The organism is Kaistella yonginensis (assembly GCF_030409525.1).
GTDB classification, from domain to species: domain Bacteria; phylum Bacteroidota; class Bacteroidia; order Flavobacteriales; family Weeksellaceae; genus Kaistella; species Kaistella yonginensis.
In genome coordinates this window covers 1-113,213 of sequence record NZ_JAUFQB010000062.1, presented here as the reverse complement: position 1 = coordinate 113,213, position 113,213 = coordinate 1, and the positions used below count along the sequence as shown (strand labels likewise).

Below are 113,213 nucleotides of genomic sequence, written 5' to 3'. Positions count from 1 at the left end.
CTAATTTACGGATAATATTCTATATATCAAACACTTAAATACATAAAAAAGTGCTTTTTTATGTATTTTATTTCTATTACATTTGGTTGTGCAACAAGCACATCGTATTAACATTTTGACGAAAGACTTTCAGCAGTTGACACTTTAGTTGAAAATACAATAGGAGTTTCAGAAGACATTATCGAGTTCATTCCAGACAATGAACCGCCACTTAAAGAGGAAATTTACTGTTGGATATGGACAATTAGACCCGATTTATCAAAAGACTTACTTAATCTTGACATCAACGAAGATTTTCGAATTCTTTTGAAATCCTATATTGACAATGACATGAGCAGATTTTGGAATCATATAAGTTAACGCAATGACAGGAAACTATATACAATGTGCTAGCGGTTATCAAAAAGATAATATTGATGAAACAGATATAGCAAAAGCTATTGCTGACATTCAACTAATGGATGACGAACACGGAGCGTTTTGGGTTTCTGTTATAACCGATGACGAAAATGTGATTGAAGTGAATAAAGATTTGACGCTTTCATTAATTTTAGAAGGACAGGAAACCAAACATCGGGCAAAAGATTGGAAGGAATTTTCAGAACTTTATGGACTTTTATTGCATGAAAAATTCGATGATATTGCTGCGAGAGTAAAATAACGAACGCCTAATCGTATTGGCAATAGTGCGGAGGAATTGCAAGTTTAAAGATTTTAGATGTTCCGAAGATTAATTTATAATAAGAAAGTGTCCGCGTTAAAGCCGCACCATCACCAACCGTTGTGCAAAATTTCCAAAGACAGTTCCCAAAAAAGTTAGTTTTTAATATTCAAATAATTTTATTAAATTTGTATCCAAATGAATACATTTTTATATGTACTTTATTGAAAAAACTAAAGAGTTTGACAAATGGTTTAGAAAATTAAATGATATACGAGAAAAAGCGAAAATTTTGTTCCGAATTCAAAAATTGGAAAACGATGAACATTTCGGAGATTTTAAACCAGTTGGAAATGGAATTACTGAGTTAAAGATTAATTACGCAAAGGGTTATAGAATTTACATTAAGGAAACTGACGGAAAAATCATTATTCTTCTAATGGGCGGAGATAAATCAACTCAACAAAAGGACATTGATAAAGCTACTCAAATTTGGAATAAATTAAAGAAAGAATGAAAATAAATACATCAAAATTTGATATTGCCGATTACTTAGACAATAACGAAATGATTGCAGAATATCTTAAGACTGTACTGGAGGAAGGAAATGACTCAGATATAATTGTCGCAATTGGAAGTGTTGCTAAAGCGATTGGAATGACTAAAATTGCAGAAGAAACAGGACTAAGTAGACCGAGTTTATACAAAGCCTTATCAGAAGGTGCTAAACCACAATTTGCAACAATAATGAAAGTTCTTAAAGCCGTTGGTGGACAATTACATGTGAATCCTACTACAGCATAGAAACGCCACCTAATAACTAAGCTTTCGTTTTGTCTGAAAGACAAGAAACCGAAGGTTCGGCGAAGCCAAATGAAAGCATGTTGAATTCTTCGACTACGCTCTTGCCATGCTGCATCTTCGGTCGTTTTTCGGCAGTATTTTGGTTTCTATGGAGTTGTCAACATGGTATTTCTACAAGCGGGTATGAAGTTTTCATCGAAGATTTTAGCGATCAATTAAGTTTTCGGCAAGTACAAAGTTTTCGTATTTTTATAGCCCACCTACAAAAAGTAGCGCGAAATTGTTGGTGATCTCCATACGAAATCAGTCATCACCTAAATTGATAAAAACAGAAAATATGAAAATCATTTATTGCAATTTGCTTTTTATACTTGTTGCACTTACAAGTTGCTCAAGCGCACAAAAATACAACGACCCAATCCCAAATCACGACGAATTCACTATAGAATCAAAAGAAGTTGGAGAAACTAGAAATATTAATGTTTGGATACCACCACAATATAAATCAAGTGCCGATTCTTTTCCCGTTATGTATATGGCAGACGGTGGAATAAAGGAGGAAGATTTTCCGCACATTGCCAATACCATTGCAGAACTTGTAAAATCAAAAAAAATACCGCCAATTATATTGGTCGGTATTGCGAACACACAGCGTAGAAGAGATTTAACAGGACCAACAGAAGTTGAAAAAGATAAAGAAATTGCACCTGTTGTTGGCGGATCTGCAAAATTTAGAGCTTTTATTAAAGAAGAACTTTTCCCAGAAATAAATAAACGCTATCGAACAACAAATGAGAAAAGTATTATTGGCGAATCATTGTCGGGTCTTTTTGTGGTGGAAACTTTTCTCTTAACACCAGAAATGTTTGATAATTATATTGCCTTTGATCCTTCACTTTGGTGGAACGACAAATCTTTAATAAAAACGACAAAGGGGCATTTAGCAAAATTTCCACAAACTGAAAAAAGAATTTGGTTTGCAGGTTCAGATGCAAAAGACATTTCTGAAACAGTTCGTAAATTTAGTGACCTATTAAAAGCGGAAAATTTACCAAATATTAAGTGGAATTATTCTCCTGAGCCCAAAGAAAAGCACAATACCATATTTAGAGCGACAAAAGAAAAAGCACTAATTTGGACCCTGAACAAACCAGAATAAAAAAACGTAGGCATAGCTGTTTTGCTTTGCAAGACGAAATTAATTTTAGATTTGAAACGAATCAAAGCCAAAAAAATCAAAAAATTGAATATCTAATTGCAAAGGGTTTAATGTAAAAAAATGACCGATAAAATATTTTCCAAGCGGGTATGAAGTTTTCATCGAAAATTTCAGCGATCAATTAAAATTCTAGCGAGTTGAAAACCTTCGTATTATCACCCAAGTAACCCTCTTATCTTATTTGCATTCCGAATCAGCTCTTCCAAATAATCATAATTATCCTTTTCTAAAGCCGATTTAAACTTGCGAAGTTGCGTAATATGCTCATTCAAAACATCCAGTACATTTTCCTTATTCTGCCGAAATATCGGAACCCACATTTCAGGGTGTGATTTTGCCAAGCGAACCGTACTTGAAAAACCCGAACTCGCCAGTTGAAAAATGGTGTCTTCCTCGCGTTCCTTTTCCAGAACGGTGTTTGCCAGCGCGTAAGAAGTGATGTGCGAAATATGAGAAATGTAAGCGGTGTGTACATCGTGGCTGTCTGAATCCATATAAAGGAGATTCATTTCCAGTTGTTCTGCAGCCTTTTGAACTATTTTCAAAGCATCTGGAGCAGAATGTTCCCGGTCACAAATTACCCCGGCTTTACCAGTAAAACTGTCTGCAATTGCAGACTTCGGTCCTGAGTTCTCCGTTCCCCACATCGGGTGAAAAGCCACAAAACGACTTCTGTTATTATGATTTTGAACCGATTGTACAATGCCTGTCTTAGTCGATCCCACATCCATTACTGTTTGATGTTCCTGAACCAAATCAAGAACTTTCGGCAGCAGTTTTCTCGCAGAATCAACCGGAATCGCCAACACGATTAAATCAGCGTTTTTCAGGGCGTGTTCCAGCGAAGCACCTTCATCAATAATCCCTAAGGCCGCCGCCTCCGCCAAATGCTGCTCACTTTGATCCACCCCATAAACATAATCTACGAAATGATTTTCACGTAACTTCAAGGCGATAGAGCCCCCAATTAAACCGACACCGATGATGGTTAATTTCATATGTAGATTTCTTTTAAAGTTTCCAGGAATTCGTCAGTTATACTGGCTTGTTTTTATTTACCGCGATTATTACTAACGATTTTAGCAGAATTAATTAGTAACTATGAGGCTTAACGTAGTTTTTTGAAACTTTGTACAATCGTTTGTTCCTTACATTTTTCAAATCCAATTTCGTAGCGTGGATTTTTCTTAGGATAGGTCAAAATATAACTCGGACAAGGTTTTTTCTGCGCATTGCTTTTTTCGAAATCTACGTTTCCTCTGGTGATTATACTGTCTTTTAGGAATTTTTCATCAATTTTCAGAAACTTCATTTCCGCTTTAACAGCGTCGGAGTAAGTGAATTCTTTGGATAATGTTTCTGCAATCACCCGGGAGTTTGGGAGATATCCGCTACAACTTGCGCCTTTTTTATTCAAAATAAAAAACACGAGTATAAGTCCGGGAATAAGACCCAGTAAAAAGAATTTAGCTTTTCTCATTTAAAAAATTAAAAGGTTGATATCGTGATAGGTAAGATCAAATCGGTCGCAAATCAGTTTTTTGGTGTGGCGGCCTTTATACATATAAAGCGACTGCTTCATTTCGTTATTGTGAACCAGCATATTTTCAAAACCGCCCTGATCATCGTAATTCAGAAGATAGGAGAGAAAGAAATTTGAAATTGCTTTGGTCGTAGTTCTCGGCATTTTCGATGTTAAATTGGGTAAACCGCAATGTACCACGCCATGTTTGATGACATAAGGATTTTCCATATCGGTTACTTCAGAGGTCTCGATCATCTTTCGGTTATCAATGGTTACATCAATAATCACACTGCCTTTTTTCATGGCAGCCACCATTTCTTCGGTTATAATAGGAACATGACTTAATTTAGACAAAGCCCCAATAACTACATCGGCTCGTTTTAAACTTTTGGCCAACTCCTTGGGATCGATAATTGAGGTGGGCACACGGCCATCAACCATCATGTGCAAACGTCGTAATTTCGAAAGGGAATTATCAAAAACTTTTACACTTGCTCCCAAACCTAAGGCTGCTTTGGTTGCAAATTCACCCACAATTCCGGCGCCGATAATGACCACTTCGGTGGGTCTTACTCCGGTAATGCCGCCCAACATCAAACCATTGGTAAGTGCTAGTAATTCTGCGGCGTAAAGAACTGAAATACTGCCCGCAATTTCACCAATTAATCGTACCAGCGACAATTGCTTGTATTCATCCGCAATAAATTCAAAGGCGATGGCATTAATTTTTTTCTCTGCCAGTTTTTTAAAATATTCTTTGTCGCGCAAATTGATTTGTAAAGCAGAAACCAAATAGGTATTCATTTTTAGCAGCTCAATTTCGTCACTCGTGGGAGGATTAATTTTTAAAACCAAATCTTGTTCAAAGGCTTCCTGCGCATTCGGTGTAATTCTCGCTCCCGCCTCAGAATATTGTAAATCGGTGAAAAAAGAGCCTTCGCCAGCGCCTGCTTCTACGATAATTTGATGTCCATTTGCGATCAAAACCTGAACTGCATCTGGCGTAATACACGTTCTGCGCTCGTTCAAACAAGTCTCTTTTGGGATGCCAATGCTAAACTGCTTTCCTTTCTTGACAATTTCTAATTTTTCTTCCTGTGGCAATAAATCCTGTTCAGAAAATGGGGTAAAAACGTGGGTGTGACTCATGCGATAAGTTTTGATAAAGCCGACTCATTCAAATGAATCAGTGCGCAAAGATACAATGATTTGAGTATTAATTCAGCACAATTTACCGGAAGTTAATTACCCGATATTCTCCGTTATTTTCAATGGTCATTTCGTGATGAGGGAAGTGAATTAGCTCTTCTTCATAAACTTCAGGCCACTCAATAATGCTCAGGAAGGCATTGTCTAAATACTCATCCATACCGATATCTTCAACTTCCGCTGCATTTTTCAGGCGGTATAAATCAAAATGAAACACGATTCCTTTCGGGGTATCATACTCGTTTACTATGGAGTAGGTAGGAGAGGAAACTTCATCTGTACTGCCTAAGTTTTTTAATAGAAATTGCGTGAACGTTGTTTTTCCAGCGCCAAGATTTCCTTTTAACATTAGAATGTTTTGTTGAAGTTGTGGCAAAATTTCATCAATAACTTTTTGCCAATCTTGAATTTTATCGATTTTAAATTCCATATTTATTTGTAGATTTCAATCATGATTTCCCCATTTTCCGTCATTGCACCGCGATACATTCCAGCGGTATTGAATGGCATGGCGATATTTCCATCTTTATCTAAAGCGATCAAACCGCCATCACCACCCAATTTTTCAATTTCGTCAATGGTTTCCTGCGCGGCGGTCCTAAGGTCTTTATTTTGATATTCCATTTTTGCCGCAATCGTTCGGGCTGCGGTAGCCCGGATGAAATATTCGCCCCAACCGGTAGCCGAAATGCCTACTTGTGAATTGGCGTAAGTTCCTGCACCAATAATGGGAGCATCGCCAATCCTGCCGTATTTTTTATTGGTCATTCCTCCTGTAGAAGTTCCTGCAGCAAGATTTCCATTTATATCTAATGCTACCGCACCAACCGTCCCGAATTTTTGGTCGATTTCATACGATTCTGGCAAGGTGTTTTGTGAGGTTTCTTTATTGACCTTTAAGGATTCTTTTTTTTGTAGTTTTTGCAAACCATCCCAACGGTCTTTGGTCCAAAAGTATTTTGGATCAACTATTTCTAAGTTTTGCTCTTTTGCAAATTGTTCTGCGCCCACGCCGGATAACATCACATGTTCAGATTTCTGCATCACGGCAATTGCTGCTTTAATCGGATTCTTAATGGTGTGTACTCCAGCTATTGCACCTGCTGATTTATCCTTGCCATACATAATTGAAGCATCGAGTTCGTTTTTTCCCTCTGCCGTGAAAACAGCTCCTTTTCCGGCATTGAACAAGGGCGAATCTTCCATAATTACAATCGATGCTGCCACTGCCTCCACAGCGGAGTTTCCTTTTTGCAGTTCGGCATAGCCTGCGTTCAACGCTTCGGTAAGTTTTGTTTTGTAAGCATTTTCTTTTTCGGCCGTCATGCTGGATTTAAGGATCGTTCCGGCGCCACCATGGATAACGAGCACGTATTTTTTTTGAGCCGTCATCAGCAGCGAAAAGGTGAGGATAGAAGCGAGTAGGAGCTTTTTCATTTTTAAAGGGAATTGTTGGTCAAATTTATTAATTTTTTTTGGAAGATTTTTAGTCTCAAGTAAGAAGCTGGAGGTTGAAGTTTTGAAGAAATAAGAGTATATACCCACTATTATTTTTTGATGGATCCAAATATCCCAACATACTCTTCTTACTTTGCACGATCTATTTTTTATTTGGCGCTGTGCACCGCGTAAGGGATCGCAATGGAAAGCCCAGAAGGCGGCGCGAGCGAAGCGAGCGCCAACTGAGGACTTGCAATGTAGAGCCCGACCCGAGCTGCGGAAAAACGCTGCGGTTTGTTGATAAGTTTTGGCGAGGGATACGCCCAAAATTATAAGGAAATGAAAAACATATTTACTATTTTTACAGAATGATTTCTAAGCAAACAATCGATAAGATATTTTCTGCCGTGCGGGTAGAAGAAATCATCGGTGAATATGTACAGCTCAAGCGCGCTGGCTCTAATTTTAAAGGTTTAAGCCCTTTTCATGATGAGAAATCGCCAAGTTTTGTAGTCTCACCAAGCAAGCAGATTTGGAAGGATTTCTCCTCGGGAAAAGGGGGAACTGCCATTTCTTTTTTAATGGAGATTGAGAATTTTACCTATCCCGAAGCACTTCGTTACGCAGCGAAAAAGTACGGAATAGAAATCGAAGAGGATAAACGCGAACTTACAGAAGAGCAAAAGCAGGCGCAAACCGATAAAGAGTTGCTCTATAAAATTCATGAAATTGCTAACGATTTTTTTCAGCATCAATTGTTTGAAACCGAAGAAGGAACCACCATCGCTTATTCTTATTTTAAAGAACGAGAACTTCGGGATGATATCATTAAAAAATTCCAATTGGGTTATTCCCCAGAACAACGAAATGCTTTTACAGAATTTGCCTTGAACAAAGGCTATTCCAAAGATATTTTAGAGAAATCTGGCCTTTCTATTTTCCCCGAAAATGCACCGAACGGAATCGATCGGTTTAGGGAACGGGTTTTATTTCCCATCCATAGTTTTTCCGGTCGTGTTTTAGGATTTGGCGCAAGAATTCTAAAAAACAATATAAAAACAGCAAAATATTTAAATTCTCCGGAGACTGAAATTTATCATAAATCCAGTGTTCTTTACGGTTTAAGCCAAGGAAAACAGGCGATTTCTAAGGCCAACCTCTGCCTTCTGGTGGAAGGCTATATGGATGTTATCGCTCTTCACCAAAGCGGAATCGATAATGTGGTAGCCAGTTCTGGAACAGCTTTGACTGTGGATCAAATTAAATTGATCAAACGGCTAACCGAAAATGTAACCATTCTTTTTGATGGTGATCCCGCTGGAATTAAAGCGAGTTTCCGAAGTATTGATCTATTGCTTGCCGAAGAAATGAACATCCGGATTTTATTGTTTCCAGATGGCGACGATCCTGACTCATTCTCCAGAAAACATCCACAAGATTATGTGGAGGATTTTATTAAAACGCAAGCCAAGGATTTTATCGATTTTAAAGCCGAGATTTTATTAAAAGAAGCCGGCGATGATCCTATTAAAAAAGCAGAATCAATTCGGAATATTGTAAAATCGGTGGCTTTTGTGAAGAATGCCTTAAAACAAGAGGTTTATCTGAAGGAAGTTGCTACAAAATTCGGACTTTCTGAGCAGTCTCTTTTTAATGAACTCAATGTTCAGAAGCAGATTCAGAATCAGCAATTTTCTCCCCAACAAAGAAGTGAGCAACAACAAATTCGGCCGAAACTAGAAATCGTGCCCGCAACAGCACTCTTGTTAAATCCTTTGTTGGAACTGGAGGAAAAACTGGTAAAACACATGCTTAATTTTGGAGATCGTGTTTTAGAGAAGTCTGATGCTGATAATCAGCCATTTAAAATAACGGTCATTGAAGAAATTATCAGCCACTTTAACGAAGATAATTATGAACCACAATCGCCCATCAATCAAAAAATAATTGAGGAATTGAAAAATGGCTTAGTCAACAATGAAATCATTCAAAGTAATTTTTTCTTAACTTTAATGGATGAAACCATCGTTTCTAAAGTTTCCAACGCTATTATTGGTGATGAAGAATTGAGTAATTGGGAAAAAAGCAATATTTTTCCGCCAAAACCTGGTGACAAACTAGAAGTAGAAATTGAAGATGATATTCTGATTCATAAAAGTCACTTTATTGAAAAAATGATTTATGATATTGTAAAGAAGTTAGATGCAGTAAGAGATGAAGACCCGGCGGAATATTATGAATCGGTGAAGAAAATAATGATTTTGAAATCGTTATTAAATGAAATAAATAAAAAACTAAACCGACAACTGACAAAAGGGCATAGTTTTTTTAAGGAACAAAAATTGTAAACTTAAAACAGTAAAAAATAGATAATGGATATTAAAAAAGATTTCAGAGACTTCTCTGTAAAACATTTAGGAAATAGTGGATTGGCAACTGATCAATATATGGGAATGTACGGCCCAAACAATCTTACGCCTTATATTATGGAAGAAAGACGGTTGAACGTTGCTCAAATGGATGTTTTTTCCCGTTTAATGATGGATCGTATTATTTTCCTCGGCACCGGGATTGATGATCAGGTTGCCAATATCGTGACTGCGCAACTGCTTTTCTTGGAAAGTTCTGATGCATCAAAAGACATTCAAATTTACATCAACTCTCCTGGTGGAAGTGTTTATGCTGGCTTAGGAATTTATGACACCATGCAAATTATTAAGCCAGATGTGGCTACAATTTGTACCGGAATTGCCGCCTCAATGGGTGCTGTTCTTTTGGTCGCCGGTGAAAAAGGAAAACGCTCTGCGTTGAAACACTCAAGAGTGATGATTCACCAGCCAAGTGGTGGTGCGCAAGGCGTTGCAAGTGATATGGAAATCAACCTGCGTGAAATGCTAAAGTTGAAAAAAGAATTGTACGATATTATCTCCGATCATTCCGGACAAACCTATGAGTGGGTAGAGAAAGCATCTGACCGTGATTATTGGATGACTTCTTCAGAAGCAAAAGATTTTGGAATGGTGGATGAAGTACTGGCCAGAAAAGTAGAAAAGAAATAATTTTCTTAGCAAAATAATAAAAAAGGCGTCTCAAAATTGGGACGCCTTTTTTGTGAGGTAAATCACCATCAATATATGAGCTAAAAGTCCCTCTCCTTTGGAGAGGGATTTAGGGTGAGGATTTAGGTATTAAACCCTTCAATAATTTTCGCAAAATCATCTGCTTTCAAAGCCGCACCACCAATTAGACCACCATCGATATCTGGTTGAGAGAAAATCTCTTTTGCATTATCCGGTTTGACTGAACCGCCATACAAAATTGAAATTTCATCAGCAACCTCTTTCCCATACTTAGCCGCGATTAAAGTTCGGATGTGTTTATGGATTTCTTGTGCCTGCTCCGGAGAAGCAGTTTCGCCTGTTCCAATCGCCCAAACTGGTTCGTAGGCAATGACTACTTTTTTGATTTCTTCAGCTGTTAAAGTGAAAAGAGCAACTTCGGTTTGGTTTTTCACCACTTCCAAATGCTTGCCTGATTTTCTTTGCTCCAATGTTTCACCATTACAATAAATCGGTGTTAAACCTTTGTCTAAAGCCAATTTTATTTTTCTATTGCAGTGCGAATCAGTCTCACCATGGTATTGTCTGCGCTCACTGTGACCAATTAGCGTACCGGTTGCGTGTATAGATTCCAACATATCTGCGGAAATTTCACCGGTGTAAGCACCACTGTCGTGTTCGCTCATATCTTGTGCGAAAACTCCAATTTCATTGTGTGCAAAGACATCTTTCGCCATCATCAAATACATAGCTGGTGGCGCAATCCACACTTCACAATTGGTGGTATTCTTTTTTTTGTACTCTAATAATTGAAACATCAATTGTTGCGCTTCAATTACATTTTTGTTCATTTTCCAGTTTCCTGCAACGATATTTTTTCTCATTTTCTAATACTTTTATTTATTAATTGACTGCCAACAGTGTTTAAGAAGCATGTAAAAATCATGTTCCCGATCGGTTACTTCTTCATCGGCCTTTATCAGGGTTTTTGCAAAGTTGAGGAATGATTTACGTTCCTTTTCTGTGGAATCTTCTAAGAAACATCGCGCATGAAATTCAAAATGATCTTTCCATTCTTCCGGTTGTAATAGGGCGATGGCATCAAGTTCATTATCCAGGTTCATTTTAAAAGGAAACTCATCTGCTAGATACTGCTGAATAAGCATTCCTTCGGCCGGAGCAAATTCGCCATCAACTGCTGAAAGAATCATTAATAAATGATATCCTGCAATTGATTTATTAGATTTGTGTTGGTTTTGATTCATTATCTTTAATTTTTTTGTTTAATATAATCTTCCGCTGAGCGTTTATCTACAATTTTTCCTTTCTCTAAAGTTAGGACAAAAGGATTACTTCTTGCAATTGTTTTTATGGCAGTGCCGTCCATCAATGCATTATTAATACTTTTAAAAGTAGTGGGATTTGTAGAAACTCCCAAGATATAAGCGCTTTTTTGTTGAAGAAGTTTGGCCTCTGCCTGTGCTAAAATATTAATGTTTGCATTTTTCGGATCATAAGCAAAAATTAGAATGGCTTTTGGCGCTTTCAGGATTTCATCGGTCAAATCGATTCCTTCTAAAGTTTCTGGTTTAAACTTCCCAATCTCTGATTCATAACCTTGTTTCACTAATTTAGAAGTTGTTTTTGCTTCGTCAATAATCCAAGGTGAACCTTCTTCCCAATATTTTTTTTCATTGACGTAATCATCTTGGTTAACCGCTAAAATTTCTCCCGTTTTTTCATTCTTAATGGAATAAAAGGTTTTAAATTCTGAGGGTTTTTTTGCGATTTTATCCTTTTCTACAACAAGGTCAGTTCCTATTTTATAATCTCTGAAATCAATGACCGGTTCGTGGGTAATTCCCCAATTAATAACGAAAACCATCGTCATGAATGCAAAAGCAGAAAAGTATTTTTTAAATGATGTTTTTACTTCAGGAGCTTCAAACTCATTTTTATAAAAAAAGTAGAGCAAGACCAATCCAATGAGTAATACAATATCTTTCCAGAAACTTTGCCAAGGCTCCATTTTCAAGGCATCACCAAAGCAACCACAATCGGTTACCACATTGAAATATGCAGAATAGAAGGTAAGGAACGCAAAGAACACACATAATGCAATTAACATCGTCAGCGTAAACTTCAGTTGACTTTTTATCAATAATAAAAATCCGAATACAAGTTCGAAAACTACAACCACCACTGCAATGATGAGTGCCTGCTTTTCTAAAAAAGCAATATTAAAAACCGCAGGCGAGAAATACTCCTCCAATTTAAAGGAAAATCCCACAGTATCGACGGCTTTTACAAAACCAGACGCAATAAAAATGAGGGCGATTAAAATTCGCAAAATATTTTTGAACATCTAAATTAAATTATGGTAGGTTTAAATACTTCTTTTTCTTCAGAAAACTTGATCAAGCAGAAAACAGCATAATTCAACATGTCAAAATAATTGGCATCAATTCCTTCTGAAACTAAAGTTGCGCCTGCATTATCTTCTATTTGCTTGGTTCTCAGTACTTTTTGATAAATTAAATCGGTAATGGATGAAATTCTCATTTCACGCCAAGCTTCACCATAATCATGATTTTTTTTCATCATTAAATCTTTGGCTTCAAATGCAAATCGGTCATAAAGATTTAAAATTTCACTTTTGTCTTGCTTAAAATCATCTGCAAATCCCTTTTCTAACTGAATTAAACCAATAATAGAGTAGTTTACAATCGCGATAAAATTCTCTTCCGCAGACTCCCCAACTTTAGAAACGCCGGTGGTTTGAAAATTACGTAAGCTTTTTACTTTAATAAAAATTTGATCTGTTAAAGAAGATGTTCGTAAAACACGAAAGGAGGCACCATAATCCGACAGTTTATTGCTGAATAATTCCCGGCAGACTTGGATAACTTCGTCGAACTGTTTTGATGTTTTTTGCATAAGATTTCTAAACTTTTCAAAGATAAGAATTTCGGGTGAGAGTTGTCGGTTGATCTTTATCAGAAATTGTATTTTTGTAAAATGAATACTGAAATTTCCCATCTTCGATCGACTGATTTTTTAAGCGTGAATTGTCGTGGTCATTTAATTAATTTATCGAAACCCCAAATTATGGGAATTCTCAATATTACGCCGGACTCCTTTTCTGATGGTGGAAAATTTAACACGGAAAAAGCTGCACTGCGGCAAGTTGAAAAAATGGCAACTGATGGGGCTTCTATTATTGATGTTGGCGCACAATCTACCAGACCCAAGGCCCAACTTTTAAGTTCAAATGAAGAAATTATAAGGGTAGGAAAGCTCATATCATTGATTAAAAAAGAATTCCCAGCGCTATTAATTTCGTTGGATACTTTTTATTCTGAAACTGTAAAGTTTGGTTGTAAAGAGGGAATTGATATGGTGAATGATATTTCAGGCGGAATGTTTGATGATAAAATGTTTGAAACCGTTGCAGAAACCAGTCTTCCTTATATTTTAATGCACATTAATCCTACCTATGAATCGATGCATAAGAAATTAATCGATGGTGATATTATCCTTAATATTAATGATTATTTTTCAAATAAAATTCTACAATTAAGAAGTTTCGGAATCAAAGATATTATTCTGGATCCTGGATTTGGATTTGGTAAAAATGAGACCCAGCAACATCAAATGATCGCTGAACTCGATGCGATTGGATTTGGTGAATATTCTTTGTTGGTAGGGATTTCCAGAAAATCTTTTATCTATAAACCTTTGGGTAAATCTCCTTTAGATATTATCCAAGAAACACAGAAGCTGCATTTAAAAGTTCTAAAAAATGGCGCAAAAATTCTGAGGGTTCATGATGTTTTAGAAACAAAAAAAACAATTGATTTGTTTTTGCAAATGAACTAAGCGTTTACAAAAAACGGTCTTTTTATTTTGATGATTATCATTAAAACTTTGAAATATGTTTGCTTAAAAAAAAACAATACTTTTAATTGAGTCCAGATAATTTTTCAGAATATTCCTGGGCAAATTGCTTTCGATCTTCTTGCAGTTTTTCTAAATTATTGGGAAGTAAATAAGTGAAAATTAATTTTTCTTCATCATCTAAAAAGATAATTTCTTTTTCTTCATCACCGATCATTTGAGCAAAAATTTCCCACATTGAGGTATCTTTAATCTTCAACAATTCAAAAAATGAACTTGCTTTAATCTGTATGTTTTTCATGACTAAAATCCTAAAAAATTGAGTTTTAACTGAATGGCAAAATTTTCTTTAAACATCGGAGTCGCATAATAACCCACACGGTAGAAGAATCCTAAATTGAACGGACTTCCTAAAAAATTATTGGCTTCTAAACCGATTTCCTGATAAAGATGATTGAGTTTCTCGAACTCGAACTGGTGGATTTCTGGGTTTTTCATATCACCTGTAATGCCGCGGTATACCATATCAAAACTGGAAATTTTCTTGCCAAAAGTGCTGAAGTAAAACGGAATTCGATGGGTGAAATAATAGCCGAAAAACTTGTCATTGTAATATTTACCGCCTTCCATCGTAGCAAAACCAATATAGGAAGTAAGGTTGAAATTAAGTGAATTCTCGCCATTTCCTAATCCGTTTATCGCATATTGATGCCAGATTGGAGCGTCTCCTACAACGAAACCTGTGTACAAACGAACACCGGTTACGCCGATTTTAGATTTAAAACGGTGTTGCACTAAAAAGTCAAATTTACTGAAGCTGAAATCTCCACCCAAAGTTTTTAAACCTTGTTTATAATTAAAATAAAATTCAGGATAATTCTGATCGTAGGTGAGTTTCCCAGAAGGAGTCATCATGCTTTTTGAGTTTGGCGAATATTTCAAGGTAAGCTGCGTCGCAAAATTTTCGAAATCATTCCCAAGATTTTTGTAATTGTACACAAATCTCGCTTCTTCTTTATCTTTTTTTACCGATGCTCTTACAGTAAAGGTGTTGGATAAATCATTTTCATAGGACAGTTTAACTCCTTCAAAGTGATAAAATCGATCATTTTTTAAGTCTACTCCAGAATTGTTAATTTTCATCTTAAAGTTCCAAAGGTTCTCATTAAAACGACCGGCAGCTTCTACATCATTGTAATATTCGGCTCGGAAATAAGATGTTTTTGCCAATGTTGTTTTGAAGTCGATTCCGGCGCCATATTTCCAGGATGAATCTTTAAAACCATATGCAATATAGGCATCAGGTGAAATATATTTATTGAATCTCTCATTCATTTTAAGGTCTGCACCCAAACGAAATCCTTCGTATTGATTATACTTTATAAGTTGAAGTGCATCAAAATCAAAATTGCCAATTCTAATTTTTCCTTTGAGAAAACCAGTAAAAACATTCAGTTTTTGATCGAGTTTATACTTTTTCCCAACACTGTCGATTTTAGCATAAGTTATATTTTCACGGGCCGTCAGGGAATCAGTTCGGAATTGGTTCAAAATGGCTCCATCAGCGTTTTTTACATCAATGGTATAGCCAGAGAAATCTTTTTTATCCTCTTCAATTGATGTTTTAAAATCAAAATAATCGGCCATAATAAAGACGTAATTCCCAAATTTTTGATTTAGTTTTTCTTCAGAATCATCTTTTTTAGTTTTGTCGGTTTTCTTTCCATCAAAAACAGTAGAGCCCATTTTAATTTTAAAATTTTCTTTAAGTAAGAACCATTTATTATCGATTGGTTTCCAAGTACTGGTGATTGATCCTTCGCTTTTTTTCTTGCTATTGCTCTCAATTTTTTTTAGACCATAGGTTTCCGCATCCACGTAGATATAGCCATTGTATTTTCGTTTTTGGATGGTGTTTTTATAATCGGCTTGGCGAAAACGGATCACGTAATTTTTACGGCCTTCAATCTCAATACTGTCGGTAAGAAAGTAGCGGTAAAGGGTTCGGTTTTCTTTTTGAATTTCTTTCGGTATTTTATTTCTGTTCGATCGTAAAGCCATCATTTCATAAACTGGTTCCTTTAATCCGGCCACGCGATTGTCTAAAATATTAATTTTTTCTCCGTATTTGCTTGAATACAAATATTCTGAAGCCCTTTCCCACAGAAACAATTTGCTCGTCGTCATCAGCTTCATCACATTTACACTTTCCACGGAATCCTTCTTTTGTTCGGCCGATTGTTTATGTTGTGGAAGCAATTTTAATGAATCAAGACGATGATCCAGGAATTGATTATAATTTTTAATGCTGTCTTCATCAAAGTCCAATGATATCTTCTCGTAAGATTTGAAGGAATAAGACTCTAAACTGTTGGGCGAATTATCTTTAAAAAGATTATTAACCTTGGTTAAAATTGCCAAGGCACGGGGGTCACTTTTATCACTGATAATAACCCCTTCAATAGATTGGGTTTTAGGGTCGGCCGTTGAAAGTGCGATTTCAATAACCTTATCAACCACTGCTTCATCTTCATAAAAACCAACAGCCTTTACATCTACTTTTTTACATTTCGTTTTAAAGTGTGCAATTCCTTCCGCATTGGTTTTTGCTAAAATGATGCCTTTGCAGGTAATAGTAGCATTGGGGATCGGGGTGCGCTCACCTGTTTTCAAAACCGTAATTCTTGATTGTCCCGACAAGGGTACTAATATAAACAAGTAGAGAAAGGCAATGTATTTTTTCATAGAAAACAAAAGTATTCAAAATATTTATAAGTATCGTGATTAAGAAAGCTTAGTTATGGTGCTTTATTTAAAAAAATATGCCGATTTCTGATTAACGGATAATTTTGACTTCATTTAATTTGTATTTTAGTAGCATGAAAATTACATTTATTATTGGTCTATTCTTTTGCAGTACTTTGGCATTTGCTCAAGTAAAAGGGCTCACTGAGGACGGAAAAGAAGTGGTCTTATTTGATAATGGCACCTGGCGTTTCGTTAATGAAAGTGACGCTAAAAGTTTGGAAACGATCATTACCAATAATATTCCCTTTCAAAAAAGCAGCGATGCCAGCTTTTTAATGCGCAGCAAAAGGATGAATATGGGGGTGTATTTTAATCCCAATAAATGGAAAGTTTCACCCTACGCCGCCAGTCCTTATACAGAATATTTATTTTCTAAAACCAATGGAGATGACCAATTATTGGCATTTTTAATTACGGAAAAAATTCAAATTCCCACTTTAAAAAACCTCAAAGACATTATCATCATTAATATTCAAAAGAATGCTGATTTCTTTCGTTTGAAAGAATCAGAATATCGCACCGTGAATGGTTTGAAAGTTTTATATCTCAGATATATCGCAAATACGAAAGGAATCGATTTTGAGTACGTCGCTAATTATCACATTAATGAGGAGGGTTATGCGGGAATCATTGCGTTTTCAAATCAAAAGAATTTCGATAAAAATCTTGCTCAAATGATGGAGTTACTGAATGGCATATCGTCTGCAAAAAAACAGAAAGTTACCGAAACGGTGGAATATTCCGCGCCGCCACCACCCATGAATTATAAAAAATAATCGTTAGGAAATTCGTCCCCACTTATTTTTTCCTTTATACTGTTTGGCGTAATACGTTCGCAATTCAAAATTTTCGGGATGATCTAACTTGGGATCATTTTTTAGTAAATGTTCTACGGTTAATTTTGCTGCTTTAATTATTTTTCCATCAGTCACCAAGTCCAGTTTTTTAAAATCGACCACGCCACTTTGTTGGGTTCCCAAAATATCTCCGGGACCACGTAATTTCATATCGACTTCTGAAATCTTAAATCCATCATTGGTTTCAACCATAGTTTTCATCCGTGTTCGGCTGTCACTAGATAATTTATCAGACGTAACCAATATACAATAACTCTGTTCTGCACCGCGGCCAACTCTGCCACGAAGCTGGTGCAGTTGTGACAGGCCAAAACGTTCTGCACTTTCGATGATCATTACAGTGGCGTTGGGAACATTTACCCCTACTTCAATCACGGTCGTGGCAACCATTATCTGGGCTTTTCCCGAGGCGAAATATTGCATGGCCGCTTCTTTTTCCGCAGGTTTCATTCTACCGTGAAGCATGGTTACGTTCAATCCTTCATAAAATGCCATGATATGTTCAAGGTTTTCTAGTAAATTTTTATAATCCAACGTTTCAGATTCTTCAATTAAGGGATACACAAAATAAATCTGTCGTCCTTTTTCAATCTCGTCTTTGGCAAACCGGAAGATGGACAATCGGTCTTTTTCCCGACGATGTGCGGTGATGATTGGTTTTCTGCCAACGGGTAATTCATCGATGATAGAGACATCTAAGTCGCTATAGAAACTCATGGCTAAAGTTCTCGGAATCGGGGTGGCTGTCATGACCAGAATGTGTGGAGCAATCGTGCTTTTCGCCCATAATCTGGCCCTTTGCGCCACACCAAAACGATGCTGCTCATCAATAATGGCTAAGCCGAGATTTTTAAATTGCACGATATCTTCCAAAACAGCATGCGTTCCTATTAAAATCGAAAGTTCACCAGACAGAAGCTCCTGATGTATAACTTTCCGATCTGAAGTTTTGGTAGAACCGGTTAACAAACGAACCTTGGTGTTTGTTTTATTTAAAAGTTCCTGAATGGAATTAAAATGCTGCTGTGCAAGAATTTCTGTGGGTGCCATCATGCAACTTTGGAACCCGTTATCCAAAGCAATTAACATGGTTAGAAGCGCCACCATTGTTTTTCCGGAACCAACATCGCCTTGCAAAAGCCTGTTCATTTGAATCGGCATTTTCAGGTCTGTACGAATTTCCTTTAACACCTTTTTTTGTGCATTGGTGAGCTCAAAAGGAATGAACTCGTTGTAAAACTGATTGAAATTTTCACCAATTTTTGGGAAAGGATTTCCAATAACATTTGCTTTGTGGTGTTGTTTTTTTAAACCATAACCTAACTGAAAAAAGAAAGCTTCTTCAAACTTAATTCTGTTTTCTGCATGTTGAAAATGATGTAAATCTTTAGGAAAATGGATATTGTATAGAGCGGGAATTCTACCAATTAAGTTTAGTTTTTTCATTAAAGAATCGGGTAGGTTTTCCGAAACTAAATGGGGTAGATTTTTGACAATATCTGCGATTACGGTCTGAAAAAACTTATTATTCAAACCTCTTTTGGAGAGTTTTTCGCTGCCAGGATAGATCGGTAAAAGCGTGCCTGAAACTGCCTTTTTTTCATCAATTTCAATTTCTGGATGGGGCATAGAGAAAAGGCCGTTGAACTCATTAATTTTTCCAAATATGAAAATTTCGTGATTTAAGGGGATTTGCTCTTTCATCCATTTAGAGTAGCGGAACCAAACGAGTTCCAGCGTGCCAGAATCGTCGCGAAATTTGGCCACCAATCTCTTTTGACCTTTTCCATATGCGACTTCTTGAAAGTCTGTAATTTTTCCTTTTAATTGAATTTCAGCTTCTGTTTCGACTCTTAAATCCCCAATTTTATGAACCTTGCTTTTATCGATATATCTTAAAGGGTAAAAAGTTAGAAAATCTTCTACGGTGGCGAATCCCAAAACATTCTTAATGAATTTGGCTCGTTCGGGACCGATTCCCTTTAGATATTCTATGGAAGTTTCTAACGTCAATATTAAAGATATTAGGTCGTGAAAGTTAGGTAGCGAATTTCGTTAAAATATAAAAGACTTCCAAAATATATTTGAAAGTCTTTGATTTTACTATTTTAAAAACCGAAATTAATCTTTAATGCTGGATTTGAATTTCTTTTGATAGTTTTCCCACTGTTCGCGGGTGCTTATTTTTTTGAATTCATTATTTGCAATAAATGGAATGTACGGCTCTAATTCCTTTGCATTTAAAGCGCCTTGTAAAATGGTAATAGGATTCCCAACTTCATCCAGAAAAACAGCGGAGGGAACGGCGGTAACATTCATATATTTTGTGAAATCGTGCATGGCATTTTTTTTCTTTCCATTTTCACGGTCAGAATTGGTAAAAGTTCTACCCAAAATGGTTACGGTTTCATTTGCTTCCGCATTAAATTTAACAGGATAATAGTTTTCATTCAAATAAGCCGCAATCACCGGTTGGTTGTAGGTGTTTTTCTCCATTACCTTGCATGGCGCACACCAATCGGTATAAAAGTTAATTAAAATCTTTTTAGGAACAGTCTGCTGTGCGGTTAGTGCTTCTTCCAAAGTCATCCACTTCACTTGCGAGTACGCGAAAAATGTTATGAAAAGCGAAAATAAAAGGGTGAATTTTTTCATCTTATATTTGATGGCTAAAGTCGTACCAAGTTAAATTTTATCTTACTTCCTGCATCAATTTTTTGATTATGGGAGAAATTAAAATTAACACGATTCCTGCAATCACCGCATACAAACCGAGATCTTTATACCCAGAAGTATAAGCTTGTAGTTTTTCCATATTAGAAGCACCTTCTCTGGCAGTTGCCATATTTGCGCCAATTAGTCCTGCGACATATTGTCCGTAGGCGGAGGCTAAAAACCACATTCCCATCATCATACCTTGCAATTTTTGGGTAGAAAGTTTCGTCATTATGGAAAGTCCGATGGGTGAGAGGCACATTTCACCCAATGTTATAATGAATAGGGCAATGGTGAACAAACTCAGGGAAGTAACTCCGGCCATATTTGCGAAAAATTTCGTTGCATAAATTGCATAAAAACCGAGACCTAGAAATAAGAATCCTAAACCAAATTTAATAATGGTATTGGGTTCTAATTTCTTTTTGCTGAGCCAGATCCACAGCAATCCAATCGGTACTGCTACTAATAATACGAAGAAAGCACCACCTGAATTATTAACTCCGTTGGGATCTAAGCCTAGTAAATCATTATTCAAATTATGTGCAGCAAAAATACTTAGCGAGCCGCCACTTTGTTCGTAAATTCCCCAAAAAACGATTGAGAAAAGAATGAAAATTAAGGCAGCGAATAGTTTGCTTCTCTCAGGTTTATTTACTTTTGACATTTCATAGAATAAATAAATCAGTGTTAAGGGTCCTACCGTATACATGAAATAATCTGTGTATTGTGTTTTTGCAACCATTACCATAATCATGGGCACAAAAATTAAGGACAAGGCATAAACGCCATATTCTTTCCATTTCTCCAGGGAAACTAACTCACCGCTTTTTAACGTTTTCTGAGGTTGCAATCCAATCGGGCCTAAACTTCTTTGGGTAAAAACAAAATTAATTAAACTGATCACCATAACTACTGCTGCCAAACCAAAAGCCACGTTCCAACGCAATGCTTCGGGGATTAAATGAGACAACAATTCTCCTTTACCGATGGCAATACATAGATAACCGCCAAGTAAAGCACCTAAATTAATTCCGGCATAAAAGAGCGAGAAACCCGCATCGGTTCTGCTGTCACCAGATTTATAAAGCTTACCAACCATGGTGGAGATATTGGGTTTAAAAAAACCTGTTCCTACAACGGTAAATGAAATTCCGATAAAAAAGAAATCATGTGGATTTACAGCCAAAATCATGCTGCCAATAATCATTAAAAAACCTCCCCAAAAGAGAGATTTTCTAAATCCTAAAATTTTATCTGCAAACAAACCACCAACAAAAGTAAAGGCATACACAAATGCTTGGGTAGCTCCATACTGCAAGTTTGCTTCTTTTTCGGCGAGATTTAACTGAGAAATCATAAAGAAGACCAGCATTCCGCGCATTCCGTAGAAACAGAAACGTTCCCACATTTCGGAAAAGAAAAGCGACCAAATTTGTTTTGGGTATTTTCCTTTGAAATCTTGAATTTGTTCGAGGGTGAGGTTCATAAGTAATGAATAATTATAAATGAGTAAGTTGACGTGCTGAATATATATTTAGAATAAATTCTTAAGTAAAGAAAATTATAATATATAAATTTTGAACAAACGAAAATAGAAAAAACCACCGAATAATCGGTGGTTTTTGTGATTTTTATAAACGAAATTTTAGTGAATACCCTTCATAAATTTATTTAATAGCGGAGAAAGCAATAATAGAGATGCTCCCGAGGCTAACATTAAGTACGTGATGAATGGGTATAAAGCAAAATCATAAGTCGTTAAGATCTGCTCCAGAGTTGCTGCAAGATAATTTCCTAAAGCAAAACTGGCCATCCAAACACCCATCATAATAGAAGTAATATTACTTGGTGAAAGTTTGGTAACCATTGAAAGACCGATCGGTGATAACATCAACTCCCCAACCGTTAGAAGCGCGTAAACAACTACTAACCACATTGGACTAACCATATTTCCAGCGTCTGCACTGTTTTGCGCCTGAGTCATAATAAAGAACGCAAATGCACCAACGAACATCGCCATCGCAAATTTAATTGGTGTTCTTGGATTCAATCTTTTAGCCGCTAATTTTACCCATAAGATAGAAAATAGTGGAGCCAAGGTCACGATCACAATAGGATTAATGTTTTGGAACCAAGTAGTTGGGATCTCAAAACCTCCAACAACACGGTCGGTGTTTTCCTGTGCAAATAGGTTAAACGTACCTCCTGCTTGCTCAAAACCTGCCCAGAATACAATATTAAAAAAGGCAAGAATTAAGATTACAAACACTCTGGTCCATTCTGTAGATCCGTTCGTTCCTTTGAAAATAGACATTCCAATGAAGCCAACACCTGCAATACCCAAAACCCAAACCATGATGGTATGAACCAATTCCGGGGTATTATTCCAGATAAACATCACTAAGAAAACAAAAGCTACGTTTCCAATGGTGTAAAGAATTACATCTCTCCAGTCTTTTCCTACCAGTTCGGTTAGACCTTTTTCTTTATAACCTGGTGGAAGTCCCTTATCTCCTAAAGTTCCTCTGCGTGCATAAAACCAAAGTACTCCTAAAAGCATTCCCAGACCGGCAGCAAAATAACCGTAAGGCCATCCTACTTTTTCACCTAAAGTCCCGGCAATAAATGGAGAAAGGAAAGCCCCAATATTAATACCCATATAGAAGATGGTAAACGCACCGTCTTTTCTTGGATCATCGTTATCATAAAGATCACCAACAATGGTTGAAATGTTTGGTTTGAAGAATCCATTTCCTAAAATTAAAACTCCTAACCCAAGATAGAATAGGTTTTTTCTTGTTTCAACATCTGCAAATAAATCAATGGAAGAACCAGCTGCCAACATAAACTGACCAATTGCCATTACCAATCCACCAATTAAGATTGATTTTCTCTGACCTAAAAGTTTATCAGCAAACCATCCACCTAAGATTGGTGTTAAATAAACCAAAGCGGTAAAAACACCGTAAACTGAAAGAGATTCAGCGCGATCCAGGCCAAAGCCACCTGTCGCTAATTCAGCGGTTAAGAAAATTGTAAGTAAAGCGCGCATTCCATAATAGGAAAATCGCTCCCACATTTCAGTAAAGAACAAGGTGTATAATCCTTTTGGATGTCCTTGTTGCGGCTGTGTTGTATCCATAATTATTTATTGTTAGTTTTCGATTAAGGAACAAATATAGTTTTTTTTCGATTTAGGAGGAAAGATATTTTAGTATTAAATAAGAAAAGCACCGTATTCTACAGCGCTTTTCTCATTATTATAGCTTTAAGTCATTAATTAATGCCTTTTTCTTTCAATATCTTATTAAGTCTTTTTAAAATCGATAGACCTAAAATGGTTGCAATCATTAATAAGCCAAAATTTACAACGAAGAAATAAGCCTTGTTATCGTATTCGTACCAAAAACTGGCCAGAACACCTGAAAGTTTATTCCCGATGGAGGTGGATAGAAAGAATCCTCCCATCATCAATGCGGTAATTCTTGGGGGTGATAATTTCGATACCAGTGATAATCCCATCGGCGATAACATCAGTTCCCCCAACGTAATTACTCCGTAGGAAGCGATTAACCAAATGGCCGATACTTTGATTAAGCCGTTGTCACCAGCATAAACAGCACCAACCATTACCAAACAGGATAAGGCCGAGATGAATAAACCTAAGACGATTTTCGCTGGGGTAGTGGGTTCTTTGCCTTTTCGCCGAAGAATCATAAAAAATCCAACCACGATTGGTGTTAGTAGAATGACCCAGGCGGGATTAATAGACTGAAATAATTCGGTATTATACAGCGCAACTTCCTGGGTTGGATCTGCCTCTAACTTGGCCCGCTCTTCATCAGAAATATTTCTAAAATAAATATCGGTTCCTTGTTCTTTTACTGGATTTCCAGCTTCATCTTTTAAGGCTCTAAACTGGTTGTCGTAAACCGAAACTTCTTTCATTTCGTAGGTTTTCCCTTGCACTCCGTCTTTTCCATCAATTAAATTAATGGCACGTAAAGGTTCAACCAAGGGCGCAGGAATTGAACGGTCGGTATAGTCTTTTGCCCAGCGGGTAAGTGCTGTTCCGTTTTGTTTGAAAACCGCCCAAAACATTAAACTCACGGCAAAAATAGCGAGCAAAGCTCCTATTGGTCTTTTATCTTCAGCATTGGCTTTTACATATAGCATGATGTAGAAGTAGATTACAGGAATACACGCAAATATAAAGGCATCGGTTGAGTCGCTACCAAAAACGTTTCCTGGGATCATCCAGCCGATTACTCCGGCAATGATTGCGGGTAAGAAAACCTTTAATAAAACATCAGAAATTTTGGTATCTCCTTCTTGAGATGGTTTTAAAATATTGGCTTGTAAAATATGCCTTCTTCCTAAGGTAAATACGATGAGGCCAATAAACATTCCCACTCCCGCGGTCATAAAGGCTGGTCCCCAACCATATTTGTTGCGCATAAATGCAGCGATGATATTACAAATGAAAGCACCAATATTAATTCCCATATAGAATATATTATAGCCCGCGTCTTTATTTGCTTTGTAGGGTTCTTCATTATAGAGATTTCCTAGAAGTGTAGAAATACTTGGTTTAAAGAATCCATTTCCTAAAATTACCAAGCCTAACGAGGCGTAGAATAGGGGAAGCTCCCGAAATAAACCAACACCTAAATAACCCAGTCCCATTAAGATTCCACCAATGTAAATGGCCTTAATATAACCGAGTACTTTGTCTGCTAAAAATCCCCCCAGAAACGGAGTAAGATACGTCAAAGCGATAAAGGTTCCGAAGATATCATCTGCATTTTTGTCATTAAAAGCGAGACCTCCTTTCTCACTGTCGATCATGTAAAGAACGAAGATTCCTAAGATTAAATAGTAGCCGAAACGTTCCCACATTTCTGTAAAAAACAGGTAGGGTAAACCCTTAGGGTGTTTGCTGGTTGATTTTTGTTCCATATTCAAAGTTTAAGTTTAGCAAATATATATTATTAAGATTAAATATAAAAAGCCCCCAAAATAGTGGTCTGGGAGCTCTTAATTTCCATATTTATTTTAAAGATTCTTTAGCAAGAAATCTGTCATTTTTTGATACAACTGTGGCCGGGTCTGTCCGCCATAAATTCCGTGGTTTTTATCAGGATAGGCCATGAATTCAAATTGTTTGTTGGCTTGAATTAGTGCTTCAGAAAATTCCATTGCGTTCTGGAAATGAACGTTATCATCTGCAGTTCCGTGGATGAGAAGATAATTTCCTTTTAATAAATTAGCGTATGTTGTAGGTGAATTATCGTCATAACCTTTTGGATTTTCCTGAGGGGTTCTCATGAATCTTTCGGTGTAGATTGAATCGTAATATCTCCAGTTTGTAACCGGTGCCACGGCAATTCCTGCTTTGAAAACATCGGCACCTTTTGTTAATGCCAAACTCGCCATATATCCGCCGTAACTCCAACCGAAAATCCCGATTCGGTCTTTGTTGATGTATGATTGTTTGCCAAACCATCTTACAGCTGCAATTTGATCATCAATTTCATATTTCCCTAAATTTAAATAGGTCGTTTTTTTATACTCTGTTCCCTTGTATCCGGTTCCACGACCATCAACACAGGCTACAATATATCCTTTCTGAACCAAATGATTGAACCATAAACCATTTCCCTGATCCCAAGAATTGGTAACTTGCTGCGATCCTGGCCCAGAATACTGGAACATAAATAATGGGTATTTCTTATTGGGGTCAAAGTCTTTTGGCTTCATCACCCAGGCATTCATCTGATCGCCTGCTTCATTAGGAATGGTGAAAAACTCTTTGGTAACCATCTGATCGGCCTGAAGCTTTTTAAGTTGTTCATTATTATTCTGCAATTCCTTTATGGTCTTTCCATTTCCATCTTTTAAAACGTAGGTATAAGGCTTTTCTGCAGAAGAAGAAGTTTCGATGAAATACTTATAGTTTTGGCTAAAGTTTGCACTATTGGTTCCTTTATCATTCGAGATTAATGTGGTCTTTCCTGTATTAATATTAACTTTGGAAACTACTTTATTAATGCTTCCTTGCTGGGTGGTCTGTATAAAAACCTCCTTGGTTTTAGGATTGTAACCATAGTAATTTGTTACTTCCCAGTTGCCTTTTGTAATCTGTTTTTTTAATTTCCCGTTCTCATCATATAAATATAAATGACGATTGCCATCGCGCTCTGCACCCCAAATAAATGAATTATCAGCCAAAAACTCTAGTGTTACATTGTCGGTATCAATCCATCTCTTATCAGATTCGGTAAACAATTTGGTAACGCTTCCCGTTTTGGTATTTACTTTTAAAACATCTGAAGCATTTTGTAATCGCTCAGAAGTTACTAAAATAATTTCGTCTGCCTTAGAAGTTCTATAAACATTCGGGATATAATAATTCTTAAAACTACTTAAGTTTAGTGCTGTGGTTTTTGCAGAATCCAAGCGGTATAGTTGTGCCGAAACGATTGAATTGTTTTCACCAGCTTTTGGATATTTAAAGCGCATTTCTGAAGGGTAGAGTTGCTTGCCATAAATGGGAATAAACATTTCTGGTACGACTGACTCATCTGATTTTACAAAAATAATCGCGTCGGAATTTTTTGTCCACTCATAGAGTTTCGCATGCCCAAACTCTTCTTCATAAACCCAATCTCCCAATCCGTTTAATATGGAGTTTTTCTTGCCATCAGATGTAATCTGAGTGATTTTCCCCGAATTCAAATCCTGATAAAATAAATTATTTTCTGCGATAAACGCAACTTTATTTCCATCCGGCGAAAAAGTTGGTTCCTGCACAAAATTCCCATTATTTAAATGAAGAACTGTTCCCGATTTTAAATCTTTAACATCAAATTTACCAAAAAACGAATGCCGATAAATAGGTTCACTTTCTTTTAACAAGAGGATTTTTGATTCATCATCATTAAAAATATACGATTGAAATCTTCCATCGACGATATTTCCTTCTTTTTGCGTGGTTTTATAGGAGTATTTTGCGATTCCGCCTTGCTCTATAACAACGTAATTTTCGCCATTTTTCAGAGACGAAATACCAGAAATTCCTTTGCCCCGGTAATAACCAGAGTATATTTTGTCTAAAGTTATTTCTTGCGAGAAATAAGCCACCGATGTTAAAATTGAAATTGAGAATAGGATTTTTTTCATAATGAATTAAGTAAGATTTCAAAGATAGCAAATTTCTTAAAATACCGTTAATTTTTCTGCTGTTGAATTTTAATGGCAATATAATTGATATTATTAATCATATCATTAAAAAATTAACATTATGGAAACGTATAACTCTGAAAAATTAGTAAAATATGAAATGGACAATCAAGAGATTGTAGTCGGATTTGCAACCTATTCGGATGCTGATAATTATGCAGCTCAAAATTCAGGAACTTTGGTTGAAGTGGCTTTTAAAGATGGAAATGATAATCCCCAACTCACTACTGAAGCTGGTTTGATTTCAAGAAAAATGCATTTTTTCGTGGAAGCTGGGTCAGAGTATAAATTTATTCATTCATCCGAGCCAGAGTTTCGTGATTTTGCAGATCAATTACAAGAAAGAAAATCTGATTTGGAAGACGACAGTCCAGAAGAGAAATACATCGCAAACGCCGAGATTGAAATTTCAGAAGACCCCATTATTGTTCTTAAAAACAATCAATTTGAATCTGTAACTTCCAGAGAACGGTCAAAATATTTAAAGCAAGCCATGGTTTATGAAATAGGAGTTTCTAAAACGCTAAAATCTTAAATTTTAAAAAAAACGTAACCCATTGATAAACAATGGGTTATTTTTTTGCTTTCTGATCGTCATTATGACTAAAACCGATTGGTTTTTTGGGTTCTGCTACCAATTTATAATGATCTAATTCAATTTTCAATGCTTCGATTCTTTGCGTAAAATCTTCGTAATTATTCAAAGAGACATCAAAAATAAATTGTTGAATTTGATCTAAATAAGTTGCAGTTAATTTTGATGAAGCATCTCGTAAAGAAGCATCGAGTATTTTCTGCGTTATTTTAATGGTCTTTTCAGAATCTTTTAAATAGATATTTCTAATTCTTTTTTTCAAACTTTGGGTAAAATCGATCACCATGGTATTTGAAAAAGCTTGCATTTTTTTTGAAATACCGGTCCAAAAAGGAAGTTGGTGTGCTTTATTGTGTGTTAGAATTTGTAGGAGCAAAGCTTCATCAGAAAGATTTTCAGTCATATAGTAGAGTAGTAATTCTGCACGTTCTTTCAAATTGGGGGGGGGAATATAGGAATGAGAACATCAAACCGACCGGGAGCTAAAAGTGTTTTGTCTATATTAAGTAAAGAGTTTGCGCCGCCAACCATCAGAATTTTTTCCTCTTCAAAATGGCTGATATGATGAAGAATCAACTCTTTGGTCTCTTCGTCACAACTTTTTACTGATTTTTCTTCACCGCGTTCACTCATTAATTCATCAAAATTTTCCAGAAAAAGCACCACTTTTTCATTTTTCATCATTTGGATCAGGAAATCATTGAAGGTGATTTTTTGGTCATCAACATAAGTTGTTCCCAGAAAATGCTTTTTTATTTCCTTGAATTCATAAGAAATAATCTCTGCAATTTTATTGACCCAAAAAATCTTACCACTGCCCGGTGGCCCGTATAAAACGATTCCGGCTGGCTTGTGAATTCCCCAATCTTCCACAGAAAGGTTGCTTAGAAACGGTTCCAAATTTTGAGAAATAAAGAAAAATAAATCACGGTACCCAATAAAATCGCGTTCTGCTAAGCGTGTACTCTTACCGAAATAATTATACACAAATTTATAATTTCCGCCAAGTTGATTGTCTATACCAAAACTTGAAACCGAGGATTTGTATTTCCCATTATCAAAAAGTTTGGGCTTTTCTTTCTTAATAATTTCTGCAACTTTACTACTGGGTTGCGCAATATTTTCTGCGATATCTTCAATTGATTTATTTTGATTTAAATCTTCGGAATATTTTTTTAAGAAAACAATATTTTCTCGGGCAAATTTCACAAAGTCTTCTTTAACATCAAAGTTGGTGGTAATACATTCAGAAAGTTCTAGATCAAAATCCTGAATAAATTTGATAAAACTTTCAGTAGGAATATTTAGTTCATTTGCAAGATCAGCCAATTTCATAACAATTCATTTAGGAGGGTGCAATCAAATGTACAAATTAAAAAAATGCTGAATGTTTAGATGAAACATTCCCAAAAATCAATTTACGGTTCAAAAGTTTCAAATTTTCCGTTTTCATAAAAGAGTACAATTCTTTTAACTTTAACTTCTTCTTTATCAACTGATTCAGGTTCAAGTGATATTTGTGGCAATGCTAATCGCTGAGAATCGGATATTTTCATTTTTTCTACAACTGGGTCAGAAATATTTGATTCTTGCGAAACTTTAGATTCAATTCGATCTTCTGATTCGGTGATTCCAAATGCTTCATCATTAATTAATGAGAATAAATCGGGTATAGAAGTAGGACTTGTTTTTTTTGTACTATCTATTACATCAGCAGGGATTTCTATAATTTTTAACATTTCACCTTCACCTTCAATCAACCATTCCCATTCTAGATCGGGGAAGCGGTTTTTTATTTTAATTAAAAAATCGAGCGAGGGTTTATTTCTGCCAGAGGTAATATGAGAAATGCTCGAGCGCTGTACGTCGATTTCATCTGCAAACTCCGACAATGAAAGCGCAGAATAACCGATAACTTTTGAAATTCTTTCCTTTAAATCCATATTACAAATGTAAATATTATTTTACAATTATAAATTACAAAAGTAAACTAGCGTGCGAATAATAATTTTACAAAAGTAAATTGTTAATTTAAGCCATTGGTTTACAGAATTATTAGCTATTTACATTACTAAATTATTTTCGGAAATGGTCCTCGTTTTTAGGATCATATTTTAATTTTCGGTCTTTCTTTTTTTCAGGTAAGACCAGCGAAAGAAAGACGCTTCCACCTAAAATTCCTACAATAATGAACAATGAATCGGTTGTTGAAAAACCTACTTTGTCAAGAAATTCATGAAATAACATTTTCAAACCGATAAAGGTCAACAGTAAGGCTAAACCGACTTTCAAGAATCTAAATTTATCAATCACTCCTGCTAATAAGAAGAACATTGAACGTAGCCCGATAATGGCAAATATATTTGAAAAGAAAACGATGTAAGGATCTTTGGTTACAGAGAATATTGCTGGTATACTATCTACTGCAAAGATTAAGTCGGTAAATTCTATGATGATCAGAACAAGAAACAAGGGCGTCATTTTTTTAACGCCGTTAATGGTTACAAAAAATTTATTCCCGACAAAGTGGTTATGAACTTTGAAGTATTTATTGGCAAATTTTACCACTGGATGCTTTTGGGTATCGATCTGTTCATCGTGGTCTTTATCAAAAAACATTTTGATTCCCGTAAAAACCAGAAAGGCTCCAAATACATACATAATCCACTCGAATTTCTGGATCAGTGCTGCTCCCACAAAGATAAAGATGAACCGCATGACAATAGCACCTAGAATCCCCCAAAACAGTACTCGGTGATAATTTCTTGGAGCTACGCCAAAGGCCGTAAATACAAGAACCATTACAAAGATATTATCAATAGATAACGCATATTCAACAACATAGCCGGTTAGATATTCCAGACCTAGATTTTGATTATATAAATAAAGACTACTTCCTAAATCACCAGGAATTATTTTTACGGGATGGTGGTGTTTTGAAATGACCTGCTGTAACTTTTCAATACTGTCAATGCCATGGAGTAGGTGACCGTAGTTCGTTAACACAAAATAAAAGCACATGGATAATGCGACCACGAAGAAACTCATCAATCCGGCTTGTTTCATCGAAACGGTGTCGGATTTTTTATTGAGTAAGCCTAAATCCAAAGCCAGGATAATAAGAATAAAGACGATGAAACCTAATAGAAAAATACTCTCGTTTGTCATAAAATTTTAAAATGCAAATATAATCAAATTAAAGAATTATGCCTTTGTTTACATTTGTAAACGAGATAATTTAACTAAAGAATATAACCTAATATGCGTTTACATTAATTACCATCATATGGAGTTTTGCATCGTAGATTTCACCTAAAGCAAATATGTAAAAATACTTTATATGAAGTTAATAAATAACTGATATTCATAATATTATAAAATTTATTTTAAAATAATGCAATCCACAAATTTACCAACAGACATTCTGACCTATCGGAGTGTTTAATTTATTTACAAAAGTAAATTTTATTTTTAAGAAAGAAAAATCTAAATTTGGAAATTGTAAAATTAAAATACATGCCAATAAACTTGAACTACCAACAAAACCCAAATTTCCCAAACCGGTATATTTCCCCAGAAAAATTATTTTATTTTCTACAGGAGAATTACAGCGATCGAATTACAGCGGTTGGTTCATCATATTTAGGAAAACCTATTTATAAAATGAGTGTGGGTACTGGTAAAATTAAAGTGTTGGCCTGGTCGCAAATGCATGGAAATGAGTCGAATTCTACTCATGCCATGCTTGATTTATTAGAGATTTTTAAGAATCAGCCAAGTACTAAAACTGAACTTTTTTCAAAAATTTCATTGGATTTTATTTTTATGTTAAATCCTGACGGCTCAGAAAAATGGTCCAGAAGAAATGGATTGAATATCGATTTAAACAGAGATTATTTGAAGGTTTCGAGCAAAGAGTTTCCTTTATTAAAAGAATTGGCTCAAAGTGGCAGATATGATTACGCTTTAAATTTGCACGAGCAGAGAACCATTTTCAGTACTGATGGTATCCATCCCGCGACTTTATCTTTTTTAGCTCCTTCCCAGGATCACGAACGAACAATCACGGAAACAAGGAAAAAAGCCATGGCTGTTATCGTACGTATTTATGAAAAATTAAAAACCGAAATTCCGCACCAGATTGCCCGATATTCAGATGAGTTTTATCCGAGTTCAACAGGAGATAATTTTACCAAAATCGGTATTCCGACCATTTTATATGAAGGTGGTCATTTCCAAGATGATTATTATCGAATAAAAACCCGTAAATATTATACCCTGGCTTTTTATGAAGGACTTGTGGCTATTTCTGAATTGCATCATGAAACGGATGGTTGGGAAGCGTATCACCAAATTCCTGAAAATAAAGAATCGCACTTTGATCTCATCTACAGAAATGTAAAATTAAATACTGATTTTGAATGTATTTTAGATATTGCTGTTCAATACCAAGAAGAAATTCAGCTTGGTGCCAAAGAAATTTCTTTTAAACCAATCATCGTTGAAGTAGGCGACATCGGCAGCAAAAAGGGCTGGAAGGAAATCGATTGTACAGGAAAAACCTTTGTTTCAGCTCATAAATTCCCCCGGTTGGATGAAGAAGTTAATTTCCTGATTGAATAAAAAAAAAGCGAAGTCACTGGACTTCGCTTTTTTATTGTTATGTAATTGAAAATTAGTCAACTACTTTAATTCCGCTCGCCATAAATCTAATTTCTTCTTCAGGTTTTGTAATAGCGTCAATTTCTGCTTGTGATTTTTTAGCGTCTTCGGCATAATGCTTCTGCTCGTCTACAGAAGTTACTTTTGCTTCTGCATTTCCCTCCAAAATTATGGTCTTTCCTTCCAGAGCAGTAGGAACAAAAAAGGCATAGTCTTTCATTTTTACGAAAAACTTTTCGTTATTATCGGTTTCCACGGTGAACCAGCAGCCCTTTTTATCGCAAACCTTAACTACTTTTCCTTTTACTGCTACGTTATCGAGCTTTGCAGATTTTTTTAATTTTTGATCTAATTTCTTTGTGGTCATGGCAGATTTCTCGGCTTTTGTAGATACGCCTGCTCCATAAATCTCTCCAATCAAAGCCTGTCCTTCCGGTGGACCCACTTTTTTAGCGGCAGCTTCTTGGCTGAAAGCAATTGTAGAAATTATAAGAGATAATAAAAGAACTAATTTTTTCATTGATTTAATTTTTACAAAAGTATAAAATATTTTTAAATCATATTCATTCAAAATCAATGATATATGATATTTGCATGCTTCTTATAATTATAACTAAACAATCTTTACCTAAAATTTAGATATTGACCACTTTCAAAAATGAAATCGAAATCGAGACTAAATGAATTTTTTCGTTTTTTTGGTAATGCGCAAAGCGTTTTGCTTTTTCACCGTTCAGTCTATGCATGATGCGTTAACCAATCTTTGATTCCGAAAAATTAACTAACTTTCCAAAAAGAAATTATGTCAGAATTAGTTCCCATTTTTCAATCCTCTTATCTTTACGAGATAGAAATTGCAAAAACAAAACTCGAATCTCGAGAAATCCCCAGTTATATTAAAAATGAATATGTTAATAATATCGCTGTTATTCCGATAACTCAAAATTATTATCTTCTCGTAAACCCACATGATCTCGAACGAGCAGAAAAAGTACTTCAGGAAAACGATGAAATCGGTGAAGAGAATCTTTAATTATCGCTTTTTAATTAAAAATCAAAAAAGTTATTGTAGCCCCGATCGTAGTGAAAATCTTTTCTAAAAGCGTGTGGCTCGGGCTTTGGCTTAGAAAAATTGTAACGGAGAGCGGGACCGGATTTTAGGAGGAATCCCTCATTTCAAGCTCCAAAAAAACTACAACTTTCCAGAATATCGGCTGATTTTCATTTGGTCAAACCTTGCAAAATTCCCTATCTTTACGCAAAATTTTACGCAAAATGGCAGACTGGAAAACCGTCAAAATATACGAAGATATTACGTATCAGAAGAAAGGAAGCGTTGCACGAATCGCTTTTAACAGACCGGAAGTGCGCAATGCATTTCGCCCAAAAACGACCTCCGAATTATATGATGCTTTTTACCACGTTTCCGAGGATTCTTCGGTAGGTGTTGTATTATTGACCGGTGAAGGGCCGAGTCCGAAAGATGGCGGCCACGCATTTTGCAGTGGTGGTGATCAGAAAGCGCGTGGGGAACAGGGTTATGTGGGTGAAGATGGCAGGCACCGGTTGAATATTTTAGAAGTTCAACGCTTGATTCGTTTTATGCCAAAAGTGGTAATTGCGGTGGTAAATGGTTGGGCAGTTGGTGGCGGACATTCGCTGCATGTCGTTTGTGACTTGACTTTAGCGAGCAAAGAACATGCGATTTTTAAACAAACCGATGCCGATGTGACCAGTTTTGATGGTGGTTATGGTTCTGCTTATTTAGCAAAAATGGTTGGACAGAAAAAAGCCCGAGAAATTTTCTTTCTAGGTCGAAATTATTCGGCTCAAGAAGCAGCAGACATGGGTATGGTGAACGCCGTAATCCCACATGCAGAGTTAGAAGATACCGCTTATGAATGGGCTGAAGAAATTTTAGGAAAATCGCCAATGTCTATTAGAATGCTCAAATTTGCGATGAATTTAACCGATGACGGAATGGTGGGACAGCAGGTTTTTGCTGGCGAAGCAACCCGATTGGCTTATATGACCGAAGAAGCAAAAGAAGGTCGAAATGCTTTCCTTGAAAAAAGAAAACCCGACTTCGGTGATAATAACTGGATATCGTAAATGAGACACGAGACTTTAAGATATGAGATCATAGATATTCAAAAAAATAGACTGCTCTCTTATCTCAAATCTCTAAATCTCAAATCTCAAAAATATGACTGATTGGATCAAAGCAGCACGTCTGCGCACTTTACCACTTTCTATGAGTGGAATTATTTTAGGTTCTTTCATCGCAAGATGGAGAATACTAGAACAGGGTGGAACTTGGGACTGGACCATTTTTGCAATGGCAATGTTGGTTACTTTGCTCTATCAAATCCTTTCAAATTTTGCCAATGATTATGGCGATGGGATCAAAGGAACCGACCAATTAAGAATTAATGAAGCAGAGCAAAGAGCTGTAGCTTCTGGAAGGATAACCGCAACGCAAATGCGCAATGCAGTGATTTTATTTTCTATTTTGTCTTTGGTAGCAACGATTGCACTTCTTTATTTGGCTTTCTTCAAAGAAAATTTGATGAACGAATTTTACACGTTTGTTGGTCTGGGAGTTGCCTGCATTTTGGCGGCAATTGGCTACACTGTAGGTAAAAAACCCTATGGTTATTTAGGTTTAGGCGACCTCATGGTTTTTATCTTTTTTGGACTTGTTTCTGTTTGTGGAAGTTATTTCCTGTTTACCAAAAATTTTGATTGGGATATATTATTGCCCGCCACTGCAGTTGGTTTGTTGAGTGCAGCGGTCTTAAATCTTAACAATATGCGCGACATTGAAAGTGATGCTGCCAGCGGTAAGAAAACATTGGCTCTAAGATTAGGATTTAAAAAAGCGATGGTCTATGAGATTATCTTATTGCAACTACCTCTGCTTTTAATGTTGGTCTTTATGATGATGAATGGTTTGCACACCCAAGGGAAATATTATGCTTTTATCTTTTTCATCTTAATGCTTCCGATGACTGCGGTAAGAAGAAAAATCATGCAGGTAAAGGAACCGAGAGAGTTGGACCCGTTCTTAAAACAAGTAGGAATATTAACCTTAACCATGGCTGTTTTGGTCGCTGCTGGGTTAAATTATTTTAATTAAATATTTACTAAATCTAAAAGGTTTGAAAATGAAAATAAAATTTCTCGGGCAAAACTGTTTTTTGTTTACGTATCAAGGAAAAAATATACTAGCAGATCCTTTTTATAATTATCAAAAAGAGAAATCGGGTTTTAATATCACTGCACAAAAAATCGATTTTGTATTGATTACCCATGCACACGGGGATCATATTGCAGATGTAAACGAAGTTTTGCAACATTATCCAGAAGCATTTGTAATCGGGCAGCCGGAGATTTGTGGCTATTTTGGTCACCCGAATTCGATTGATATTAATTTCGGCGGTTCGGCAAAAATTGATGATTTAAAAATATCAATGGTTTCCGCCAGTCATACCAGTTCTTTCCCCGATGGCACTTATGGTGGCGAACCTGCCGGATATATGTTTAGGTTTTCCGGTAAAAATATTTATTTCGCGGGAGATACAGGAGTAATGGTTGATATGGAACTGTTTCCGAAACTATTTGGGAATATTGATTTAGCCATTCTTCCTGTGGGTTCGCATTACACAATGTGTGCGCGTAAAGCAAGTTTTGCAGCCGCAGAATTATTGAAAACAATGAGGGTAATTGGGTGTCATTTTGATACTTTTCCGCCGATTAAAATTAACCACGACGAAGCGCACCAACTCTTTTCAGAAAGAAATATCCATTTCTCTTTACCGAAATTAGGTGAAGAATTTGATGTTTAACAAAAGAATTATGTTAAGAAAAAACAGGTGAAGAAATAAAAAAAAATGAAAGTTTAAATGATGCAGAGGAATATTTTAAAGAACCAAGAAAATCCGGAAGAAGCAAAAAATTTAATTGCAAGGGAAAAACGGGAGTTTAAGGCACAAAAAATGGCAAGCTACCTAAATCACACCGCTACAACCGATTACCTTTGCTGCGTTCCCACCCTGGAGGAGTCTCAGGAGCTGGTTGTTTAGGACTTGCCGTTGCAAAGATACGCCTTTAATTGAAATTTCAAAATACTAAAGAAAGAAATAATAAAAATCAGTAATTTAAATATGATAAAAAATATCTATACCATTGGCTTCATGTTGTTTATCGCAACGATGGTGGTCTTCCTAGGAATGTATTTTTTCGGTATGAATACCGAATACTTTAATAATTCCCTTCTTATCAATGCTTTTCTAATGCCCGTTATTTACTTGGCAGGCGCCTACATCTCTGTAGATTCATTGAAAAAAACCGGTGTTAGAATGGGCTTTCGTGATGTTTTTGGTCGCTCTTTTAAACCGATGTTTGTCGGTGGTTTTTTATCCGTAATGGGAATGTATCTGTTTTTAAATTTTGCAGATCCCGCTGCAAAAGATCTATTGAATTTTCAATACATTGAAAGACAGAAGATTGAACTGGATGCAGAATACACCAAAGCCAAACAATTTATAAAAACACCAGAAGAAAAAATGGATTTAGAAACGAGGTATCAACAAAGAAAAGAAAGTTTTGCCCCGAAAATGATTGCAGGAAAAGACATGTTCAATTTTCGGCAGTTCACCTATTATTTCGCTGCTATTCTTCTTTTTTACGTGATTTTATCCACATTTTTTGCCAGTTTTTTCCGGAGCAGAACAGAACTTTGATTTTAATCATTGACACCATAGCTGATTAAAAAAAATAAACCCCTAATTTTGTCTTCATAATCTTTTTATTATCAATGAATTTATCCATCATCATTCCACTGCTCAACGAAGAAGAATCCCTGGAAGAACTTTTTTCAAGAATCGACAAAGTTTGTACTTCTCATCATCTTTCCTACGAAATCTGGTTTGTAGATGACGGAAGCACCGATCTTTCTTGGAGTATTATTGAAAATCTAAAAGTTCAGTATCCCCAAATTCATGGGATTAAGTTTTCCCGGAATTATGGGAAATCACAAGCATTACACGCTGCTTTTGCCAGAGCAAATGGCGAGGTTGTTATTACGATGGATGCAGATTTACAAGATTTTCCAGAAGAAATTCCCGAATTGTACGAAATGATTAAAACAGAAGGTTATGATATTGTTTCAGGTTGGAAAAAGAAGCGTTATGATAATGTAATGACCAAAAATATTCCGTCTAAAGTCTTTAATGCTGCGGCGAGAAGTATTTCTGGAGTTTCATTGCACGATTTTAATTGCGGTTTAAAAGCGTATAAAAAACAGGTGGTAAAATCTATTGATGTTTATGGTGATATGCACCGCTATATTCCGGTTTTGGCTGCCAATGCAGGTTTTAGAAAAATTACCGAAAAGCCGGTTCAGCATCAGGCTCGGCCTTATGGAACATCAAAATTCGGAACAGAACGTTTTGTTCGTGGCTTTTTAGATTTAATCACGCTTTGGTTTGTGAGCCGGTTCGGTGGACGACCGATGCATTTTTTTGGAGCGGTAGGAACGGTGATGTTCATCGTGGGATTGGTATCTGCAATGTGGTTGGGAATTTCAAAATTAATCGATGTTTCACAAGGAATCTATGGACATTTATTAACCAATAATGCCTGGTTTTTTATCGCTTTAACCATGATGGTCTTAGGAACACTTCTTTTCATCGCAGGATTTTTGGGTGAAATGATAATCAGAACCAACCGTCAGCACGAGAATTATCATATAGAGGAAGTAATCTAATTGGTTTCAGCAAATTCAGAAGAGTTGTTTCAATACTAAAATGCTGATTTGATAAAATTTAATAATGAAAAGTGTAATTTATATCGTACTTATTTTTGGTTTATTTTCTTGCGGAAAAGTTTCTCCTAACGGGGATATTGCTAGCAAAGATATCAAAGTAGAAGACTTTGTTAATCTTAATCTGGATGGTAAGTTCAGGGCTTTTTATATTAAAAGTGACAGCAGTTTTATCAATATTGAGACCTATGAAAACGTAAGCGATAATTTGAAAATTAAAGTTAAAGATCAATCGTTGACTATTTCAGAAAGTCGAGAAACTGAAGGCGTAGATTTTTACAATATTACCATTTATTCAAAATATAATTTAGAAAAAGTATCGCTGGCTAAATCAGTGGAATTAAATATCTCTAGTGAAATTAAAACCGATAATTTTCGACTTTCTTTAAAAAATAGTGCTAAATTTATTGGGTCGGTTAATTCGAGAAGAGCAGAAGTGCAAATGACAGATAAAAGCCGTGCAAATTTTTTAGGGAAAACAAAAGATGCGGTGATAAAAATTTCTGATACTGCCAGCATCATTGCTCCATATTGGCTGATTGATCATTTAAATATTGAGTCAAAAAACGGGAATTACGCAGAACTTAATGTGAAAGATTCATTAAAAGGATTCATTCAAAATTCAGCAAAACTGACTTATTATAACGAACCGATCAGTGCGGTAAAAATAGAAGAAACTGCCACTGTTATTCATGAAAAATTAGAATAAAATTGAGTTCTATGCAGCGCTGAAAACTTTAATTAGAAATAAAAAAATTTTGATATGACAACTATAGAAAAAGCAAAACTCTGGTTAACAGATACTTTCGATGAAGAAACCCAAAAAACAGTTCAGAACTGGATTGATACCAGCGCTGACGAACTAGAAGACTCTTTCTACCGTGAACTCGAATTTGGTACCGGTGGAATGCGCGGAATAATGGGCGTTGGAACAAACCGTTTAAACAAATATACCTTAGGGCAAGCCACGCAAGGTTTGGCAAATTACCTCCATCAGCAGTTTCCAAATCAAGAAAATGAAGGTTCGACGAATTCGGAGAAGAATCACATCAAAGTTGCGATTGCATATGATGTGCGCCATAACTCAAAAGAATTTGGGAAAATGTGTGCCGATGTATTAACGGCCAACGGAATTAAAGTTTTACTCTTCAAGGAACACCGCCCAACTCCCGAGCTTTCCTTCACCGTTCGAGATAAAAAATGCAACGCAGGAATTGTCTTAACAGCTTCCCATAATCCGCCTGAATATAATGGTTACAAAGTTTATTGGAATGATGGAGCCCAAATCGTACCGCCAGATGATGAAAATATTATCAAAGAAGTTTATTCTGTAAAATTCAGCGAAATTAAATTCAATGGCAATGATGATTTAATAGAATGGATTGGTCCGGAACAAGACGAGGTGTACATCGATGCCTGCATGGAAAACTCTCTCTATCAAAACGTTGGCAGAGATAATTTGAATATTGTATTCACATCAATCCACGGAACAACTTATGCGACTGTTCCACAGGCGCTTGCCAAAGCGGGCTTTAAAAAAGTTGACTTGGTTAGAGAACAAATGATTCCAAGTGGAAATTTTCCGACGGTTGCTTCACCAAATCCAGAGGAACCAGCAGCTTTAGAAATGGCAATGGATTTAGCTAGAATTACCAATGGTGATATTGTGTTGGGAACTGACCCAGATGGTGATCGATTGGGTATTGCGGTGAGAAATTTAGATGGTGAAATGCAGCTGCTTAACGGAAACCAAACCAACACCATTTTAACGTATTATATTTTAGACCAATGGAAAAAAGCGGGAAAAATTACCGGAAAAGAATTCATCGGTTCTACGATTGTAACTTCGGATATTTTCTTTGACATTGCTGAAAAATTTGGGGTAGACTGTAAAGTCGGTCTAACCGGTTTTAAATGGATTGGCAAAATGATTCGTGATTTCGAAGGAAAAGAAAAATTTATTTGTGGTGGCGAAGAAAGTTTCGGCTTTATGACCGGAGACTTCGTTCGCGACAAAGATTCTTGTGGTTCAATTTTACTGGCTTGCGAAATTGCAGCTTGGTGCAAAGCGAATGATACAACCATGTTTGAATACATGATAGAGATTTACAAAGACCTCGGAATGTATTATGAAGGACTCGTAAACGTAGTCCGAAAGGGGAGAACCGGTGCTGAAGAAATTATTCAAATGATGAAAGATTTCCGCGAAAATCCGCCAAAAGAAATCGCAGGATCAAAAGTGGCGATTGTAAAAGATTTTCAGGAGCAGACTTCTTTAAATATGATGAATCATGAAAAATCGGTGATGGATGAAATTCCAAAATCAAACGTTTTGATTTATTACACCGAAGATGGAACCAAAGTTTGCGTTCGCCCATCAGGAACCGAACCGAAAATTAAATTCTATGTTTCTGTTAAAGATCAAATTGCTTCAAAAGAAGAATTCAAAGCGAAAGCTGCAGCTTTAGGTCAGAAAATTGACCAGGTTAAATCGGATTTAAAACTGTAAATAAATAAAATAGGAAGTAAGATATTCATTTTATGATCAGAATGCGTCTTACTTCTGTTTCTTTAATGTTCATGTGCAAATACTAAAATATGAAAGTATCAAAACTGGCTGCCAATCTCGTCGGTTCCGAAATCATCAAAATAGGAAATCAAGTTAATGACCTAAAATCCCAAGGTGTTGAAATTGCCAATCTTACCATCGGTGATTTAAATTCTAATATTTATCCGATTCCGGATTTATTAAAAGAGGAAATTCAGAAAGCATACCAGCATAATTTAACCAATTATCCACCAGCAAATGGACTTTTATCTCTGCGGAAAGCCATTGCAACAGACATCAAAAATCGGTGGAATTTAGATTATTCCGAAAATGATGTTTTGGTGGCAGGTGGTTCCAGGCCGTTGATTTACGCCGCATTTAAAACAATTGTGGATCCAGCTGATAAAGTCATTTATCCTGTTCCTTCCTGGAATAATAACCATTATGCATATTTAACGGAAGCTCAGAAAATTGAAGTAGAGACTTCAGAGGAAAATAATTTTCTGCCCACCGCCGAAGATTTAAAACCTCATTTAAAAGGTGCTGTTTTAATTGCGCTTTGTTCGCCATTAAACCCTACAGGGACGATGTTTACAAAACAGCAACTCACCGATATTTGTGAAATGATTGTGGCGGAAAATAAAAACCGTCGGGAAGACGAAAAGCCGCTGTACTTGTTGTATGATCAAATTTATGCGATGCTCACTTTTGACGAAAAACATTTTGACCCGGTTTCCTTATTTCCTGAATTAAAGGAGTATACGATTTATATTGATGGAGCTTCCAAATGCTTTGCTGCGACTGGCGTTCGAGTGGGTTGGAGTTTCGGACCTTCTTTAATTATTGATAAAATGAAATCGTTGCTTGGGCATGTGGGAGCTTGGGCACCAAAACCTGAACAGGAAGCGGTTTCTGTATTACTAAACCACCCAGAAAAAGTAGATGAGTTCGTGGATCATTTTAAAGGAGAAATTGCAGAAAGCTTAACTATTCTTCACGGCGGAATTCAACATCTTAAAAATACGGGTTTCGCAGCAGATAGTATTCAGCCGATGGGCGCACTTTATTTAACGATCAAACTGGATTTTATTGGAAAAATGAAACCAGATGGAACCATAATTAATGATTCTTCCGATCTGGTTTACTATTTAATCGAAGAGGCAGGAATCGCTTTGATCCCTTTTTCCGCATTCGGTAACTCACGAGATATGCCTTGGTTCCGAGCTTCGGCAGGTGGTGTATCTCAAGATGAAATAATAAAAATGTTGCCAAGACTAGAGTTAGCATTGAAGAAATTGACTTAAAGTACATTGCAGAAGATGAAAATTATAGCCGTTATTCCCGCTCGATATGAAGCCAGCCGATTTCCCGGCAAACTCATGCAGATGTTGGACGAAAAAACCGTCATTGCAACAACCTATCAAAACGTGGTAGACACCCAATTATTTGATGAAGTATTCGTAGCCACAGATTCTGAAAGGATTTATAATGAAATCAAAAATATCGGTGGAAATGCCGTAATGACGGGCGAACACGAAACGGGTAGTGACCGAATTGCAGAAGCGGTTGCAACTATAGACTGCGATATCGTAGTGAATGTTCAGGGTGACGAACCCTTTCTTAAATTAGAACCACTAAAAAAATTGATTTCTGTTTTTAAAGATGATAAAGAAGCGCAAATTTCGCTGGCTTCTCTAAAGATTAAGTTATCTGAAATAGAGGATATTGAAAATCCAAATCATGTAAAAGTTATTACAGATCAGCAGGGTTTTGCACTTTATTTCAGCCGTTCTGTAATTCCTTATCCGCGAGAAACTTCAATCAAAGCAGAATATTATAAACATATCGGCGTTTATGCTTTTAGGAAAAAGGCTTTGCTGAATTTTGCCAAATTGAAAATGCAACCATTAGAAATTGCAGAGAAAATTGAATGTATTCGCTATTTAGAATACGGCATGAAAATTAAAATGATAGAAACCGATTTCGTAGGGGTCGGAATTGATGTGCCGGAAGATTTAGAAAAAGCCCGTTTGATTTTGAAAAACAAGAACAATTCCTAAGAAATCACTGGTAATAATATTCTTAAAATTGGTTAAATTATCGCTAAACAAAGGTGATTTTACGATCATTTCATTTCAAAAAGTATATATTTGAAAACTGTTCCAACAGCGCAGTATTTTTACCGCAATTAATTTTATAAAGACCGCATTCAACGTGTAATTTTATTATATGAAAAAAGTATTTTTAGTTTTATTAATGACAATTAGTACGATTGTTTCCGCACAAACTGCAAAAGAGATTATCGACAAAAACATAGAATTATCAGGTGGATTAACCAATTGGAAACTATTAAATTCAGTGTTGTTACAAGGCAGAGTTACTTTGGGAATTAATGATGAATACCCGATAAAAATTTACCAACAAAGACCGAATCTTACGAAAACCACCATTACCATTGATAAAAAAGAGACCGCAGTAGAAGGGTATGATGGTACGAAAGGGTATGCGATGAATTATGCGGCCAACAAAATCCAAGAATATCCGAACTATCTGGCAGAATCTTTTGATAATGATTTTATCGATTGGGAAAACAAAGGTTTTGAAGCGAAATACCTTGGCAAAGAAAAAGTAGGAGAAATCTATTGTCATAAAGTAGAGTTGACCAAAAACATCAACAAAACTTTGTACTTTTTTGATACCAAAACCTATATGCTTTTGAAAGAAGTTAAGAAAGATGAAACCTTAGAATATTCAGATTTCAAAATGGTCGGATCTTTGCTAATGCCGTACAGAATCGTGTCTGTCTCGCCTAAGAAAGATAGCGATTATGTAATGATCTTAAATAAAATAGAAACCAATAAAGTGTTTCCCGCAAATACATTTAAATTTTAGTTACGATGAAAAAATTATTTATAGCAATATTAGCTGCAGGCGCTTTTTTACAAAGTTGCAAGAACCAAAAGAATGATATTTCTCAACCTAAAACCACTCAAACAACGATGGATAAAACAATTTTTGATTATAAAGTAGAAAGTCTGGATGGGAAAGAAATCAACTTCGCTGATTTTAAAGGAAAGAAAATATTGGTGGTCAATACCGCGTCAGAATGCGGATTTACACCTCAATACGCAGATTTAGAAAAATTATCCAAAGACTATGCTGATAAATTAGTGGTGATTGGTTTTCCGGCCAATAATTTTGGTGGACAAGAACCTGGAAGCAATCAAGAAATAGGCGCTTTTTGTGAAAAAAACTTTGGTGTAACCTTTCCAATGGCAGCGAAAGTTTCAGTGAAAGGCGAAGACACTGCCCCCATTTTTAAATTTCTTACAGAAAAGGATTTAAATGGTGTTAAAAATACCACGATCCTATGGAACTTTACTAAATTCTTAATTGATGAAGATGGTAATTTAATTGATTCTTTCATCAGCACCACAAAACCTACAAGTGAATCGATTACCAAATACTTAAAGTAATTTCAATCATCTCGTGATTTAAAAAATACTAATACTTATTAAAGTTTATTGAGTCTTCAATAAACTTTTTTTGTGCTTGCACAGAAAATATTCTGGTGTAGAATGGTCTCAAATTAGGCTAAACTTTCCAGGTAGATAAAAGAAAGGATGAGAAAACCCATCCTTTAATGATGTTATAATCTATAACCACTGTTAGCGATAACGTTGATGTTCTTTATTTTTAGTAAACCTTTTAACGAGAGGCTTAAAGAATGCTCTGTACTTTTCGATATCGAAAAGTTGCGAATCGGTTAAGGCTTTATAGGTCAACCACGCACCAAAAGGGAACAAAACTATATTGGGCAGCCAAGCTGCTAAATAAGGATCCATTTTGCCCGCCCAGGCAATGTTTTCCGCGGAAAGGTTAAGGACATAAAAAAGGATAAATACAACAATCGCGATAACGACTGGCAGCCCTAAACCGCCTTTACGAATGATCGATCCTAAACTTGAGCCGATTAAAAAGAAAATCAAACACGTAACAGAATAAGAAACAATTCTTTGCTGGTGCATTACCACACGGGCAAAATAGGCATGCATATCTTTAATTTGAGAATCTTTGCCAACCGTCGCTTGTTTGATGTTTTCCAGCTTGTTGTACGCTGAATAAAGCATTTCCTGCTTCTTTTTAAGAGTAACAGTATCTACTTTTGCGGGAGCTGTTACGGTCACTTTTGATTTCGTTTTATCAATATAACTTACATAACTGTTAGTCTGACTTACCAATTCATAAGTCAGGTTACTCATGATATTATTATTGCTCTTCTTGGTTTCTTGGATGGTCGTGTTGAGTTCAATCACATTTTGGAAAGAATAGTCATCGGTAATTTTTTCGGCCTCAATCGCTTTATCAATAATTTCTGATATATTAAAATGGGAAACCAAGGTATCAAATTTAATCGCCTGATCGGGTTGTTTTAATCGGGCATTATAATCGATGCCATTCAATTGATCTTCGTAGATATGACCATTAAATAAAACCAATTTCAAATAATTAGGATTATCCGCCGGAACGAACTTCCCTTTTTCTGCAACAATAGATTGCTGGTCTTCAAATGAAGTTGCCATTTTATGAATAAAAACTCCCGTTAAATTCTCCCCATTGTCGCCGGTAATTTTATCAAATTTCACACTATAGCCTGGGAGTTGCTGAATAAATTGTCCAGGGGTAAAGTTCAGTGCAGGTTTCGTTGCAGCAATATTGTACAACATGTTCTTGGCTTTTCGTTGAAAATCGGGCACCACACTATTCGAAAAGACAAACAGAAAGGCCGAAAAGAATAGGGTAGTAATGAATAGTGGCAACATAATTCGGGTGAGGGAAATCCCAGCTGCTTTCATCGCTGCCAACTCATACCGCTCCCCAAAATCACCAAAAGTCATGATTGATGAAAGCAAAATAGTCAACGGGAGAACCAATTGAACAACAATTGCCGAGAGATAAGAAAGCAGTTTCAAAATCTCCCAATAACTCAAACCTTTACCCGTAAATTGTGCCAATCGGATCCAGATGATGTTCACCACAAAAATGAAAAACAACACACTGAATATGAAAAGAAACGGACCGAAAAAAGTTTTAATGACGTAACCGTCGAGTTTTTTTATCATGGCTCAAATTTACCAAAAAAGCCACAAAAGAAATATTTCCTTTGTGACTTTTTTTTTCGTGATGTTTTGTGGTCTAAAGTTCGGTAACAAAATAGTTTTTGTATTGTTCTTTATCAAAAGTAAACATGGTACTGCTCAACTTTTGATTTTCTTTATAATTACTGATTGCAATCACCGAAACTGCATTGTCATTAGAGAATTGCTCAATCTTAACCAACTGCTTTTTTGCAGCGTTTACAAAAAGATTGACCTCTTTAATACCATTATTTTTTGTGGGCGTTAATTTAATATAATCAGCATGTACGCCGTTCACCTTAATTTTCCCAATATATTTTACATTGTAGCCTTTTTTATATTCCTCGATATAATTAAGAGGCGAGAACATTTGTTCGCTCCCTGAGGGCTTGGCAACAGTTACTTCTTGGTCTTCTTCAGAAATGTTATAAATTTTATTTCCATCAAATATCTGCTCGGTACCCATTATTTTCAGTTTATAAAGGTCTTTGGCAGAATAAAAAATGCCGGGTTCCGTTTTGGTGACTTTCTTACCGGATCCAGTTCCGTAGACGAATTTAAAATAAACATTTTCTTTACTTTTATAATTGGTCGCCACAGCATCTAAAATTGCTTTCGCTTTTGCATCGATTTTCTGGGCAGAAAAGCTTGCAACAGCACCAACTGTAAATACTGCTAAAGCTATTTTTTTTAATACATTTTTCATTCTTTTTTTTCTTTTTTTTGGGCGCCTTTTTCCGCCTTCCGTTCCCGCTTTTTTTATAAAATTTGCCTTTGCCTTTGCAGCACAAAAAATTTATAAAAAAGAGCTCCACTCAAGTCGGGGCGCATTACTTGCGCAATTCTTCCAAAAACTGTTCCAAAGAATTTAAATCACTGATTAATACTTCTCTGGCTTTTGCACCATTGAATCCACCCACAACACCGCTGGCCTCTAACTGATCCATAATTCTTCCCGCGCGGTTATAACCCAATTTTAATTGTCGTTGTAACATCGAAGTGGAGCCTTGCTGTGTAGAAACTAATATTCTGGCAGCATCTTCGAAAAGCGCATCTTTTTCATTCGGATCAAAAGCACCCACTGTAGAGGTAGATTCTTCCGCAGAATATTCCGGAAGCATGAATGCACTCGCATAGCCTTTTTGTTCGCCAATAAATTCAGCAATTTTTTCTACTTCTGGAGTATCAACAAAAGCACATTGTAGGCGCATAATTTCATTTCCATTAAAATAAAGCATATCTCCTTTTCCGATCAATTGATCTGCACCGGGGGAATCTAAAATGGTACGTGAATCTACACTTGAAATCACCCGGAAGGCAGCTCTCGCAGGAAAATTCGCTTTAATCATACCGGTAATTACGTTAACAGACGGTCTTTGTGTTGCCACAATTAAATGAATTCCCACCGCTCTTGCCAATTGCGCCAAGCGGGCAATGGGAAGTTCTACTTCTTTTCCGGCGGTCATAATTAAATCAGCAAATTCATCAACAACCAACACGATGTAAGGTAAATACCGATGTCCGTTTTCTGGATTTAATTTCCGTTCAGAGAATTTTTTATTGTACTCTTTAATGTTTTTACAAAACGCATTTTTCAATAAATCATAACGCTGATCCATTTCAATGCAAAGGGAATTCAACGTATTAATCACTTTATGAGTATCGGTGATAATCGCATCTTCACCATCCGGCAGCTTTGCCAAATAATGTCTTTCAATTTTGGAATACAGCGAAAGTTCCACTTTCTTTGGATCTACCATGACGAATTTCAATTCACTCGGATGTTTCTTATAAAGTAAAGAAGTTAAAATCGCATTAATTCCGACTGATTTTCCTTGTCCGGTTGCTCCCGCCATCAATAGGTGAGGCATTTTGGCTAAATCTGCCATGAAAATCTCATTGGATATGGTTTTTCCAAAAACGACCGGCAAATCCATATCTGAATTTTGGAATTTCTGAGAAGCAATTACACTTCGCATCGATACCATTGATGGGTTTTTTCTTGGAACTTCAATCCCTATGGTTCCTTTCCCGGGCATTGGTGCAATTATTCTGATTCCTAAAGCAGAAAGATTTAAGGCAATATCATCTTGTAATTTCTTTATTGAAGCTACACGAATACCAGCTTCCGGAACAATTTCATATAAAGTAACCGTGGGACCAATAGTCGCTTTAATTTCAGAAATACCTACATTAAAGTTTTTAAGGAGGCCAACAATTTTATTTTTATTTTCTTCCAGTTCTTCTTTGTTTATAGAGATTTCCTCATTCCCATAATCACGCAATAAATCAATGGTTGGCATTTGAAATGTAGCCAATTCTAATTTATGATCGTAGTAGCCATGTTTTTCTACTAGTTCTTGTGATTTGCGATCGCTTTCATCAATGATATCAATTGTTTTTGCGACCTCAACTTTAAAATCAATATCATCAACTTTTGGAGTATTGGGATTCTCAATCGTAAGCGATGTAGGTTTTAAAGTCACAGCAGTGGGTAGATCTTGCTGTTCAAATGAAGTTTGATTGGGCGTTTTTATAGCTTCGATTTCGTTCGTTAGAATAACTTCTTTTGTTCGTTCAAGGGTTGAATTGGTTGCAGTCACCTTAATGTTTGGGTGCTCACTTTTCGCCAATTCTTCTAACCCTTCATCAGCTTCAAAATTTTCAGCGGATCGGGGCATCATTCCTTTTACACGGCCAATCGTATTGTCGTTCAAGTCACTTAATTTTGATTTAATACTGCTCGGACGAAGATTAAATTCTAAAATAAAATACAGTCCGATGCTTACCAAAATTACCATCCATAAGCCGGCACTGCCAATAACTGAATTCAAAAAATCCATGATTTGAAAACCGTAAACACCACTTAGAACCCCTTCACCTTGGGTGATTGCACCCATAAAAATAGGAAGCCAGCAGATAAAGAATAAAGAATGGCCAATGGTTTTCCAAGGTTTAAAATAATTTTTTTTCAGAATCATAAGTCCGAAAACAAAAAATAGAAATGCTACTAAAAAAGCCGCAATCCCGATACTTTCGAAAATAAAAATATTACCGAGCCAATCACCGATTTTCCCAAAAATATTTGATGATTTAATCGTTTTATCGAGCATAGTACCAGCCTGGCTTTGATCTGCCTTCCAGTTCATTAAATAAGAAATGAAAGAAAGAATACCAACCACCGCAATCACAAGAAATAGTATTCCGAAAAATATGCGGGGTTTAGAAAGGATTTTATTTTGTTCAACGGTTTTAGGCGTGTTTTTTTTAGTATTTTTTTCCATAATATCAATCAGGGCAAATTTAATAATAATAATTAAGAAAATTTTGTCAATGATCAAGAAAGTTAATTGTTTTTTAAGGTTAAAAATAAGATCATTTCGGTCGGTGTAAGAAGTGTTTTGAGCAAAGGTTTTCGACTCGGTTTTGTAGGATATTTTTTTTAGAAGCTCGGGAAACGCTATTGATTGCGGAATAGTATTTGTTTTAGAATAAACACAACTTTTTAAATGTAAAAATCATGGAAAACAAAGATGATAAATTGGTCGAAAACAACAGTCGAATAATTAAAATTGCCGGAGTAGATGACCGTGTACTACGAAATGAAAGTAATGATGAAAATGAAATCATCGTTAATGATCGGCCACTCAATGCAGAAAATGCAGTGCCACCAAAGGCGTGGGAAAATCAAAAAAAGGCGTATAATGATGCTTGGGAAAATAATAAAAACCAAGCAATGGAAGGTGATCTATAAAGATTTCCTTAGAAAAAAATTAAAGGATTAGAACATCTAATCTTCATGTCAACGTTAAACCTTAAAATATTTTATCATGATACCACGAGATAATACCGATGAACAGAATGAAAATTTGAAAGAAATGAACTATAGTCCGGAAAATGATATTTTTAATCAAGAAGAAGCGATATCCTTAGATGGCGATGGAAATCCTATCCTACATCCGCAACAAAATGTAGAACGGTTAGGCGATAATCTTGATGTTCCGGGCTCTTCTGCGGATGATACAATGGAAGAAATTGGGTCTGAGGATGAAGAAAATAACTTTTACAGTCGTAGTGACAACGCAGATAATCACGAAGAAATCAATGATGATCTTTTAAGCTAAGATTTATTATTATAGAAAAACCGTTTTCACCAAAAATGAAAACGGTTTTTTTGTCAGATATAAAATGATTTTAGTACCTAAAAGTTAACCCGGCACCAAAGCCAAATTCGCTATCATAGTTTGTTGAAATCGAAACCCATTTGTGGACGATATATTTCAAACCAAAATCAAATTCTTTATCAGAATTAACGGCAAAACTGCCCCGAATTCTTGGTGAGATTGGGATTCCCTCTCTACTAAATTCAAGTCGCACTTTTCCAAAGTGATCTACATTTGCATCAGCGGTGATTAAAAAAGGTAATATATACCTAAGACCAGCGATTGCTACATTCTGCTGTTCTGGCTGTACATTTTGACCAAACCAGGTGGCAGCATCATCATGGGTTTTGTTGCTTCTGAAACCTACGTAAGGCAATGCCCATTGGTATTTACCGAGAAAACGTCCGAATTTTACACTTCCTTCATAATGATCAAATTTGTAATTGCTGTGGAATTCATTACTATTCATCCAGCGTGCGCCTAGCATCGTCATGTTTTCAAAATGAAGTTTGTTTGATGAAATATCCAACATGGCTTTGGTATTCACCATTCGATTCGTGCTTAGGAATTTTTTGTAAGACGCTTCTTTGTCTGGTAATTGTGGGTTGGGTGCAGAATTTTCATAACTAAAAACCCTTCCCATGCCGGACATCATGTGATACAATATATGGCAATGGAAAAACCAATCACCATCTTGATTAGCGGCAAATTCGATCGTAACTGTTTCCATCGGTGCGATATCGACTACGTTTTTTAAAGGCGAATATTCTCCTTTTAAATTAATCAATCGGAAATCATGGCCATGAAGGTGCATGGGGTGGCGCATCATCGAGTTATTGTACATTGTAATACGAACAACTTCTCCTTTTTTTATTAAGATTTTATCCGATTCTGTGACCGTTTTGTTATCCAACGTCCATAAATAATTTCGCATGTTTCCTTCCAAAGTAAACTTGAGTTCTTTTACCTGATCTGTTGCTAAGATGGTTTTAAACGGAGATTTTAGCATATTATAATTAAGACGAACAATTTCCAGTTCAGCGGCGGAGGTATTACTAGATGTGCTGTGATCCATTTCCTTAGTATGGTCGGAATTCATAGTACTGTGATCTCTCTTTTCATCGATTTTTTTGTTGGAACCACCCATCATTTCGTTCATGTGTTCCAAGGTTTCCATTCGCTTGCTTTTGGGAATTTCGGGATACATTACTTCATTCATATCCATCATTTGATTCCCCATTTTCATGGTCATTGGTTTCATGTCGCCGCTCATTTTCATCATGCCATTCATCATTTTCATTCCTTCGAAAAGCATGAGTTTAGGCAAAGTTGGGGCTTTTATTTTTTCGCCAGAGCCTAACCAAAGTGAGGCATAACCTTGGCGGTCTTCGGAAGTCGCTCTGAATTCAAAACTTTTATTCTCTGGGATTAATACTTCAATATCATACGTCTCTGATGTTCCTATAATAAGTCGATCAACCTCCACAGGTTCAACTTCATTCCCATCATTGGCAATTACTTTTATTTTTCCACCACCGTAATTAAGCCAAAAGTAGGAAGAAGAACCACCATTGGCCACGCGTAATTTCACTCTATCACCCGCTTTAAGATGAGCATGGTTGGAAGAGGTGTTGCCATTAATTAAAAATTTGTCATAATAAACATCGCTTACATCCATGGCTTCCATTCTTTTCCATTCGTTGAGCAATTTTGTGCCGAAATGACCTGCTTTCAGAGCTTCAGAATAACTTTGAACCGTTCCTTTTTTGATGGCATACCAATCGGTTTCATCCATGTGAAGGCGACGCATGATTTGTTTCGGGTTCTCATCGGTCCATTCACCCAAAAGCACTGGGAGGTCTGCGGCAAACTCATTTGTTGGTTCACCATTGCGTTTATTAAAAACGAGAATTCCGTTCATGCCAATCTGTTCCTGAAGCCCTTCGTGAGAATGATACCAATAGGTTCCATTTTGTGAAATTTTAAATTTATACAAATGGGTTTCGCCCGGCTTCACTTCTTTCGTGGTGAGATAGGGCACCCCATCCATTTCATTGGGCAAAATAACACCGTGCCAATGCAAACCTGTATTTTCTTTCAGTTGATTATGCAAATAAATTTCCGCGGTATCACCTTCTGTAAAATACAATGTTGGTGCTTGTAGTTTACCGTTGGTAGCAATGGCCCGAACAGGTTTTCCGGTGAAATTCACTAACGTATCTTTCACAAACAAATCATACCGAACGGTTTTTCCACCAAAGGAAATAGCATCGTTATAATCACTTTTAGCTTTATCTTGAGCGGTCGCGTGCATCTCGTGGTGCTGCGAAAAAACACCGATTGAAAAAGTGGTAAAAGCTAAAAAGTAAATTTTGTAAAGTAGATTCTTATTATTTATCATTTTTTAGTCTTTTAATCATTCTTTTCATTTCTTCAATTTCTTTTCTCTGCGCAGTAATAATGCTTTCAGCGAGAATCTTAACTTCGGGATCTTTGATGTTTGCCCTTTCGCTGGTTAGAATAGCGATGGAATGATGTGGAATCATGGCTTCCATCCACAAAATATCATCTACTGTTTTTTGGGAACGAACAAGAAAAAGCGCACCAAAAAACAGAACGACACTTCCGGCAATGATGCCCGTATTCATTTTTTTGTCTTTATACATTTTGAGCATAAAAAGCAGCATCAAAACAGCCATACTGGCGATCATTAAACACGTCATATAAAAACGAGTTAAACTGAAGTACACATGATCTAATTCATAGGTATTCAGATACATCACAACATACATCACAATAAACGAGACTGCCATCATTCCAAAAAATTTTGGATACGGATTTTTATGTTCTTGAGTTTTTTCAGAAGAATTTTTCATTTTGTAAATTTTTAAAGGTTAATAAAAAACGGATATCCTCCAACCCCACAAATTCAATTCTATTTTAGCGCAAAATCACGAACTTGTGGCATTGATAGATAATCTGAAGGTTTATTTCAGTTCAGATTTTACACTTCCACAGGTTAACATGGAACTTCCGTAGTATGGATTTTTAATATTTTTTTCAGCACTTAACCAGCTGGCTTTTGCCATAGGGCAATACTGAATAAACACCGACTGATCGGCCAGTTTAAATTTTTGGGTAAGTGCGATCACGTTCTTAGAAAGGCTATTAAACGATTCCCTTTGAGCTTCTATGCTTCGACTGTCTGCAATTTTTGAAGCATCTTTTCGAAGAATGTCTAAATTCCCTTCCGACAGCACTTTATAATCAATCATGGATGCTGATTTAATAAAAGCATTCGCAGCTTTCGATGCCTCGTCTGAATTGTCGGTGACCAAAGCGTTTTTGAGCGTTAGATAATTCTGGTATAATTTTGAAACAGAAGCATCACTTTTTTGAGCAGAAATGCTTACGATTGAAAAAACAGAAAATAGGGTAGTGAAAATTAATTTTTTCATTGTAATAATTTTAGATTGTTTTAAAATAGAAATAGTCCATCGCTAAAATGGATGCAATTTTTTCTGCATTCTTAATAAAGAGTGAAGGGTTTTATTCTAAATTCTAAAATTACAGTAAGTGATAAATAAAGGGAGTTGCTCTTTATCAGGAGGCGCATTGATAAGAATAGAAAAATAATTCCGTTCTATAATTGGATGAATAAAATCCGAAAAATGCTGAAGAGGAAGAATAGCAACGACAGAAGAGAAATCTACCGCTAAAAGGTTAGCCTTTTGCGCGATATCTGTTTTAACAATTTTAATTTCCGATTTACAACAGTCATTTGCTGTAGTACGGTCACAAATGTCACAGTCATTTTCTTGAGCACCGACAGAAATAAAAATTTCATCCAAACAATAATGCAGGTTGTAAACCATTCCGGAAGAAGATCCGAAATAAAAAACAGTAAGCAATATGGCGAGAATTTTTTTCATTAATATTTATGCAAAGATAAGAAAATCAGAATTTTAAAGGTTGATATTTTGGGTTTTATGATAAATTAACAGTTTTATTACTCGCATTTGATTCGTAATCCGCCTATTTTTATTTTAATTAAAACTAAAGGGTTTTCATTTCTTTTAATTATTCAATATCTTTAGAACTTTAATTAAAAATCTGAATTCTAACCATTATGATGACTTTTCACGAACAAATACAACAGGGAATTCCCAACGAACTTCCTGCCTGTAAACCATACGATAACGCAATTAATCACGCACCAAAGCGCAAAGAAATTTTATCTGAAGAAGAGAAAAAATTGGCCCTGAAAAATGCGCTTCGTTATTTTAATCCAAAATTTCATGCAGAATTATTAATCGAATTCAAAGATGAACTGGAAACGTACGGACGGATTTATATGTATCGTTTCCGCCCAGATTATGAAATGAAAGCCCGTAATATTGACGACTATCCAGGAAAGTCGGAACAAGCAAAAGCCATTATGCTGATGATTCAAAATAATTTGGATTACGCCGTAGCGCAACATCCGCATGAACTTATAACTTATGGCGGAAATGGATCCGTTTTTCAAAATTGGGCGCAATATCTTTTGACCATGAAATACCTGTCAGAAATGACAGATGATCAAACTTTGACGATGTATTCGGGTCATCCGATGGGCTTGTTTCCCAGCCATAAAGAAGCGCCAAGGGTGGTGGTTACCAATGGGATGATGATTCCGAATTACTCTCAACCAGATGATTGGGAGAAAATGAATGCCTTGGGAGTTTCCCAATATGGCCAAATGACGGCGGGAAGCTATATGTACATCGGGCCGCAAGGCATCGTTCACGGAACCACCATTACCGTTTTGAATGCTTTTAGAAAAATAAAAAAAGATCCTAAAGGAGGCCTTTTTGTTACCTCTGGTTTGGGAGGTATGAGTGGTGCACAACCAAAAGCGGGTAATATTGCTGGATGTATCACCGTTTGTGCGGAAGTTAATCCGAAAATTACCAAAATCCGGCATGAACAAAAATGGATTGATGAAGTTCACGAGAACCTTGATGAATTGGTTATTAGAGTAAAAAAAGCAAAGAAAAATCGGGAAACTGTTTCTCTAGCCTACCTCGGAAATATTGTTGACATTTGGGAAAAATTCGACCAAGAAAATCTAACAATTGATATCGGGTCAGATCAAACTTCGCTGCATAATCCTTGGGCTGGCGGATATTATCCCGTAGGAATTTCTTTTCAAGAAGCCAATAAAATGATGGCCGAAAATCCTGATTTATTTAAAGAGAAAGTACAGGAAACTTTAAGACTTCATGCGAAAGCCATTAATAAACATACGGATAAAGGCACCTATTTTTTCGATTACGGAAATGCGTTTTTACTAGAAGCGAGCAGAGCTGGTGCCGATGTGATGGCCCAAAAACCCAGCCTTGGAAGAGAATTTAAATTCCCGAGTTATGTTCAAGATATTATGGGTCCAATGTGTTTCGATTACGGTTTTGGACCGTTCCGATGGGTTTGTGCAAGTGGCAAATCTACAGACCTCCAAAAAACAGATGAAATCGCTAGTGCGGTTTTACAAGAAATTATGAAAAATTCGCCAGCAGAAATTCAGCAACAAATGCAAGACAATATTACCTGGATTAAGGGCGCGCAGGAAAATAATCTAGTCGTAGGGTCGCAAGCCAGAATACTTTATGCAGATGCGGAAGGCCGGATAAAAATTGCTGAAGCATTTAATAAGGCAATTAACAAAGACGAAATTGGGCCAGTGATTTTGGGGAGAGATCATCATGATGTTTCAGGAACCGATTCTCCGTACCGGGAAACTTCAAATATATATGATGGTTCACGATTCACCGCAGACATGGCTATTCAGAATGTAATTGGTGACAGTTTTCGCGGTGCAACCTGGGTTTCCCTTCATAATGGCGGCGGCGTTGGCTGGGGAGAAGTTATTAATGGCGGATTCGGAATGCTGCTCGATGGTAGTGATGATGCAGACCGCAGATTAAAATCAATGCTTTTCTGGGATGTGAACAACGGTATTTCGCGACGAAGTTGGGCAAGAAACGACGGAGCAGTTTTTGCGATTAAGCGAGCCATGGAAATAGAACCCAAGCTTACCGTAACTCTACCAAATTACGTAGACGAAACGCTTTTTTAAGAAGTTTATTATTTTTTAAAATCAACTGAAATCCTGCAAAATTTGCAGGATTTCATTGTTATAAGGGATTAAGACCTATAATAGATTTTATAAATAGGATTTATTGGTAATAAATAATACTATTTTATTAAACTTAGTAAATAAACTTTCTATATTTGAAAAAACAAAAAATAAAACATTATGAAAAACATTTTTAAAATCCTTTCACTTATTCTAATAGTAGGATTTTCTGCCAGCAGTTGTAATGATAATGATGAAGAACCGGTAATGAGCCAAACCATTTACGCGATGGCTTCACGAGATGCTAATTTATCATCATTAAAAGCAGCAATTGATAAAGCGGGTTTAGCCGCAACATTAGACGGAACAGGTACATTTACAGTATTTGCGCCATCAAACGCAGCGTTTACCTCATTTTTGCAAGCCAATGGTTTTACCTCGTTGAATGATGTTCCGGCCGCTGCTTTGAAAGAAATTTTATTCAACCATGTGTTAGCGGCAAGAGTAACTTCTTCTGAAATAACCACGGGTTACGTCTCCACTTTAGCAAAAGGTGCAGCTTCATCCACTTGAAATTTAAGCATGTTCATTAGTAAAGATTCAGGTGTTAAAGTTAACGGTGTGGCAAATGTAACCACGGCTGATATTTTGGCCAGCAATGGGGTCATCCATAAAACCGATGCTGTAATTGGGTTGCCAACTATTGTAACACATGCTTTGGCAAATCCTAATTTTTCAACTTTGGTTTCTGCGCTTACCAGAAGTGATATGCCAAATTTTGTAGGAATTTTAGGCGGCACAGCGAGTTCACCTTTTACTGTATTTGCACCGACTAATGCTGCATTTGGTTCATTATTAACGGAGTTGGGAGCGAGTGGTTTAGCTGCAATTCCACAGGCCACGTTAGAAAACGTTTTGAAATATCATGTGGTCGCTGGCGCAAATGTCGCTTCAACCGATTTAACCAATAATATGTCGGTAACCACTTTTCAAGGTGGAATGTTCACCATCACAACCACCGGTGGTGCAAAAATTAAAGATGCCAATAACCGGGTTTCTAACATTGTCGCTACAGACGTACAATGTAGCAACGGAATTATTCATGCCATAGACAAATTGTTATTACCATAGTAGTTTTTTTTAGCACGATAAGCGTTCCATTTGGGGCGCTTGTCGTATTTTTACCCAAATTCTTTTTATGAAAATAAAAGCCTCTATTTTACTACTCATTCTTTCGATTTTTACTGCTGCGCAGACCGGAAGTATTAATATTAATGTCTTTGATGAGTTTACTAAAAAGCCACTTCCAGCAAACATTAAGATTTCTAAAATCAACCAAGAGTTTTCCGGAATTGGAAATATTATTATTAATGACTTACCTTCTGGAACCTATAATTTAGAAGTGGAGTCGGAAACCTATGAAATGGGATTTTTAAATGAACTTAATATTGTTCCGAATCAAAATCTTACATTTTCAATTGGTTTAAACAGGGTTGCTAAAAATATCGATGAAGTAATCATTACCAAAAAACAACACAAGACCACCGCTGAAAGCCCACTTTCCTTGCGAAATATTACCAGTGAAGAAGTTCAGAAAAATGCGGGTTCTACGCGAGATGTTTCTAAAGCAATCTTAAGTTTTCCCGGCGTTGGGAGTACCGCAACTTTTAGAAATGACTTATTTATTCGCGGAGGAAGTTCTGCTGAAAACAAATTTTATATTGATGGTATAGAAGTTCCCATTATCAACCATTTTCAAACACAGGGCGCTTCTGGTGGTCCTAGAGGTATTATCACCATTGACTTTGTAAAAGATGTTGATTTTTACAGTGGCGCTTTTCCTGCCAGTAGAAATGGTGCTTTATCTTCTTTATTTGAATTTAATTTAAAGCAAGCCAGAAAGGATAAACTCGGTTACAAAGCGGTAATTGGATTAGATGATATGCAATTAATGGCTGACGGACCGCTATCCAAAGACCAATCATGGAGCGGACTGTTTAGCGTTCGAAAATCAAATTTACAGTTGTTGTTTAAAGCAATCGGTCTACCTTTTTTGCCAAGTTATTATGATGCAACTTTTAAAATTTCTAAAAAATACCAGTCTGGTGATGAATTGTTTTTTCTGGGTTTAGGAGCCATAGACCGCTTTAAATTTAATGATAATGCAGATCCCACTTTATCCAATTTAACTTTAATCGATCAACTTCCCGTATCGCCACAGTGGAATTATACGCTTGGCGCTGGTTATCGTCATTTGGCTGAAAATGGAAACTGGCTTTTAACGATGAGTAGAAATATGCTAGATAATCAAGCCTTGAAATATTATCGAAATATCGAAATTCCTAATAATTTATTATACGACTACAAATCGCAGGAAAGCGAAAATAAAATACGTTTTGACCGTAATTTCACTTGGGTAGATTATCAATTCAGTGTTGGAACCAATTTTAATTTTTCTAAATATGATAACAATTCCACTATTAAAAATGTAACACAGAATGCCATAAATTTTGATGTAATTTTATCTGAAATTAAGGTGTTCCAATACGGAATGTATGTGCAAACAGCGAAGAAATTTTTCGCAGATCAACTTCAGGTATCGGCTGGGATTCGTTTAGATGCAAGTGATTATAACGCTAACACAAATAATCCTTTGGATCAGTTTTCACCAAGATTTTCCCTAAGCTACAAATTAAATCCAGAATTTTCCTTAAATTTTAATACCGGAATTTATTACCAACTTCCCGCGTATACCGCTTTAGGTTTTATTGAAAACGGAAACTTAACCAATAAGAATTCCTTAAGGTATATCCGTAATGCACACCTTGTTGGTGGCGTAGAGTACAACGGAAAAAATAACCTGCGCTTAACCGCGGAAGGTTACTACAAGAAATATAAAAACTATCCGTTCTCGCTAAGAAATCAAATTTCATTAGCGAATGTTGGAGGTAATTTTGGTGTTGTTGGAAATGAACCATTGGATTCCAGAGGTTATGGAGAAACTTACGGAATTGAGTTATTGGCCCAAAAAAGAACAGTTAATAATTTTTATGGCATCATGGCTTATACCTTTGGATATTCTAAATTTTCTGATGCTGCTGGTGATTTATTACCGTCTAGTTGGGATTCCCGACATATTCTAGCGGTGACTGCTGGAAAATATTTGAAGAAAAATTGGAATATAGGAGCGAGATTCAGAATGCAGTCTGGTTTGCCAGAAACGCCGTATGATTTGCAAAGAAGCGCCTTGGTTAACATTTGGAATATTGCCAATGGGCCGCTGCAGAACTTTGATCTATTGAATTCTACCCGTGGAAATCTTTCACACCAAATGGATGTACGTGCTGAGAAAAAATGGGTGTTTAAAAAATGGCAATTTTCCGCCTATTTAGATATTGTGAATGCATACGGCTCTAAAAGTCCAAGCAGGTTACCGGTTGTAAATCTGCAGCGTGATCCCAATAATAACGGTGTCATTGCCAATCCTACGGATCCACAGAATGAACAATACTATCTGTTGGAAACCGGTGAAAGTGACCGTTCAACGCCGCTTCCTTATTTTGGATTTATTTTTGAATTTTAGTGAATTCACTCCTATTTGGAGCTTCAATTTATTAGATTGTTAAAAAAAGAAATTATTGTTTGAAAATTCCTCGATTGCTGATTATTAAAGGTTAATAATTGTTAAGTATTTGGAAATGTGAACTATAATCGCTATGTTGCTGCTTTAATATGAACCTATGTCACCAATACACTTTTTTTTAGAGCATAACTTCACTGAAGGAAAGTCGTTATTTTTTTCTTATTTACATGATGACATTTTTCTTAGAAGTTCCAAAGAGTTCATTTAATTTACCCTGTCAAGATTCAGGACCGGGTCGATTTGGCTAAACAGCAACTCATTTATTACATTTTGAATACCTTACCAGAGCAGATCAACCACACTAACTGTGTTTGATTTTTCTGTCTGGATCATTGGATGGTATTCATCTATTAACTTTTTATATCAAAAATAATGTCAGAAAATATAGTTTTAACAACAGGAATTTACGATTTAATTAAAGATCATTTAAGGAGAAGAAAAACAACCATCCAAGAAGAAGAAATTCTCTTGGGTCAATTAAAGACAGCCAAGCAGGTTCGTCGAAAAGAACTTCCAGAAGATGTGGTAACCATAAATTGTGAAGTGAAAATCAAGGATATTGCAACCAACGAAGAGGAAAAATATTTATTCGTAGATGCCAAAAATGAAAAAGTGAAGAAAGGGAAATATTCCATTTTATCACCAATTGGTTTGGCAACAGTAGGAAATAAAGTAGGTGACCAAATTACTTGGCCTTTTGAAGAAGGTGAAAAGAAAATTGAAATTTTAGGGGTGGAACACGCCAACTAAGTTACCTACTATTTCCAGTACAAACTCCCATTTTTGGGAGTTTTTTTGGTTTTTATGCAAATCATTTAATGGCAGTTTCTTCGGGCAAATACGATTTATCGAATTTGAAAGTGATGCAGTCACATTTATATTAAATATAAATCTCAAGTAATAAATGGTTTACCTCGATTTTAAAATTATAATTATTAACTTTGATTTTGTTTTTAATAAACTAACGATTGTACCGAATCGGGATTAGTTTTAAGATGATTTTCAATGCGTTTTCTACATCCTGCTTCTAATGTAAAGAAATGATGAACAGAAATGAAAAAACTAGAATTTTCAATCGAGATCAAAGCGTCCAAAGAAAAAGTATGGGAAGCACTATGGAATAATGCAAACTACCGAAAATGGACGGCTACTTTTATACCTGGTTCTTATTACGAAGGAGAACTTAGAGAAGGAAGCAATGTCCGATTTTTGTCACCCGGTGAAAACGGAATGTTCACCCTAGTAGAACAAGTGATTCCTTTTAAATCCATGCATTTTAAACATTTTGGTGAGGTGATTGAGGGAATTAATCAAGCGAAAACCTATGGTGATGAAGCGATTGAACAGTATGACTTGGTAGAAACCGATGAAGGTAGTCTTTTAACGGTGACGCTCAACACAGAAGAAGAATATATCACCTACTTCACCAACAGCTTTCCCAGAGCGTTACATGAAGTTAAAGAAATTGCAGAATCTTATTCATTGATTTTGTTTTTTTTAATTTCTTCCATAATCCATTGTAATTGAATGTCTTTTTTCTGTAAAATCTCCGCTAAAGTGGGAATAATTTCGTGATCCGGCAGAACCCCTTTTTTTGTTTCAGTAAAATTAATATTTGGTTGAATAAGCATTAATCCAATCGGTAATCTCAATTTGGAGTTTGGTAATTTCATCGTAGAATACCGCCCCGCGACCGTTCCATCATTGGCACCACCGGTTTCTTCACCGACCAGAAAAGCTCTTTTTTTATCTTTTAATTTCGAGGAAATAATGGAGGAGGCAGAAAAACTGCTGCCATTAATCAAGACATATATTTTACCAGTGAAGTGATTTTTTTTTGGTCTTTTAAGAGCGAAAAGTCCATTATTTTTTAAGTAGAATTTATCGTCCTTCTTTTTGACAGAGAATGCCGTTCCTAGCAAATACAAAGGATAAGTAATTGCCGCGATAGGTTGTGCAAAAGTGGGAATATCATTGAAGTAATTAGCCTGAAACATAGATAAACGCGAGGTAACTTGCATGTCGTTAATAAATTGAAATTCCTCGGACACTAGGTAAGAATAAAGATTATTAATTTCTGCTAAGGAACCGCCCAGATTATCCCGAACATCGATAATCAAATATTTTGCAGGTGAATTTTTTAAACTTGCAAAACTTTGTTTGTAAAATTTCTTTGAGTAGGTTCCAGAAAAAGTTTTAATTTTCATGTAAGCTATTGTAGAATCCTTCGTGGGAAACTGTAAATCCCGGTTAAAACTTTTGGTCACAATATTATAATCTTTTGTTTTTCCGGTTTCGCTTTTTGTCAGTTTTTTATTTTGCTGCTCGGTTTTTTTCTTTTCTTCCTGGGTTATTTTTTCTCGGTGCAAATAAAAAGTCTTCACTTCATTTTGATATTTGGCTTCGACTTTCACACTGTCTAAAATTCCATATTCAGCCGTAAAGAATGAAGTCCATCGGCGCGCCATAGAATATTTCTGAAAGGTTGTATTCTCGCCATCACTATTGATAATGGGTTTATATTTTTCTAGTAAATTGGGGATCGCAATATCTTTAATTTTCAAAATTTCTGTGCCCACCATCATATTTGGGATATTAGAAGCATTGTCTAGCACAAATATACGGTCGTTATCGATGGTGAAATTGTAGCGGTTTAATAATCCTTTTTGCTTTTTAAGATTTTTAATTTCTTTCCGGGTTAACCGTTTATCATAAGGATATAAGCGTAAATGTCCTTCTTTGATTTTTGCAACTACGGGCGCGAGTTTCTCAAAAAATTCATTTGGTTTTAAAGGATTCTTAATCGTCGTTTTTAAACTGTCGAATTGATAATTTAGTTGGTCTTCAGAAATATACCAATATAGTTTTGGATGAAGTTGTTCTAATTTATGTTTCGTAAAATCAACATCTTTTTTTAAATTTTCCGCTGAAATAGGAATCTCTAATTTTTCATTATGTTTTTTTACAGTAACGCACGAATAAATGAGAAACAAAGAGGAAAGAAAAATGATTTTTTTCAAAGTAATTTTTTTATAAAAATAAATTTTTTAAATTAAATGAACGAACAAAAAACTTCTCCTTAAAAAAGAGAAGTTTCAGTGCTTTTTAGCGTCGTATTTTAGCCTAAAATAGTGATGGTATTTTGTAACATTTCATAAATTGCATCCTTGGCGCTATCTGGTTTTACATTGACGGCTCGCGTTCCGTTGAAATGTAAACACGTAACATAATCCAAATTTGCTGCATCTAAACAGGTGAATTTTACGCAGTAATCCAATGCTAAACCTACAATTTCAACCAATTGAATATCGTGGTATTTTAAGAAATCATCTAAGCCGGTTTTCATTACTTGGTTGTTGTCCTGAAATGCGCTATAGCTATCAAAATCGGGGTTAGTTCCTTTTTGAATGATATGCGTTACTTTATCACGGTTTAAATCTTTATGAAATTCTGCACCGAAAGTTCCTTGAACACAGTGATCCGGCCACATATGTTGTGGGATTCCATTGAGAATTATAGTGTCGCCAACTTTTTTTGCGTTGTTTGAGGCAAAACTTTTATGATCTGTTGGATGCCAATCTTGGGTCAATACAATTTGTGCATATTCATTTTCTAGCATCAACAAGTTAATGTAGGGAATAATTTCGTTCGCTCCGGGCACAGCGAGTGCGCCTCCTTCACAAAAATCATTCTGTACATCGACGATAATTAGGGCTTTTTTCATATTCTTAATTTTTATAAGTTGTGTTGCATTCAACTTATTTTGTAGTAAATTTACAAAGTAAAACGCAAATGTTCAGCCAAAAGAGTCGATACGCCAAATCGTCAAAAAAAAATAAAAAAATGGACAATCTAGAACAAAAAAAATATCCCATCGGGAAATTTGAACAACCAAAAAAAATTACCGATCAGGATATTGATCGCCACATTAAAATGTTGAAAGATTTTCCCAGCACATTGAAAAATCTTGTAGGAAACTGGTCTGATGCGCAATTAGACACCCAATACAGAGAAGGAGGCTGGACGGTTCGGCAACTGGTTAATCACTTGTCCGACAGCCATATGAACAGTTTTATTCGATTTAAGTTAGCGTTAACAGAAGATAATCCTACCATTAAACCTTATGATGAAGCGCAGTGGGCAGAATTACAGGATTCTTTTAATATGGATATTAAACCTGCTTTGCAAATTTTAAAAGGTTTACATAAAAGATGGGTTTTCGAATTGCGCTCGCTCACCAACCGAGAATTTGAAAGTACATTTCATCACCCAGAGCAAGGTCGAAATATTTCCCTACGGGAAAGTCTGGCTTTTTATGCCTGGCATTGCGACCATCATTTGGCGCATATTGAAAACCTAAAAAAAGAGAACAATTGGTAAAATAGTTGTTCGTAATTTGATCACTTTTAAAACATAAAAAATGAGTTTCTTCAATAAAATATTTGGCAATGATGAGCCACAAAATTTAGCTCCAACTTTTTGGAATAAGATTGAATCTGACCAAGATTTACAAAACGCGATTGACCAATCTTTTGAAAAAAAAGTGGTTATTTTTAAACATTCCACCCGCTGCCATATTAGCAAAACAGTATTGCGGAATTTTGAAAAAGAGGTGGCGGTCTCCGAAAAAGAGGTGGTGTATTATTTCTTGGATTTAATCTCCTACCGACCGATTTCTAATAAAATTGCTGACGATTTAGGCGTCACCCATCAAAGTCCCCAAATGATTGTTTTAGAAAATGGAAAAGCAGTGAAAAATGCTTCCCATCAAAGTATTTCTGTCAATCTTATTTAAACCAAGGATATGGATTATCTTCAAAATATCGATAATTATTTATCTGAAATTCTAGAAGTTCCCTTTGAGGCAATTTCAGGTTGCAGTAATTTTTTCACGCTTAAGATCGTCGCCAAGAATGAATTTCTGCTCAACGAGGGTGAGGTTTGTTTGGATACCTTTTTTGTAGAAAAAGGGCTGCTCAGAATGTTTTCTCTGGATCGAAGCGGGAAAGAACATATTATTCAATTTGCACCGGAAAACTGGTTGATCTCTGACCGAAGCTCCCTCAGCTTTAATGAAAAATCCAAATATTATATAGAAGCAGTTGAAGATTCCGAGGTCTTTGTTTTGAACAAAGATTTTTTCACCAATCTTGTAGAAAAATATCCTCAAACCGCAGAAAATAATGATATGCTATTGCAAAAACACATTCGAAATTTGCAAAATCGCGTGAATTCTCTTTTAGCAGATACTGCGGAAGAACGTTATATGAGTTTTATTAAAATGTATCCTGATATTTTACTGCGCGTGCCCCAATGGATGGTTGCATCCTATTTGGGAATTACCCCAGAAAGTCTGAGCCGAGTACGAAAAGAATTGGCACGTAAAAATTTTAAAACTTCCTGAAAAAGTACGAGCTCGCAGTTGCTTCTACTTATTTTTCAATCGCTCCAACAATTGTTTTTGAGTCGCTATTAAGGCATTCAGTTCCTCTGTTTTTAGCGGATTTTGCTCTTCATATTTTTCTATTTCAGGCAAAGTTTTCTTTATTTTAAAGACTTGATACTGATCATTAATGGCAGCGTTGTTCTGCTTAATATTTATAATAATCAAATCGAGGTCGGTTTTCTTTTTAAGAAATAAAACTTCACTTTGATTAATAAAATCTTTTGCTTCTTTTTTTAAAAGTGAATCTTTAATCATATTAATCCTTTCTGCCACTTCATCAAAATATTCTGTTGGTTTATCAAGCAGAAGCAGTTTCTGCTTAATTAATTCATTGGAGTTTTTTCTAATCGCAATAATTTCATCATCCAGCACATTTAAGGCCTTATCGTCTTTAATCATTTCGTAATAGATTGCGTCAATCAAAGAACTTCCTTTGCTATATCTTGAACTTAGTTTAGACTCAACATTGGTAACGATGTTAGCGCTATTTTCAGTGGCGGCAACAGCGTTGTTGTTTTCTTCTTTGCAAGAAAATAAAAATAAGAGGAGGGTAGCGAGCAATAGATTTTTCATAATTATGGATTTCTACATGAGTCTTTTAATTCCTCTTAAAGTTACAAAAAAAGGAACTTGTGGTGAGTTCCTTTATATAAAATTGGTAAAGCATCGATTTTGGTTTTTTATTTACCCAAATACGATTTCAGAATTTTACTTCTGGTATTGTGTTTTAATCTTTTGATCGCTTTTTCTTTAATCTGCCGAACTCTTTCTCGGGTTAGGTCAAAGGTTTCGCCGATCTCTTCCAACGTCATCGGATGTTTCCCATTCAACCCGAAATACAGACGAACCAAATCCGCTTCTCTTGGAGTCAAGGTTTGTAATGCCCGTTCGATTTCAATTTGAAGCGATTCCAACATTAAGTCTTTGTCTGGACTTGGGGATTCACCGGAGCGCAGAACATCGTACAGGTTAGAATCTTCACCTTCGACCAACGGAGCATCCATAGACAGGTGTCTTCCGGAGTTTTTCATCGATTCCTTAATGTCGTCTTCACTCATATCTAAAACTTCCGCTAACTCTTCTGGAGACGGTGGTCTTTCATTTTCCTGCTCTAAATGTGCATAGGCTTTGTTGATTTTGTTGATGGAGCCAATTTTATTCAGGGGCAATCTTACAATTCTTGATTGTTCAGCTAACGCCTGTAAAATAGACTGTCTGATCCACCAAACAGCGTAGGAGATAAATTTAAAACCTCTGGTTTCATCATATCTCTTCGCAGCTTTCATCAAACCTAAATTCCCTTCGTTAATTAAATCGGGTAGAGAAAGTCCTTGATTTTGGTACTGTTTAGAAACAGATACCACAAAACGGAGGTTGGCTTTAATCAACTTTTCCAACGCCACTCGGTCTCCGGCGCGAATTTTTTGTGCCAAGTCAACTTCTTCGTCGGCGGTAATCAAATCAACTTTCCCAATCTCTTGCAAATACTTGTCGAGAGAGGCGGTTTCTCTGTTGGTAACCTGTTTGGTAATTTTTAATTGTCTCATGTAGTAATAAGGTCCACTTTAGGACTGCATTATATTATACGATGGCAAAGGTCAAAAGGTTACAAAACTTTTGAAATATGGGCTCTATTATTTTTTAGGGCGACTTAATCCATCTTCCGTTCCCACTTTTTTATAAAATAATCCAATGCTTATTCCCCGCAATTTATTTTATAAAAAGAGTTCCACTCAAGCTGGGTCGCAGCTTCAGTGGCAGTTGTAAAACAGGTATAAATAGAAAAAACCCATTCCGCCGAACAGAATGGGTTTAGTTTGAATTTTTTTTATTATTTAATAATCAATTTAGTAACCTGCTTTTTGCCTTCTGATTGGTAGACCATAAAGTAAATACCGGCGACTGCTTTTACCGAAATTTCATTTTTTCCTTTCGATACATTTCCCATATAAATAATTTTACCAGAGACATCGGTAATTAAAATGTTTCCAGTTTTTTCAGCATTTAAAGTAAATATTCCAGTGCTTGGATTAGGGTAAATATTCGCTTGTAAAGTTTTCGTTTCCACCGTTGCCAATGGAAGCGCACACAAATAAGGTTTAAAGGTAACTTCACCCAAAGCAGGATCATCCACAAAATGTGATATTACTGCTTCTACCATGGGATCATCAGAAAGTTCATCTTCTCGCCAGCAATTATTGGTTGCGCTAACAGGGTTAGCGGTATTGTTGAAAAGGGCAAATAAATTTCCACCATTCCCATTATCTTTAAAAATATTTTGGCCAACACTTCCCAATGATCCACCACCCAAATCTGCACTCGCCGTACCAATAAGTGTAATTCCCCAAATATGACCACGAATTTGATTTTTTTCAATTTTAAAGCCTAAACCTAAAGCGCCACTTCCGTTTAGAGAAATTCCACTGCCGCCGGTAGCGGGATTGTTTTCAGTATTATTGTTGGTCAAAATATTATTAGAGATAGATCCAGAAGAGGCATTACCAGCAACGGTAATTCCATATCGATTATCGGTTACGGTATTTCCTTCAATTTGTACTTGGTTTTGTACGCCCAAAAGAGATGAAACCGAAATCCCGCCTACTTTAGTTAATGTTCGGTTTCCAATGATGGTATTGTTTAGAATCTTTGTTATTCCTGTTCCGCTTGGGCCCATATTAATTTGTGGACGGTTAGAATTGAGTTGGGTGTTTCCAGCAAGGTAATTGTTGGTAAACTCTAAAGCGACCGATTGATTTGCCCCAGAAGCTACCGCAGGCAAATCGTTGTTGAAAAATTGAGAATTTTTAACCACTGGATTTCCTCTGGAAAAATTAATGGCAGCGCCAGTAACCAGTCCCGATTTAAAAAAACGAACGGTGCAACCGTCCATTAAAAAATTTTCGGTTAAAACCTGTAAACCACCACCATATTCTAAAATTGTTTTTTTAAAAGTAGCGGTAGAGCCTTCCTCAAATCTTATTCCTTTAAAAACAGCGGGCGGATTTGTGGAGGTAATAAGAATAGAAGTCGCCGTGGTATCATAACCCCCTGCGACTGTTAACTGAACCCCTGTATCAATTTTTAATACCGTGTTTTCGTCCATTAACAAAATATCTCCCGCTGCAATCGTAATGTTGGCAGTCATTTGATAATGAGTTCCATTATTTACTAAAACGGTAGGCGCTGCCGCTGACAGCGAACTCAAATTATAGGTTATTCCAGTTCCTGGACTCGTAAATTGGGAAAATAAAATCGCTGAGATCAACGATAAAAATAAAGTAGATATTTTTTTCATGGTTTTAAATTTAAATCCAAATTTATAAATATTATATTAAAGAAAGAAAATACTTATGAAAAGTGTGCTATTAAGTTATAATTTTACAAAAATAAAAAGACATGAATTTTTCACCAATTATTATAGGAACCATGCGCTGGGGAATTTGGGGCGCCCAACATTCCGTAAAAGAGGTACAGAAATTAATTGAAACTTCTTTAAACGAGAACTTATCCACCTTCGATCATGCCGATATTTATGGCGATTATACTACTGAGAAATTGTTTGGTGATGCTTTTTCTGAAATGAGTTTAAAGAGGGAAGAGGTACAGTTTATTTCTAAATGCGGAATCCAAATGCCCTGTTCTAATAGAAACTATACGGTAAAATCTTACAATTACTCCCAGAAACATATTATAAAATCGGTGGATCAGAGTCTAGAGAATTTAAAAACAGATTATTTAGATGTGCTGCTCCTTCATCGTCCTTCGCCTTTAATAAATCCCGTAGAAATCGCAGAGAGTTTTGAATTTTTGAGAGAAACCAAAAAAGTTCGGCATTTTGGGGTTTCTAATTTTTCATCCTCCCAATTTGACTTGGTTAATGAGGCTTTTCCGATCATTACGAATCAGGTCGAAATTTCTTTGAACCAAACCCGTTCGTTTTTCGATGGAACATTAGACCAATTGATGCTAAAAAACCTTCAACCGATGGCTTGGTCAGTCATGGGAAATTATTTTAAAGAAGAATCTGGCGAAAATAAAAGAATTAAAAAGGTTTTGCATGAACTTTGTAAAAAATATTCTGCTGAAGAAAATCAAATTCTCTTGGCATTCATTTTAAAACATCCTTCCCGGATTTTACCTGTTGTAGGTACATCAAGCGTAGGAAACATAGCAAAATTTAGAGAGAGTTTATCTATTAAATTAGAGACTGAAGACTGGTTTAGACTCTTGGAAGCGAAAAGCGGAATTGAAATAAAGTGAAATATTACATAAAAAAGTTGCAGGTTTGATTTATAATTGTAACTTGCACTCGTTTTTATATCCGAAGTCAATTATTGTTCATCGCATTTATTGAGTTTCATTTATAATTTCAACAGTATTAATTAATTAATTTTTTTTTAAGATGAACATTTTTGTTTCAAACATTAACTATGCAACTCAAGAACAGTCGTTGCAAGATTTATTTTCAGAATTTGGTGACGTATCGTCTGCCAAAATTATCACAGACAGAGAAACCGGTAGATCTAGAGGTTTCGGTTTCGTAGAAATGAGCGACGAAGATGGCAAGAATGCTATCGAAGCTCTAAACGGAAAAGAATTGGATGGTAAAGAACTTAACATTTCTGAAGCTAAGCCAAGAGAAGACAAACCAAGAAGAAGCTTTGACAACAACCGTTCAGGCGGTGGTGGTTACGGAGGTGGAAATCGTGGTGGTGGAAGCGGATACAGCGGCGGAGGTCGTAGTGGCGGTTCTAACTGGTAAGATTTTACCTAAATAATGTAAGCGACTTTTTTAAAGTCGCTTTTTTTTGTGCTACTGGTTGCGTAATAAATCTTTATTTTTCGAAAAAAGCCAAGGAGCTTCCAATCCAGATGGCGTCTTTTTTGTTAAAGTCCACATTGGCCATTGCTACTTTGGTCATTCTGGCGAGATTATCCATTAATAGAGGTTTTTCTTCATCTTCTTTCCAAAGGTAGAGCATTCGGATTTCTGACTTAGAAAAATCACCATGGGTATCTTCAAATAAAGGTTCGTAGAAAACTTTTCTCTGCATAATGAAATTTTCCTTGTCTGAAATGGCGTCCAAATCGGCTGGGGTTGGATCCAGATTTACACCAGCTCCGGCAAATGAAAAAAGGGGTTTCAAAACAAAATCTTCTAATCTTTCTGTGGAGGGAAATTCTGATAGAAAGAAACTTTTGGGAATGTACTGATGTTCTAAGTGGGGTAATATATATTTCGAGACTTTGAAAAACCAATTGGGGTGGGTCACCCAAGTTACATCAACTTCTTCACGAAAATCAAATTCAGTTTTTAGATTGGGAATATGGTCGAGTTCATCAAAAATTACACGGTTATAAATCCGATGAATAGGAATTAATTTTCCGTCTTTTTCATAGAACAATTTCTTGCCTTGTTTTTTAACCTTGGTTAAACAAACCGTGGTAATACCTAAATACTTTTCGGTTAAGGCGAAATCAATACTGGTTTTTTGTTTTTCAGGATGAATCTCCATTAAAACAACATTCTCAGGATTTTCATCACCGACAATGACTTCCTTTAAATAGGCAATATATTCTTTTTTCGGAAGTGAGGTTCTTAAATCTTTCAAAAAAGGAAACAAGTCAGAAACCACTTCTTCATACTCTTCTTGAAAAGCATAAAGTGTGGGGAAGGCTTGTAATTCAATCAACTGAGGTTCTATTTCACCTGTTACGGGATTTTTACATATGCCGAAATCAATGGCTAAAAAATGGGGTTGATGGTGATCATTTGGGACCCGACATTGCTCTGGTACCGCTTGGTCTAATTCCTCAGGCGTCATTTTTTTAATCTGAGAAATAATACTATTGCAAGCATCATCTAGTTTTTCCTTAAACACTTTGGTTAGGAAAATAGGACTTTCTGATACTCTGAACAATGCTTCAGTGCCAGCTCTTTTTGCCAGTTCATCTTTTAAAGCATTGTATTTTTCAGTGCTGTATTCAGCGTTAAATTGCTGTCGGTATTTAGGAATCATGGTATTCGATTTAGTTTAAAAAAGAGATTTTTATGCTCATTCTTAATTGGTAAGTACAGTTTAAAACCACAGTGAACACCTGATGAATCATTACTATAAACCAGAATGAACTAGGCCATCACCAAGCTTTTTACGATTTCTGAGGAAGCATGTTTTAAAAATCTAGGAAGGATTTGTGCTTGTGTTAAAATTATTTTATCGGGATCATCCATTCGGTCAACGGTTTCCAAGTATTTTTCTACTCCGTAATTTTCAATCATGGCGACCCTATTTTTATCAATCTTCAAATTGGCGAGCATTCCCTTGGAGTCTGCTTCTGGATGAAATTGTGTCCCAAAAATTTCATCTGAAAACCGAATACCCATCACTGCGCGTTCTAAATGAATATGCGGACGAACTTTCTCTAAAGCCACGATTTTCATGCCCATTTCTGCGATGGTTTCATAATTCGGTTCAATAAACTGGTAACCACGGGAATCAACTGCAAAAAAAGGTTCCGGTAAATTCTTCAGTAAAAAATCCTGTTCGCCTTCCGCAGTTTTATGAATGGGCATTACCCCAAAGGAGTAGGATTTTCTTTTACAAATATTTCCTAAATTCCAATGAATACTGGCGACCTGAAAAGAGTGGCAAACCAAAAAGGCAAACTTTTTATGTTCCGAGTTTTTATTGTGATGCCAAAGCTGATCTAAAAAATCGGTATATTTTATTTCCCAGGCATATCCTTCTTTATGTGGATTTCCTGGGCCACCTGATGAAATAAAAATATCGAAATCATCGATATCAGGCATTTCATCTTTGTATCTAACATCAAAAATAGTGATCGAAACATCTTCATTTGAATGTTCCTTAAATTGTTGTGATAACTCTTTTATATTGCGCATACCTTGATTAACATGGTTGTTATTCATATCAAGCAAGGCTATTTTTATCTCTTTCATTCTTTTTAATTACGGAGCAAATTTAATAAAATTTGAACTATTCGAAGGTGATCCCAAATTCAGTTTCGGAAATCATGTAATCAACCACCGCTTTTAGATCCCCTGTTTCTTCGTAAACCTTGAGCTGGCGGTCTGCGCCGGTGCCATTCTTCATAATTGTCCAAGCGTATTCTACTTCGCTTCTACAATCCAATTCATCAACTACATCGTCGATGAATTCGAGTAACTCCTTCAATAACTCCACAAAGGGAACACTGGTTTCTTTACCAAAATCAATTAAATGAGCATCAATTCCTTCTTTAGAAGCGCGCCATTTATTTTCATTTAACATCAGTCGTCGGTAGCTTCGGAAGCTCATATTTTGCTGATGGAGTTTGTAAATTTTAGCTACTAAACATTGCATTATTGCGGCCAGGCAAACCGTTTCATCTGTTCTTAGAGGCATGTCGCAAATTCGAAACTCAATGGTGGGGTAGAATGGGTGTACCCGTAGATCCCACCAAATTTTCTTCGCATTGTCAATAGTTCCTGTTTTAATCATCAAATTGATGTAGGCATCAAACTCTGCAACAGAAGTAAAATAACTGGGAATTCCTGTTCTTGGAAATTTTGCAAAAACCTCGTGCCGATATGATTTGAAACCAGTTTTACTGCCCACCCAAAATGGGGAGTTGGTTGATAGTGCATATATATGAGGCAAAAAATACCGCATTACATTTTGAATTCTTATGCCTTCTTCTCGGTCTGGGATCCCGATATGAACATGAAGCCCGAATATTAAATTGGACCGAGCAACATCGCCTAAATCGCTAACAATTTTATCATAACGGTCATCTTTGGTAATTTGGTTATTTTTCCAATGCGAAAAAGGATGCGTTCCGCCGCCAGAAACCCGCAAATTATTTTCATGAGCCACCTTGATAAGTCTCTTTCGAAGATCCGTTAATTCCGCGCGAACTCCTGCAATATTTTGACAAATGCCCGTCTCCATCTCAATGACCGATTCGTGCATTTCATGTTTTAAATTTTCTTTTAAAGTCGCATGACCACCTTCAATTATTTTTGAGACATGCGAAACCAGATCACGGCTTTCTGCATCAATGATTTGATATTCTTCTTCAACGCCTATGGTAAATCTATGCATGTTTATTGTGTTTTTTAAGGTTAAGAGATCTCAGCTTGAAATGTTTAAGTGCTTACTTTTATTTCAAGCTGAAATATCAAATTTATTTGATGGAATCTTTCACAAAATTTCCCCAAGAAATATTGGGTTTACCAGGAACATATTCTTTCGCTTTTTCAATGGCCAGCTTCGCGGAATGTTCAACAATCCAAGCGAAGTTTTCTTCACCCACAGAATTTACATCGGCATCTGGCGCTGGATTGCAAAAATCAATCGCATAGGGTATGCCATCTTTCACTGCAAATTCAACCGTGTTGAAATCATAGCCCAAAGCTTCATTCATTTTAATGGTATAATCGTGAATCACTTTTAACAATTTTTCGCGCGCTTTGCCTTCTGTTTTATGGGTGGTCGCGTATCTCAAATGGTGCGGGTTTCTAGGTTCATACGGCATAATGTGTACATATTTTTTACCCAAACAATACACACGATAATAATCTTCAAAGAAAATTTCTTCTTGAAGCATCATGACCAATTGTTGTGTTTCACCTAATTTATTCCACATATCTTCTGCGTCTTCAACGCGATAAACATTTTTCCAACCGCCACCATCATGTGGTTTCATATAAGCTGGAAAACCGATATAATTAAAAATATAATCCCAATCGTGCGGAAATTTCAGGTTTCTAAACGAGGTTTCGGTCGTGTTAGTCGGTCGGTCATTAGAGGGTAATAAAACTGTTTTGGGAAGTGGAATTCCCAATTTCAACATTAGTGCATTATTGAAGAATTTCTCATCAGCACTCCACCAGAATGGATTATTTATAACATAAGTTCCGTTGACCGCAGCATTTTTTAAATACGCACGATAAAAAGGAACATCTTGTGAAATACGGTCGATAATTACGGCATAGCCATAATCTGCCCCTTGTTCTAATTTATCAATCATTACAGGTTCTGCAATCACATCGCCTTTACCCAATTCATTTACTTTATCGATAAAAGCCCATGGAAAAGTATCTTCCATTCCGAATAAAATTCCAACTTTCTTTGCCATAATATTTTTATTTTAATTAATGATTTTTTAATTTAATTCTCTTTACTTACTCTAGGAGAAGAATCGGCTGATAAAGGTTGGGAAAACCATTCTCCAAAGTGGCCAGTCATGGTTAATCCACTTCTGTTCATCATACCAATGGTTAATTCCCCTGGAGGCTAAAATGTCGGCCATTTCACGGGTTTGTTCTAAACAAATATCTTGATCAGAAGTACTTAAAACAATGTGCATATGTTTGTATTTAAAAGCTTCATCATTTTTCACAAATTCTCTGGGACAATTAAAATATACCAATTCACTGTTGATCCCATCCATAAAATTCCGAATAGAAAATGCACCAGATAAACAAAACAGGTGCGACACAACATCGGGAAAGCGGAAGGCAAAATTAGACGCGTGATAACCACCGAAACTTGCCCCAGCAACTGCGACACGATGCACCGAATGAATCTTTTGAATATAAGGAACAAATTCCTGAATCAAAAATTGCATATACAACTCATAATTATGAATCCGTTCTGACGCTGAAATATTCTTGTCATAAAAACTGTATTTATCGATGGTTTCGATATTGTACAATTTCACTTTTCCCTGATCGATAAAATGATTGATGCTCTCATTCAATTTAAAATCGTGATTTTGGGTATATTGCCCCTGAGAAGTAGGAAACATGATAATCGGAAAGCCAAAATGGCCCGTTACTTCAACCTTCAAACTCATTCCTAAAATAGATGAATAGTAATCTGTGTGCTCAATTCGTGGCATAATGTTTTTTTTAATTTTTTTAAATTATTTTCAAAATTTCATTACCCTTATTTTTAAGAAGTAGGTTTTGATTTTGGAGGTAAAATATTGAGGTGGTGATCATTGATCTTGTAAGCTGCATCATCTAAAAGTTCTTGGATTTTATTCGCATCTTCGGACTGATAGACCAAACCTACATGGTAATCCATCGGTAAAAACTTGTAGACCTCGGGCTGTTCAAATTCTTTAAAGTCAGGATTTTTTTCTTTGGATAAGCAAATAATTAAGCCCGCAAAAAGTTCTTTTGGTTTTGCTAATTGATAGGTTGCATTTTTAAGCCAGGCATTTTCGATTCGGGCCCATTCTCGCCACAGATTAATTCCGGTTGCAGCTTCGACCAAATCAGGAATATGTGCGCCACCAACACGGGAAGACGTTTCTAAAAAATACCATTTGCCACTTTCTTTACCACGAATAAATTCGGTATGTGTTGCTCCATTTTTCAAACCGAAACTTTTTAAAACTATACTGTTGGACTGTTCTAAAGCTTTAAATTCGGGCGAATTTTTGTCTAAGGTTTTTGTACGAAATATTCCGCCATCATGAGAAACTTCCATGGGTGGCGATAAGTATTGCGACGCTGAAACAAATACGATGTCATTATTATAAACCAAGCTGTCTACATGAAAAACATCTCCTGGTTTAAAACTTTCTAAAAGAAAATGATGTCTTTTTTCACCTAAATCATCAATCGCTTTGTGGAGTTCTTCTTTCGATTTAATTTTTATAATTCCGATCGCAGATGCTTCAGAACGAGGTTTTAAAACCCACGGCGCCGCTACATCGTCTACAAACTCTGCTACCGTTTCATTGTTGAATATCGAGGAAAATTCTGGCACATCAATCCCAGAATCTTTGGCCATCTGTCTCATGGCTAATTTATCACGAAAATAGCGCTGAGTGGTCTGACCCATACCTGGAATTCTAAATGTTTCCCGAATTAAGGCAGCTTTTTCAACATCATAATCATCTAGAGCAACGACCACATCAATTTTTGTGCTTTTCATCAAATAGGAAAATCCTTGCACCAAATGCTCTAAATTCCAAACAGAAGGTTCTACTTCTGACATATAATAAACCTCATCGATGGCGTGCCAAGGCCAATTTTTTTCTTTGGTATTTTCAGATGCTATGAGGATAATTTTATTGCCGAGCTGTTTCATCTCATCCATAAAATCATATCCTTTGAAATAGCAGGAAATACAAACAATGGTTTTCTCCTTCATATAATGAAATTTAAAAATTATTGAATTATCAAAAAATTAAATACTTTTTTGTTAAGTAATTAATATCGATTAATGCTAATCGTTCAATATTTGAAAATTCTATTTCAATTATACAGAGAAATTTTTTAATATGCTAATTTTTGTTAAAATTTTTCGATAAAATTGATTAATAATTGCACTCCATAGCCCGTTGCACCCTTTTCTTTCATATAACGAACATTTCCGAAGGCTACACCAGCAATATCAAGGTGCGCCCACTGATCATGCCCTTCAATAAACTGCTCTAAAAATTTAGCAGCAACAATGCAGTCACCGAAAGGTTTTGATGATATATTTTTGAAATCTGCAACATCAGATTTAAAATCATCTTTCCAAATCTCCCACAACGGAAGATTCCATAAACGTTGATTCGTTGTATCACCAGCCTTTTCCAATAATCTTTTTAAGGCCTCGTTGTTAGAAAAATACGCGCCACAAGTATACCCGAACATTCTTACAGAACTTCCTGTCAAGGTCGCTAAATCGATTAAAGCATCTGTTTTATAATTTTTAGAAAGATAAGAAAGTCCGTCTGCGAGCGTCATTCGACCTTCAGCATCGGTATTTAGAATTTCGATTGTTTTTCCGTTATACGCAGTGATTACATCACTTGGGATATATGCGGTATTCGAAACCGCGTTATCGGTTATGGGTAAAATTACGACCAGATTCACCGGCAATTTTAAAGTTGCAGCCGCAATTAAAGTCCCGATTACTGCAGTTGCGCCACCCATATCAGATTTCATATAATGCAGGTTTTCTGATGGTTTAATCGAAATACCACCGGTATCAAAAAGCACACATTTCCCAACCAAACCAATTGTTTTGGCATTTATATTTTCAGAAGTGTATTCCAAAATGGTAAAAGCGGCTTCTTGCGAACTTCCCTGATTTACCGAAAGAAATGCTCCTAATCCAATTTCTTCCGATTTTTTTCGGTCGAAAACCGTTTGCTTTAAATTGTATTTTTTTGAAATTTGTGTTAAAAATTCTGAGATTTGAGGAACACGTTTAAAGTTTTGAGGTTTATTCAACCATTCCATACACGCAAATTGACCCTCGCAAATGGCGAGCGATTGTAGGTGAATTTCGGTCAAATCTTCCTCAGAAAAATCAAGGAGAATAAGTTGAAATCCAGAATCGTAAACGGGATGTTTTGCTTTAAATGGATATTCGTAAGTTCCTAAAAATAAACCTTTTACCAAGCTTTTTATTTCGGCACTACTAAAGTTTTCTGAATTGAGGATTGTACTTTCAGACTTTATTTTTTTCCTAAAATCATAGGTGAATTTTTCCGCGCGGGCTTGGATTTCAAATAACTTGGCCTCCGATCCTAATCCAATTAAATAATGAACAATATCGGTATCTAGAAGAATGAAGGTTTCATCTTTCTTTGCTGAAAAGACAGTGTCTAAATTCTTGCTAAATTTTTGTTTTTCGTTCGCCCAAATTTCTTCGGTATAAAAAGAAAATTTTTGTTGAATGTTTTCTGGTGATTTATTACTGAGATTAATGTTGATCATTATTTTTATTGATATTAAAAAATTTAGTAGGTGAGGTTATTATCTAAAAATTAACACATTAGTTACCGTAGTGTTACTTAAAATACTTCAATTAATATGCTCTTCTTATGTACTAATTTATAGTAATTAAAATTAGCTGTTAAATTTATTCAGCGATTAAATCCAAAAACTGTTGTTCATCTAAAATTTCGATCGTTCCGATTTCCTGTGCTTTTTTTAGTTTGCTTCCTGCTTTTTCGCCAACTACTAAATAATTGAGGTTTTTTGAAACGGCAGAAATGTTTTTTCCACCATGATTTTCTACCATTTCTTCGGCTGAATCTCTGGTGAAAAGTGATAATTTTCCGGTGAAGAGAAAAGTTTTGTTTTCTAAAGAATTGCTTAAAAGTTCAGTGGTATTTTCGCCTTTTTCCAGTTGAACACCATAAGATTTCAATCTTTCAATCATCAATAAACTTTCTTCGTTTTGAAAAAAATCAACAATGCTTTCTGCGATTTTTCCACCAATGTCTTCCACTTGAACGAGTTCTTCTTTGGTGGCTTTTTTCAAATCATCAATCGACTCGAAATTTTTTGCCAATTTCTTTGCAACCGTTTCTCCAACGTGTTTGATGCCAATTCCAAACAACACTTTTTCAAACGGAATTTCTTTGGATTTTTCAACTCCATCGATAATATTTTGCGCCGATTTTTCTGCCATTCTTTCGAGTGGAAGCAATTGTTCTTTGGTTAATATATAAAAATCTGCAGGATTTTCTACCAATTTTTCTCGATATAATTGTTCGATAGTTTCCGCGCCTAAACCTTCAATATTTAAGGCTTTTCTGGAAACATAATGAATCATTCTCCCCACCACTTGCGGTGGACAATGCAAATCATTCGGACAAAAATGAATGGCTTGATCTTCTAATTTTATCAGTTCTGTTCCGCATTCTGGGCAATTTTTGATGTATTCGATTTCCTGCGAATTGGGCAATCTTTTATCTAAATTTATTCCTACAATTTTCGGAATTATTTCGCCACCTTTTTCAACATAAACGAAATCATGTTCGTGTAAATCGAGTTTTTTGATGATGTCTTCATTGTGCAAACTGGCTCTTTTCACCACCGTTCCAGCCAATAAAACAGGTTTTAAATTGGCAACTGGAGTAATCGCGCCGGTTCTCCCGACTTGGTAAGTGACGGTTTGCAATTCGGTTTCTACTTTTTCGGCTTTGAATTTATAAGACATCGCCCAACGTGGAGATTTCGCCGTATATCCCAATTGTTGTTGTTGCGCTAAATCATTGACTTTGATGACAATTCCATCAATATCAAATCCGAGTTGATGTCGTTCTGTTTCCCAAAATGTGATAAATTCTTTTACTTCTTCTAAAGTCTTGCACAGTTTGGTTTGCTCCGAAATTCGGAATCCCCAAGATTTTGCTTTTTGCAATAATTCCCAATGGGTTTTTGCAGGCGTTTCGGTTGAAATATATTGGTATAAAACGGCGGAAAGTTTGCGTTTTCGAACTTCGGCGGAATCTTGCATTTTCAGGCTTCCAGATGCGGTGTTTCTGGGATTCATAAATAAATCTAAACCTTCTTCTTCACGTCGTTCATTGATTTTATCGAAATTTTTTCTTGTTAAATGGATTTCGCCACGCATAAAAAATCTGGGTGGAAAATCGCCGTACAATTGCATCGGAATATCGGAAATGGTTTTTACGTTCGCTGTAATTTCGTCGCCGCGAAATCCGTCGCCACGAGTTACGGCTTCTTTCATTACTCCGTTTTCGTACAAAATAGAAATTGAAGCACCGTCATATTTCAGTTCTGCAACGAACTCTACAGGTTGTTCGATGGTTTTTAGAACGCGTTTTTCCCAATCTTCCAAATCATCGAAATCGTAAGAATTATCCAATGAATACATTCTGAATTGATGTTCTACCGTCGGAAAATTTTTCGTGATTTCGCCACCAACACGCAAAGTAGGAGAGTTGCTGTCGTAATATTCTGGATATTTCAGTTCGAGTTCCTGAAGTTCTTTCAGTTTGGAATCAAATTCGAAATCGGAAATAGTTGGGTTGTCTAAACTGTAATAATCAAAATTATGTTGATGAAGTTCTGCACGCAGATTCTGAATTTTTTGTTGAATATCTTGGGACATTTTGAAACTAGGTTTCTACAAAAATACTAAAACCATTGAGATTTGAGATTTATTCAAGAGAATAAATTTATAGATAAAACTGAGGATTAATTTTAACGCAATGAACGCAAGGATTTTTTTGAGTATTATACTGCTTTCCAAATTCCTCTGAAGTTCGCAAAGGCATTTCATTTAGCAAAGGGAAACTTTTATTCTAAAATGTAAAAAAATTCGATTGAAAAAAAACTCCTCTACATGTGAAGTACTTGCCTCACGGATAGAAGTGGAAATCCTTTTTTTTGCGGCTGGAAGTCCCTCTCCTTTGGAGAGATTAATGAGGAAAAATAAATATTTTTTCGAAATTAACGAAAGAAGTTCATAGGGTGAGGATAGAAAAAGATTGCATCGGATAGCCGGAAATCGAAGATTCGACAGAGTCAATTGTGCGCCCAAATATTTTTAATGACTCAAAATTTCTTTTATTTTTTTTGTAAGTTTTTCTGCATTTGGAAGCATCTCTTTTTCTAAAATTAAATTGATAGGAACTGCAGGTAAATTTAAAGAACCCATCGCTTCGACTGGCAAATCTAAATATCTGAAACATTCTTTTGAAATCCTGTGTGCGAAAGCTTCTGCGAAAGAATTCTGAATTTGCTCTTCTGTAAGAACCAAACATTTTCCGTGAACTTTGGTGCGCTCGAAAACCAACTTTTCATCCAAAGGAATTATAGTTCTTAAATCGATAATTTCAACTCGACCAGCGAAATTTTTGGCGGCTTCTTTTGCCCAGTAAATGCCCATTCCGTAAGTAACAATAAGCATTGTTCTGCCTTTTTCAGTTTCGGTTTGATCGGCTTGTAATAGGACATTTCCTTTTCCGAAAGGCAAAATATAATTTTCGGCAGGCTCGATGGTTTTTGCATCTTCGGTGCCGGGAACTTTGCTCCAATACAAACCTTTGTGTTCGAGCATGATTACAGGATTTGGATCGTAATAAGCGGCTTTTAACAGACCTTTGAAATCTGCAGCGTTGCTCGGATATGCGATTTTTATTCCTTTGATATTCGCCAAAATACTTTCTACACTTCCGCTGTGATAAGGACCACCTCCTCCGTAAGCACCGATTGGCACGCGAATAATATTGCTCACCGGAAATTTTCCGTTGCTCAAATAATTTGATTTTGAAACTTCGGTGATGAGTTGATTAATTCCAGGATAAATATAATCGGCGAACTGAACTTCGACGATGGGTTTTAATCCAACTGCACTCATTCCGACCGTAGAACCGATAATATAGGCTTCTTGAATCGGCGTATTGAAAACTCTTTTTATGCCGAATTTTTTTCCTAAAGTTACGGTTTCGCGGAAAACGCCACCAATTCTTTCGCCAACATCTTGTCCGTACAATAAAGCTTCTGGATGTTTCCACATGATTTCCTGAATGGCGTGAATCGCTGCATCGACCATGACAATTTTTTCAGGATTTTGTCCTTCTCTTTCGCCGACTTCTTCGGTAATTGGAGTAGGAGCGAAAACATAATCTTCTACGGATTCTGGTTTTGGATCTTCGGCTGCAATTGCTTTTTGAAATGCTTGTTCAATTTCTAATCGGGCTTTTTTCTCGATTTGTTTTAATAAATCTTCATCGGTTCCTTCTTCTAATAATCTTTTTCTTAATAGAATTCCGGGATCTTTCGCACGGTGTTTTTCTAAATCTTCTTCGTCCCGATAAAATTCCCGACGAACTCCAGAAGTGTGATGTCCGATGAGAACAGTACTTGCACAAACCAACATGGGTTTTCTTTCGGTGCGAACAAAATCGACGACTTTTTTCATGGCTTCAAAACTGGCTTCGAAATCGGTGCCATCAACTTTCATCCGATTCAGACCAACAAAACCTGCAGCAAAATCATAAGCATCCGAAGTTCTGGCTTCTTCTTTGGTCACAGAAATTCCCCATTCATTATCTTGAACTAAAAAAATAATCGGTAATTGGTGAAGTGCAGCAAATTGAAACGCTTCGGAAACTTCGCCTTCTGTGATTGAATTATCGCCGAAACTGCAAACAACAACTGGGTTTTGTTCGTACGTTTTTAAATTAAATTCTTGAATATATTTAATTCCTTGCGCAACTCCAGTTGTGGGAATTGCTTGCATCCCGGTGGCAGAACTTTGGTGAATTATTTTGGGTAATTCATCAACTAAACTGGATGGATGCGAATAGTAAGAACGACCGCCAGAAAAGGGATCATCTGCTTTTGCTAATAATTGCAACATTAATTGGTAAGGTTCAAAACCCATTCCGAGCAACAAACTTTCGTCTCGATAATACGGAGAAACCCAATCTTCATGGGTTAATTGATACGCAGTTGCGAGTTGAATGGCTTCATGTCCTCTTGAAGTACTGTGAACATATTTGCAAATAGATCTATTTTCTTCGTAAACATCAGCAGTTGCTTTTGCAAGCATCATGTGCCTGAATGCTTTAAGTAAAATCTCCGTTGAAACGCTTTTTTTTGTATCAATATCCATATCGACCAAAGATAAAAATTTTAATGGAATTTAAAAAACGGAAATTCAATTTAATAAATGAGTTTGCCTAGATGTTAAAAATAAAAAACCCCTGTTTTTCAACAAGAGTTTCTAAAAAAATAATGGTTTTTTACTTCTTAATAATTTTTACTCTTTCAATCAATGCCTTATCGGTTTCAATTTCGAAAAGGTAAATTCCCGGAGCAAGTTTGGATAGGTCAATTTTGTTCGAGTCTTTTACCTTTAAAATCTGTTTGCCATCTACAGATAGAATATTTACAGCTTTTACGGTTTTTAATCCTTTGATATAGATGAATTCTGTAGCTGGATTTGGATATACTGTAAAATGAGATTTTTGCAATTCATTTATAGCTAAAGTTGTAGTGCGAACATCCCCAGTAAAAATTGAATTTGTATTGGTTAAGTTTCCACCGCAATCACCATTTGTAATGGTTGTGTTTTCTATCCATCCACCAATATCGATATTCGGAGGATTCGTTGCCGCGCTATTTCCGGTTGAACTGTAATAAATTAAATACGGATCTACAAAATCTCCGTTGCCCGAATCTGCCAAAAATTCCCATCTTTCGCTGATATCATTCCATTGTAATTTGAACTCACAAGTTCCTAAACCACCACAGTTTTGGGAACCATCGGTAGGAGTAGTCATATAAATTTTCTTTCCAGTAGCATCGTTTCCTGTTTTATTAAAGGTATAGTTTTGATTTTCAAATAAGTTGATGCAACCTTTAAAATCAATAGTTTGCGCAAAAATAAAAGCGGAGAAACAAAACGCAGATAAAATATATAATTTTTTCATAATTAATTTCTTGGTGGAAAAATACCTTGTAAAGCAATAATACACTTCATTGCAAGATAAGGCGGTCTATTTTCATGCGCCTGATTTCCTCCTGCATTTCCGATCATTCCAGCTTTCATGGAAGTATCTGCGGTAGAGCTGGAGTATTCTTTATCTAAAGATTTTGTATTTGCGGGTAAATTTCCATTCGGTGTAGATTGGTTTCCATCTGCGAGAACTGCACTTACAGAATGGGAATGAGCCGGCATTTGCGCGGAAGTTAAGGTAACAGATTCTTGTCCACCCATTTGTCCCATTTGATAAGGTGATAAACCATTTCCTTGTCCATTGTGTACCAAAACACGTCCTCTCATATCGGGTAAATTAAATGTTGATGTTCCATTTCCACCATAGGTGGTTCCGATCAGTGCAAAAAGAGCGGTATTTTGTGATATAGACATTGTTTGACCGTTACATTCTGCCCAACCTTGAGGAGCAAAATTGAAAGCAACAAATGCAATTTGACCTAAAAAGGGTTCAGCTTGCGCCTTTGCTTGATTGGTTGTCATAGAAATGCCAAAAATGGCGGCGAAAATTAGTTTTTTCATAATATATAATTTTTCGCTAAAATACATAAAAGAAAACTTTTTCCGTTATATTTTGAAATTAATTAATCATACTTTTCAAATGTTATCTTATAACTAATTTTTAGTTGGTTTTAATAATTTTATCTGAATAGGTGAAATATTATTTATCACATTTTATAAACTTTATTCCATAATTTTTTTTAAGTAAAGAACAAATAATTAGTATTGAATAATTATCAATATCCTGTCAAAAATAGAAAGTAATATGTTCTAAAATTCAAAAGACAGTTTTTTAAAATTGCAGAATTTCAACTTTTTTTTAAAGAAATTTTAGCCTAATTTTACCAAAATTCTTCTTATAAATGTTTTTAATCTTCGATACCGAAACAACCGGTTTACCAAAAAATTTCAACGCTCCGATTTCCGATTCCGACAATTGGCCCAGAATGGTTCAAATTGCCTGGCAACTGCATGATAAAGAAGGTAATTTAATTGAAAATCAGGATTATATCATAAAACCTGAAGGATATGATATTCCCTTTTCCTCGCAAAGAATCCATGGTATTTCTACAAAAATGGCTCATGAGGTAGGAAACAATTTGAATGAGGTTTTGCTGCAGTTTAAAGAAGCTTTAAAGAAAGCTGAAGTGGTAGTAGGACACAATATTGTTTTTGACTACAATATTGTGGGTGCTGAATTTTTCAGAAAAGATATTGACAATCATTTGCAAACAATACCGTCTGCTGATACGATGGCTCTTGGAACAGATTTTTGCCAGCTTGGTGGTGGGAAAAGTGGCAGGTATAAATCGCCAAAACTCGAAGAATTATACGAAAAATTATACGGCGAAAAATTTGATGAAGCACATAATGCGGCAGCCGACGTAAATGCTACGGCTCAAGTTTTTTTCGAGATGATGCGGATCGGAATTATTCCAGCGGATAAACTCAAGCTTAGTTCGGTAGAGTTGCAACACTATATTGAATTGCATCCAAGTTCGATAAAACCTTTTCCCATCGCTGTCAGACGACAAGTAGTGGATTCGAAAAAGAAAAAAAAAGTATCGTTTTCAAATATAGACGAGGTTGAAATCGGCAGTTATTTTAATTTTCATAATCACAGTATTTATTCTTCGCTTCAAGCATCTTCCCATCTAAATGAACTCATTAAAAAGGCTTTAGAAAATAATTATCCGGCCGTAGGTTTAGTAGATTTGGGAAATATGATGGGTGCTTTTAAGTTTGTGTCTGAAGTTGAAAAAACAAATGCAAATCTTAAGAAAGCTTATCAGGAATATTTGGATCAAAAAGAAAAAGCTGAAGAAGAAGGTCTTTCATTTACAGATTTAGAACCACGTAAAAACCCTTTAATTCCCATTATTGGATGTGAGTTTTATCTATCAGACCGTCCGGATCAGAAACAGTTTACCAAAGATGATCCCGACCGAAGAACCAATGTAGTTCTTTTGGCAAAAAACTTTAATGGCTATAAAAACCTCGCGAAACTCTCTAGTTTAGGCTATATCAACGGGTTTTATTTTGGTGTTCCAAGGATCTCTAAAAAAATGATTGCTGAGTACAAACAAGATTTAATCGCGGTAACAGCGGGGCTAATGGGAGATATTCCCAATGCAATTTTAGAGTTCGGAGAGCAAAAAGGAGAAGATGTTTTTCAGTGGTGGAAAAATACTTTTGGTGAGGATTTTTATGTACAACTTCAAAATCATGAAATTGAAGAAGAACATTATTTAAACGATGTGTTGCTTTCCTTTGCGGAGAAATATGAAGTTAAAATTTTAGCCCAGAACGAAACCTTTTACACCGAAAAATCCGAAGCTCATATTCAGGATATTTTGTATTGTATAAAAGATGGCGAAAAATTGTCTTCGCCTGTTGGAAAAGGTTTTGGAAAAAGAAGAGGCTTGCCTTCGCACGAATTTTATATTAAAAATACAGAGGAAATCAAGCAGAGTTTCAGAGAATTTCCCGATGCTTTTGAAGCATATGACGAGTTGATTTCTAAGGTGCAATCTTATACTTTAAAACGTGATGTTTTGCTACCCGAGTTTGGGATCCCGCAAGAATTTTTGAGTGATGAAGATAAAATTGATGGTGGAAAAAGAGGCGAGAATGCCTATCTGAGGTATTTAACCTATGAAGGTGCTCAAAAACGATACCCTGAAATTACCGATGAAATAAAAGAGCGCTTAGATTTTGAGTTAGAAGTTATTGCCAACACCGGATATCCGGGGTACTTTCTTATCGTACAGGATTTCTGTAATGAAGCCCGTAACATGGGCGTATGGGTTGGCCCTGGACGAGGATCTGCAGCCGGATCTGCAGTAGCATACTGCACGGGAATTACCAATGTGGATCCCATTAAATATGATTTGCTATTTGAGCGTTTTCTAAATCCAGAAAGGGTTTCAATGCCTGATATCGATATTGATTTTGACGATGAAGGTCGTGATAAAATAATTAAATGGGTGGTTGAGAAATACGGTAAAAACAATGTGGCTCAAATTATTACCTATTCCGTATTGGGTGGAAAATCGGCTATTAAAGATGCAGGGCGGGTTTTGGATCTTCCTATTTTTGAAACCAATAATATTGCGAAGCTCATTCCCGCAGTGCCCGGAATGAATATAGCAAAAGCATTTGCCAAATTTGAAAAACTCGCCCCTGAAGATAAAGCTTTGGCGCAGGAAATGAAAGATATTTTGGCGAATCCAAAAGATGATCGCTATGAAGTTCTTGCCGCAGCCCAAAAAATGGAAGGTTGTATTCGTAATACAGGAATCCATGCTTGTGGAGTCATTATTACGCCGGAAGATATTTCAAATTTGGTGCCCATAACCATCGCCTCAAAAGATGCTGATATTTTGGTATCGCAATTTGATAACTCCGTGGCAGAAAATGCGGGTTTATTGAAGATGGATTTCTTGGGTTTACGTACGTTGACCATCATCAAACATGCCATTAAACTGATTAAAGAAAAACACGGTATTGAGATTGATCCAGACACTATTCCCTTGGATGATGCCAAGACCTACCAATTATTTAAAGAGGGTAGAACGGTTGGTATTTTCCAATATGAAAGTCCGGGTATGCAGAAATATATGCGCGAACTGAAACCGACGGAATTTGCAGATTTAATTGCAATGAATGCCTTGTATCGCCCAGGTCCTATTAAATATATTCCTGCATTTATCAATAGAAAAAATGGCGTAGAGGAAACCATTTACGATTTAGAAGAAACCAAAGAGTATCTGGAAGAAACCTACGGTATCACGGTTTATCAGGAGCAGGTAATGTTACTTTCTCAAAAACTAGCAAACTTTACAAAGGGCGAGGCCGATACGTTGCGTAAAGCAATGGGTAAAAAACAACGGGATGTGTTGGATAAGATGTATCCTAAATTCATTGAAGGTGGAAAAATAAATAACCTGGATGAGACCAAACTTAATAAAATTTGGAAAGATTGGGAAGCCTTTGCAGAGTATGCTTTCAACAAATCCCACTCGACTTGTTATGCTTTAATTGCCTATCAAACGGCTTATTTAAAGGCTAATTATCCGGCGGAATATATGGCAAGTGTGATGTCTAATAACATTAATAATACCAAGCAAATCACTCTGTTTATGGAGGATTGTAAAAGTATTGGTGTTGATGTTTTAGGTCCGGATGTGAACGAATCACAATATGCATTTGCCGTCAATGAAAAAGGACAAATCCGTTTTGGATTGGGTGCGATTAAAGGAATTGGAGAAGGTCCGAGTGAGGCCATAGTAGCTGCCAGAAAAATGGAACGGTACAAAAATATTTATGATTTTTTCGAAAAGATTTCGTCTTCGCAAATGAATAAAAGAGTAGCTGAAAGTTTGGTCGTTGCGGGTGCTTTTGATGAAGTTGATCGCTATCATCGGGCACAATATTTTGATATTGATGCTACTGGAAAAACCAATATTGAAAAATTATTAAGGTACGGACACAGTTTTCAGGACAGTAAAAATGAGATTGAAAATTCCTTGTTTGCGGATTTTGCGGACGAAGTTCAGATTGAACAACCCAAAATTAATCCTGCGCCAGAATGGCAAAACATGCATAAACTGAATAAAGAAAAAGAAATCATCGGCTTCTATCTTTCTGCGCATCCTTTGGATGAATATAAATATCAGTTTCAATTCTTGCAAGGCGCTTTGAGTAAAAAAGAAATTTTGGAACATAAAAAGGAAGAGACCTTAGAATTAGAAAAAGTTACTTTGCCGATTGAGATTTTGGAAGTTGATGATGCCGACGATGATTTGGTAGACTTACCAGCCGACATCCTAGAAGGAGAGGAAGATGCTTTAATTGAAGAAACCAGCAAAATTGTTGAACCTCGGGGAAACTTTAATTTTCTAAATCTGGATGAAATCGAACAGTTTAAAAATTCAGTTTTTGCAAATCAACAACCAGATTTGTTTAATAACGATAAGTTAAGTTGGAAAGAAAAACAAGCACTCAAAAACAATACACCCGAATATATGGTCGCTGGCTTGGTTACAGAATACAGTATTAGGGATGGTAAAAATAGTGGTGAAAAAGTAGCTTTCCTTTTACTGGAAGACTATAGCGGAAGTTATTCTTTTCGATTAGGTGATCGGGATTATATGAAATTCAGAGATAAAATTGATGTGCAAAGGTTTGTTATTTTTAAAGTTAAATTTTCGCAAGCGAATGACGGACGGGTTTTTGTAAATATTACCGATGTTATTGATCTTAAAGAAGCATTTGAAAAATTTGCAAAGAAAATGACCGTTGTAGTTGACATTAATGATTTAAGAAAATCAGATATCGAATTTTTCCAAAGTCAATTTAGTGAACATAAAGGCGAGCAAAAGCTCAATTTCTTTATTAAAAACCCGGATGACGAGATTCAGATAGAATTGATGAGTATGCAAACAATGATTCAAGTGAATGGGGATCTACTCGAAGTTTTTAATGAAACTCAGAAATATCAAATTTTCCTTAATTAAGGTTAATTTTACAAGATTCGAAACTTCTATTTTTATGTATTATCATGGATTGAAGATGATGATAATTGGTATAATTTTCGGGAAAACACTTGCGGTATTTATAACACTTAACCTCTGATTATTTTACGCAATGGAGCTCATAGATATTATCAACTATATAGGAATCTTAATATTTTGTTGCCAATGCCATAAAATATAGTGTTTTATTTGGTCATAATTTTACTAAAGTTACAATTTTATTAGTTTTTAAGTGAACTATTTTGTAATTTCGTGGAAACACTAACCAATGAAAAACAAAGTTATTCTCTACGATCAGCAAAGATTGTATCTACATTCTATGAAAGCTTTATTGAATCAAAGCGCCTTAACAAAAAATTTTAAAGTTGAAACTTGTGATAGTTTTAAAAAAGTTGAAGAATCGAATCTCGATGAAAATGATATTCTAATCTTAAATTCTATGGGTTTGAATTCATTGGAACTGATTCGGCAGGTTGAGTATTTTATGCAAGTGAATCCCAAGTTAAAAATCATCGTTCATACGATGAATGCCGACGCAAAATCAATTAAAAGAATTTTCGACAAAGGCATAAAAGGTTTCCTTGGCAGTGGAGCTGATAGCGAAGAGTTTCTTGCATCCATTAAAGAGGTAAGTGCTGGAAAAGTATTCATCAATACAGATGTTAAAAATCTACTTTTAAATTCAATTTGCAGCGTAGAGGATCAGCCTGAGCGAACTTATGGTAAATTAGAGGGTTTAACCGCGAGAGAGAAAGAAGTTTTACTTTTAATTTGCGATGGACTGCGTTCTAAGGAAATTGCCGAAAAATTATTTATAAGTACACATACGGTAGAGTCGCACCGAAGAAATATGATGTTAAAATTTAATCTCAACAGTTCTTCTAAACTGGTCAAATTTGCCATGGAAAATAAATTGGTAGAATATTAAATTAAAATCATTTTCAATTGCTGATAATTAAAAGCTGTTCATTTCTGGGCAGCTTTTAACTTTTAAAAAAAGAAAGCTGAGGAGTTTAATCCTCAGCCCCCTTGAAAACATTACTCCCAATCTGGCATTTCTGCATCGGGAAATAAGTCTATTCTATTATTGCCTTGTAAATTTATTTTAACAATATTCTTCACAGATATTCCATCATTTGAGGTATTTACAAAAATAACTTCTGCATCGTTTGGAGAAAAACGCGGGTCCAAATCATTCGTTCCATCGGGTTTATCACTTATAACAGAAAGATCAAAATTATCATCCGTTAATACATTGTAGATAAATAGGTGGGAATTTAATTGTCTATAGTTATCTTCTTGATGTCCAGAAATGTCATAGGTATACAATAATAAATTGCCATCAACCGAGAAATTTAGACCGCCTGCTGCGCCGGGAACATTTTCTAAAATTGTTTTTACGGTATTACCGAGCAGGTCGATGATGTAAATCTTGACGTTATACCCATTTGCATCGTTGGTTTTAAGTGCTATTTTACTTCCGTCGTAGCTCCAATCACATTCAGAGATAAAGCTTCCATCGCTAGTCGTATAAACAAGTTGTAGCCCGCTACCATCCTTATTAATTCTATAAAGTTTGGTAAAATTTGCATATAAAAATTCTTTTCCATTCTTGCTCCAGCTGAAATCGATTTCAGCGTTATCAAAACCTGCTACGGGAACGGCAGTTACTTGAAATGGATTAGAGCCATCTGGATTTGCCGTAAAAATTTGGGCATTTCCCCCTACGGTTCGTAAAAACGCAACCAATCTCGAATTCTGATTAAGCCTTGGGCGCCAACTGTTTTTGTCAAAAGGCGTATACTGGAAATTACCATTGGTTTCATTACTAGACACGATGTAATAGCTACCATTGCTTTTCTTGACGTAATGATATCTATTGTTTGGTGCGGTGCTCGTTTTAAACCGAAATACAGGACTATTAACTTCTGGATTAATTCCGTCGGAAACTGAAACCTGCCAGTAATAGGTAACCCCAAATTTTAGATTTTCTAGAAAATAATGTTTATCAACCACATCTTTAACTTCAATAACTGTGGTATCGAAATCATTTTTCACCACTACTTTATATTTTAAAACATCTAAAGAGTCTGGATCATTGCAATCCCACGTTAAGTTAATTGCAAGGGGCTGATCAACTGCGTTGTCTACAGGACTTAATAAAACCGGTACGGAGGGAGAGCTGTTTAATGAATCATCATCACTCATTTCAAAAACTACACTCACCACTTGGTTGTTATTTTTAAAACTAACCCCTTGAAAATTGGTAAGATACCCAGTAAGTTCCGCTCGTACAGAATAATCGCCCAAGGGAAGGTTATCTATGACAAAACTTCCATCTTCCTTTGTGAAAACTGTTTGTGTAGATGGCGTCGTAAAAACTTTCGCGTTTTTAATCGGTTGATTGGTCCCTTTTTTAATCACAATTCCTTTTAAAGTAGCTGTTTGTACTTTGTCAACCAGATCTTCACTACAGGAACTGAGCAGCAGAAGGAATAAAAAAAGAGTACTTATTTTAAATATATTTTTCATCAGTTTAGTTTTTTAATTTTTTTAGAACCGAAATAGAAAGTCATGCCCATGCCTATTCGTATGCCCATATCTTTCCGATTGCCATTTACATATCCATCCCAATCATCGGTAAAGCCTAAATCATATTGGCTTGCTGCTCTTAACCCTAAGTTTTTATTGATTAAAAACTCTAAACCACCTCCAAATTGGGCTTTGTATACGGTATTAGACGGCAAGAATAAATTGCCGAATCCACCGTAAATAAAGGGTGAAAATTTCATTTTGGGAAAAAAGAGATATTCTAAATTCACTTCTGAAGCCATTGCCTCTTTTTTATAAATATCAGCATTTTCTATTGACAACGAGTTGAAGTTTAATTCAGCATTGATATGGTCGGTAATAAAATATTTCACGCCCAATTTTGCTCCTAATTTCATTTTGCCCTCTACATAATCGCCTTTTATTTTGAAACCTTCTATGTTACCAAATACTGCCAGTTTACCACGATCATATTCAGGAGGTTTATTACCAATAATTCTAGTTCCATTCAGCTTTTCTTCAGAAGTATAAGTGGCGAGAATTTTATTAAAGTCGCTGGGTTTTTGTAGTTTATTTGCCCAGATATTATCTTTAACTCCTTCTATAATTAAAGAATATACTGCTTTTTCTATGGCCTCCGTTACTGCGAGTTGTACCGGTTCGTTTTGTGTGATTCCAATATCAGACTCCAAAAGTCTTTCGGTATCTATGAACCTAAAAAAATTTCCGTTAAAACTGGTAGACAATATCGTTTTTGAAGTATAAACTGTTTTAAGAATTTCTCCGGTTGAGGTAGAAACAGCACGAATGTAAACGGTAATTCGATCCTGCCGGTACTGTGCTCCTGCTCCTAAACCAAAATATCTTGCTCCAATACCGCCTGTTACGACGTTGGTGTCATAAGAAATAACGCCACCCTCGAGAATAATTCCCGCAAAAAGAAGCGGTGGTAGCGCTGTGTTTTCATTTTCGTTTCCAGAATATTCCTTTCTGGTACTTCGAATAATCTGTCTTTCATTCATTAAGTTTCCTATATTTTCTCTTTCAATAGCAGTAAACCAGCGACTGTCTTCTAAAACTTTTAAAAGTATTGCGGTCGTACCTTGTGGAATAGCTGTACTCCAACTCGCCCCGTTTTCAGTAGCTTTATATTGTCCCGTTTGATCTCGGAATTTGTACACGCCAACCACAATTTTATCTTTTGGTGGAGGAAGGTTTTTCAGTTCAGGCGTGTAGGCTGTAACCTCGCCCAATGTTGATTTTTCTTTATTCGTTGGAATATTGAAAAGGGTACAACTGTGAAAAGAGAAGATAATTATAAGGAGACTTAAGATTTTTATTAATGTTTTCATAGGGTTGAAATTTTGTTTATCCGCCAGGCACTATAATTTGAGATTGTTCACCCGTACTGGTGTTCAATATACTGATGAGCAGACCTTGAGTTGTTTGTGTAACTTCCAAATACATGGATCCGAAAACATAGGTACCGGGTTTTAAATCACCATCACCAAAGCTATCACCAAAGAGTTTTCGGGATAGTTCACTCAAGATTTGCCTGTTTAAACTGTCCGTAAAACTGCTAAATGAATTAAGGTCTTTAAAAAGGTTTGTTCGCGAATCACCTTCGTCAAATTGATTTTGGGAAGTTGCAGAACTCATTAACCATTGGTAATTGAAGGTGTCACCTCCAAAGGCGGGATTAATTGCTTTATAAACAAATTGTTGTGCTGATACACCAAAGCAAAAGAACAAGGGTAGTAATAAAATTAATTTTTTCATGAGTTGTTAGTATTTGAATTCGCGATTTCGTAAATTATTTTGGGAGTTGTATTCAAGCAAATATGCCAAAGCCTTGTCACTTTCTGCTGCCAGAAATTCATCATCGGGCTGCGTTTGAAAACTGTAGATCACTTGGTCATTTTGAATGATTATTATTCTACTACTTCTTCCAAAGGATGGAAGTTCTGAAACGGTAATCGTTCCTTCATATTTTTTAGGAAATTGCGAGTATTTTTTAAAAAAACTTTCATAGAATGCTTGACCCATTCTGGTTTTTGTATCGTCAACGGTTAGTCCTGTGAGTTCAATACTTGCTTCTGGAATGTAGCTTACTTGATCTGAAAACTGATTAGGGTTCACTTCCAAGCTGTCTTTTGAAATAACTTTTTCGTTATGTTCATCTTTAATAAAAAGATACATTTTCAAAGCATCATTCCGGGAAACTCTTATAGAACTTTCCGAAAGCACTTTTACTTCGTTGGGTTTTATGGAAAATTTTCCACTTTGTTTATTGGAGGAATTTCCTGATTTCCCAGTCTTTACGGAAATCAAAATGTAGTTTAGATTATAATGTATCGCTGAATTATTTGTGACCGTTCCTTTGATCTTCAGCATTTCATTATTTTGTTCGGTAATTATTTTTCCTGTAATTTCTGGGCCATTCTGCGCAGATGAATTATTTACAAAGAAAAATATGACGAGAATTGCGATGAGAGTTTTCATTTTCAAGGGTTTAATAATTTCTCATAAATAGGGTCATGTCATTTGCATTAATGTATACTTTCATTCCATCAGAAATGCTGTTGGTGCCAGTAATGTCAATATAATTTCCAGACCCATTAATTCTAATTTCTGCATTTGTTGGATAATTATTGGGGTTAATAAAATAAGTAGTATTAAAATTTCCATTCTGGGAAAGGTTAAGATATTTTGGGGTCTTGTCATATGTTTCTGCAGTATTTCCAATTCCATTCTGAGTCAAAATATTTACGCTTTGGATCTGCGATAGATTCTTAATTTCAGTTTGCTTGTAATACTCCAATATATTTGAACTATTGATATTGTTTAACGTAATCGTTTGCGCACTGATGAATTGAAAAAGCATTATAAAAACTATTATAAGTAGTGGTTTTTTCATTTGTTCAGCTAAAAGCAGGGGAGATATGATCTCCCCTGCATGGTTATACTAAAAGATCTTATTAGTTAGATTGGGTCGTACTTAATGTATTACCGTTTCCAATTTGGCTTCCAAAATGTACATGAGAAGAACCTGTTTGAGTTACAAATCTTGTGTTGTTATCACCTAATTGTACATCACTAGCGAAGTTGTTGTCTCCATCTTGAAATTGACTAAGGTAGTTGCTGTCTCCAACTTGTAAGCCCATCACTACGTTATCATTACCGTATTGTAAAGAATAAGAATAGTTGGTGTTACCCATTTGCATGATCGTTGCATCATTTCGATTACCTTCTTGGTATTGACCTAGTAAATTGTCTGCACCTATTTGGGTTGCGTCGGCAGTATTTCTGTTTCCTTCTTGTTGTTGCCAAGACTCGTTATCCATTCCAAATTGGAAAGCTGAGGCATCATTACGGTTACCGTTTTGACGTTGCCAAGTATAGTTGTCGAAACCAATTTGTACCGCATCAACCATATTTCTGTTTCCAGTCTGTTTTTGATCCACTTCGTTTCCGATTCCCCACTGATTGGTAGTAGCACTGTTTCTGTTACCGAACTGCTCCGTTTTATTAACATTAGCGATACCGAATTGATCAACATCGATGTTATTTCGATTTCCTTGACTTAAAGCGTTGTTCACATTCCCGATTCCCACTTGGTCAATCGTTGCATTGTTTCTGTTGCCATTTTGATCTAGTCCATTAAAATTGACTGATCCTGTTTGGTTTACAACTCCGTTGTTGAGATTACCTAATTGGTTCGAGAGGTCAACGTTAGCTTGTCCGTAGGATAGTCCTACCATCATAAGTGCGCATGCACTTGCAAATAATTTTTTCATTGTAAAAAATTTTATTGGTTAATTAGTGATACAAATGTAGCATGACACCCAAAGCCATGAATCACATGCACTAGTGAAATTGATAAAATCCATAAAACCAACGAGTCAACCCGTCAAAAGACCTTTTAAAATTGCGAAAGAACGCAGAAAAATTAAATATTTTACCTAACCATCAGCAATAAGAGATTATTTCTAGGCGAATTTTTTAGTTTTAAATCAATTGAAAATCTCCGTAATAGATGATTTCGATCATAATAAACCAGGAAACTAATTCTGTTTTTTAGTTTTCTTTTGTATATTTGCGCCCTATTATGGAAGAACACACAATTTTTATTACCAAAGTTTCACAACTATTTATTGAGAATGGTGCCAAAACTTTGACGATGGATGATGTTGCGAAAGCTTTCGGAATCTCTAAAAAGACGCTTTATATCAAATACAAAAATAAAGAGGAACTCATAGAAGAGGTGCTTCAATTCAAACTCAGTGAAATTATTGCTCGATTAAAGTATTTGGATCAAACTATAGAAAATGCAATAGAAAGAATGCTATGCAGAGATGACGAAATAGACAATCTCTCTCATTCCAACAATTCACTGCTTATTCGGCAATTAATGAAATACTATCCTGCAATTTTCGAAAAACACATGATTGAGTTTTCTGATCAATTTGCGGAAGTTCTTGTTCATAACATTTTAAAGGGGAGAGCGCAAGGCTATTATCGAGAAAATTTTGATGCAGAAGTGTATTCTAAATTGTTTTTTCAGTTGGTAATGTCCATGGAAGGCTCCTTGTATTTGGATAGCAATACCATTAATAAAGATCATTATAAACAAGAATTAATGAGCATGTATATGAATGCCATTACCACCGAAAAAGGAAAAAAAATCTTAAAAAATATAAATTACTAATATGAAGAAATTACTTCAGTTCTTCGCGATCACTGCATTTTCAACAGTAATATTTGCGCAGCAAAATTTCTCACTGGATGAGGCTTGGCAGTATGCAATTGATCATAATGTAAATGTACAGAAAGCAAAAATCGACCGAACCATTGCTGATCATAAAGTTAAAGAGACGATAGGAATCGGTCTGCCGCAATTAGATGGGCAGGCAAAATATAATTATTTCCTTAATGTTCCTGTGCAATTGCTTCCGGCAGAACTGGCAGGTGGTGATCCAGGAAAGTATATTCCGGTGAAATTTGGACAGAAACAAAGCATGACGGGAGGGCTTACACTTACCCAACTTTTATTCAATGGCTCCTACATCGTTGGCTTACAATCTTCCAAAGCGTATAAAGAAACCGCAGCCTTGGCTGAAGAGAAAACAGAAATATCAGTAAAAGAGGGAATTATGATGGCCTATGCCGCAGTGTTAATTACCGATGAAAACATTAAAACATTAGAAGAAAACAGGAAAGTGGTCGAGAAGTCTTTGTATGATACCAACGAAACATATAAAATTGGACTCATCGAATTTCAAAATGTGGAACAATTAGAGTACAGTTATAAAAGTCTTTTGGCCAATCAACAAAACTTAAACCGAAGCAGAGAAAAGGTTTTGATGGCACTGAAATATTTAATGGGTTACCCTTTAGACGAAAAAATTGTGTTAACATCAACCTTAGATGAGATCATTAGAAAAAATGAAACCTTGGTGGATTTAAACGCTACGGTTAACACTGAAAATCACATTGATTCTCGATTGGCAGAAAACGCGCTCACCATCTCTCAACTCAAACTTAAATTAGAGAAATCAAAAGCTTTACCCACCCTTTCCGCAGCTTTAGCTTCAAACTATAACGCTTACAGCGATGATTTTAATTTTTTGAGCACTTCACAACAATGGTTTAATACATCTGTAGTGGCAGTACAACTGGATATTCCGATTTTTAGCGGTTTACAAAGACATTGGAGAACGCAACAAGCTAAATTAGAGGTAGAAAAAGCAAAACTTGATGTAAATGATACCAAAAGAAGTTTAAGCAATAAAGCATACGCGGCGACAATTGAATATAACAATGCCTATAACTCCTATAAAAATGCCGAAGAATTGATTGCACTTTCTTCCAGCATCTATAATAAACAACGAATCAAATTTAAAGAAGGTTTGGGAACAAGTTTCGATTTACAACAAAGTGAAACCCAATTATACGACTCTCAGGCAAAATTTTATCAAACAGCTTTGGAGTTAATTCAAGCCAAAACAAAACTAGACGAAGCACTCGGCAAACTTTAATCAAAAACTAATAGTATAAATTCATCAATATGAAAAAATTCATCATACCAATCGTTATTTTAACCGGACTTACTGCGTGTAAAAAAGACAATGCGGTGAAAGACGAAAAGTTGGAAATCTTAATAAAAAACAAAGATGTAAAAGGGCTGCAAGCTTATAAGGAACGTCAGAAATTCAAAATGGATAGTTTGAATAATGTGATGTCGAATATTGAGGGGCAATTAACAGCCATGGGAGTTTCTGCCGACGCAAACGGTGTAGTTTCAACCCAGAAACTTGAGTTGACCAATTTCGTGCACAATGTAGAAATACAGGGAAATGTAACCACAGATCAAGATGTAAAAGTGCAACCACAATTTGCGGGAACATTAAGTTTATTTGTTAAAAAAGGACAAAATGTGAGCAAAGGCCAAGTAATCGGTAGGGTAGCAGATGGTGGTTTACGCGATCAATATCTGCAAGCACAAAACGGAGTCACGGGAATGAAAGCCCAGGTTGCTTCTGCACAAGCCAATACCAATTTATCGCGAATTGCTTTTGAAAAACAATCGGCCCTTTGGAAACAGAAAATTGGCTCCGAATTTCAATATTTACAGGCGAAAGCAAATTATGATGCCGCGTTGAAAACCGTTTCAGCCATGCAAAGTCAGGTGCAAGGTTTACAAAGAGCCGCCGATGCGGTAAAAGCAAATTTAGCCAAAACAGCAATCGTAGCACCTTTCAGTGGGGTGATTGATGAGGTGATTACGCAGAACGGCCAAGTCGTTTCACCGGGAACCGATATTGTAAAATTAATTTCTTTAGGAATGATGCGCGTGGAAGCCGATGTTCCTGAATCATATTTGGCTAAAGTTCGCCAGGGAACTTCGGTTAAAGTTTTCTTGCCAGCGTTAAATCAAACCATTAATTCCAGTATTCGATTGGTCGGAAATTATATCAATCCTGCAAATAGAACCTTCAAAATTGAAATTCCTGTGCCAGGAAAAGGCGGAATTATTAAACCTAACTTATTGGCTCAGGTAAAAATTGAAGATTACATTAACCCAAGCGCAATTCAAGTTCCACAACAATATATTTATGAAGATGCCGCGAAAAAATCCTACGTTTTTGTAGCAACCAATATCAAAGGAAACGATGCGGTGGCGAAAAAAGTAATGGTCAATCCAGGTGAAAAATCCGAAGATGCCGTAGAAATTACTACCGGTTTAAAAGCAGGCGATATCATCATTACCGATGGATCGAAAAACCTAAGCGACGGTGAGAAAGTAAAATTGGCGCAATAAAAATTTTCAAAAATAATTGAAATCTAAATTTAGAATATGAACGAAAATAAACACCACCAAAAAGAATCATTTTTATCCAGTTGGGCGGTTGATAATAGAACTACAGTGTATGTACTTACTTTTATCATCGTGCTGCTCGGGATATTTTCTTTCTTTTCGATGCCGCGGGAAAGTTTCCCAGAGGTGGTTCAAAATAACATCTATATTTCTACGGTGTATCCCGGAAACTCTGCCGAAGACGTAGAAAAAGTAATTACCAAAGAGCTTGAAGACAAATTCAAAAATGTTTCAGGCGTCACCAAAGTGACCTCCAATTCATTTCAGGATTACTGTCTGATCGTGGTCGAATTTGATTCTAAACTCACCGTTTCTGAAGCGAAAATTAGAATTAAAGATAAAGTAGATGAAGCCAAAGGCGATCTAGATTGGCCCAATTTAGATTCGGGTTCCAAGGTAGAACCCAGCGTGTTCGACCTCAATATTTCCGAAGAGTTACCGATTTTGAATATTAATTTAAAAGGTAATTATCCAAAATTTACTTTAAAACAATTTGCAGAAGACCTTAAAGATGATTTAGAAAATATCCCCGAAATTAAGGAAGCGACTATTTTGGGAGTAGATGATAATGAAGTAGAAGTGGCCCTCGATCTATTTAAAATGAACGCGGCGGGAGTAAGTTTCGATCAAGTTATTAATGCCATTAAAAATGAAAATATCACCATTTCTGGTGGCAATTTAATCACTGAAGGAAACCGTAAAAATGTACGAATCAAAGGACAAATTTCTTCGCCTTCCGAATTGAATAATTTCGTAATAAAACCCGGCGTAAAAATTCGGGACATTGCCCAAGTAAATTTTCAGGAAAAAGAACGAACCACGTACGCCAGAGAATCAGGCAAAGATGTGGTGATGATCAACCTGAAAAAACGAGCCGGCACCAACATGATTTCTGCCATTGAACAGGCGAAAGAAAAAATTGAAAAAGCCCAAGAAACCTACCTGCCTCAGGATTTAGGTGTGACCTTGACTTCAGACCAATCTTCGGCCGTAGAACATCAGGTGAATGAATTGGCAAATCATATTCTTATCGGGATTTTACTCGTTATGGGAGTGTTGAGTTTTTCCATGGGAATGAAAAATGCACTTTTCGTAGGAACGGCAATCCCGCTCTCTATGTTGATCGCTTTTGCGATTTTACAAATGGCAGGAATCACCTTAAACACCATGGTATTATTTGCAATGGTTATGGGTCTCGGGATGCTCGTAGATGATGGGATTGTCGTGGTAGACAATGTTTACGCGAATATGGAAAAAGGGTTGCCAAGAAGATTGGCTTCTAAATATGGAATTGGCGAAATCGCTTTTCCGGTAATTACTTCCACTTTAACAACCGTTTTTGCATTTTTACCGATGTTGCTTTGGCCCGGAATTATGGGAGAATTTATGAAATATTTCCCGATTACCATTTCGGTCACTTTAATGGCCTCACTTTTCGTCGCATTAGTCATTAATGCTTCAATGACAGGAGGCGCAATGACTTTGGAAAATAGAAATCTGACCAAGCAACAGGCAAAAAAATACACCATCATTTTCGCGATTTTAATCATCGTTTTTGGAATTCTTAGATGGGTTACCGGCATTACTTATTTCTTTGGCGTGGTGAGTGTTTCGGTTCTGGGAATCCTCGCAATTTGGTTATACAAAGGATTCTTCCACGATAGAATCGAACATTTCCAACATACCTTTTTTCCAAGATTGGCAGAAACGTACCAACGATTTATCACCAATATCTTAGTTGGAAAAAAACCGAGAAATTGGTTTCTGGGCGTCATTGGCGTTTTGGTTTTCTCCTTTATACTCTATGGAGCGATGATGGGAATTGGGCGCTCAAAGGTTCTATTCTTCCCAGAAAATATTCCAAAACAAACCATTGTTTATATGGAATATCCACAAGGAACGGATATTACAAAAACCAATAGCGCAACCAAACAGGTAGAAGGTAAAATTTTACAAGTCCTGAACAAATACAAAAGACCCAATGGCGAAAATTACCTGATCGAATCCATGGTAACTTCCGTGGGAAAAGGCGCCATTAATCCTGAAGTTGATGCCGGCTCGCAAGCAGATACCCCGTACAAATCCAAAATTACGGTGACCTACGTGGAGTTCAATTTACGTCGGGGTATTAATACCGCAAATGTGATGGAGGAAATTCGGCAAGCCATTCCAGCTATTCCTGGTTTCACCTATTCCGTAGAAAAAGATGCAAACGGACCGCCCGTTGGTTTCCCAATTTCTATAGAGTTGAAAGGGGATGACTACGACGAACTTTTGGGCGAAGCCACCAAAATGATTACGTTTATTAAAGGACAAAATATTTCTGGAATAGAAAACCTGCAGGCAGATATTAATAAAGACAGCCCAGAACTAATCATTGATATCGATCGCGAAACTGCCGGAAATCTAGGCGTATCAACAGCGTACACCGGAATTACTTTGCGTAGAGCTTTGTTCGGCCAAGATATTTCTACCTTCAAAGATGTGAAAGATGATTATGATATTGCCGTAAGATTGCAGCGTGATCAACGAAGAAATACCAGTATACTATTCAATCAGCCGATTACTTTGCAAGGTCCAGATGGAACCGTTCAAGTTCCCATGTCAACATTTGCAACCATGAAAGAAGAAAATACCTTTAACAAAATCAAAAGAAAAAATAACAGCAGAACAATTATGCTGTATTCCGGAGTATTGAAGGGATATAACGCCAACGAAATTGTACAAAAATTACAATCCTCGCTGAAAAATTACCAAACGCCGGAAGGAATTTCCTACACGTTTGGTGGTGAGCAAGAAGAGCAAGGAAAAAACCTAAACTTCCTTTTGTTTGCACTTTTCTTGGCGATGGCTTTGGTAACCTCTATCATTGTTTTCCAATTCAATTCAATCTCGAAAACACTCATTATTATGACCACCATTTTACTGAGTTTCTCTGGCGTGTTCCTGGGATTATCCATATTCGGGATGGATTTCGTGATCTTGATGACGATGATGGGAATTATTTCCCTTGCCGGAGTGGTAGTGAAAAACGGAATTGTACTCATGGATTTCTTCGTGCTCAAACTCGATGAAAAAGTCGCAGAAAAAGGTGTAGAAACCCATGATGATTTAGAGCTAGAAGAAGTAAAAGAAATCATTGTACAATCTGGAAAAGAACGTTTGCGACCGGTTTTACTCACCGCAACCACGGCTATTTTAGGACTCATTCCTTTAGCCATTGGGTTGAATTTTGATATCGCGTCTTTCCTTACCACACTCGATCCGCATTTCTCTCTTGGAGGCGACAATGTAGCGTTCTGGGGACCCTTGGCATGGACGATTATTTTCGGGCTTTCCTTTGCCACGTTCTTAACTTTAATTATCGTTCCGGTGATGTTTTACATGATCTCTAAACGAAAAATTAACAACAGAACAAAGTACCTTAAAAAGCATGAGCACGATGCTGAAGAGGAAGCTGCAGAAATCGAAAGAATCAGAAACCTGTATCCAGATGATTCGCATCTGCAAAATTACCACCCGGAATAAGCGCAGTTTGCCTAACCAAATTCCCCGAGACCAAACGTTTCGGGGATTTTTTTGGAGCACGCCAGTTTTTGCTACTTACCATAACCCGTCCAGCTCTTCATTCCAATCTGTCATTGCCACCCAGGAATCGCTCCCTTGAAAAACTTGGTCAGCAATGACAGGATTTTCCCTTCGATCTGGGCTAAAACCCAGAGCATTGTTCACTCTAAAAGCTTAAAACAGTTTGTTTATATAAAAGGATATTGTAGATTTCTCTATTTTTTACACGAAAACAATATTAAAATTTCCAAATGAAGAATATTTTTCAATTTATAAAGAAAAAAAATATATCTTAGTAATGAACAGCAAAAGGTTTATACAAGCAAGTAGAAAGTTTTCGTATTTTTAGCCCGCCTGCAGAAATATCCGACTGCCTGCAAGTTTACCACAAAAACCTGAAAATTGAATATGAAAATTGGACAAAAATTTAACAGTCTAACTTTGAAAGAATATTTTTTCTACATCGATCATTATAAAAAATATACTGATTTTAATACGCTTGGTCTTTATCGTTCAATAATTGAAAATGAAAAATTGACCCTTGAAGAAAAAATTTCAGTTAGAAATTATGCTAACCAAATCTTTCAAAAAACGTTCGATTTCTTGCAACTTAAAGACCCAAAAACATTTGTTGAAGTTTCATATTTGGGCGAAGAATTATCAAAAGGAGATGAAGAAAAAATTTGGAATGAAATTAGGAAAAGTCAACAAAAAATTTTAACCGACAAAAAAATAAAACATCGAAATTTTGGCGATTATTCAAAACATAATTGTGGTTATGAAGATTGTGTTTATAATGGATTAATGATACAACAAGGTTCAAGATTAGCAGAAGGTCAAATTCATTTTGACAGTGACAGATCTAAATATTCTACGAAAGAGAAATCAGAAAAGCGAAAGTTGGACAGGAAAAATGTAAAAAACATTATTAAAAAGGATTTTGAAAGTGAATAAAACCCAAAAGTAGCCGCTAGTACGAAATATGATAATAAGACCACCTATGAAAAGAACTATTACACTGGTTTTTATCCTAACTTTTTCAATTTTCTATTCTCAAAAATTTAAAATAATCTCTTTAAAGGATTCAATTCCAGAAAATAAGAATTATGAAATATTTGAATTTATTAATGATAAATCGTCAGTAGAAAATAGCAATTATATCGCAACAATAAGTTGTGAGGGTGAAAAATCAGCATTTTCAAACATTTTTGAGATTGCAAAATTTCAATCCCAAAATCTAGGAGCAAACTCATTTAAATATATAAAAAAAGAAGAAAATGAAGATCGTATAAAAATCTATTTAGATATTTACGCTACAACAGATCAATTTTTATTTCTGAATAGAAAAAATGAGGAGGAAAATAAAATCTACGTTTTCGGCAGTGACAATTTAAACGATAAAAAGAAGCGTTATTATAAGCTCAATGGAAAATTAAGAACGCTTCAAAATCGAAAATTTGATCAAATTAATTATAAATTAGGCTCTAAACTAAAAATTGCTCAAAAAGATTTTATGGCAATTCCCATACAATTTCAAGCAAATAAAAATTTTAAATCTATATTCTTAAATACTGATGGTTGGGGGAGAAATGAAAGTCAAGAAAGTGTTAAAAACTACGGAATTGTCACCGTAACGACCTATGAGTTATTTTATAATTTTGATAAAAATCTCGGTTATGTCTTGCTCGAAATTTTCAATTAAAAATACCTCTACCAGCGGATTTTCTACCGTACAACCATAGGCAATATTAGAAACTTAAAATGGAACTTTACCCGGAAATACTAAAAGTCTTGAGAAATCTTCTTGAAAAAAGTCACAATGCTCATTGGGTAAATTGGATTGATGAAGATATGGAACAGTGGAACAAATTCAAAAGCACTAACCATCATCTTTCAGCTTACGGAGGAATGGGGTCGATAAATGATTTATGGGTTGGGGGAAATGATTTGAACGGAATCTGGGAAGATGAAATTTTCGATAAATCTAAAGCTCTTGCGTATTCACTTGCTCAAAATAAAGGAATTGGAAGTTCTGAACTTGTCGCTTTTTCAAATCAACCGAATGGAAAAGAAATAGAAGGGTGGAGGTGTTTAGAATGTGGATATTCTGAAATATCTCAAAATGGAATTGAATCTTATATTGCAAAGAAATTTGTTCCTTATATTCTGAAAGAAAAGATTGAGAACCAAGAATTAGCATCAATAACAGAAATAAACGATTTACGAAATTTGGAAAAAGTAGTAATGAATAGAAATCAAGTAATTTCAACAATAAAAAACTCGGAAATTGTATGCACTGAAAAAATCGACAAATGGGAAAAACCTTGCCCGAAGTGTACCTTTAAGAATAAAGCAGTTTATCGATGGGATTTTATTGAAAACTCTGAATTAAACGAAATAACACCATCCGAAAATAATTTAAAAATAAAGAAAGACAAAAAAACACCGCCTAACACTCTGTATAAAAAATTGCTGGCTTTTTTTAATTTATGAAAGTCTTCGAGGCCTTTCTATCTGTGATTTATTTGCTAACTTTAATGCTTTAAACACGCAGCGTTCTATACGGAAAACTGCTCGCTAAAAAGCAAATCCAATTACTACAATTTATACAGAATTTTAACATGAATAAAAATAACACCTTTAAAAAAATGATCAATGACCGAAATTTTATTATGGATTGCTATGTTGAAATGTTAGCTCGTATTAATGAAAATGAAGTTGTAGAACTGATTAAAAATAATAATTTTTCAGAAATAGACCAAGGAAAACTTTCAAGCGATAAGATTATTCAGTCTTTGAGCATTTATTTTCAGTTAATGACAATGGTGGAGGAGAATGCGGCTACGCAATACCGCAGAAAAATGGAAAATCAAGAAGAAATTTATTCCATTCGAGGGAGTTGGGCAGAAGCTTTTAAACTTTGGAAAAACCAAGGGATTACCGAAAAAGAAATGCTAGAATCTATTTCAAAAACCCACGTTATTCCTGTGTTAACTGCCCATCCGACCGAGGCCAAACGCGTAACCGTAATTGAAATTCATAGAGAATTGTATTTGCTTTTAGTAAAAAGAGAGAATACATCATTAAGTAAATTGGAGCAAAATAGTATTGAAGAAAACATCATCAATCTTTTAGAAAGATGGTGGCGAACAGGCGAAATTCATCTGGAGAAACCTCAGATTGAAGATGAACGTGCAAATATTATTTATTATTTTACCAGAATTTTCCCGGCGGTATTAGCAAGAAGCGACGAACAGTTGAAAGGATCCTGGATTGAAGTAGGGTTAAACCCGGATTATATTAAAAATCCCGACGTTTTTCCTAAAATTAATTTTGGAAATTGGGTGGGTGGCGATCGAGATGGCCATCCATTTGTAACCCCAAGCATCACCCAAGAAACTTTAGAATTATTGCGAAAAAATGCGCTTTCGCTTATTAAAAAACAATTGGTGAATGCTGCAATTAAATTTTCGGTGTCCGCCATTACGAATCCAGTTCCTTTTAAGCTTTCGGAAATGATTAAAAATCAATCTGAAGCCTTAGGAACACAAGGAAAAAAAGCAGTTCAGAGAAATTCTTATGAACCTTGCCGGCAATATGTGAACTTACTCATTGTGAAGTTAGAAAATACAATCTCTAACAATTTCGCAGATTCGAATTCCTATTTTAAATCCAGCCAAGAGCTTAAAGAAGATCTTAAATATTTCAGAACAATTCTTATCGAAAATGGCATGAGAGGTCTAGCGGAAGATCTGCTTTTCTCTTTGGAAAGAGCGGTGAGTTGTTTTGGTTTTCATTTGGCTTGGTTAGACATTAGGCAAAACAGTACCTTTCACGACAAAGCTGTTTCGCAAATTTTAAAAGCTAATGGTGAAAAAAATTTCGATTTTGAAAATTGGAACGAAGAAAAACGAGTCACTTATTTAAGCGAACTTTTAGAGAACCACGCTACCATTACCGACATCTCCCTTCATTACGGTCCAGAAGCGGATAATGTTTTAGATTGTTACCGGGTGATTCGGCAGCACATCAACAAGTATGGTTCCGAAGGGATCGGTTCATTTATTATCAGTATGACCCGAAAACTTAGTGATTTGCTCGCAGTGTATTTCTTGATGAAAGAAACGCAATTATTAAATACCGCGATTAAAGTTGTACCGCTTTTTGAAACCATAGAGGATTTACACCAAGGTCCAATTATTTTGGATCAGTTTTTACAACATCCTACAACGCTTCTCAGAGCCGCTAAATTAAATTATCAACAAGAAGTGATGCTCGGCTATAGTGACAGTAATAAGGACGGCGGAACCATTGCGAGCAAATGGAATTTGTATCAAGCAGAACAAAAAATCTCAGAAATTGCGCTTAAAAATAATTTCAGCGTTTATTTCTTTCATGGTGCCGGTGGAACCATCAGTAGAGGTGGTGGAAAATACCATCGTTTTTTAGAAAGTATGCCAACCAATACCGTCAATGGAACGGTGAAAATAACGGTTCAAGGTGAAACCATTGCGCAGTTATTCGGAAATCCACTTACAGCTACCTACAACCTCAATGCTTTGGCTTCTGGGGTAGCAAAACAAACTATTTTGGCCAAACAAAAGGTCGATAAGCAACCATTCCCAATTGAGATTATGGAGTACTTGTCTCAAAAATCATTTACGCATTACCGAGATTTAATAGAAACTCCAGGTTTTATCAGCTTCTTTGGTAAAGCAACTTGTATTGATGTTTTGGAAAGAAGTAAAATTGGTTCAAGGCCAGCCAGACGAACCGGAACAAGAACCCTTGCTGATCTTAGAGCCATTCCTTGGGTATTTAGCTGGAATCTTTCTCGCATCAGCATAACAGGTTGGTATGGACTTGGAAGTGCCTTAAAATCTTTGAAATCAGAAAAACCCAAGGCATTTGAAAGTTTGAAGCAAAGTTTAAACGAATGGCCCTTCCTTAAGTTTTTGGTGATACAAACCGAAACCAATCTTATCCTTTCTAATAAAGAAATGATGGCCCTATATGCAAATTTGGATGAAGCTACGGCTGAACGAGAATTATTCATGTCGAAAATACGAACTGATTATGATGATTGTTTTACATTAATAGAAGAATTATTTGAAGAACCCGCTTTGATTCGAAGAAAAGGACAATACGATAACATTTTGTGGCGCGATGAGAAATTAAAAGTGTTGCACAATTTACATGTAGAATACATCAAACAATGGCGGGCTATAAAGGATGAAAATAGTACCGAAAAAGAACAGATTCTTACCAAATTATTAAGCATTATTAATGCGATATCGAGCGGATTGAAAAATACAGGATAAGGTCGTTTTAAATATGATCATCAACTGCAAGCATTTGATATCCATCGGTAGAATTATGCATCTACTAACCGTTGTAAATTATTCAATTCGCAGAAATACCCAACCCTCAGCAGAAAGCCTATGATAAACATTCCGTATTATTTGGGAGGTTACCAAATCATCAAATTAAAACCCATAAATTATGGTGCTCTAAAGGGTGAAACCGCCCATACTTGTAGCGGTTGTATTAACTTTTCTATTTTTGATTCGTGGGCTCAAAGTTGGACAAAACAAAATTTAGATCAAGAACAAAAACAAGAATTGAAACTTGACGAGCAAAAAATTATAGAAATCCAGAAATGGACAGAAGCAAAGTTTGAAAACCTCGCAAACTTATTTACCAACCTGGAAGATGCTACAGCGTTCAAGAATTGTTTTTTAAGTGATATTCCCGACTTGGAAATTTACAGCATTAACTTTTCTGAAAAGGACAAAAACTTACTGATCGAAGAGTTTGCTGAAGGAATGAATACAGAAACCTTTAATTATAATAATGGTGATTTTAATTTAAGAAAAAATCTACTGAAAAATTTTCCTGAAAATAAGGATGAAATATTTTTAGGCTTTGATTTAATTGGTGTCGAATGTGATGGCTCTTTCCATAGTTTTATATGTACAAATGCCAGTGAAGAATTGAAAGTAAAGTTTGGATTAGGACTCAATGAATATGGATTATTTGATACAATTAATGATTCTGATGAACTACGAAATTTCTTATTAGACGAAAAGTTTTTCGAACCCGTTCCGTATTACATTTGCAAAGTGAAAAAATTAATTTCTTAATTTTATTAAAGTGTGCTCATCATTTACAGCTTTTATACCACATCAATTTTCCGTTGAGACAGCTTCAAAAATCTTCGGATTAACAAAAACGCAGAGATGGTAAGGCCCACGCCCAAAGCAATCCACATTCCGTAAGCGCCCATTTCGCGCGTCACACAAAGATAATAGCCGAGTGGGAGGGTGATGATCCAGTAAGCGACGAAGGTTAAAATACTTGGTGTTTTCACATCCTGCATGCCTCGCAAAATTCCTAAAGCCAAAATCTGTAAACCATCAGACAGTTGAAAAAGTGCTGCAATAATTAGTAATTGAGAAGCCAGTAAAATAACCTCCACATCTTCTTTTTGCGTAAAAAAGGTTGGAAAAATATCGCGTCCCACAATAAAGATGATCCCACAAATAACCATGAATATAAATACGATTTTCAAGTTATTGATGCCGACATTGCGCAGTTCCCGGTAATTTCTTTCACCAAACCGGTTTCCAGCCATGATCGTCGTTGCAATACTGAAACCGATACAAAGGTTAAAGGTAAAAGATGCCATGGACAAAGCGATTTGGTGCGCCGCAATATCTTTAGCAGAAACCAGGCCGCAAATAAACGCTGCTGCTGCAAAAGCAGTCACTTCAAAAAACATTTGCAAGGCGGTAGGTACGCCTAATTTGATAAGTTTGCGAAACATTTTTTTCTGAAAAAGTTTCGTTTTCAGCGTAAAATCATCCATGTATCTTTTGGTGCTCGGATGTTTGCGCATCACAAAAAACAGAAAAATGACCATGAAAACCCGCGCGATAAATGATGCATACGCAGAACCGTCGACCCCCAGGGAATCCATACCGACTCCTTTAATAAAAATATAATTCAATACGATGTTAATGATATTTGCAAAGATCGTCGCTTTGGTAACGCCAATCGTAAAGCTAAGTCCTTCTGAAACTTCCCGCATGGTTTGGAACACCATGAAGGGTAGAATACTGATAATGGTTATCCTTAAATAACTTTCGGTATCAGGAATAATATGTTCGGGTTGATCCAGATGATACAAGATGGGCATGGCAAAAAGCATGAGAATAACCAACGCTAACCCAATCATAATATTGAGTACAAATCCGTGTCGGAAAATGCGGTTAATCATGGTATGGTCATTCTGCGATTGTGCCTCAGCAACCAAGGGTGGGATCGCCAGTGAAAAACCTAGCGCCAGCACAAAAACAGAAAAGAATACACCGTTCGCTAATGAGACGGAAGCGAGCGCATCTGCACCCAAAAGTTTCCCCACCATAATATTATCAAACAACTGCACAGAAACTTGTCCTACCTGCGTAATCATCACAGGAAGTGCGAGTTGAAATAATCTTTTGGTGTGTACGGGATTTAAAATTTGCATAGGGAAGTAGAAAAAGAAATTTGCGGCAAAATTACCGCAAATAATAGAAAATTATTGTGTAAATTTTTATTTTCTCACAAAACTCGCAACATCATCTGCATTGATCGGGTTTGATCCTAAAATAATCAACCGTTCCACTACATTTCTCAGTTCACGAATATTTCCCGTCCAACTAAAGTTTTCTAAAGCAGTGATCGCTTTTGCATCAAACTCTTTCAAGGCGGTGCCATGTTCCTCAGAGATTGCTTTTGCAAAATGTTTCACCAAAAGTTTAATATCATCTTTTCTTTCATCCAAAGACGGCACATAAATTTCGATGACAGAAAGCCGGTGATATAAATCTTCCCTAAACTTTCCTGCGGCAATTTCGTCCTGCATATTTTTATTGGTTGCCGCCAAGACTCGCACATCTACCTTTATTTCTTTATCACTTCCTACCGGCGAAACTTTGCTTTCTTGTAACGCACGCAACACTTTTGCCTGCGCGATGAGCGACATATCGCCAATCTCATCTAAGAAAATAGTTCCATTATTGGCCAATTCAAATTTTCCTTGCTTGTCTTTAATGGCTCCAGTAAAGCTGCCTTTCACATGTCCAAATAATTCAGATTCGATAAGTTCTGAAGGAATTGCTGCGCAGTTAACTTCGATCATAGGGCCTTTGCTACGGTCACTTTTCGCGTGAATCGCGTGCGCAACCAATTCTTTTCCCGCACCGTTTGGTCCGGTTATTAGAACACGTGCATCAGATGTTGCGACTTTTTCAATCATGTCCTGAATCTTCTTCAAAGCAGGCGATTCACCAATCATCTGATATTTCTTATTTACTTTTTTCTTTAAAGTCGTATTTTCGATTTTTAAATGTTGATTGGATTTTTGTAAAATACGTCGGTCTAAAGCATTTTTAACACTCGTAATCAATCGGTTAATGTCAATTGGTTTTGAAATAAAATCGTAGGCGCCTACTTTTAAGCAATCTACGGCGGTATCAATATCTGCATGACCCGAAATCATGACAAAGGTAGTGTCTGGTTTTAGCTGTAAGGCTTGAGACAAAAGTTCAGTCCCTGAAACTTTCGGCATTTTTATATCTGAAACGACCAAAGCGAAATCTTCTTTTTCTATTTGCTTTAAACCTTCCAAACCGTCTTCGGCAATTACGAATTCATAATCAGGTAATTCATCGGAAAGAATACTTTGTAAGACGCCTGAAATGGCTTTTTCATCTTCAACAATTAAGATTTTTTGCATTATAAAGGTTTATGTATTTAATAAAATTAGGAGGTAATTTCTGCGAACGATGCAGCAATAATCATACCTAAAAGCAGGTCATGGGTAGTTTCGGCTCCCGAAAATTGCAGAACCCACCCGAATCGAGGTGGCACCACATTCAATAGCCAACGGGTAGTCGTCGCTCATACCCATTGATAAGGTTTCTAATTTTTGGGTTAAAGAAAGCTGATCGAATAGATTTTTCAAGAAAGTGAATTCTTTTTTCACTTGGTTTTTATCTGCGGTAAAGGTGGCCATCCCCATTAATCCCGTAATAACCACACCAGGGAATTTACCACGAAGGTATTCTACGTATAACTCCTTTGTTTCATGAATTTCTAAACCATACTTGGTCTCTTCTTCCGCAATTTTTACTTGGAGTAAAACCTTAATTTTGCGTTGATTTCGTTCAGCTTGTTTATTAATTTCAACTAAAATCTTTTCAGAATCTACACTTTGAATGGTATCGATAAAGGGAGCGATATATTTCACTTTGTTGGTTTGTAAATGACCGATTAAATGCCACTCAATATCTGCGGGTAAGTGCGGTTGTTTCTCCATTAATTCCTGTACCTTATTTTCGCCAAATACCCTTTGTCCTAAATCATAAACTTCAAGAATTTTTTCGACCTGATGCGTCTTGGAAACGGCGACAAGTTCGATGGATGCGGGTAGGCTGTTTTTAATCTTTTGGTAATCCTCAGCAAGGGTTAAGTTATCTGGCATTAGGCACTATAATAAGGTTAGAATAATTAAAAATGGTCACTGGCGAAATGTAAGAAAAATATCCTTTATCTGCAAAAAAAAATAGAAACGCTATGATATAAAACGCAGCTATTTTGAAAAATAAGTAACGTTTGGGTGTTTTCACCTATAATTATGAACAATTAAATTCTAAATTTGTTATCATTAAAAATTAAACACATGAGCAACTTAGAGAAACATTTAATTACAAACAAAGAATCGGCAATATTGGCCGAGGAATACGAAAAAAGTAATTATGTTGCAATCAATGCAAAAAGACCTACAAAAAAACCAGATTCAAAAACGTATACGTATGATTTAGAAGTTTTACAGGACTATATCAATTTGATCCGTGAAGGAATGGAAAAAAAAGGAATAAAGAATAAAGGCATCAAAATTTCTTTGGGACAATATCCAGAAAGAGGTTTTGACTCCCGTTTAGATCCGATTTATAACGGCTATCAGACCATATTCTTTTCAGCAGAAGATCTTGATTCACCGAAAGGAAAAGCAGGTTCAGAAGACGGAGATGACCCAGAAGGACTTCCTAATTTAGATTTTGGTCAACTGTGCCCACCTTATTAAAACCAGATGATGCTAGAATGGAATCGAAATATAGGCAGTATAATTCAACTATTTTTGGTCATTGTTTTTTTTATATTACTCGTTATAAATGGTAGTGTCCCACTAACTGTGTAAGTTGAAAAGTTATTCTGAAAAATTTTGAGCCCTTAAAGCTCAAAAAAATTTTTCGGAAATAACTTTTTTACTATTTTT

The 113,213-nt window shown here is 36.0% G+C and carries 101 protein-coding genes and 1 other RNA gene; 47 read left to right on the top strand and 55 right to left on the bottom strand.

Going from position 1 to position 113,213, the window contains the following annotated elements; translation table 11 throughout:
* The first annotated feature begins 364 nt into the window (after nucleotides 1-364).
* The 4 genes from QWY78_RS14070 to QWY78_RS14055 all read left to right on the top strand — a co-directional run bounded on the left by QWY78_RS14070 (nucleotide 365) and on the right by QWY78_RS14055 (nucleotide 2,624).
* Complete coding sequence (locus QWY78_RS14070) at nucleotides 365-661, top strand: hypothetical protein (protein ID WP_290220921.1); 297 nt, start codon at nucleotides 365-367, stop codon at nucleotides 659-661.
* Between the two features lie 214 nt (nucleotides 662-875).
* Nucleotides 876-1,178: a type II toxin-antitoxin system RelE/ParE family toxin gene (locus tag QWY78_RS14065; protein WP_290220917.1), complete on the top strand. Its 303-nt coding sequence runs from the start codon at nucleotides 876-878 to the stop codon at nucleotides 1,176-1,178.
* Nucleotides 1,175-1,465 (top strand): addiction module antidote protein, encoded by a 291-nt coding sequence (locus tag QWY78_RS14060; RefSeq protein WP_290220912.1) that lies wholly within the window; start codon nucleotides 1,175-1,177, stop codon nucleotides 1,463-1,465. The genes QWY78_RS14065 and QWY78_RS14060 overlap by 4 nt, the downstream gene beginning before the upstream one ends.
* A gap of 337 nt (nucleotides 1,466-1,802) precedes the next feature.
* Nucleotides 1,803-2,624 carry an alpha/beta hydrolase gene (locus tag QWY78_RS14055; protein ID WP_290220910.1) on the top strand — a complete coding sequence of 274 codons (822 nt, stop codon included), beginning with the start codon at nucleotides 1,803-1,805 and terminating at the stop codon, nucleotides 2,622-2,624.
* Between the two features lie 215 nt (nucleotides 2,625-2,839).
* Here the strand turns inward: QWY78_RS14055 and QWY78_RS14050 are convergent, their stop codons facing one another.
* From QWY78_RS14050 to QWY78_RS14030, 5 genes are all read right to left on the bottom strand, one after another.
* Entirely contained in the window at nucleotides 2,840-3,682 is an 843-nt protein-coding gene (locus QWY78_RS14050; protein WP_290220907.1) for a prephenate dehydrogenase, read from the bottom strand.
* A gap of 110 nt (nucleotides 3,683-3,792) precedes the next feature.
* Nucleotides 3,793-4,164, bottom strand: coding sequence for a hypothetical protein (locus QWY78_RS14045; protein ID WP_290220905.1), 372 nt, complete (start codon nucleotides 4,162-4,164; stop codon nucleotides 3,793-3,795).
* Nucleotides 4,165-5,358, bottom strand: coding sequence for an alanine dehydrogenase (locus QWY78_RS14040; RefSeq protein ID WP_290220902.1), 1,194 nt, complete (start codon nucleotides 5,356-5,358; stop codon nucleotides 4,165-4,167).
* A gap of 82 nt (nucleotides 5,359-5,440) precedes the next feature.
* Entirely contained in the window at nucleotides 5,441-5,848 is a 408-nt protein-coding gene (tsaE, locus tag QWY78_RS14035; RefSeq protein WP_290220900.1) for a tRNA (adenosine(37)-N6)-threonylcarbamoyltransferase complex ATPase subunit type 1 TsaE, read from the bottom strand.
* Between the two features lie 2 nt (nucleotides 5,849-5,850).
* Entirely contained in the window at nucleotides 5,851-6,855 is a 1,005-nt protein-coding gene (locus tag QWY78_RS14030) for an isoaspartyl peptidase/L-asparaginase family protein (protein WP_290220898.1), read from the bottom strand.
* 371 nt (nucleotides 6,856-7,226) lie between these two features.
* Between QWY78_RS14030 and dnaG the strand changes: the two genes are divergently transcribed.
* Nucleotides 7,227-9,206, top strand: coding sequence for a DNA primase (gene dnaG, locus QWY78_RS14025; RefSeq protein WP_290220896.1), 1,980 nt, complete (start codon nucleotides 7,227-7,229; stop codon nucleotides 9,204-9,206).
* 24 nt (nucleotides 9,207-9,230) lie between these two features.
* Nucleotides 9,231-9,917, top strand: coding sequence for an ATP-dependent Clp endopeptidase proteolytic subunit ClpP (clpP, locus tag QWY78_RS14020; protein ID WP_290220894.1), 687 nt, complete (start codon nucleotides 9,231-9,233; stop codon nucleotides 9,915-9,917).
* Nucleotides 9,918-10,039: 122 nt separating this feature from the next.
* Here the strand turns inward: clpP and tpiA are convergent, their stop codons facing one another.
* Genes tpiA through QWY78_RS14000 form a run of 4 tightly spaced genes read right to left on the bottom strand, consistent with a single transcriptional unit; the run spans nucleotide 10,040 to nucleotide 12,854 of the window.
* A complete protein-coding gene (tpiA, locus tag QWY78_RS14015) occupies nucleotides 10,040-10,801 on the bottom strand; it encodes a triose-phosphate isomerase (protein WP_290220890.1) in 762 nt (253 codons plus the stop codon).
* 12 nt (nucleotides 10,802-10,813) lie between these two features.
* On the bottom strand, nucleotides 10,814-11,182 hold the full coding sequence (locus QWY78_RS14010; RefSeq protein ID WP_290220887.1) for a tellurite resistance TerB family protein: 369 nt from the start codon (nucleotides 11,180-11,182) through the stop codon (nucleotides 10,814-10,816).
* 5 nt (nucleotides 11,183-11,187) lie between these two features.
* Entirely contained in the window at nucleotides 11,188-12,282 is a 1,095-nt protein-coding gene (locus QWY78_RS14005; protein WP_290220884.1) for a BT_3928 family protein, read from the bottom strand.
* 5 nt (nucleotides 12,283-12,287) lie between these two features.
* Nucleotides 12,288-12,854 carry a DUF1599 domain-containing protein gene (locus QWY78_RS14000; RefSeq protein WP_290220882.1) on the bottom strand — a complete coding sequence of 189 codons (567 nt, stop codon included), beginning with the start codon at nucleotides 12,852-12,854 and terminating at the stop codon, nucleotides 12,288-12,290.
* Nucleotides 12,855-12,935: 81 nt separating this feature from the next.
* Here QWY78_RS14000 and folP point away from each other — a divergent pair, with 81 nt between their 5' ends.
* Entirely contained in the window at nucleotides 12,936-13,796 is an 861-nt protein-coding gene (gene folP / locus QWY78_RS13995; RefSeq protein WP_290220878.1) for a dihydropteroate synthase, read from the top strand.
* A gap of 82 nt (nucleotides 13,797-13,878) precedes the next feature.
* Here folP and QWY78_RS13990 read toward each other — a convergent pair whose 3' ends face one another.
* Nucleotides 13,879-14,115 (bottom strand): hypothetical protein, encoded by a 237-nt coding sequence (locus QWY78_RS13990; protein WP_290220876.1) that lies wholly within the window; start codon nucleotides 14,113-14,115, stop codon nucleotides 13,879-13,881.
* Nucleotides 14,116-14,117: 2 nt separating this feature from the next.
* Nucleotides 14,118-16,559: a DUF5686 family protein gene (locus tag QWY78_RS13985; RefSeq protein WP_290220873.1), complete on the bottom strand. Its 2,442-nt coding sequence runs from the start codon at nucleotides 16,557-16,559 to the stop codon at nucleotides 14,118-14,120.
* 134 nt (nucleotides 16,560-16,693) lie between these two features.
* Here QWY78_RS13985 and QWY78_RS13980 point away from each other — a divergent pair, with 134 nt between their 5' ends.
* Nucleotides 16,694-17,398 (top strand): hypothetical protein, encoded by a 705-nt coding sequence (locus tag QWY78_RS13980; protein ID WP_290220870.1) that lies wholly within the window; start codon nucleotides 16,694-16,696, stop codon nucleotides 17,396-17,398.
* 3 nt (nucleotides 17,399-17,401) lie between these two features.
* On the opposite strand, the gene recG is transcribed toward QWY78_RS13980, so the two are convergent.
* From recG to QWY78_RS13950, 6 genes are all read right to left on the bottom strand, one after another.
* Entirely contained in the window at nucleotides 17,402-19,492 is a 2,091-nt protein-coding gene (gene recG, locus QWY78_RS13975) for an ATP-dependent DNA helicase RecG (RefSeq protein ID WP_290220867.1), read from the bottom strand.
* Nucleotides 19,493-19,600: 108 nt separating this feature from the next.
* The gene (locus tag QWY78_RS13970) at nucleotides 19,601-20,134 is read right to left on the bottom strand and encodes a thioredoxin family protein (RefSeq protein ID WP_290220864.1); all 534 of its coding nucleotides are present in this window, start codon (nucleotides 20,132-20,134) and stop codon (nucleotides 19,601-19,603) included.
* Between the two features lie 37 nt (nucleotides 20,135-20,171).
* Entirely contained in the window at nucleotides 20,172-21,683 is a 1,512-nt protein-coding gene (locus QWY78_RS13965) for a peptide MFS transporter (RefSeq protein WP_290220862.1), read from the bottom strand.
* A gap of 159 nt (nucleotides 21,684-21,842) precedes the next feature.
* Nucleotides 21,843-23,339, bottom strand: coding sequence for a peptide MFS transporter (locus QWY78_RS13960; RefSeq protein WP_290220861.1), 1,497 nt, complete (start codon nucleotides 23,337-23,339; stop codon nucleotides 21,843-21,845).
* A gap of 134 nt (nucleotides 23,340-23,473) precedes the next feature.
* Nucleotides 23,474-25,156 carry a peptide MFS transporter gene (locus QWY78_RS13955; RefSeq protein ID WP_290220860.1) on the bottom strand — a complete coding sequence of 561 codons (1,683 nt, stop codon included), beginning with the start codon at nucleotides 25,154-25,156 and terminating at the stop codon, nucleotides 23,474-23,476.
* A gap of 96 nt (nucleotides 25,157-25,252) precedes the next feature.
* A complete protein-coding gene (locus QWY78_RS13950; protein ID WP_290220859.1) occupies nucleotides 25,253-27,379 on the bottom strand; it encodes a S9 family peptidase in 2,127 nt (708 codons plus the stop codon).
* A gap of 121 nt (nucleotides 27,380-27,500) precedes the next feature.
* Here QWY78_RS13950 and QWY78_RS13945 point away from each other — a divergent pair, with 121 nt between their 5' ends.
* Nucleotides 27,501-27,974, top strand: a complete 474-nt coding sequence (locus tag QWY78_RS13945) for a hypothetical protein (RefSeq protein ID WP_290220858.1) — start codon at nucleotides 27,501-27,503, stop codon at nucleotides 27,972-27,974.
* 37 nt (nucleotides 27,975-28,011) lie between these two features.
* Here QWY78_RS13945 and QWY78_RS13940 read toward each other — a convergent pair whose 3' ends face one another.
* The 4 genes from QWY78_RS13940 to QWY78_RS13925 form a co-directional block, all read right to left on the bottom strand.
* On the bottom strand, nucleotides 28,012-28,437 hold the full coding sequence (locus tag QWY78_RS13940) for a hypothetical protein (protein ID WP_290220857.1): 426 nt from the start codon (nucleotides 28,435-28,437) through the stop codon (nucleotides 28,012-28,014).
* A gap of 29 nt (nucleotides 28,438-28,466) precedes the next feature.
* On the bottom strand, nucleotides 28,467-29,369 hold the full coding sequence (locus QWY78_RS13935; protein ID WP_290220856.1) for an AAA family ATPase: 903 nt from the start codon (nucleotides 29,367-29,369) through the stop codon (nucleotides 28,467-28,469).
* An 83-nt stretch (nucleotides 29,370-29,452) separates the two neighbouring features.
* Nucleotides 29,453-29,977 carry a helix-turn-helix domain-containing protein gene (locus tag QWY78_RS13930; RefSeq protein WP_290220855.1) on the bottom strand — a complete coding sequence of 175 codons (525 nt, stop codon included), beginning with the start codon at nucleotides 29,975-29,977 and terminating at the stop codon, nucleotides 29,453-29,455.
* Between the two features lie 133 nt (nucleotides 29,978-30,110).
* On the bottom strand, nucleotides 30,111-31,202 hold the full coding sequence (locus QWY78_RS13925) for a TerC family protein (RefSeq protein ID WP_290220854.1): 1,092 nt from the start codon (nucleotides 31,200-31,202) through the stop codon (nucleotides 30,111-30,113).
* Between the two features lie 348 nt (nucleotides 31,203-31,550).
* Here QWY78_RS13925 and QWY78_RS13920 point away from each other — a divergent pair, with 348 nt between their 5' ends.
* A complete protein-coding gene (locus QWY78_RS13920; RefSeq protein WP_290220853.1) occupies nucleotides 31,551-32,657 on the top strand; it encodes a M14 family zinc carboxypeptidase in 1,107 nt (368 codons plus the stop codon).
* 52 nt (nucleotides 32,658-32,709) lie between these two features.
* Here QWY78_RS13920 and QWY78_RS13915 read toward each other — a convergent pair whose 3' ends face one another.
* Entirely contained in the window at nucleotides 32,710-33,216 is a 507-nt protein-coding gene (locus QWY78_RS13915) for a DUF4920 domain-containing protein (RefSeq protein ID WP_290220851.1), read from the bottom strand.
* A gap of 282 nt (nucleotides 33,217-33,498) precedes the next feature.
* Between QWY78_RS13915 and QWY78_RS13910 the strand changes: the two genes are divergently transcribed.
* The 4 genes from QWY78_RS13910 (at nucleotide 33,499) to QWY78_RS13895 (ending at nucleotide 36,544) form a co-directional block, all read left to right on the top strand.
* A complete protein-coding gene (locus tag QWY78_RS13910) occupies nucleotides 33,499-33,729 on the top strand; it encodes a putative signal transducing protein (RefSeq protein WP_290220849.1) in 231 nt (76 codons plus the stop codon).
* A gap of 242 nt (nucleotides 33,730-33,971) precedes the next feature.
* Nucleotides 33,972-34,808, top strand: coding sequence for a 1,4-dihydroxy-2-naphthoyl-CoA synthase (locus QWY78_RS13905; protein WP_290220847.1), 837 nt, complete (start codon nucleotides 33,972-33,974; stop codon nucleotides 34,806-34,808).
* A 94-nt stretch (nucleotides 34,809-34,902) separates the two neighbouring features.
* On the top strand, nucleotides 34,903-35,835 hold the full coding sequence (gene menA / locus QWY78_RS13900; RefSeq protein ID WP_290220845.1) for a 1,4-dihydroxy-2-naphthoate octaprenyltransferase: 933 nt from the start codon (nucleotides 34,903-34,905) through the stop codon (nucleotides 35,833-35,835).
* A 28-nt stretch (nucleotides 35,836-35,863) separates the two neighbouring features.
* Complete coding sequence (locus QWY78_RS13895; RefSeq protein ID WP_290220843.1) at nucleotides 35,864-36,544, top strand: metal-dependent hydrolase; 681 nt, start codon at nucleotides 35,864-35,866, stop codon at nucleotides 36,542-36,544.
* Nucleotides 36,545-36,692: 148 nt separating this feature from the next.
* Here QWY78_RS13895 and ffs read toward each other — a convergent pair.
* Nucleotides 36,693-36,790: signal recognition particle sRNA small type (gene ffs / locus QWY78_RS13890), an RNA gene on the bottom strand.
* A 72-nt stretch (nucleotides 36,791-36,862) separates the two neighbouring features.
* On the opposite strand from ffs, the gene QWY78_RS13885 reads away from it, so the two are divergent.
* The 8 genes from QWY78_RS13885 (at nucleotide 36,863) to QWY78_RS13850 (ending at nucleotide 44,547) form a co-directional block, all read left to right on the top strand.
* On the top strand, nucleotides 36,863-37,441 hold the full coding sequence (locus tag QWY78_RS13885) for a DUF4199 family protein (RefSeq protein ID WP_290220841.1): 579 nt from the start codon (nucleotides 36,863-36,865) through the stop codon (nucleotides 37,439-37,441).
* Nucleotides 37,442-37,515: 74 nt separating this feature from the next.
* Nucleotides 37,516-38,466, top strand: a complete 951-nt coding sequence (locus tag QWY78_RS13880) for a glycosyltransferase family 2 protein (RefSeq protein WP_290220839.1) — start codon at nucleotides 37,516-37,518, stop codon at nucleotides 38,464-38,466.
* Nucleotides 38,467-38,530: 64 nt separating this feature from the next.
* Complete coding sequence (locus QWY78_RS13875) at nucleotides 38,531-39,232, top strand: GIN domain-containing protein (RefSeq protein WP_290220837.1); 702 nt, start codon at nucleotides 38,531-38,533, stop codon at nucleotides 39,230-39,232.
* Between the two features lie 54 nt (nucleotides 39,233-39,286).
* On the top strand, nucleotides 39,287-41,032 hold the full coding sequence (locus QWY78_RS13870; protein WP_290220834.1) for a phospho-sugar mutase: 1,746 nt from the start codon (nucleotides 39,287-39,289) through the stop codon (nucleotides 41,030-41,032).
* Between the two features lie 89 nt (nucleotides 41,033-41,121).
* Entirely contained in the window at nucleotides 41,122-42,375 is a 1,254-nt protein-coding gene (locus tag QWY78_RS13865) for a pyridoxal phosphate-dependent aminotransferase (protein ID WP_290220832.1), read from the top strand.
* A gap of 15 nt (nucleotides 42,376-42,390) precedes the next feature.
* On the top strand, nucleotides 42,391-43,131 hold the full coding sequence (gene kdsB, locus QWY78_RS13860) for a 3-deoxy-manno-octulosonate cytidylyltransferase (protein ID WP_290220830.1): 741 nt from the start codon (nucleotides 42,391-42,393) through the stop codon (nucleotides 43,129-43,131).
* Nucleotides 43,132-43,300: 169 nt separating this feature from the next.
* Complete coding sequence (locus QWY78_RS13855; RefSeq protein ID WP_290220828.1) at nucleotides 43,301-43,963, top strand: histidine kinase; 663 nt, start codon at nucleotides 43,301-43,303, stop codon at nucleotides 43,961-43,963.
* A 5-nt stretch (nucleotides 43,964-43,968) separates the two neighbouring features.
* Nucleotides 43,969-44,547: a glutathione peroxidase gene (locus QWY78_RS13850; RefSeq protein ID WP_290220826.1), complete on the top strand. Its 579-nt coding sequence runs from the start codon at nucleotides 43,969-43,971 to the stop codon at nucleotides 44,545-44,547.
* Between the two features lie 192 nt (nucleotides 44,548-44,739).
* Here the strand turns inward: QWY78_RS13850 and QWY78_RS13845 are convergent, their stop codons facing one another.
* From QWY78_RS13845 to QWY78_RS13835, 3 genes are all read right to left on the bottom strand, one after another.
* Nucleotides 44,740-46,194: an LptF/LptG family permease gene (locus QWY78_RS13845; RefSeq protein WP_290220824.1), complete on the bottom strand. Its 1,455-nt coding sequence runs from the start codon at nucleotides 46,192-46,194 to the stop codon at nucleotides 44,740-44,742.
* Nucleotides 46,195-46,267: 73 nt separating this feature from the next.
* On the bottom strand, nucleotides 46,268-46,915 hold the full coding sequence (gene lolA1 / locus QWY78_RS13840) for an outer membrane lipoprotein periplasmic chaperone LolA1 (protein WP_290220822.1): 648 nt from the start codon (nucleotides 46,913-46,915) through the stop codon (nucleotides 46,268-46,270).
* 124 nt (nucleotides 46,916-47,039) lie between these two features.
* Nucleotides 47,040-49,493: an FtsK/SpoIIIE family DNA translocase gene (locus tag QWY78_RS13835; RefSeq protein ID WP_290220820.1), complete on the bottom strand. Its 2,454-nt coding sequence runs from the start codon at nucleotides 49,491-49,493 to the stop codon at nucleotides 47,040-47,042.
* Between the two features lie 236 nt (nucleotides 49,494-49,729).
* Here QWY78_RS13835 and QWY78_RS13830 point away from each other — a divergent pair, with 236 nt between their 5' ends.
* Both QWY78_RS13830 and QWY78_RS13825 read left to right on the top strand, forming a co-directional pair.
* On the top strand, nucleotides 49,730-49,963 hold the full coding sequence (locus QWY78_RS13830) for a hypothetical protein (protein ID WP_290220818.1): 234 nt from the start codon (nucleotides 49,730-49,732) through the stop codon (nucleotides 49,961-49,963).
* Between the two features lie 76 nt (nucleotides 49,964-50,039).
* The gene (locus QWY78_RS13825; protein WP_290220816.1) at nucleotides 50,040-50,333 is read left to right on the top strand and encodes a hypothetical protein; all 294 of its coding nucleotides are present in this window, start codon (nucleotides 50,040-50,042) and stop codon (nucleotides 50,331-50,333) included.
* Nucleotides 50,334-50,403: 70 nt separating this feature from the next.
* Here QWY78_RS13825 and QWY78_RS13820 read toward each other — a convergent pair whose 3' ends face one another.
* The 4 genes from QWY78_RS13820 to QWY78_RS13805 form a co-directional block, all read right to left on the bottom strand.
* The gene (locus QWY78_RS13820; RefSeq protein ID WP_290220815.1) at nucleotides 50,404-52,773 is read right to left on the bottom strand and encodes a multicopper oxidase domain-containing protein; all 2,370 of its coding nucleotides are present in this window, start codon (nucleotides 52,771-52,773) and stop codon (nucleotides 50,404-50,406) included.
* A complete protein-coding gene (locus QWY78_RS13815; protein WP_290220813.1) occupies nucleotides 52,763-53,248 on the bottom strand; it encodes a DUF305 domain-containing protein in 486 nt (161 codons plus the stop codon). The genes QWY78_RS13820 and QWY78_RS13815 overlap by 11 nt, the downstream gene beginning before the upstream one ends.
* A 111-nt stretch (nucleotides 53,249-53,359) precedes the next feature.
* A complete protein-coding gene (locus tag QWY78_RS13810; RefSeq protein ID WP_290220811.1) occupies nucleotides 53,360-53,830 on the bottom strand; it encodes a DUF3347 domain-containing protein in 471 nt (156 codons plus the stop codon).
* A gap of 96 nt (nucleotides 53,831-53,926) precedes the next feature.
* Nucleotides 53,927-54,304 carry an HYC_CC_PP family protein gene (locus QWY78_RS13805; protein ID WP_290220808.1) on the bottom strand — a complete coding sequence of 126 codons (378 nt, stop codon included), beginning with the start codon at nucleotides 54,302-54,304 and terminating at the stop codon, nucleotides 53,927-53,929.
* A gap of 200 nt (nucleotides 54,305-54,504) precedes the next feature.
* Between QWY78_RS13805 and hutU the strand changes: the two genes are divergently transcribed.
* From hutU to QWY78_RS13780, 6 genes are all read left to right on the top strand, one after another.
* The gene (gene hutU, locus QWY78_RS13800; protein ID WP_290220924.1) at nucleotides 54,505-56,490 is read left to right on the top strand and encodes a urocanate hydratase; all 1,986 of its coding nucleotides are present in this window, start codon (nucleotides 54,505-54,507) and stop codon (nucleotides 56,488-56,490) included.
* Between the two features lie 180 nt (nucleotides 56,491-56,670).
* Nucleotides 56,671-57,063, top strand: coding sequence for a fasciclin domain-containing protein (locus tag QWY78_RS14880; protein WP_353960537.1), 393 nt, complete (start codon nucleotides 56,671-56,673; stop codon nucleotides 57,061-57,063).
* A gap of 9 nt (nucleotides 57,064-57,072) precedes the next feature.
* On the top strand, nucleotides 57,073-57,621 hold the full coding sequence (locus QWY78_RS14875) for a fasciclin domain-containing protein (protein WP_353960536.1): 549 nt from the start codon (nucleotides 57,073-57,075) through the stop codon (nucleotides 57,619-57,621).
* Nucleotides 57,622-57,688: 67 nt separating this feature from the next.
* Nucleotides 57,689-60,073 carry a TonB-dependent receptor gene (locus QWY78_RS13790; protein ID WP_290220806.1) on the top strand — a complete coding sequence of 795 codons (2,385 nt, stop codon included), beginning with the start codon at nucleotides 57,689-57,691 and terminating at the stop codon, nucleotides 60,071-60,073.
* Between the two features lie 432 nt (nucleotides 60,074-60,505).
* Nucleotides 60,506-60,883, top strand: coding sequence for a GreA/GreB family elongation factor (locus tag QWY78_RS13785; protein WP_290220804.1), 378 nt, complete (start codon nucleotides 60,506-60,508; stop codon nucleotides 60,881-60,883).
* A gap of 303 nt (nucleotides 60,884-61,186) precedes the next feature.
* Nucleotides 61,187-61,660, top strand: a complete 474-nt coding sequence (locus QWY78_RS13780) for an SRPBCC domain-containing protein (protein ID WP_290220802.1) — start codon at nucleotides 61,187-61,189, stop codon at nucleotides 61,658-61,660.
* Here the strand turns inward: QWY78_RS13780 and QWY78_RS13775 are convergent.
* Both QWY78_RS13775 and pncA read right to left on the bottom strand, forming a co-directional pair.
* Complete coding sequence (locus tag QWY78_RS13775) at nucleotides 61,609-63,153, bottom strand: S41 family peptidase (protein ID WP_290220800.1); 1,545 nt, start codon at nucleotides 63,151-63,153, stop codon at nucleotides 61,609-61,611. The two genes, QWY78_RS13780 and QWY78_RS13775, sit on opposite strands and share 52 nt — an antisense overlap.
* A 98-nt stretch (nucleotides 63,154-63,251) precedes the next feature.
* Nucleotides 63,252-63,857: a bifunctional nicotinamidase/pyrazinamidase gene (gene pncA / locus QWY78_RS13770; protein ID WP_290220798.1), complete on the bottom strand. Its 606-nt coding sequence runs from the start codon at nucleotides 63,855-63,857 to the stop codon at nucleotides 63,252-63,254.
* Between the two features lie 119 nt (nucleotides 63,858-63,976).
* Between pncA and QWY78_RS13765 the strand changes: the two genes are divergently transcribed.
* The 3 genes from QWY78_RS13765 to QWY78_RS13755 are packed head-to-tail and all read left to right on the top strand — an operon-like array spanning nucleotide 63,977 to nucleotide 65,537.
* Entirely contained in the window at nucleotides 63,977-64,513 is a 537-nt protein-coding gene (locus QWY78_RS13765) for a YfiT family bacillithiol transferase (protein ID WP_290220796.1), read from the top strand.
* A gap of 40 nt (nucleotides 64,514-64,553) precedes the next feature.
* Nucleotides 64,554-64,928 carry a bacillithiol system redox-active protein YtxJ gene (gene ytxJ, locus QWY78_RS13760; RefSeq protein ID WP_290220793.1) on the top strand — a complete coding sequence of 125 codons (375 nt, stop codon included), beginning with the start codon at nucleotides 64,554-64,556 and terminating at the stop codon, nucleotides 64,926-64,928.
* Nucleotides 64,929-64,937: 9 nt separating this feature from the next.
* On the top strand, nucleotides 64,938-65,537 hold the full coding sequence (locus QWY78_RS13755) for a Crp/Fnr family transcriptional regulator (RefSeq protein ID WP_290220790.1): 600 nt from the start codon (nucleotides 64,938-64,940) through the stop codon (nucleotides 65,535-65,537).
* A 24-nt stretch (nucleotides 65,538-65,561) separates the two neighbouring features.
* Here QWY78_RS13755 and QWY78_RS13750 read toward each other — a convergent pair whose 3' ends face one another.
* The 3 genes from QWY78_RS13750 to QWY78_RS13740 all read right to left on the bottom strand — a co-directional run bounded on the left by QWY78_RS13750 (nucleotide 65,562) and on the right by QWY78_RS13740 (nucleotide 68,874).
* Complete coding sequence (locus QWY78_RS13750; RefSeq protein ID WP_290220789.1) at nucleotides 65,562-66,152, bottom strand: hypothetical protein; 591 nt, start codon at nucleotides 66,150-66,152, stop codon at nucleotides 65,562-65,564.
* A gap of 107 nt (nucleotides 66,153-66,259) precedes the next feature.
* The gene (locus QWY78_RS13745; protein WP_039354162.1) at nucleotides 66,260-67,126 is read right to left on the bottom strand and encodes a sigma-70 family RNA polymerase sigma factor; all 867 of its coding nucleotides are present in this window, start codon (nucleotides 67,124-67,126) and stop codon (nucleotides 66,260-66,262) included.
* Between the two features lie 284 nt (nucleotides 67,127-67,410).
* A complete protein-coding gene (locus QWY78_RS13740) occupies nucleotides 67,411-68,874 on the bottom strand; it encodes a T9SS type A sorting domain-containing protein (protein ID WP_290220779.1) in 1,464 nt (487 codons plus the stop codon).
* Between the two features lie 101 nt (nucleotides 68,875-68,975).
* Here QWY78_RS13740 and QWY78_RS13735 point away from each other — a divergent pair, with 101 nt between their 5' ends.
* A complete protein-coding gene (locus QWY78_RS13735; RefSeq protein WP_290220777.1) occupies nucleotides 68,976-69,839 on the top strand; it encodes an aldo/keto reductase in 864 nt (287 codons plus the stop codon).
* 142 nt (nucleotides 69,840-69,981) lie between these two features.
* Nucleotides 69,982-70,341 (top strand): RNA-binding regulator, encoded by a 360-nt coding sequence (gene rbp, locus QWY78_RS13730; RefSeq protein ID WP_125022269.1) that lies wholly within the window; start codon nucleotides 69,982-69,984, stop codon nucleotides 70,339-70,341.
* Nucleotides 70,342-70,414: 73 nt separating this feature from the next.
* Here rbp and QWY78_RS13725 read toward each other — a convergent pair whose 3' ends face one another.
* The 11 genes from QWY78_RS13725 to QWY78_RS13675 form a co-directional block, all read right to left on the bottom strand.
* Complete coding sequence (locus QWY78_RS13725; RefSeq protein ID WP_290220771.1) at nucleotides 70,415-71,599, bottom strand: hypothetical protein; 1,185 nt, start codon at nucleotides 71,597-71,599, stop codon at nucleotides 70,415-70,417.
* A 110-nt stretch (nucleotides 71,600-71,709) separates the two neighbouring features.
* Nucleotides 71,710-72,540, bottom strand: coding sequence for a type 1 glutamine amidotransferase (locus QWY78_RS13720; protein WP_290220769.1), 831 nt, complete (start codon nucleotides 72,538-72,540; stop codon nucleotides 71,710-71,712).
* Between the two features lie 37 nt (nucleotides 72,541-72,577).
* Entirely contained in the window at nucleotides 72,578-73,684 is a 1,107-nt protein-coding gene (locus QWY78_RS13715; RefSeq protein WP_290220767.1) for a carboxylate-amine ligase, read from the bottom strand.
* Between the two features lie 82 nt (nucleotides 73,685-73,766).
* Nucleotides 73,767-74,720 (bottom strand): ATP-grasp domain-containing protein, encoded by a 954-nt coding sequence (locus QWY78_RS13710; RefSeq protein WP_290220765.1) that lies wholly within the window; start codon nucleotides 74,718-74,720, stop codon nucleotides 73,767-73,769.
* 51 nt (nucleotides 74,721-74,771) lie between these two features.
* On the bottom strand, nucleotides 74,772-75,485 hold the full coding sequence (locus QWY78_RS13705; protein ID WP_290220763.1) for an alpha/beta hydrolase-fold protein: 714 nt from the start codon (nucleotides 75,483-75,485) through the stop codon (nucleotides 74,772-74,774).
* Nucleotides 75,486-75,538: 53 nt separating this feature from the next.
* Entirely contained in the window at nucleotides 75,539-76,750 is a 1,212-nt protein-coding gene (locus QWY78_RS13700; RefSeq protein ID WP_290220760.1) for an ATP-grasp domain-containing protein, read from the bottom strand.
* Nucleotides 76,751-76,893: 143 nt separating this feature from the next.
* Nucleotides 76,894-78,312: a leucyl aminopeptidase family protein gene (locus tag QWY78_RS13695; protein ID WP_290220758.1), complete on the bottom strand. Its 1,419-nt coding sequence runs from the start codon at nucleotides 78,310-78,312 to the stop codon at nucleotides 76,894-76,896.
* Nucleotides 78,313-78,457: 145 nt separating this feature from the next.
* Entirely contained in the window at nucleotides 78,458-80,461 is a 2,004-nt protein-coding gene (gene ligA / locus QWY78_RS13690; RefSeq protein WP_290220756.1) for an NAD-dependent DNA ligase LigA, read from the bottom strand.
* Nucleotides 80,462-80,899: 438 nt separating this feature from the next.
* Complete coding sequence (locus tag QWY78_RS13685; protein ID WP_290220754.1) at nucleotides 80,900-82,972, bottom strand: alpha-ketoacid dehydrogenase subunit alpha/beta; 2,073 nt, start codon at nucleotides 82,970-82,972, stop codon at nucleotides 80,900-80,902.
* Between the two features lie 130 nt (nucleotides 82,973-83,102).
* Nucleotides 83,103-83,792 carry a T9SS type A sorting domain-containing protein gene (locus QWY78_RS13680; RefSeq protein WP_290220753.1) on the bottom strand — a complete coding sequence of 230 codons (690 nt, stop codon included), beginning with the start codon at nucleotides 83,790-83,792 and terminating at the stop codon, nucleotides 83,103-83,105.
* A gap of 2 nt (nucleotides 83,793-83,794) precedes the next feature.
* Nucleotides 83,795-84,379, bottom strand: a complete 585-nt coding sequence (locus QWY78_RS13675) for a phage tail protein (RefSeq protein WP_290220751.1) — start codon at nucleotides 84,377-84,379, stop codon at nucleotides 83,795-83,797.
* A gap of 341 nt (nucleotides 84,380-84,720) precedes the next feature.
* On the opposite strand from QWY78_RS13675, the gene dnaE reads away from it, so the two are divergent.
* Both dnaE and QWY78_RS13665 read left to right on the top strand, forming a co-directional pair.
* Nucleotides 84,721-89,376, top strand: a complete 4,656-nt coding sequence (dnaE, locus tag QWY78_RS13670; protein WP_290220749.1) for a DNA polymerase III subunit alpha — start codon at nucleotides 84,721-84,723, stop codon at nucleotides 89,374-89,376.
* Nucleotides 89,377-89,662: 286 nt separating this feature from the next.
* Nucleotides 89,663-90,322, top strand: coding sequence for a LuxR C-terminal-related transcriptional regulator (locus QWY78_RS13665; protein WP_290220747.1), 660 nt, complete (start codon nucleotides 89,663-89,665; stop codon nucleotides 90,320-90,322).
* Between the two features lie 110 nt (nucleotides 90,323-90,432).
* Here QWY78_RS13665 and QWY78_RS13660 read toward each other — a convergent pair whose 3' ends face one another.
* The 6 genes from QWY78_RS13660 to QWY78_RS13635 all read right to left on the bottom strand — a co-directional run bounded on the left by QWY78_RS13660 (nucleotide 90,433) and on the right by QWY78_RS13635 (nucleotide 95,741).
* Nucleotides 90,433-91,926: a carboxypeptidase regulatory-like domain-containing protein gene (locus QWY78_RS13660; RefSeq protein ID WP_290220745.1), complete on the bottom strand. Its 1,494-nt coding sequence runs from the start codon at nucleotides 91,924-91,926 to the stop codon at nucleotides 90,433-90,435.
* A complete protein-coding gene (locus QWY78_RS13655; protein WP_290220743.1) occupies nucleotides 91,926-93,296 on the bottom strand; it encodes a CsgG/HfaB family protein in 1,371 nt (456 codons plus the stop codon). Before QWY78_RS13655 ends, QWY78_RS13660 begins: the two co-directional genes overlap by 1 nt.
* 16 nt (nucleotides 93,297-93,312) lie before the next feature.
* The gene (locus QWY78_RS13650; RefSeq protein ID WP_290220741.1) at nucleotides 93,313-93,723 is read right to left on the bottom strand and encodes a curli production assembly/transport component CsgF; all 411 of its coding nucleotides are present in this window, start codon (nucleotides 93,721-93,723) and stop codon (nucleotides 93,313-93,315) included.
* A 6-nt stretch (nucleotides 93,724-93,729) separates the two neighbouring features.
* Nucleotides 93,730-94,446, bottom strand: a complete 717-nt coding sequence (gene csgH / locus QWY78_RS13645) for a curli-like amyloid fiber formation chaperone CsgH (RefSeq protein ID WP_290220738.1) — start codon at nucleotides 94,444-94,446, stop codon at nucleotides 93,730-93,732.
* A 10-nt stretch (nucleotides 94,447-94,456) separates the two neighbouring features.
* The gene (locus tag QWY78_RS13640; protein WP_290220736.1) at nucleotides 94,457-94,828 is read right to left on the bottom strand and encodes a hypothetical protein; all 372 of its coding nucleotides are present in this window, start codon (nucleotides 94,826-94,828) and stop codon (nucleotides 94,457-94,459) included.
* A 94-nt stretch (nucleotides 94,829-94,922) separates the two neighbouring features.
* Nucleotides 94,923-95,741, bottom strand: a complete 819-nt coding sequence (locus tag QWY78_RS13635; protein ID WP_290220734.1) for a hypothetical protein — start codon at nucleotides 95,739-95,741, stop codon at nucleotides 94,923-94,925.
* 311 nt (nucleotides 95,742-96,052) lie between these two features.
* Between QWY78_RS13635 and QWY78_RS13630 the strand changes: the two genes are divergently transcribed.
* The 9 genes from QWY78_RS13630 (at nucleotide 96,053) to QWY78_RS13590 (ending at nucleotide 109,032) form a co-directional block, all read left to right on the top strand.
* On the top strand, nucleotides 96,053-96,652 hold the full coding sequence (locus QWY78_RS13630) for a TetR/AcrR family transcriptional regulator (RefSeq protein WP_290220732.1): 600 nt from the start codon (nucleotides 96,053-96,055) through the stop codon (nucleotides 96,650-96,652).
* 1 nt (nucleotide 96,653) lies between these two features.
* The gene (locus tag QWY78_RS13625) at nucleotides 96,654-97,982 is read left to right on the top strand and encodes a TolC family protein (protein ID WP_290220730.1); all 1,329 of its coding nucleotides are present in this window, start codon (nucleotides 96,654-96,656) and stop codon (nucleotides 97,980-97,982) included.
* Between the two features lie 29 nt (nucleotides 97,983-98,011).
* Entirely contained in the window at nucleotides 98,012-99,265 is a 1,254-nt protein-coding gene (locus tag QWY78_RS13620) for an efflux RND transporter periplasmic adaptor subunit (RefSeq protein WP_290220728.1), read from the top strand.
* Nucleotides 99,266-99,301: 36 nt separating this feature from the next.
* Nucleotides 99,302-102,850 carry an efflux RND transporter permease subunit gene (locus tag QWY78_RS13615; protein ID WP_290220726.1) on the top strand — a complete coding sequence of 1,183 codons (3,549 nt, stop codon included), beginning with the start codon at nucleotides 99,302-99,304 and terminating at the stop codon, nucleotides 102,848-102,850.
* A gap of 447 nt (nucleotides 102,851-103,297) precedes the next feature.
* Entirely contained in the window at nucleotides 103,298-103,843 is a 546-nt protein-coding gene (locus QWY78_RS13610) for a hypothetical protein (RefSeq protein ID WP_290220724.1), read from the top strand.
* A 46-nt stretch (nucleotides 103,844-103,889) separates the two neighbouring features.
* Nucleotides 103,890-104,591 carry a hypothetical protein gene (locus tag QWY78_RS13605; RefSeq protein WP_290220721.1) on the top strand — a complete coding sequence of 234 codons (702 nt, stop codon included), beginning with the start codon at nucleotides 103,890-103,892 and terminating at the stop codon, nucleotides 104,589-104,591.
* A 59-nt stretch (nucleotides 104,592-104,650) separates the two neighbouring features.
* Complete coding sequence (locus QWY78_RS13600) at nucleotides 104,651-105,382, top strand: DUF6966 domain-containing protein (protein WP_290220718.1); 732 nt, start codon at nucleotides 104,651-104,653, stop codon at nucleotides 105,380-105,382.
* Between the two features lie 128 nt (nucleotides 105,383-105,510).
* Nucleotides 105,511-108,210: a phosphoenolpyruvate carboxylase gene (locus QWY78_RS13595; RefSeq protein WP_290220716.1), complete on the top strand. Its 2,700-nt coding sequence runs from the start codon at nucleotides 105,511-105,513 to the stop codon at nucleotides 108,208-108,210.
* A 120-nt stretch (nucleotides 108,211-108,330) separates the two neighbouring features.
* Nucleotides 108,331-109,032 (top strand): hypothetical protein, encoded by a 702-nt coding sequence (locus QWY78_RS13590; protein ID WP_290220715.1) that lies wholly within the window; start codon nucleotides 108,331-108,333, stop codon nucleotides 109,030-109,032.
* 32 nt (nucleotides 109,033-109,064) lie between these two features.
* On the opposite strand, the gene QWY78_RS13585 is transcribed toward QWY78_RS13590, so the two are convergent.
* The 3 genes from QWY78_RS13585 to QWY78_RS13575 all read right to left on the bottom strand — a co-directional run bounded on the left by QWY78_RS13585 (nucleotide 109,065) and on the right by QWY78_RS13575 (nucleotide 112,418).
* On the bottom strand, nucleotides 109,065-110,420 hold the full coding sequence (locus QWY78_RS13585; RefSeq protein ID WP_290220713.1) for an MATE family efflux transporter: 1,356 nt from the start codon (nucleotides 110,418-110,420) through the stop codon (nucleotides 109,065-109,067).
* Nucleotides 110,421-110,486: 66 nt separating this feature from the next.
* Complete coding sequence (locus QWY78_RS13580) at nucleotides 110,487-111,671, bottom strand: sigma-54-dependent transcriptional regulator (protein ID WP_290220711.1); 1,185 nt, start codon at nucleotides 111,669-111,671, stop codon at nucleotides 110,487-110,489.
* A 78-nt stretch (nucleotides 111,672-111,749) separates the two neighbouring features.
* Nucleotides 111,750-112,418, bottom strand: a complete 669-nt coding sequence (locus tag QWY78_RS13575) for a YggS family pyridoxal phosphate-dependent enzyme (protein ID WP_290220709.1) — start codon at nucleotides 112,416-112,418, stop codon at nucleotides 111,750-111,752.
* A gap of 198 nt (nucleotides 112,419-112,616) precedes the next feature.
* Here QWY78_RS13575 and QWY78_RS13570 point away from each other — a divergent pair, with 198 nt between their 5' ends.
* Nucleotides 112,617-113,021, top strand: coding sequence for a hypothetical protein (locus QWY78_RS13570; RefSeq protein WP_290220707.1), 405 nt, complete (start codon nucleotides 112,617-112,619; stop codon nucleotides 113,019-113,021).
* Nucleotides 113,022-113,213: the final 192 nt, after the last annotated feature.

Bases quoted from the DNA above. Each gene is read 5' to 3' on its own strand.
- QWY78_RS14070 (WP_290220921.1), top strand. From the start codon at position 365: ATGACAGGAAACTATATACAATGTGCTAGCGGTTATCAAAAAGATAAT.
- QWY78_RS14065 (WP_290220917.1), top strand. From the start codon at position 876: ATGTACTTTATTGAAAAAACTAAAGAGTTTGACAAATGGTTTAGAAAA.
- QWY78_RS14060 (WP_290220912.1), top strand. From the start codon at position 1,175: ATGAAAATAAATACATCAAAATTTGATATTGCCGATTACTTAGACAAT.
- QWY78_RS14055 (WP_290220910.1), top strand. From the start codon at position 1,803: ATGAAAATCATTTATTGCAATTTGCTTTTTATACTTGTTGCACTTACA.
- QWY78_RS14050 (WP_290220907.1), bottom strand. From the start codon at position 3,682: ATGAAATTAACCATCATCGGTGTCGGTTTAATTGGGGGCTCTATCGCC.
- QWY78_RS14045 (WP_290220905.1), bottom strand. From the start codon at position 4,164: ATGAGAAAAGCTAAATTCTTTTTACTGGGTCTTATTCCCGGACTTATA.
- QWY78_RS14040 (WP_290220902.1), bottom strand. From the start codon at position 5,358: ATGAGTCACACCCACGTTTTTACCCCATTTTCTGAACAGGATTTATTG.
- tsaE (WP_290220900.1), bottom strand. From the start codon at position 5,848: ATGGAATTTAAAATCGATAAAATTCAAGATTGGCAAAAAGTTATTGAT.
- QWY78_RS14030 (WP_290220898.1), bottom strand. From the start codon at position 6,855: ATGAAAAAGCTCCTACTCGCTTCTATCCTCACCTTTTCGCTGCTGATG.
- dnaG (WP_290220896.1), top strand. From the start codon at position 7,227: ATGATTTCTAAGCAAACAATCGATAAGATATTTTCTGCCGTGCGGGTA.
- clpP (WP_290220894.1), top strand. From the start codon at position 9,231: ATGGATATTAAAAAAGATTTCAGAGACTTCTCTGTAAAACATTTAGGA.
- tpiA (WP_290220890.1), bottom strand. From the start codon at position 10,801: ATGAGAAAAAATATCGTTGCAGGAAACTGGAAAATGAACAAAAATGTA.
- QWY78_RS14010 (WP_290220887.1), bottom strand. From the start codon at position 11,182: ATGAATCAAAACCAACACAAATCTAATAAATCAATTGCAGGATATCAT.
- QWY78_RS14005 (WP_290220884.1), bottom strand. From the start codon at position 12,282: ATGTTCAAAAATATTTTGCGAATTTTAATCGCCCTCATTTTTATTGCG.
- QWY78_RS14000 (WP_290220882.1), bottom strand. From the start codon at position 12,854: ATGCAAAAAACATCAAAACAGTTCGACGAAGTTATCCAAGTCTGCCGG.
- folP (WP_290220878.1), top strand. From the start codon at position 12,936: ATGAATACTGAAATTTCCCATCTTCGATCGACTGATTTTTTAAGCGTG.
- QWY78_RS13990 (WP_290220876.1), bottom strand. From the start codon at position 14,115: ATGAAAAACATACAGATTAAAGCAAGTTCATTTTTTGAATTGTTGAAG.
- QWY78_RS13985 (WP_290220873.1), bottom strand. From the start codon at position 16,559: ATGAAAAAATACATTGCCTTTCTCTACTTGTTTATATTAGTACCCTTG.
- QWY78_RS13980 (WP_290220870.1), top strand. From the start codon at position 16,694: ATGAAAATTACATTTATTATTGGTCTATTCTTTTGCAGTACTTTGGCA.
- QWY78_RS13970 (WP_290220864.1), bottom strand. From the start codon at position 20,134: ATGAAAAAATTCACCCTTTTATTTTCGCTTTTCATAACATTTTTCGCG.
- QWY78_RS13965 (WP_290220862.1), bottom strand. From the start codon at position 21,683: ATGAACCTCACCCTCGAACAAATTCAAGATTTCAAAGGAAAATACCCA.
- QWY78_RS13960 (WP_290220861.1), bottom strand. From the start codon at position 23,339: ATGGATACAACACAGCCGCAACAAGGACATCCAAAAGGATTATACACC.
- QWY78_RS13955 (WP_290220860.1), bottom strand. From the start codon at position 25,156: ATGGAACAAAAATCAACCAGCAAACACCCTAAGGGTTTACCCTACCTG.
- QWY78_RS13950 (WP_290220859.1), bottom strand. From the start codon at position 27,379: ATGAAAAAAATCCTATTCTCAATTTCAATTTTAACATCGGTGGCTTAT.
- QWY78_RS13945 (WP_290220858.1), top strand. From the start codon at position 27,501: ATGGAAACGTATAACTCTGAAAAATTAGTAAAATATGAAATGGACAAT.
- QWY78_RS13940 (WP_290220857.1), bottom strand. From the start codon at position 28,437: ATGACTGAAAATCTTTCTGATGAAGCTTTGCTCCTACAAATTCTAACA.
- QWY78_RS13935 (WP_290220856.1), bottom strand. From the start codon at position 29,369: ATGAAATTGGCTGATCTTGCAAATGAACTAAATATTCCTACTGAAAGT.
- QWY78_RS13930 (WP_290220855.1), bottom strand. From the start codon at position 29,977: ATGGATTTAAAGGAAAGAATTTCAAAAGTTATCGGTTATTCTGCGCTT.
- QWY78_RS13925 (WP_290220854.1), bottom strand. From the start codon at position 31,202: ATGACAAACGAGAGTATTTTTCTATTAGGTTTCATCGTCTTTATTCTT.
- QWY78_RS13920 (WP_290220853.1), top strand. From the start codon at position 31,551: ATGCCAATAAACTTGAACTACCAACAAAACCCAAATTTCCCAAACCGG.
- QWY78_RS13915 (WP_290220851.1), bottom strand. From the start codon at position 33,216: ATGAAAAAATTAGTTCTTTTATTATCTCTTATAATTTCTACAATTGCT.
- QWY78_RS13910 (WP_290220849.1), top strand. From the start codon at position 33,499: ATGTCAGAATTAGTTCCCATTTTTCAATCCTCTTATCTTTACGAGATA.
- QWY78_RS13905 (WP_290220847.1), top strand. From the start codon at position 33,972: ATGGCAGACTGGAAAACCGTCAAAATATACGAAGATATTACGTATCAG.
- menA (WP_290220845.1), top strand. From the start codon at position 34,903: ATGACTGATTGGATCAAAGCAGCACGTCTGCGCACTTTACCACTTTCT.
- QWY78_RS13895 (WP_290220843.1), top strand. From the start codon at position 35,864: ATGAAAATAAAATTTCTCGGGCAAAACTGTTTTTTGTTTACGTATCAA.
- QWY78_RS13885 (WP_290220841.1), top strand. From the start codon at position 36,863: ATGATAAAAAATATCTATACCATTGGCTTCATGTTGTTTATCGCAACG.
- QWY78_RS13880 (WP_290220839.1), top strand. From the start codon at position 37,516: ATGAATTTATCCATCATCATTCCACTGCTCAACGAAGAAGAATCCCTG.
- QWY78_RS13875 (WP_290220837.1), top strand. From the start codon at position 38,531: ATGAAAAGTGTAATTTATATCGTACTTATTTTTGGTTTATTTTCTTGC.
- QWY78_RS13870 (WP_290220834.1), top strand. From the start codon at position 39,287: ATGACAACTATAGAAAAAGCAAAACTCTGGTTAACAGATACTTTCGAT.
- QWY78_RS13865 (WP_290220832.1), top strand. From the start codon at position 41,122: ATGAAAGTATCAAAACTGGCTGCCAATCTCGTCGGTTCCGAAATCATC.
- kdsB (WP_290220830.1), top strand. From the start codon at position 42,391: ATGAAAATTATAGCCGTTATTCCCGCTCGATATGAAGCCAGCCGATTT.
- QWY78_RS13855 (WP_290220828.1), top strand. From the start codon at position 43,301: ATGAAAAAAGTATTTTTAGTTTTATTAATGACAATTAGTACGATTGTT.
- QWY78_RS13850 (WP_290220826.1), top strand. From the start codon at position 43,969: ATGAAAAAATTATTTATAGCAATATTAGCTGCAGGCGCTTTTTTACAA.
- QWY78_RS13845 (WP_290220824.1), bottom strand. From the start codon at position 46,194: ATGATAAAAAAACTCGACGGTTACGTCATTAAAACTTTTTTCGGTCCG.
- lolA1 (WP_290220822.1), bottom strand. From the start codon at position 46,915: ATGAAAAATGTATTAAAAAAAATAGCTTTAGCAGTATTTACAGTTGGT.
- QWY78_RS13835 (WP_290220820.1), bottom strand. From the start codon at position 49,493: ATGGAAAAAAATACTAAAAAAAACACGCCTAAAACCGTTGAACAAAAT.
- QWY78_RS13830 (WP_290220818.1), top strand. From the start codon at position 49,730: ATGGAAAACAAAGATGATAAATTGGTCGAAAACAACAGTCGAATAATT.
- QWY78_RS13825 (WP_290220816.1), top strand. From the start codon at position 50,040: ATGATACCACGAGATAATACCGATGAACAGAATGAAAATTTGAAAGAA.
- QWY78_RS13820 (WP_290220815.1), bottom strand. From the start codon at position 52,773: ATGATAAATAATAAGAATCTACTTTACAAAATTTACTTTTTAGCTTTT.
- QWY78_RS13815 (WP_290220813.1), bottom strand. From the start codon at position 53,248: ATGAAAAATTCTTCTGAAAAAACTCAAGAACATAAAAATCCGTATCCA.
- QWY78_RS13810 (WP_290220811.1), bottom strand. From the start codon at position 53,830: ATGAAAAAATTAATTTTCACTACCCTATTTTCTGTTTTTTCAATCGTA.
- QWY78_RS13805 (WP_290220808.1), bottom strand. From the start codon at position 54,304: ATGAAAAAAATTCTCGCCATATTGCTTACTGTTTTTTATTTCGGATCT.
- hutU (WP_290220924.1), top strand. From the start codon at position 54,505: ATGACTTTTCACGAACAAATACAACAGGGAATTCCCAACGAACTTCCT.
- QWY78_RS14880 (WP_353960537.1), top strand. From the start codon at position 56,671: ATGAAAAACATTTTTAAAATCCTTTCACTTATTCTAATAGTAGGATTT.
- QWY78_RS14875 (WP_353960536.1), top strand. From the start codon at position 57,073: ATGTTCATTAGTAAAGATTCAGGTGTTAAAGTTAACGGTGTGGCAAAT.
- QWY78_RS13790 (WP_290220806.1), top strand. From the start codon at position 57,689: ATGAAAATAAAAGCCTCTATTTTACTACTCATTCTTTCGATTTTTACT.
- QWY78_RS13785 (WP_290220804.1), top strand. From the start codon at position 60,506: ATGTCAGAAAATATAGTTTTAACAACAGGAATTTACGATTTAATTAAA.
- QWY78_RS13780 (WP_290220802.1), top strand. From the start codon at position 61,187: ATGAAAAAACTAGAATTTTCAATCGAGATCAAAGCGTCCAAAGAAAAA.
- pncA (WP_290220798.1), bottom strand. From the start codon at position 63,857: ATGAAAAAAGCCCTAATTATCGTCGATGTACAGAATGATTTTTGTGAA.
- QWY78_RS13765 (WP_290220796.1), top strand. From the start codon at position 63,977: ATGGACAATCTAGAACAAAAAAAATATCCCATCGGGAAATTTGAACAA.
- ytxJ (WP_290220793.1), top strand. From the start codon at position 64,554: ATGAGTTTCTTCAATAAAATATTTGGCAATGATGAGCCACAAAATTTA.
- QWY78_RS13755 (WP_290220790.1), top strand. From the start codon at position 64,938: ATGGATTATCTTCAAAATATCGATAATTATTTATCTGAAATTCTAGAA.
- QWY78_RS13750 (WP_290220789.1), bottom strand. From the start codon at position 66,152: ATGAAAAATCTATTGCTCGCTACCCTCCTCTTATTTTTATTTTCTTGC.
- QWY78_RS13745 (WP_039354162.1), bottom strand. From the start codon at position 67,126: ATGAGACAATTAAAAATTACCAAACAGGTTACCAACAGAGAAACCGCC.
- QWY78_RS13740 (WP_290220779.1), bottom strand. From the start codon at position 68,874: ATGAAAAAAATATCTACTTTATTTTTATCGTTGATCTCAGCGATTTTA.
- QWY78_RS13735 (WP_290220777.1), top strand. From the start codon at position 68,976: ATGAATTTTTCACCAATTATTATAGGAACCATGCGCTGGGGAATTTGG.
- rbp (WP_125022269.1), top strand. From the start codon at position 69,982: ATGAACATTTTTGTTTCAAACATTAACTATGCAACTCAAGAACAGTCG.
- QWY78_RS13725 (WP_290220771.1), bottom strand. From the start codon at position 71,599: ATGATTCCTAAATACCGACAGCAATTTAACGCTGAATACAGCACTGAA.
- QWY78_RS13720 (WP_290220769.1), bottom strand. From the start codon at position 72,540: ATGAAAGAGATAAAAATAGCCTTGCTTGATATGAATAACAACCATGTT.
- QWY78_RS13715 (WP_290220767.1), bottom strand. From the start codon at position 73,684: ATGCATAGATTTACCATAGGCGTTGAAGAAGAATATCAAATCATTGAT.
- QWY78_RS13710 (WP_290220765.1), bottom strand. From the start codon at position 74,720: ATGGCAAAGAAAGTTGGAATTTTATTCGGAATGGAAGATACTTTTCCA.
- QWY78_RS13705 (WP_290220763.1), bottom strand. From the start codon at position 75,485: ATGCCACGAATTGAGCACACAGATTACTATTCATCTATTTTAGGAATG.
- QWY78_RS13700 (WP_290220760.1), bottom strand. From the start codon at position 76,750: ATGAAGGAGAAAACCATTGTTTGTATTTCCTGCTATTTCAAAGGATAT.
- QWY78_RS13695 (WP_290220758.1), bottom strand. From the start codon at position 78,312: ATGATCAACATTAATCTCAGTAATAAATCACCAGAAAACATTCAACAA.
- ligA (WP_290220756.1), bottom strand. From the start codon at position 80,461: ATGTCCCAAGATATTCAACAAAAAATTCAGAATCTGCGTGCAGAACTT.
- QWY78_RS13685 (WP_290220754.1), bottom strand. From the start codon at position 82,972: ATGGATATTGATACAAAAAAAAGCGTTTCAACGGAGATTTTACTTAAA.
- QWY78_RS13680 (WP_290220753.1), bottom strand. From the start codon at position 83,792: ATGAAAAAATTATATATTTTATCTGCGTTTTGTTTCTCCGCTTTTATT.
- QWY78_RS13675 (WP_290220751.1), bottom strand. From the start codon at position 84,379: ATGAAAAAACTAATTTTCGCCGCCATTTTTGGCATTTCTATGACAACC.
- dnaE (WP_290220749.1), top strand. From the start codon at position 84,721: ATGTTTTTAATCTTCGATACCGAAACAACCGGTTTACCAAAAAATTTC.
- QWY78_RS13665 (WP_290220747.1), top strand. From the start codon at position 89,663: ATGAAAAACAAAGTTATTCTCTACGATCAGCAAAGATTGTATCTACAT.
- QWY78_RS13660 (WP_290220745.1), bottom strand. From the start codon at position 91,926: ATGAAAAATATATTTAAAATAAGTACTCTTTTTTTATTCCTTCTGCTG.
- QWY78_RS13655 (WP_290220743.1), bottom strand. From the start codon at position 93,296: ATGAAAACATTAATAAAAATCTTAAGTCTCCTTATAATTATCTTCTCT.
- QWY78_RS13650 (WP_290220741.1), bottom strand. From the start codon at position 93,723: ATGAAAAAATTAATTTTATTACTACCCTTGTTCTTTTGCTTTGGTGTA.
- csgH (WP_290220738.1), bottom strand. From the start codon at position 94,446: ATGAAAACTCTCATCGCAATTCTCGTCATATTTTTCTTTGTAAATAAT.
- QWY78_RS13640 (WP_290220736.1), bottom strand. From the start codon at position 94,828: ATGCTTTTTCAATTCATCAGTGCGCAAACGATTACGTTAAACAATATC.
- QWY78_RS13635 (WP_290220734.1), bottom strand. From the start codon at position 95,741: ATGAAAAAATTATTTGCAAGTGCATGCGCACTTATGATGGTAGGACTA.
- QWY78_RS13630 (WP_290220732.1), top strand. From the start codon at position 96,053: ATGGAAGAACACACAATTTTTATTACCAAAGTTTCACAACTATTTATT.
- QWY78_RS13625 (WP_290220730.1), top strand. From the start codon at position 96,654: ATGAAGAAATTACTTCAGTTCTTCGCGATCACTGCATTTTCAACAGTA.
- QWY78_RS13620 (WP_290220728.1), top strand. From the start codon at position 98,012: ATGAAAAAATTCATCATACCAATCGTTATTTTAACCGGACTTACTGCG.
- QWY78_RS13615 (WP_290220726.1), top strand. From the start codon at position 99,302: ATGAACGAAAATAAACACCACCAAAAAGAATCATTTTTATCCAGTTGG.
- QWY78_RS13610 (WP_290220724.1), top strand. From the start codon at position 103,298: ATGAAAATTGGACAAAAATTTAACAGTCTAACTTTGAAAGAATATTTT.
- QWY78_RS13605 (WP_290220721.1), top strand. From the start codon at position 103,890: ATGAAAAGAACTATTACACTGGTTTTTATCCTAACTTTTTCAATTTTC.
- QWY78_RS13600 (WP_290220718.1), top strand. From the start codon at position 104,651: ATGGAACTTTACCCGGAAATACTAAAAGTCTTGAGAAATCTTCTTGAA.
- QWY78_RS13595 (WP_290220716.1), top strand. From the start codon at position 105,511: ATGAATAAAAATAACACCTTTAAAAAAATGATCAATGACCGAAATTTT.
- QWY78_RS13590 (WP_290220715.1), top strand. From the start codon at position 108,331: ATGATAAACATTCCGTATTATTTGGGAGGTTACCAAATCATCAAATTA.
- QWY78_RS13585 (WP_290220713.1), bottom strand. From the start codon at position 110,420: ATGCAAATTTTAAATCCCGTACACACCAAAAGATTATTTCAACTCGCA.
- QWY78_RS13580 (WP_290220711.1), bottom strand. From the start codon at position 111,671: ATGCAAAAAATCTTAATTGTTGAAGATGAAAAAGCCATTTCAGGCGTC.
- QWY78_RS13575 (WP_290220709.1), bottom strand. From the start codon at position 112,418: ATGCCAGATAACTTAACCCTTGCTGAGGATTACCAAAAGATTAAAAAC.
- QWY78_RS13570 (WP_290220707.1), top strand. From the start codon at position 112,617: ATGAGCAACTTAGAGAAACATTTAATTACAAACAAAGAATCGGCAATA.